This window comes from Paractinoplanes hotanensis (genome assembly GCF_023717965.1).
In the GTDB taxonomy this organism is placed as follows: Bacteria; Actinomycetota; Actinomycetes; order Mycobacteriales; family Micromonosporaceae; genus Actinoplanes; species Actinoplanes polyasparticus.
The window spans coordinates 1-82,171 of record NZ_JAMQOL010000070.1; the positions used below are offsets into that span (position 1 = coordinate 1).

An 82,171-nucleotide genomic window follows, 5' to 3' on the forward strand; every position below is an offset into this window, starting at 1 on the left:
GCGGTCTGGATCAGGTCGTCGGTGGGCTCGCCGCGGCCGGAGTAGCGGTGGGCGAGGTGGCGGGCCAGCGGCAACCACGCCTCGATCGCCTGATCGCGCAGGCGGTGGCGGCGGGGGTGATCGTCGGGCAGATCAGCGAGCGTGGCCAGGAGGTCGGAAGCGGTTTGCTCGGCGACGGACACGGTCATCGGAGGTCCTCCAGAGAGCGGGCAGAGAGCCGTGCCCGCACGCGGCGACCGTTCTGTGTTTCCACGCTAACCGAGAAGGGGAGGCTTGCCTAGCCGAAAGTACGAGGGTCACCCCGCAACCCCCTGGCGGTCGCGGGACCGCGACGGGATTTAATGTCGGGGCTCCGTGGTAAACAGCGGGGGCACAACCAGGCACCTCAAGACGGGAAACACCATGGCCATTCTCGGCATCGACATCGGCGGCTCCGGCGTCAAGGGCGCTCCGGTCGACACCGCCCGCGGCGAGTTGCTCGCCGAGCGGTACCGGGTGCCCACCCCGCAGCCGTCCGACGTCACCAGCGTCGTCGAGGCCGTCGCCGAGGTGGCGGCGCAGTTCGAGGGGCAGTACGACCGGGTCGGCATCACCTTCCCGGGCGTGGTGGTCGACGGGGTCACCCGCACGGCGGCGAACGTCGACAAGTCGTGGCTCGACGCGCCGGCCGCGCAGCTGTTCACCAACCGGCTCGGCACGCCGGTGTCCGTCCTCAACGACGCCGACGCGGCCGGGGTGGCCGAGGTGGCCTTCGGTGCGGGCCGCGACCAGACCGGCCTCATCATGATGCTCACGTTCGGCACCGGCATCGGCAGCGCGCTGTTCCTCGACGGCACCCTCATCCCCAACACCGAGTTCGGCCACCTCGAGCTCGACGGGCACGACGCCGAGCTCAGGGCCTCCGACCGCGCCCGCGAGACCGAGGACATGAGCTGGGAGAAGTGGGCCGGCCGGGTCCGCCACTACCTGGCCCACGTCGAGATGCTGCTCTCCCCGCGGCTGTTCATCATCGGCGGCGGCGTGAGCAAGAAGTCCGACCGCTTCCTGCCGCTGATCGACATCCGTACGCCCATGGTCCCGGCCACGCTGCTCAACAACGCGGGCATCATCGGCGCGGCCCGCATCGCCGAGATCGACGGCGGCAAGACAGCCGACAACGGAGTGACGCCGCACGAGGCCGGCGCGCGAGTGACGGAGTAGAGAAAATGCCACGCACGATCGCCACCAACACCGAGGCCTCCCGCGAGGAACTGCTCGAGTTCCTGCGCCCCCGGCACAACGCCATCCTGATGACCACCCGGCGCGACGGACGTCCCCAGGCCTCCCCCAACACCTGCGGGGTCGACACCGAGGGCCGCATCGTCATCTCGACCTATCCCGACCGGGCCAAGGTCTACAACCTCCGGCGCAACCCGCAGGTGTCGGTGTGCGTGCTCTCCGACGACTTCGGCGGCGCCTGGGTTCAGGTCGACGGCACGGCCGAGGTACTCGATCTGCCCGAGTCGATCGAACCCCTGGTCGAATACTTCCGGGTCATCTCGGGCGAGCACCCGGACTGGGCGGAATACCGCCAGGCCATGCGCGACCAGGGCAAGTCCCTGATCCGCATCACCATCGAGCGGTGGGGCCCGATCGCCACCGGCGGCTTCCCGGCCCGCCTGGCCTAGAACGGCGGCCCGGGCGGCAACAGACCCCGTTCGCTGTCCGACGAGAGCGCCGCGAAGGCGCGGCTCATGCCACCCCGCACCGGTCAGCCTCGCCAGTCCTCGAGGCGGGAGGCGGCCTTACCCGCCAGCTGCTTCTCGAAATCGGGCCGGGTGGCGCCCCAGCCCTCGTATCCCTGCCCGTCGACCAGGGTGACCGCGTCGCCGATCCGGATCGCGGCGATGTACGTGTGGTTGCGCGACCCGTTGTCGAGGGGCTCCCCCTCGCCGTCCCTCGACTCGTAGGAGCGGTCGATCAGAACCGACTCCTCGCCCACGCCCACGCCCAGCGAGCCGAGCCAGTCGAACTGCGCCTCGGAACTGCCGACCTTGCCGCTCGGGCAGTCCTCGACCGCGCGCCGCAGCTCGGTCAGGTAGTCCACAGCACCGTCCCCCCGATAGACGGTAACGGTGTTGTACACCGTGTCGTCGGGCACTGAGCCCGCTTCCGACTTCGGCCCCCGATAGAACATGCGCACCGTGGCCCGTACCCCCACCTGGGCCTCGCTCGGGAACTCGGCCTTCGAGCAGAACTCGAGTTGTTCGAAGGGATCCTCGACGCGGGCGACGTCGGAGATGCCGGCGTCGGAGTCGGACAGCAGCGCACGGGCGGGAATCGACTTCGGGACGGCCGGCGGGCGGGTGGTGGGACGCGTGGACGACGGCGTCGGCGCGGACGAACTCGGCGCCGACGAGGGCGCCGAGCTGGGCAGAGGGCTGGGCGTCGCGATGGCCGGCGCTGAGGCGAGCCCGGTGCCGCTGACCGCCGGAGGCAGCACGGTGTCGCGTCCGCCGTCGTCCGACAGCGCCCAGCCGGCGCCGACCCCGCCGGCCACGAGCACCGCGACTGCGGCAGCCGTCACCGCGACGCGGCGGGACCGGCGGCGGATGGCCTGGCGGCGCAGTTCGGGTCCGGAGAGCAGCAGGCCACGGTCGGTGTCCGAGGAGAGCGCGGCGAAGGCGCGCTCCAGGTCCGGCGAGGGCTCAGTGTTCGGCATCGGTCACCTCCGGGGTGCGCGGCGGGGCGAGCACAGCGGCGAGCTCGGTGCGGCCGCGGTGCAGCCGTGAGGTCACGGTGCCGATCGGAGTGCCCGTCTCGGCCGCGATGGCCGCCACCGGTAGATCGTAGAAATAGTGCAGCGCGACCGCCTGGCGGACGGGCGCCGGCAGCCGCCGCAGCGCGGTGGTCAGCCAGACCGCTTCCTCGCTGGGTGCGCCGGCCGGTTCGGGTGGGCCGGCCCGGCGTACGGCGGCCCGCCATCCACTGAGCCGACGCCACCGGTCGGTGGCCAGCCGGCCGACGGTCAGCCGCAGCCAGCCCTCGGGCGCCGGGTGGGCGACCAGCTTCCGCCAGTGGCGCCACGCCCTGGTGTACGCCTCCTGCACCACGTCCTGAGCCTCGGCGAGATCCCCGGTCATGGCGTATCCGTAGCGGAGCATCCGCGCGGACGTGTCCCGGTAGAACTCGTCGAAGCTGTCCGCATCCCGCATCCGCGAACTCCCCGCTCGTCCTGGTTCGTGCACCGGTTAACGCCCGGCGTGGCAAGAATGCTGCATCAGCCGAGAACTATCTTCCCCGATTCACGCCACACAGCCGAAAAGGCCGGCACCCCGGGTGGGGGAGCCGGCCTTCAGCGCAAGGTCGGTCGGGACTGCGCCCGCCGAGCCGGAGGCGAGGCCGGCAAGCTCAGCCGTGGCCGTTTTCGGTGTCCGCGGCATCGGCCCCTTGGGGCGCGGTCCCCGCCGAGCCGGAGGCGAGGCCGGCAAGCTCAGCGTCAAGGACGTACAGCAGCGCGTCGCGGTGCATCGAGGCGATGGGCTCGAGCAGGTCGGGGTGGCGCAGCAGCGCGGCCGCGTCCATGTCGCGGCGGTCGGGCTCGAGCAGGCGGCGGAACTCAGCCGGCGCCTTGCCGCTGCGCGCGTAGGGCAGCGGCCGGTCCTGGGCCAGCGGCACGGCCGCGATCACGGCGTCGACGCCGCGCCGGGCCAGCTGCGGGTCGGCCAGCAGGCAGGCGGCCCAGCTGACCACGGTCTCGTCGACCCAGGTGCGCCAGCCCTCCTCCTCGGCCTCCTCGTCCTCGGGCTCGCTGCCGACACGCCAGTCGAGCACCGCCGAGCCGCCGGGACCGGCGATCGCGACCAGCGCCGCGTCGACCTCGGTCGGGTAGCGCAGCCAGGCCGCGACCGTGACGGCCTGACGGGCCTGCAGCTCCGACAGGGTGTGCGCGATCGTGTCCGCGCTCCCCGAAGGGTAAGCACGCGACAGCCAGTGCGTGCTCGCCGCGATGACGGGCGACAGCTCGACAGACGGTCCGGCCACGTGGGTGCTCCTCCGCTCGGGCGCGGCACCAGGTCGGCCCGCGTCACACCGGATGACTCGGCGGCGGCAGAGGGGTATCTGAGCAGGGTCACCGGAGTGGGACCGCACGGCAACCGACACGCTCCTGTGCGGGCTGCCGTCGCCCTGGAAACGGCAGAGCCGGGACGCGTGGGGCGGCCGAGGTTGCCGGCTCGGACGATGTCGACGGGCGTGGCTTTTGTGCGGTGCCGCGCGGCCGGCGGGCGGGAAACATTATTTTGCCGACCGGTAACGTTCCGATGATCAGACTCGGTAAGCATGAACGGGTGATCACCGTAGTCGAATTGGCGGAATTCATCGGGGGCGCGAGGCCTCGCCTGGATGAGCCGGCCTGAGCGGACTCCGGTAGGTTGAGCGCATCGGCACGCCACCGTTTGCGGCGCCTCCACAGCGGAGAAGTATGCCCTGACGGCGGTCTGGTTTCGCCGAACCCGCCCGCGCCCTGAAGATTACGGTGGAGATCATGACCGGTCGCTTTCCCATCGAAGACGTGACGCCCTCGGTGTCGTGTGGCCGTTATCCCGCAAAGGCGGTCGTCGGCGAATTGGTGCCGGTTTCCGCGGTGTCCTATCGCGAAGGTCACGACGCCCTCGGCGTCAATGTGGTATGGCGCGGCCCCGACGGCGAATCCGAGCCGTTCACCCGCATGCGTCCCGGCGAGCCCGGCCTCGACCAGTGGCACGGGGTGATCCGGCCCGACCGGGTCGGCCGGTGGACGTTCACCGTGGAGGCGTTCGACGACCCGTACCGCACCTGGCGCAACGCGGTGGTGAAGAAGATCGGCGCCGGCCAGGGCCTCGAGGACCTGGCGAACGACCTGGCCGAGGGGGCCGAGGTCCTCGACCTGGCCACCAAGATCGTCCCGCACGGCGACGAGGAGCGGGTGCGCGACGCCGCGGCGGCCCTGCGCGACGAGCAGCGCTCGCTGTTCGCCCGGGTCTCGCCCGCGCTCGACCTGGAAGAGCTGCTCTGGCACCACCCGGTGCGCCAGCTGGTGACGACCACCCGGTCGTACGCGATCTGGGTCGACCGCAAGCGCGCGCTCTACTCCGCCTGGTACGAGTTCTTCCCCCGCTCCGAGGGCGCCGAGATCGGCCCCGAGGCGACCCCGATCAAGCACGGCACGTTCGCCACCGCCGCCGAGCGCATCCCCGCGGTCGCCGGCATGGGCTTCAACGTGCTCTACCTGCCCCCGATCCACCCGATCGGCAAGATCAACCGCAAGGGCCGGAACAACACGCTGGTGGCCCGCCCCGAAGACGTGGGCTCACCGTGGGCGATCGGCTCCGAAGAGGGCGGCCACGACGCGATCCACCCGCAGCTGGGCACGCTGGAGGACTTCCGGGCCTTCATCGCCACCGCCGAGGAGCACGGCCTCGAGGTCGCCATGGACCTGGCCCTGCAGGCCGCCCCCGACCACCCGTGGGTCAAGTCGAACCCCGAGTTCTTCACCCGGCGGGCCGACGGCACCATCGCGTACGCCGAGAACCCGCCCAAGAAGTATCAGGACATCTACCCGATCAACTGGGACAACGACTACAAGACGCTGCGCGAGGAGGTCTATCGCGTCGTCATGCACTGGGTCGGCAACGGCGTCAAGATCTTCCGGGTCGACAACCCGCACACCAAGGCGATGAACTTCTGGCAGTGGCTGATCGCCAAGGTGAAGGAGACCAACCCCGAGGTGCTGTTCCTGGCCGAGGCGTTCACCCGGCCCGCGATCATGAACGGGCTCGGCAAGGTCGGCTTCACCCAGTCGTACACGTACTTCACCTGGCGCACCACGGCCTGGGAGATGCGGCAGTACATGGAGCAGCTGCTCACCACGATCGACTGGATGCGACCCAACTTCTGGCCCAACACGCCCGACATCCTGCACGAGTCGCTGCAGCACGGCGGCCCGCCGATGTTCAGAATTCGCGCGGTGCTGGCCAGCATGCTCACGCCGTCCTGGGGCATGTACTCCGGTTACGAGCTCTTCGAGCACGTCCCGCGGCCGGGCGCCGAGGAGTACATCGACAACGAGAAATTCGAGCTCAAGCCGCGGGACTGGGCGGCGGCCGAGCGGACCGGCCGGTCGCTGGCCCCGTACATCACCCGGCTCAACCAGATCCGTGACGAGAATCCGGCGTTGCACTGGCTGCGAAACCTGAGATTCCACGACATCGACAACGACTCGCTGCTGTGCTTCTCGAAGCGTGACCCCGACACCGGTAACACGGTTCTCGTCGTGGTCACGTTCGACTCGACGAGCGTGCAGTGGGGGAACACCGTGCTGAACATGCCGGAACTCGGCCTGGACTGGCACGACCGGTTCACGGTGGTCGACCAGATCACCGGGGCCACGTACGAGTGGGGGCAGCACAACGCCGTGCGGATCGATCCGTACGTCGAGCCGGCGCACGTGTTCGTGATCCAGCCGGCTAGTTAACAAGTACCTGCGGGTGGGTAGGTGGGGAACCTGATGGACCAGAACGAACTCAGCGTCGACCCGGCAGAGGGCAGCCACGTCGAACAGGGCGTGGTGGAGCACCCGAACGCGGAGGACTTCGAACACGCCCGGACCCTGCCGGCCGACCGGACGTGGTTCCAGCGCGCCGTCTTCTACGAGGTTCTGGTCCGGGCGTTCTACGACTCCGGCACGGACGGCTCGGGCGACCTGCGCGGCCTGATCGAGCGGCTCGACTATCTGCAGTGGCTCGGCGTCGACTGCCTGTGGCTGCCGCCGTTCTACCAGTCGCCGCTGCGCGACGGCGGCTACGACATCAGCGACTTCTACCAGGTGCTGCCGGAGTTCGGCACGGTCGACGACTTCGTGGCCCTGCTCGACGCCGCCCACAAGCGCGGCATCCGGGTCATCACCGACCTGGTCATGAACCACACCTCGGACCAGCACCTGTGGTTCCAGGAGTCGCGGCGCGACCCGGACGGCCCGTACGGCGACTTCTACGTCTGGAGTGACACCTCCGAGAAGTACCAGGAGGCGCGGGTCATCTTCGTCGACACCGAGGAGTCGAACTGGACGTTCGACCCGGTGCGGCGGCAGTTCTTCTGGCACCGCTTCTTCTCGCACCAGCCCGACCTCAACTACGACAACCCGGCCGTGCAGAACGCGATGCTCGACGTGCTGCGCTTCTGGCTCGACCTGGGCATCGACGGCTTCCGGCTCGACGCCGTGCCGTATCTGTTCGAGCGGGAGGGCACCAACGGCGAGAACCTGCCCGAGACGCACGCCTTCCTCAAGCACTGCCGCAAGGTGATCGACGACGAATTCCCGGGGCGGGTGCTGCTGGCCGAGGCCAACCAGTGGCCGGCCGACGTGGTCGAGTACTTCGGCGACTCGAAGGCCGGCGGCGACGAATGCCACATGGCGTTCCACTTCCCGCTGATGCCGCGCATCTTCATGGCGGTCCGGCGCGAGTCGCGCTTTCCCATCTCCGAGATCCTGGCCCAGACGCCGGCGATCCCGGACAACTGCCAGTGGGGCATCTTCCTGCGCAACCACGACGAGCTGACGCTCGAGATGGTGACCGACGAAGAGCGCGACTACATGTACGGCGAGTACGCCAAGGACCCGCGGATGAAGGCCAACGTGGGCATCCGCCGGCGGCTGGCCCCGCTGCTCGAGAACGACCGCAACCAGATGGAGCTGTTCACCGCCCTGCTGCTGTCGCTGCCGGGTTCGCCCGTGCTCTACTACGGCGACGAGATCGGCATGGGCGACAACATCTGGCTCGGTGACCGCGACGGCGTGCGCACGCCGATGCAGTGGACGCCGGACCGCAACGCCGGCTTCTCGACGGCCCACCCCGGGCGGCTCTACCTACCGGCGAATCAAGACCCGGTGTACGGCTACCAGGCGGTGAACGTCGAGGCCCAGCGCGACAGTTCCACGTCGCTGCTGAACTGGACGCGTACGATGCTGGCGGTGCGACGCCGCCACGAAGCGTTCGCCGTCGGGACCTTCCGCGAACTGGGCGGATCCAACCCGTCGGTGCTGGCGTACCTGCGCGAGGACGGCGACGACGTCGTGCTCTGCGTGAACAACCTGTCGCGCTTCCCGCAACCGATCGAGCTGAACCTGCAGCACTGGAACGGGTACACACCGGTCGAGCTGACCGGTCACGTGAACTTCCCGCGTATCGGCCAGCTGCCCTACCTGCTGACGCTCCCCGGGCACGGCTTCTACTGGTTCCAGCTGTGCGGGTCCGAGGAGAAGCAATGACGTTGCCTTTCGCCGAATGGCTGCCCCTCCAACGGTGGTACGCCGGCCGATCCCGCACCCTGTCGTCGGTCAAGGAGGCGTCGAGCACGGCGCTCGACGACGCCCTCGACCTGGTGCTGATCGACGTCGAGTACACCGACGGCAGTTCCGAGCGGTACCAGGTGGTGGTGGCCTGGGAGTCCGGCCCGATCGTCGAGTACAGCGAAGTGGCGACGATCGGCACCGACGGCGACCGGACGGGCTACGACGCGCTCTACGACACCAGCGCCGCCCGCAGGCTGCTGGCCCTGGTCGCGGCGGGCGGCACCCGCGGTGACGTCCTCTTCGAGCCCGAGCCGGGAGCGACGTTCCCGATCGAGGCCTGGCCGCGCGTCTTCGACGCCGAGCAGAGCAACACCAGCGTCATCTTCGAACAGGACGCGATCCTGAAGGTGTTCCGCCGCGTGTCGCCCGGCATCAACCCCGACATCGAGCTCAACCGTGTGCTCGGCCGCCGGGGCAACCCGCACGTGGCCCGGCTGCTCGGCTCGTTCCAGACTGTGTCACGACCGACGCCTGGTCCTTCGGACGGCGCGGAGAACCCGGGCAACACGGTGTCACGACCGACGCCTGGGCCTTCAGACAGCGCGGAGAACCCGGGCAATGTGAGTGAGAGCGGCGAGCCCTGCCCCTTGGGCATGGTCACGGCGTACGCGGGCAACTCGGCCGAGGGCTGGGCGATGGCCACGGCGTCGGCGCGCGACCTGTTCGCCGACGCCGAGATGGGTGCCGACGAGGTGGGCGGCGACTTCCAGGGCGAGTCGTACCGGCTGGGCGAGGCCGTCGCGGCGGTGCACGCCGACCTGGCCGCGGCGCTCGGCTCGGGCCCGTCGGTCTTCCCGGTCGACGCCATGCTGGCCCGGCTGCGCACCGCGGCCCAGGCGGTGGCCGAGATCCAGCAGTACGTGCCGTCGATCGAGGCACAGTTCCGCGAGCTCGACACCCGGCCCGTCGAAGTGCAACGCGTGCACGGCGACCTGCACCTGGGCCAGGTGCTGCGGGTGCCCGAGGGCTGGCTGCTCATCGACTTCGAGGGTGAGCCCGGCCAGCCGCTCGACCAGCGCCGCCTGCCCGACTCGCCGCTGCGCGACGTGGCCGGGGTGCTGCGGTCCTACGAATACGCGGCCTACCAGCTTCTCGTCGACCAGTCCGACGACGAGCACCTCGCGGCCCGCGCCCGCGAGTGGGTCGACCGCAACCGGGCCGCGTTCTGCGACGGCTACGCGAACGTCGCCGGGGCGGACCCTCGTGAGCAGGGCCCGCTGCTGGCGGCCTACGAACTCGACAAGGCGGTCTACGAGGCCGCGTACGAAGCCCGGCACCGGCCCGGTTGGCTGCGCATTCCACTGCGCTCCATCGCGCGCCTCGTCGGCTGACGCCCAGGTAAAAGGAGATCCCCTCGTGATCGGCCACTCCGCCAACTCGCTCGCCGCCGACCAGCGCGCCATGAACAGCGTGGTGGCCGGCGACACCCACGATCCGCACGGCATTCTCGGCGCCCATCCCGGCGGCGGCAACACCGTGATCCGCACCCTGCGCAAGGGGGCCAAGGCGGTGACCCTCGTGTACGAGGGCGAACGCACCGAGATGACCCGGGTGCACGCCGACGGCGTGTTCGCCGCCGAGGTGCCGGGCCTGGTGCTCGACTACCGCCTCGAAGTCGACGGCGAGGTCGTCGACGACCCGTACCGGCACCTGCCGACGCTGGGCGAGCTCGACCTGCACCTGATCGGCGAGGGCCGGCACGAGAAGCTGTGGAAGGTGCTCGGCGCGCAGCCCCGCGAGAGCGGCGTCGGGTTCGCCGTCTGGGCCCCGGGCGCCCGCGGCGTGCAGGTGATCGGCGACTTCACGGGCTGGGGCCCGTACGCCGGCTGGCCGATGCGCTCGCTCGGCTCCAGCGGCGTCTGGGAGATCTACCTGCCCGACGCCGGGATCGGCAGCAAGTACAAGTTCAAGATCCTCGGACGGGACGGGGTGTGGCGCGAGCACGCCGACCCGCTCGCCCAGCACACCGAGGTGCCGCCGGCCACCGCGTCGGTCGTCTACGACTCGTCGTACGAGTGGTCGGACGAGACGTGGATGGCCGAGCGCGCCACCAAGCAGTGGCACCAGGAGCCGATGAGCGCCTACGAGGTGCACCTGGGCTCGTGGCGTCCCGGCCTGACCTACACCGAGCTGGCCGACCAGCTGGTCGAGTACGTCCTCGAGACCGGCTTCACGCACGTCGAGCTGATGCCGGTGATGGAGCACCCGTTCGGCGGCTCGTGGGGCTACCAGGTCACCGGCTACTACGCGCCGACGTCGCGCTTCGGCACCCCCGACGAGTTCCGCCACCTGGTCGACAAGCTGCACCAGGCGGGCATCGGCGTGATCCTGGACTGGGTGCCCGCGCACTTCCCGAAGGACGAGTGGGCGCTGGCCCGCTTCGACGGCACTCCCCTGTACGAGCACGGTGACTGGCGTCGCGGCGAGCACCCCGACTGGGGCACGTACGTCTTCGACTTCGGCCGCAAGGAGGTCCGCAACTTCCTGGTGGCCAACGCGCTCTACTGGTGCGAGGAGTTCCACGCCGACGGCCTGCGGGTCGACGCGGTGGCCTCGATGCTCTACCTGGACTACTCGCGCAAGGACGGCGAGTGGACCCCGAACCAGTACGGCGGCCGCGAGAACCTGGACGCGATCAGCTTCCTGCAGGAGATGAACGCGACCGTCTACAAGAACTACCCGGGCGCGATCACCATCGCCGAGGAGTCGACGGCGTGGCCGGGCGTCACCCGCCCCACCCACCTGGGCGGCCTCGGGTTCGGCTTCAAGTGGAACATGGGCTGGATGAACGACACCCTGTCGTACATCGAGAAGGAGCCCATCTACCGCCAGTGGCACCACCACCAGATGACCTTCGCGACGGTGTACGCCTGGAGCGAGAACTACATCCTGCCGATCAGCCACGACGAGGTCGTGCACGGCAAGGGCTCGCTGGCCGGCAAGATGCCCGGCGACCTGTGGCAGAAGCTGGCCAACACGCGCGCGCTGCTCGGCTTCATGTGGGCCTTCACCGGCAAACAGCTGCTGTTCATGGGCAGCGAGATGGGCGACCTGCGCGAGTGGAGCGAGGAGCGCGGGCTGGACTGGGAGCTGCCGGACGACCCGCAGTTCGGCGGTGTGCAGGCTCTGGTGAAAGACCTGAACCGGGTCTACAAGGAGTCGCCGGCGCTGTGGACCCAGGACACGTCGGCCAGCGGCTTCCGCTGGATCACCAGCGAGGACTCGCAGCACAACACGTTCTCGTTCGTCCGGTTCCCGCCCAACGGCGACCCGGTGGCCTGCGTCGTCAACTTCGCGGCAGTCCCGCACGAGGGCTACCGCATCGGCCTGCCCCGGCCCGGCCGGTGGGCCGAGGTGATCAACACCGACAGCGAGCTGTACGGCGGTTCCGGCGTCGGCAACCTGGGCGAAGTGCACACCGACGACATGCCGTGGCACGGCTTCGACCACTCGGTGTCGCTGCGGGTGCCCCCGCTGGGCGCGGTCTGGCTTCGCCTGGAGTCGTGACGACGGAATCGCGGCGGGCCGGCAACCGGGCGCGCATTGTCGTCCGCCCGTAGCCCCACCATCGTCCTCTGTCACGAAGTTGACAGGCGTCTTCAACCCTTCGACGTTCGTCAATAGGTTCGAGCAAAGCCCGCCGGGGTGCTCCCCGGCGGGCCACAACCTGACGGAGGGTGCGACATGGAAAGTCAGGCGCTGGACACCACCGGCCTCGAGACGGTCGCCGACGACCTGCTGGCCGAGCTCAGCCCCGCCCTGCGCGCGGCCGTCGAGCGGGTCTACGCCCCCGACGACCACGGCGGCGCCGGCGGCTTCAACTCGCTCGTGGACGCCGATCTCTAGTTCGCCCGCCGATGGACGGCCGCTGGCCCGACGACCTCGATGTGACCGCGCTGACGGCGCAGGGGTGGCGGCCGAAACGCTTCAACCAGTTCGTCGTCAAGATTCACAGCCGCTGCAACCTGGCTTGCGGATACTGCTACGTCTACGAGTCGGCCGACGAGAGCTGGCGCGACCAGCCCAAGATCATGACCGAGGCGGTCCTGACCGAGGCCTGCCGGCAGATCGACGAGCACGCCGGGGCGACGGTGAGCCTGGTCTTCCACGGCGGCGAGCCGCTGCTGGCCGGGGCCGCGCATCTTGACCGGCTGGCCGCGGCCGCGACCGCGATCCTGAGCCCGGGCCGGCGCTTGCGGCTCGGACTGCAGACCAACGGGTTGCTCCTGGATCCCCGGATGATCGAGGTCTGCGACCGCTGGGGCATCCGGGTGGCGGTGAGCCTGGACGGCGACGAGGCCGGCCACGACCGCCACCGCACATTCCGCGACGGCGGCGGCAGCCACGCCGGGGTCGCCCGGGGCCTGCGACTGCTGCAGCAGCACCGGCACCTGTACGCCGGCCTGCTGTGCACGGTCGACCTGGCCAACGACCCGGTGACGACCTACGAGGCGCTGCTGGAGTTCGAGCCGCCGACGGTGGACTTCCTGCTGCCGCACGCGAACTGGACCACTCCCCCGGCCGGCGCGCGGGCCGCGTACGGGAAATGGTTGTCCCAGATCTTCGACCGCTGGTTCGACGCGCCGGTCCGCGAGTCCGGCGTGCGGCTCTTCGACGACATCCTGGCCCTGACGCTCGGCGGCATGGGCACGTCCGAATCGGTGGGCCTGCAGCCGATCCGGGTCGCCGTGATCGAGACCGACGGCACGGTCGAGCAGGTCGACACGCTCAAGACCGCCTTCGCCCGCGCCACCCGGGTACGCGCCGCGGCCGGTGGCAACCCGCTCGATCAGGCGCTGCGGCAACCGCAGATCGTCGCGCGGCAACTGGGAGCGGAGGCGCTGTGCCGGACGTGCCGCGACTGCGAGATCCACGAGATCTGCGGCGGCGGCAACTACACCCACCGCTTCCACGCCGGGAACGGCTTCCTCAACCCGTCGGTCTACTGCGCCGACCTGACGTTCCTGATCGGCCACATCCGGGCCCGCGTGTCCGGCGAGCTCGCGAAGATCCGCACAAGGAGGCCGACGGGTGGAGACTAGGGCCGGCACGCTGGTGCGCGACCTCGGCACGGGTTTCGGGACGCCCGGGAACCTGGCCCGGCTGGCCGCCGGTCAGCGGCAGAAGCGCCAGGTGCTGCTGCGCATGCTGCTCAGCGACGCCGCCGGCGTCGAGGGCTCCGGCCTGGCCGAGGCGGCGCCGCACATCACCGGCGAGCTGCTCGACTACCCGAACGTCGGCGTCTGGCTCGTGCGCTGCATCCGGCGGATCGCCCACCCCGACAGCCGCGACGACGTGCCGCTCTGGGCCGATCTCGGCTATCTGGGCTGGCTGCGGGCGGCCGCGTTCGTCACCGCACGGCAGGCCGGCAGCGTCGAGGTCGTCGTGCGGGACGGCGTTGTCATGCTGCCCGGGCTGGGGCTGGCCCGGCTCGGACCGCCCGGGACGAACGGCCACGCGACGCTGACCGGGTCGTTCGAGTTCACGATGGGCGACACCCGGTTGAAGGTGCGCGACGCCGGCGGCGAGGGCGACGAGCGGTGGCTGCCGCTGCGCAAGCTGGGCTCGACGTACTCGACCCTGCGGACGGTCCACCTGGATGATCTCGACCCGTTCCGGGACTTCTCCGATCCGTACACAAATGCGCAATTGACGGCCCCGCCCCCGCGCCTGACCGCGGCCCAGGCGGCACAGTGGTCACGAGCCTTCGCGGGCGCGCTCGAGATCCTCCGGCGGCAGCACGAGGGCTACTCGACCGGCATCGACGAGGTGCTGCGCGCGGTGGTGCCGCTGACCGCGGAACCGGTGGCCAACGGGGTCAGCAACACCTCACTGCACGCGTACGGCGGGGTGAACATGAGCGCCGCGGGCGGTCCGCAGCAGTTCGCGCTGACGCTCATCCACGAATGCCAGCACGCGAAGCTCACCGCGCTCAGCGACCAGGCCGAACTGCAGAAGCCCTCGACGGCCAAGGACCTGTACGCGCCGTGGCGGGACGACCCGCGTCCGCTGACCGGCCTGCTGCAGGGCATCTACGCGCACATCGGCGTCACCGACTTCTGGCGGGTCTACCGGCGCGAGGCCGGCCCGAAGTCCACGATGGCCGACGTCGAGTTCGCCCGCTGGCGCACCCAGGTGCGGCAGGCGCTGCTCGTCGCGGCCGCCTCGCCGCTGCTGACCGAGGCCGGCACAGCCTTCGTCGAGGCCATGGGCGCGGCGATCCGGCACTGGTCGCACGAGACCGTGCCCGCCCGGCTCGAGACGCTGGCCCGGGAGTCGTCGGCCGGCCACCTGGTGGCGTGGCGGGTCCGCAACATGACCGTGAACGTCGACGACCTGCGCGAACGCTGGACGCGCGGGCTCGACGCGGGCGACCTGCCCCAGGCGCGGGTGGTCCCGGGCGACGTCCCGCCGCGCAGCCGGCTGCCGGTCGGATACGTCAAGATGAACCGGGCCGCCGGCGTCGAACCGGCTCCGGACACCCCGCCCGCCGACCTCGCCTACACCGACGGCGACTACGAACGGGCGCTGGCGCTCTATCGGGCCGAGACCCCCGACACGCCCGAATCGTGGGCGGGCCTGGCACTCTGCCTACGGCAACTCTCCGACGAGCAATCGGTGTCGGCGCTGTTCCAGCGACCCGAGGTGGTGGCCGCCCTGTGGCGGGCCACGCGGGCCGACGTCGTCCAGCTGACCATGTGGCTCTCCTCTTGATCCTGCGCAACCGGCGCTTCCTGGCGCTGTGGAGCGGCAACGCCCTGTCGCTGATCGGCACGGCCGGCGTCCGCATCGCCTATCCCCTGCTGGCGCTGGCCCTGTTCGACTCGCCGCGCTGGCCGGCTGGGTCGCCTTCGCCGCCACCGTGCCCAACCTGCTGCTCCAGGTGCCGGCCGGCCTGGTCGCCGACACGGTCAACCGGCGCACGCTCATGCTGGTGGCGCAGGCAGCCGGGCTGATCGCCACGGCCGCGGTGCTGCTGGCGACGGCAACCGACCTCCGCGCGACGGCAATCGTGCTGGTGGTGGCGGCCGTGATCGAAGGCTCGGCGTTCGTCTTCTTCATCATCGCCGAGGTGGGCGCGGTGCGCGACGTCGTCGACGAGCATTCGAACCCCGCGCTGGGCCGCATCGTCAGCGCCGCCGCCGTCATCACCGACGGCGCCGTCCCGATCGGCGCCCTCGCCGGCGGCTGTCTGCTGGCCGCCACCAGCCCCGAGAGCACCGCCCACATCCTGCTGATCGCCATGCTCGCCGCCGCCCTCCTGTGCACCCGGTACCTGCGGCCCGCCCCGCACCCGGTAACAGAAGGAGCCTCCTAGTGTTTCGTGGCTGCGATCAGGTGAGCTTCATGCCGTTGATGGCGTCGACGGTGTCGGCGTCGCGGGGGTCGTAGGCCGGCCCGGTTCTGCCGTCGAGGGTCGCGATGCGCGCCATGTCGGCGTCGGTGAGCTCGAAGTCGAAGACGGCTAGATTCTCGCGGATGCGCTGCGGCCTGGTGGACTTCACGACCGCCGGCACCTGGCGCTGCATCAGCCAGCGCAGCACGATCTGAGCTGCGGACTTGTCGTACGCGCGGGCCAGTTCGGTGAGCACCGGGTCCTGGAGCAGGTCGTGCTGGCCCTGTGCCAGCGGACCCCAGGCTTGAAGCTGCACGGTGCGCTTGCGCATGGCCTGCTCGTCGGCGGCGCGCTGGTGGTACGGGTGCGTCTCGACCTGGTCGACGGCCGGGACGATCTCGTTGTGCGCGATGAGATCGGTGAGCCGGTCGGGGTGAAAGTTGGAGACGCCGACGGCGCGTACCGAGCCCTGGTGAGAGGCGGCTTCCAACGCGCGCCAGGTGCCGTAGTAGTCGCCGTAGGGCGCGTGGATCAGGCACAGGTCGAGCCGGTCGAGGCCGAGCTCACGCAGCGACGTCTCGAACGCGCGCTTGGCGGGTTCGTCGCCGGCGTCCTGGATCCAGAGCTTCGTCGTGACGAACAACTCGTCGCGCGGGATGCCACTGGCGGCGATCGCGCGCCCCACGGCTTCCTCGTTCCGGTAGGCCGCCGCGGTGTCGATCGAGCGGTAGCCGGCCTCGAGCGCATCGAGGACAGCTCGCTCGGTGTCCGCCGGCGGAATCTGGAAGACGCCGAAGCCGAGCAGAGGCATGTCGACGCCGTTGTTCAGGGTGATGGTGGGGACCTTGCTCATGACCGTGCTCCCGGTGATCCGTCGTGGTCGTTCCTGCCCCTTCAGGAAAGCCCGGCATCCGGCTCGGCTGAGAGTCCCTGACCTGGCAGGTACCGGCAGGGCCCCCCAGCGCCGACGTGCCCCCGCGCGAGTTCGCCGGTCAGCTTTCGGTCCGGGCGCCGTCCGCCGTGCCGGTCATGGTCGCGGCCCAGCCGGCTAGCAACGTCAGAGCGTCAGCGGCGGCACTGCCCGGCTCGGCGTTGTAGACCGACAGTTGCAGGCCGCTGCCATCCGGTAGGGGCAGCGCCTCGAAGTCGAGGGTGAGTTCGCCGACGACCGGGTGCCGGAAGCGTTTGCTGCCGTCGCGGAAGGCGTACACGTCGTGCGAGCCCCACAACACCCGGAACGTGTCGCTACGGGTCGACAACTCACCGATCAAGTTCGACAGCAGGCGGTCGTACGGATTCTTGGCCGCCTCGGCCCGGAAATGCCCGACGGTGCTGCGGGCGATGCGGTCGTAGTCGGCGAAGAAGTGCCGGGCAGCCGGGTTCAGGAACGCGAACCGCGCCATGTTCCCGTCGCAAGCGGGATCGGCGTACAGGTCGGTCAACAGGGCGCGGCCGAGCGAATTGGTCGCCAGCACATCGAAACGATTGTTGTGCACGTACGCCGGCATGCCGGGCATGCCCTCGATCATCCGCGCCACCGACGGCCGCACCGCCGGGGCCACGGCACGCCTGCTCACCCGGGATCGCGGGGTAGCCGCCGTCCGCGCCAGGTGATGCAGGTGGGCCCGTTCGATCTCGTCCAGTTGCAGCGCCCGGGCCAACGCGTCCAAGACGCTCTCGGAGACACCACCCAAGTTGCCACGCTCGAGCCGGGTGTAGTAGTCGGCGCTCACCCCGGCCCGCTGGGCGACCTCGCTGCGCCGCAGCCCCGGCACCCGCCGCTCGCCGTACGACTGCACGCCCGCCTGCTCCGGCGTGATCCTGCCCCGGCGCGACTTGAGGAAGTCGCTGACTTCCGCCCGGTTGTCCATAACACCAGCGTAGGCACGTCACCCACCGGCTGAGGGTCCCTGCCGGTACCCCCCACACGGCGAGGCAGGAACCACGCTGGACCGCCGTGGAGCACGGGCTCCCGAACTCGCCGCCCGGCCGGTAGCGTCCGTTCCCGACTCAAGGAGGCGACGGCATGCCGCATCTGAGCGGTGGACGGATCGGTTTCGGGGCCATGCAGCTACCCACGTCGCCGGAGGGGCGTGAGTCGTCGGTGCGGCTGCTGCGGAGAGCCGTCGAACTGGGCGTCCCGCTGATCGACACGGCGTACCTCTACGGCGGCGGCGCCAACGAAGAGCTCATCGCCGAGGCCCTGCACCCGTACCCCGCCGATGTCCTCATCACGACGAAGGTGGGCGTTTCCGGTTCGGGTCAGCTCAGCGACTGGCGGCTCGACGGCCGCCCCGATTCACTGCGCCGCCAGGTGGACGGCTGCCTGCAACGGTTGCGATTGGAGCGGATCGAGCTGTTGCAACTGCACCGCGTCGACCCGTCGGTGCCGCTGGCCGACCAGGTCGGCACTCTGGCCGAGCTGGCCGCTGAGGGCAAGGCCGCCCGGATCGGCCTCTCCGAGGTCTCGGTCGACGAACTGGAGCAAGCTCGCGCGATCACCGGGATAGCCACCGTTCAGAACCGCTACAACTTCGCCGATCGCACGCACGAGCCGGTTCTGCGGGCGTGCGGCCGCCTGGGCATCACATTTCTGCCCTGGCGGCCGCTCGCCCACGAGGGCGGCGAAGTCGAGGCGGTGGCTGCCGAGCTGTCCGTGACCGCCGCCCAGGTCGTACTCGCCTGGCTGTTGACCCGCTCTCCCGTCATGCTCCCCATTCCGGGCACTGCGTCCGTCTCCCACCTGGAGGAGAACCTTGCCGCCGGCCGTCTGGACCTGACCACGGACCACCTTTCCCGGCTCGCGGCGGGCAGTCCGTGAGGTCAGCGTGCACGGTGGGCGACCATGAAGCGATGACCCGGCTGCCGCGCGTCACTCTCGTCCCGTTCACCGAGGCTCTGCTGCCCACCGTGCAGGTGTGGTTCGCCGACGCTGAGGTGCAGCGGTGGCTGGGCGGGCCGGACTGGCCGGCGCAGGGACTGCGGATGCAGGGGCAGGGCATCGGCGAGATCTTCCGGGGGCGGCGGGTCGTGCGGGTCCACACGTGGGTCGCGCTCGACGTCAACGGCGAGGCGGTGGCGCTGATCGGCGGGGACGTCTATGACCCGGGGCCCGAGCTCGGTTTCGCGTACGTCGTCGACCCGGCACGGTGGCGGCAGGGTTACGGCGTCGCGACGCTGCTGGCCGTGGTCGCCCACCCGGCGCTGGCCGACGTCGTGGTCTTCACCGCCGGGATCGAGCCGGCGAACGTGGCCAGCACCCGCTGCGCGGCCGCCGCCGGCTTGCGGCCCGACGACCCCGAGCCGGATTTCGAGGGCATCGTGCACCACGTGCTGCGACGCTGAGGCCGGCCACGAAAGCCCAGCCGGCGCCGAGGCCGGCCACGAACGGCGCCTCAGTCCCAGCTGGTGGCCAGGCGGTCGAACGTGGCGTCGTCGCTGTGCCGCGGAATCACGCAGGCCAGCTGGCCGCCCGGGATCCGCAGGATGTGACAGTCGAGCCACTGGTCGATCTGCTCGGCGCCCAGCGCGACCAGGCGGGCCGTCTCGGCCTCGACGTCGTCGGTCTCGAAGTCGAGATGGTAGCGAGCGGTGTCGTCGATCGACTGGATCGCCAGCGTCAGCCCCGGCAGCACGCCGGGCAGCGACAGGAACTGCGGCTCGCCCGGCGGCGACGTGGGCGTCACCCCGAGCGCGGCCGACCAGAACGCGGCGGCGCTGCCGGTTTCCTCTTTCGGCACGTCGATCAGGATCGTGGACAGACGACTGCGATGGGCCATGCGAGCACCCAACCACACGGGTGCGACAGGTTTCTCAGGACGAGGGGATCAGCCACTCGTTCGACAGGAGGCCGTAGATCAGGTCGTCGGTCCACTCGCCCTTGATGTAGGTCTGCTGGCGCAGCTTGCCCTCCAGGGTGAAGCCGAGCCGTTCCAGCAGCCCGGCCGAGGCCAGGTTGCGGGCGTCGCACTCGCCGGCCACCTTGTGCAGGCCCCGCACCCGGAAGAGCCGGTCGAGCACCGCCGTGACCGCCTCGAAGGCGTACCCCTGCTTCTGGTGCTGCTTGGCCAGGGTGAAGCCGATCTCGGCCTGCTTCAGGTTGTCGTGCAGGTGGACGGCCACATCGCCGACGAGCTCGTGGCCGGCGGTGCGCTCGATCGCGTACTGGAACCAGCCCGGCTGGTCGGGGTCGGAGGCGATGAAGTTGGCCACCGCCGTCTCGGCCCGCAACAACGGGAACGGCGCGTCCCACGACTGGTAACGCGCGACCTCCGGCTCCGACCGGTACGCGGCGAGGACGGCGGCGTCCGCCGGACGGAACCGCCGCAGCACCAGCCTCTCGGTCGCGATCAACATTCGCCGAGAATAAACCCCGACAGCGCAGGCAGGAGCCGAGACACCACCCGATACAGTGACGGCTTCTGATTTCTCCGGGACTGGGGGCGGTCATGCGTCCGGAGCCACTACGTCCGCACGATCCGGCCCGGCTGGGCTCGTACGAGCTCGTCGGCCGGCTCGGCGAGGGCGGCATGGGCACCGTCTACCTGGCGAGGACGGCTGCGGGGGCACAGGTCGCGGTCAAGGTGGTGCGGGCCGACCTGTCGCCGGACGACGAGTTCCGCCGTCGGTTCCGCAGCGAGGTGGCGCGCGCCCGGCAGGTGCCCCCGTTCTGCACGGCCGAGGTGCTGGACGCCGACCCCGACGCGGAACACCCCTACCTCGTCGTCGAGTACGTCGACGGGCCGACGCTGGCGCAGGTGGTCGACGACCGCGGCCCGCTCACCGCGGCCAACCTCCACAGTGTCGCGATCGGCGTGGCGACCGCGCTCACCGCGATCCACGGGGCCGGGGTGATCCACCGCGATCTCAAGCCGCGCAACGTGTTGCTCGCGCCGGGCACGCCCAAGGTGATCGACTTCGGCATCGCGCGGGCCGTCGGGGGCACCGCCACCGGCAACACCGCGCCCGAGTTCATGATGGGCACCGTGGCCTACATGGCGCCCGAGCGGTTCGGGGACGCCGAGGTGCCGCTGACCGCCGCGGCCGACATCTTCGCGTGGGGCGGCGTGGTGATGTACGCGGGCACCGGGCGCACCCCGTTCGGCGGCGACTCGCCGCTGGCCACGGCCGGGCGCATCCTCACACAGCAGCCCGATCTGTCCGGCCTGGGCGGTCCGTTGCGCGAGCTGGTCTCGTACGCCCTGAGCAAGGACCCGGCCGACCGGCCCTCCGCCCGCGAACTGCTCGACATGCTGGTGGCCGGCCCGTCCCGGCCCGCCGCCACCGCCGCCGCCCTGGCCGGTCAGCCCGACCTGCGCGCCGCCGCCAACCAGGCCCAGTCGGTGACCGGCCTGCTGACGGCGCCCGCCCCCGGCGAGCCACCCACCCCCGAGGGGCCGACCGTGCCGGTGTCGGCCGTGCCGGGCATGGTCGAGCCGGACCAGGAGCGCCGCGGCCGCCGCTGGTTCCTGCCGGCCGCGATCGCGCTGCTGGTGATGGCCGTGATCGCGGGCACGATGATGCTGGTCTTCGGCTCGCCCGCCGATCAGGTGGCCGGCCCGGGCACGACCGTCCCGGCAACCGTGTCGCCGCTGCCGCCCGCGGGCCCGCTACTGCTCGCCGACGATCTCGACCGGAACCGGTTGTGGCTGGCCAAGACCGAGCCCGACGGCAAGTCGTCGTGCGTGTTCACCGGCGGCGAGTTGCACGTCCGGATCGACGGGAAGCCGCTCTACAAGTGCCGCGGCCCGCAGGACACGCTGCCCGACGACCTCAGCATCGACGTCGGCGTCCGGCTGGTCAGCGACGGGGCGTGCGCGGCGATCTGGTACCACTTCAAGCTGCCGCGCGGCGGGCACCTCGTCCGCGTCTGCCAGGACAACGTCTTCGTCGGCACGCACCAGAGCGCCGAGGTCAGCGTGACCCGTACGCTGCCGCTCGACAACCCGATCCAGGTGGGTGGCCCGCCGGTGCGCATCGGCCTGCACGTAGCCGGCGACGTGGTGACCGTGTCGCGCGACGGGGTGGCGCTGGGCGAGGCGCCGCTGGGCGACGCCGAGATCACCGGCAACCGGGTGCTGCTGGGCGTCTTCCTCGACCGCGACACACCCGACTCCGGGTCGGCCGAGGTCGCGTTCGACCACATCGAGGTGCGGGAACCGGGCCGGCCCGGTCCCCGCTGATCCCGATCAGTCCTTCGACAGGCCCGCGCGGCGCAGCGCGTCGGCCATCGCCCCGCCGTTGAAGCTGGCCGGCGGCTGCTGCTTCTGCTGCCGCTGGCCGCCGCCCTGACGCGGTTGCCCGCCCTGACGCGGCTGGCCGCCCTGCTGCCGGGGGCGCCCCTGCCCCTGGCCGCCCTGGCCGCCGCCCTGCTTGGGGCGGTCGTCGCGCGGCTTGCGGGACGGCTCGTCGGTCAGCCGCATGGTCAGCGAGATCCGCTTGCGCGCCTCGTCGACCTCGACCACGCGCACCTTGACCACGTCGCCCGATTTCACGACCTCGCGCGGGTCCTTGACGAACGTGTTCGACAGCGCCGACACGTGCACGAGCCCGTCCTGGTGGACGCCGATGTCGACGAACGCGCCGAACGCGGCCACGTTGGTGACCACGCCCTCGAGCACCATGCCCGGCTTGAGGTGGCCGATCTTCTCGACTCCCTCGGCGAAGGTGGCCGTGGTGAAGCCGGGGCGCGGGTCGCGGCCCGGCTTGTCCAGCTCCCGCAGGATGTCGGTGACGGTCAGCACGCCGACCGTGTCGGTGACGAACTTCTCGGGCCGCAACGCCTTCAGCAGCGGGCTGTTGCCGATCAGCGACTTGATGTCCGTTCCCGCGGAAGCCAGGATCGTGCGGACCACCGGGTACGACTCCGGGTGCACCGCGGACGAGTCGAGCGGGTCGTCGCCGTCCGGGATGCGGAGGAAGCCGGCGCACTGCTCGAACGCCTTGGGACCGAGCCGGGCCACCTTCTTGATCTCCCCGCGGTTCTTGAACGGCCCGTTCGAGTCGCGGTGCAGCACGATGTTCTCGGCCAGGCCCGCCCCGATGCCGGAGACCCGGGAGAGCAGCGGCGCCGAGGCGGTGTTGACGTCCACGCCGACCGCGTTCACACAGTCTTCCACGACCGCGTCGAGCGACTTGGACAGCTTGGACTCGGACAGGTCGTGCTGGTACTGGCCGACGCCGATCGAGCGCGGGTCGATCTTCACCAGCTCCGCGAGGGGGTCCTGCAGGCGGCGGGCGATCGAGACGGCCCCGCGCAGCGACACGTCCATGCCGGGCAGCTCCTGGGCCGCGTACGCGGAAGCGGAGTACACCGACGCCCCGGCCTCCGAGACCATCACCTTGGTCAGCTTGGCCTCGGGGTGGCGCTTGATCAGGTCACCGGCGAGCTTGTCGGTCTCGCGCGAGGCGGTGCCGTTGCCGATCGCGATCAGGTCGACGTTGTGCTTGCTGGCCAGGGCCGCGAGCCGGTGGATCGATTCGTCCCACTTGTTCTGCGGGACGTGCGGGTAGATCACGTCGGTCGCGACGACCTTGCCGGTCGCGTCGACCACGGCCACCTTCACGCCCGTACGGAATCCGGGGTCGAGGCCCATGGTGGCCCGGGTTCCCGCGGGGGCGGCGAGCAGCAGGTCGCGCAGGTTGGCCGCGAAGACCCGGACGGCTTCGTCCTCGGCCGCCTGCCACAGCCGTACGCGAAGGTCGGCCCCGAGGTGGATGAGGACCCGCGTCCGCCAGGCCCAGCGCACCGTGTCGAGCAGCCAGCGGTCGCCCGCCCGGCCGTGGTCGGCGATGTTGTTGCGGGCGGCGATGCGCGGCTCGAAGGTGGACTCGTCCTCGGGTTCGGGCTCCATCGTCAGGTCGAGCACGTCCTCCTTCTCGCCCCGGAACATGGCCAGGATGCGGTGCGAGGGCAGCTTCGCATACGGCTCGGCGAAGTCGAAGTAGTCGGCGAACTTCGCGCCCTCGGTCTCTTTCCCCTCACGCACCTTGGCCACCAGCCGGCCCCTGGTCCACATGCGTTCGCGCAGCTCGCCGATCAGGTCGGCGTCCTCGGCGAAGCGCTCGATCAGGATCGCCCGGGCGCCGTCGAGGGCGGCCTGCACGTCGGCCACCTCCTCGGTGGTGAACGCGGCGGCCGTCGCCTTCGGGTCGAGCGTGGGGTCGTCGAGCAGCTGGTCGGCCAGGGGCTCGAGGCCGGCCTCACGGGCGATCTGGGCCCGCGTACGCCGCTTGGGCTTGTACGGCAGGTAGATGTCCTCCAGGCGGGCCTTGGAGTCGGCGGCCAGGATCGCCTGTTCGAGCGCGTCGTCGAGCTTGCCCTGCGAGCGGATCGACTCCAGCACGGCGGCGCGTCTGTCCTCGAGCTCCCGCAGGTAGCCCAGCCGCTCCTCGAGCGTGCGCAACTGGGTGTCGTCGAGGGCGCCGGTCACCTCCTTGCGGTAACGGGCGATGAACGGCACCGTGGCCCCGCCGTCGAGCAGATCGACCGCGGCGGTGACCTGGCCGTCCCGGACGCCGAGTTCGGACGCGATGCGCTGATGAATGGCTGTCGTCACGACGACGATTGTCACCGACGGCGGCACTCCTTGTCCCGACGGGCCCCTTCTGTAGCTCGCAGGTGTGGCGACCGGTTTTTCGGCCCTTCGCGTTTGCCCAGTTCACAGCGCCGGGCGCCGCACTAACACAAACTCCCGTACGCACTACGCAGGAGGTACTAGAGACATCTGATCGAGGCTTTGGCAGTCTTGTCACATGACGCTTGTTGTCCGGGCGGTCGCCGCCACCGATCAGGGCCTCGTGCGGTCCAACAACGAGGACGCGGTCTTCGTCGGAAACAGGCTGCTGGTGGTGGCGGACGGCATGGGCGGCCTGCCCGCCGGCGAGCTGGCCAGCGACATCCTCGTGCAGTCGCTGAGCGTCGTCGACTCGATGCCCGACACCGGCGAGCCCCTGCAAGACCTGATCGCCGCGCTCGAGACCGCGAACGGCCGGATCGAGGCGGCGGTGGCCGACGACGACGCCCGTGACGGCATGGGCACGACGGTCACGGCGATCCTGCTCGCCGACGACCGGGTGGCGGCGCTCAACGTCGGCGACTCGCGCTGTTATCTCGTACGCGACGGCGAGCTGACCCAGCTGACCCGGGACGACACCTACGTGCAGGCGCTGGTCGACCAGGGCGTCCTGAGCGCGGCCGACGCCCGCCGGCACCCGCAACGCGCCCTGGTCACCCAGGCCGTGCAGGGCGGCCCGTTCCGCCCCGCGGGCCGCATGATCCCGGTCCGCCCCGGCGACCGCTTCCTGTTGTGCAGCGACGGCCTCTCCGATTACGTGGAAGACAGCGTGATCGCCGAGACCCTGCTGACCAACGCCGACCGCAAGACGGCCGCGGCCGAACTGGTGCATCGCACGCTCGAGAACGGCGCTCCCGACAACGTGACGGTCATCGTCGCCGACATCACCGAGGACTGATCTCGGGCAGGTCGTGCATGGTGCGCAGCGGTGAGAACCAGATCCAGAGCGCGCCGAGCAGGGCGCCGACGGTGGCGATCCACAGCGACGGGCGTACGCCGATGGTGGCGCCCAGCGCGCCGCCGAGCAGGGCGCCGATCGGCCTGATGCCGTAGTTGACCGTGCGTTTGAAGCCGGACACCACGGCCAGCATCGAGGGCGGGGTGGCGGCGGTCTGGGCGGAGCCGACGGTGATGTCGAGGACCATCACGCCCAGCGCGGCGAAGAACTCCGCGACGACGAGCACCATGAAGATCAGCCACTGCGGGCCGGACACCCACGGGACGAGAATCAGCGGGGCCGGGAAGAGCAGGAAGCCCAGGATCACCGACGGGCCGATGCCGATCCGGCGGCTGAGCGGGCCGGCCAGCGCGGCGCCGAGCAGGCCGCCGACCGAGCCCAGGCCGATGATCAGGCCCAGGCTTCCCGGGGACAGGTGCAGGCTGGTGGTCGCGTACAGGACGAACAGCGCGGCGAAGATGTAGTTGAACAGGTTGAGCGTCGTCGCGCCGAGCAGGATGGCCCGCAGGACGGCGGACCGGGCCACGTACAGCACACCCGCCTTCATGCCTCTGATCTCGTCGCCGGTGTCGGCGGGAGCCTCCGGGACGCGCACCCGGGTCAGGAAGACGGCCGACGCCAGGTAGGTGAGAACGTCGGCGATCAGGGCGAGCGGCGCGGTCAGCCACTGGACGAGCAGGCCGCCGGCGCTCGGCCCGGCCACGAACGAGGCGGCCCGGCTGCCGTTGAGCAGCGTGTTGGCGTCGACGTAGTCGGCCCGGCGCACCAGCGAGGCGAAGAGGCTGGCGTGCGCCACCTCGAAGAGCAGCGAGAACGCGCCGACCAGGAACGCGGCCACGTACAGCACGGGCAGGGTCAGCACGCCGGCCCACCAGAGCACGGGCACGGCCAGCAGCAGACCGGCCCGGCTCACATCCGCGATGATCATGACCCGCCGCTTGTCCGGCCGGCGATCGGCCCAGGCCCCGGCGGGCAGGGACAGGAACAGGTTGGGCAGCAGAGCCGCAGCCGTCAGGTAGCCCATTTGCGCGGGCCCGGCCCCGAGCGCGACCACGGCCAACAGCGGCAGGGCGATGAGCGTGATCTGGTCGCCGAGCAGCGAGACCGTCTGCGCCGACCAGTACCGCCGGAACGCCACCTCGCGCAGCAGCCGAACCGGCCCGGACCGGCTCGCCGCCGGGCCCACCGTCACCGGCGCGCTCATCGCTCCGCACCCCCGTCGGGCGGCGCTGATCCCGGAGAGCCCGCGCCACCCTCGGGCGAGGCTGAGCCCGGAGAATTCGCACCACCCACGGGCGAGGCTGAGCCCGGAGAATTCGCACCGCTCTCGAGCGACGCTGAGCCCGGCGGGACTGCGCCGTCTGTGGCCGGCGCCGGGCCGCGGGGGATCGCCATCTGAATGAGCTCGACCGGGCGCGAGCCCGGCGGCCGGGTGGCGGGGTCGGTGGCCCGCTCGCTGAACCGGGCGGTCAGCGCCTCCATCTGCTCGATGAGGTCGAGCAGCTCGGCCGGCGTCACGTGCACCAGCGCGTCACCGAACCCAGCCGCCGCCCGCCATTCGGTGGGCTCGTCGGCCCGCACCGCGAGGTAATCCTGGGCGCGCTGGGTGAACAGTCCGAGCAGCACGCTGTTGAGCTGGTCGGCGGCGGCGCGCATGGCCGGGTCATCGCTGTCGTCGTCCCACGCTGTGGTGCGAGCCGTCGCCGACCAGGGCCGCTCGCGGGCGTCGGCGCCCGGCACCCGCTCGACGAAGCCGTACCTGGCCAGCTGGCGCAGGTGGAACGAGCAGTTGGGCACGTTGTCGTCGAGGGCGGCCGCCGCCTGAGTGGCTGTCATCGGACCCTCGGAGCGCAACAGCCCGATCAGCCGGACGCGCAGCGGGTGCGCGTACGCCCGCAGGGTGCGGGGGTCGGTGACCTTCAACTTGCTCGGGTCAGTCATTCCTAGAGAATGCTTTAGAAAGATATCTCTAGCAAGTGGTTTCTCGGGGTCGGCGGATCAGGGTCGAGCCAGGGCAGATCCCGATGCCGCCGGGCGGCCGCGCGGACGACCATGGATACATCAGGCCGAACGAGCCAGAAGGAATGAGAGAGACGCCATGAACACCGTGCACGACAGCATGTCCCGCCAGGGCCTCACCCGGCCGCGCGAGGGCCGGCTCATCGCCGGTGTCGTCGCAGGACTGGCCCGCCGCTTCGGGATCGACCCGTGGCTGGCCCGGCTGCTCTTCGTCGTGGTCCTGCTGGCCATCCCGGGCAGCCAGATCCTCGTCTACCCGATCCTCTGGATCCTGATGCCGTCGGAGAAGCAGGCCTTCGCCACTTCCCCGTACCCGCCGGCCGTCTGACCCTTACCAGGTTCCGCGGATCGCCCGACGTTTTCCACAGTCACCCGTTGTCCACAGCCCCGAAGACGTGACCGCTCTGATCAGACGATAATGGTCGCGGGGGCCTCCCCCTGGGAGGGTGGGCTCCGGGGCTGCGGATGATCTAGGGGATCGGCCGGACGGCGTTCATCGCTCCGCGGCGGTCGCGGAGTCCGAGACCTCAACTCTTTCGCTGGAGAGCGGCCCGCCTTGTGCGGGCCGTTTCTTCGTCAGCAGCACCAGCAACAGGGCCGCGGCCACGACGGCCAGGAACGGCCACGCTCCTGCGGCCGAGACCGTGGAGCTCAGCCAGCGCTGCACCTCGGCGGCCGCGTTGATCACCGGGTCGGTGCCGGCCAGGCGCAGGTTGCCGGCCAGGCGCAACTCGTACCAGCCGTAGTAGGCCACGTAGAGGCCGCTGACCACCAGCACGGCTCCGCCGAGGCGCGGCACCATGGCGATCAGCCCGCGCATCCGGCTGATCACCGACACGCGCACGAGGGCCACGGCTACGGCGGTCGCGCTGACGACCAGGGCCATTCCCCCGGCGTACGCGAGGAAGAGCGCGACCCCCGAGCCGATCGACCCGGCACGCAGGCTCGACACCACGAGGGCGAGGAACGGGCCGACCGCGCAGCCGAGCGACGCCACGGCGTAGGCCATCCCGAAGAGCACCGTCGAACCGGTGGACCCGGTCAGAACAGGCGCCCGTACGGTCGGAGCCGGCAGCGATCGCCCGGTGAGGAGCCAGACGCCCAGCGCGGCCAGTCCCAGCCCGAGCACGACGGTCAGCCAGGGCAGACGGGGCTGCAACGCGCCGGCTATCGGGGTGAGCACGAGTCCGAACGCACCGAAGACCACGGCGTACCCGAAAGCCAGGAGCACACCGGCCCGGAGCGCGCGCCGGACGGCGGCGCCCGTGCGGCCCGGTTCCGCCGCGACCAGCACCGACAGGTACGCCGGGAGCAGGGCGAAGCCGCACGGGTTGACCGCGCCGAGCATGCCGGCGGTCAGCGCCAGCAGCAGTTCGCCGCCCACGTCAGGCGACCAGCGACTTCACCTGCGAGGTGAGCTGCAGGTCGTCGAGGTAGCCCGTGGTCACGACCGTGCCTGCGCGGTCCAGAACGACGTACAGGCTCTGCTCGGTGATCTTGAATTTCTTCCAGATCCGGCCGGCCCGGTCGTCGAGGTGCGTCACGTTGCCGACCTCGAGGTCCTTGACGAACTGGTGCATGTCCCGGTTGCCGCCCATGCCGGCAATGCCCAGGAAGTTGAGCCGGCTGCCGAACTCGTCCTGCAGGTCGCGGACGCTCTGCGCCTCACTGGCGCAGGTGGCGCACCAGGGGGCCCAGAACCACAGGATGGTGGGCTTGCCGGCCAGGGTGGTGGCGTCGAAGGGCTTGCCGTCCAGCGTCTTGCCGCTGAACTTCAGCGTGGCAGGCACGGTGACGGGCGGAGCCTGCGTAGCGCCGGACGAAGCAGAGGATGACGGAGCGGGCGCGGCCGCGGGAGGCGGCTCGACGAAGGCCGCCTCCTCCGGTTCACTGCCGCAGGCGGCGGTGAGCAGCACACCCGCCGTCGCGGCCAGCAACGCCCGCCGCCTCACTTGGTGGCCTCTTCGGTCAGTCGCAGGGCCAGCGCCGGGCAGACGTTGACGGCCTTGCGGGCACCGTTCTCGAGCCACGGCGGCAGCGGCGTCTGCGGGAACGCCGGGAAGCCGTTCGCGTCGAGCCGGATGATCTCGGGGGCGACCGCCGAGCACAGGCCGTGCCCGTCGCAGCGCGACCAGTCGACCGCGAGCCGCCGCGCGCCCTGCTCGGCCGTGTACGGCAGCGGGAGGATGCCCTTGACGCTCTTGCCGCAGCCCTCGCCGTTGGTGTGGGCCTCGACCTCCCGGGCGAAGACCTCGAGCGCCGACAGGGCGAACCGGGCCGTGCCGTCGGGGTGGCTGCACGCGCCGCGGCCCTTGACCACACCGGCCGCCTGACGCACGTTCTCGACCGCGTTGCCGCCGAGCGAGACCAGGGTGACCGCCCGGGCCAGGTCGGGCAGGCCGAGCCGGCACGGGCCGCACTGGCCGGCCGACTCGCCCGCCAGGTACTGCACGACCTGGGAGACCTCGCCCAGCGCGCAGGTCTTGGAGCCGATCGGGATCAGCATGCCGGCGCCGAGCGTGCCGCCGACCGAGGCGAAGCCCTTGCGCGAGATGGTGACGGTCTGCGCGGCCTCGGCGGTGATCCACTTGCCGTGGTAGCCGCCGACCAGCAGGCCGGGGCCGATGTCGGCGCCACACATGTTCAGCACGTCGATGAGCGGGGTGCCGGTCGGTGCCTCGACCACAGCCGGGTTGCTGGCCGAGCCGCCCACGGTCAGCATGACCGTGCCCGGCTCCTCGGGGATGCCGACCGCGTTGTACTCCCACGGGCCGAGCCGGGCCGCGATCGCCAGCTGGGAGTACGTCTCGGCGTTGGAGAGCAGGGTGGGCAGCCCCATCACGCCGTTGTCGCTGGAACGCACCTTGCGACCGGGCGGGATGTGCGCCTCGCCGTTGATGCCCCGGACCAGGGCGCCGCCCTCGCCGCTGATGAACCGGTGCGGCACGGTGACGATCCGGGTCGGGCACGGCATGCGCCGCTCGGCCAGGGCCGCGGTGATCGAGCTCTGACCGATGCCGTCGTCGGCGATGCCGATGACGATCTCCTCGGCGTCGAGCGCGGCCGCGGCCAGCGCGGCGCCGTCGAGGATCAGGTGCGGGGCCCGGGTGAGCACCGCCTTGTCCTTCCAGGACGGGGGCTCACCCTCGGTCGCGTTGACCACGATGACCGGCGGGAGTTCCTGCCGGCGGCACGAGTCGAGCACGGCGCGCACCTTGCGGGCGAACGGGAAGCCCGCGCCGCCGCGGCCGCGCAGTTCGATGCGGTCGGCCAGGCCGATCAGCTCGCCGGAGGACAGGGCCGCGAAGCCGCCGTGCACCTCCTGGTGGGCGACCAGGTCGAGACGGCCGTACTCGTCGAAGCCCGCGGTGATCCGCGGAGTGCCGATCGAGGTGACCGGCGGAACCTGCGACGCGCTCAATTCGCTTCCCCTCGCAGCTGCGACCAGTAACCGTCCTCGGCCGCGTCGTCGTCCCGCCCGCGTCCGCCGCGGCGGCCTGCCCGGCCGGCGTCGACGCGGGGAGGCTCGTCCCGGCCGCGACGACGCGGGGCCATGTCGACCAGGGTCGGCGAATCGTCGGCCTCGACGTAACCGTCGCCGTCGACGAACCCGGCCCGGCTGTGCCGTCCCGAGTCCTCGCCCCGCCGGCCGGGCGGGGCGACCTCGTAGTCGTCGGCGTAGCGGGCGTCGGCGTACCGGCCGCCGCGCTGGCGGGGCACCTCGTCGTACTCGTCGCGCCCGCTGCGGAGCGGCTCCTCGGAGAGCGGCATGTCGCCCCGGCGGCGCGAGCGCGGCGCGGGCTCCTCCTCCTCGGCGTAGCGGCGGCGGCGCGGGGCCGGCTCCTCGTAGTCGTCACGGCGCATCCGGGCGCCGGTGTTCTCGAGCTCGTCACGGCGCATCCGGGTGCCGGTCTCGTCGGGGCCGGGGCGGCGCATCCGCGTGCCGGTGTCGTCCACGCGCATCCGCGTGCCCGTCTCGTCCGGGCCGGGGCGGCGCATGCGGGCGCCGGTGTCCTCCAGCTCGTCGCGGCGCATGCGGGCGCCGGTGTCCTCCAGCTCGGGGCGGCGCATGCGGGTGCTCGTGTCCTCGCCCGGGTAGCGGCGGCCGCGCGGCTCGTCGTACTCGATCTCTTCCTCGACCCGGCGGCCGCGACGCGGACGGTCCTCGTCGTACTGCGGCATCATGCCGGTGGGCTCGTCGTACATCTCCTCGGCGCGGGCACGGCGCTGGCGGGGGGCGACCAGGTCCTCGTCCATCGGCGGCGGGGCCAAGGGCGGGGCGGTGACCGGGTTGGCGGCCGGGCGGAAGCTGTCGACGACGGCGACCGGGCCGAGCGTCTGGGGCTCGACCGGAGCCGGCCGGGCGCGGCGGCTCGGGCGCTTCAGCGCCGGCGAGGTGGTGGGCACCAGCGAGCCGACCGGCTTCAGGCCACCCGATGCGGCGGTCGAGGAGAAGTCCTTGCGGCGGTTGAGCGAGACCGACAGGCGGACGGCCAGGCCGACCAGCACACCGAGGACGCAGACGATGTAGCTCACGACGACCCAGGTGGCCGCCGGCCGGCCGGCGTTGAGCCCGTGCAGCAGGGCGATCGGCCAGATCAGGTACGAGATCGAGTGGATGCCACGCCACATCCAGGGGCTGCCCCGGCCGACGAACCGCGAGCGTGCGATGCCGGTCCACATGACCAGCATCATGACCCAGCCCGAGATCGTGCCGAAGCCGATCCAGACTCTGAACTGACCGGGCTGGAGGAACGGGATGAACACGTCGATGAGCGAGGCGTGCTTCTCGACGACCTTCATCCAGACGTGCAGCACGAGCGAGGTGACCGCGATGACGCCGGTGGTCCGGTGCGCGGATTGCAGTAGCACCCGCTGCCGGATCGACAGGACCAGCCGGTCGGTGGAGACGAGGCCGACCATGATCGTGATGGAAAGGGATACGAGCGTCAGCACGCCGATGTAGTACTCGGTGTAGTAGAAGACGTACACGTACCCGACACGTCCCGGCTTGGTCATCATCGCGACCGCCCAGAGGGCCGCGATCACGCTCACGGCGAGTATCGCCACCGCGCCCCTGGAGGGCGCGCCTTTTCCGGTAGCTCCGACATCGACGGCCACACGACTGGCGGATCGCTCGTTGTTCTTCGTCCTGGCCATTGACTCCTCGTTCTCCGCAGCGGTGACGTCCCGTGGGCGGTGGGACGCCGGCATCCGTGGGGAATGCCCCCTGCTTCAGGTTGTTGCCGGGCAGCGGTCGGCGTTCGGCCGGTCTCTGCCCATCCCCCAACTACGTGCCGCGGGCGGGATCGGATGAACGCCCGGGTCGACTTTTGTCGGCTTCTTTCCAGCGGGACCCGTCGAACCGGGCCTGAGCTGCGAAGACACGTCAAAGAAACTATTGGCCGAGTGACAACCAGGCCGTTACGGCTCAGTGACTCATCGCACCCGGTGAACCTTTCGGCCCGCATCTGCGAACCATCTCCTGTGCAGGCGTATCGACTGCCGGGCGAGAAGGAGATGATCGGCATGCGACACCTGACCCGGGCCTCTGCTCGGATGAGCACGGGCCGGATCAGCGCTGTCTTCGTCCTGGTCTTTGTGGTGACGCTGGCGGCATGGGGGGCACCGGCGTCGGCCGACGTGCCCGGCTTCGAGGTGAAGGTCGGCCAGGCCCCGTCGACGTTCACGATCGGCAAGGACGCCAAGACCTACACCGCGGTCGCCTCCACCGACCGGGGCCGCCGCTGCCTCAAGGTGCGCTGGGCGCTGACCATCGAGACCGAGGGCGTCAGCCTCGACCAGGTGCGGGTCACCCGGGTCGAGAACGGCCAGGCTTTCCCCGTACGGGCCGAAGTTCAGGACGAGGCGGCCACCGTGGTCGACGAGCGCCTCGACCCCGGGCAGCTGTGCCGCGACCGCACGGTCACCGCCCAGTGGAGCGTCGCCTTCACCGGCCCCGACAACGGCGAGGTGACCTTCCGGGCACAGGCCTTCGACGGCGCCGGCCGGCTGCTCAGCTCGACCGGTTCGCAGGCCCAGGTGGTCAGCCCGGTCGCGGCCAGGCCGACCAGGAGCCCGACCCCCTCCCCCACTCCGGAGGAGACGGAGCCGGCCCCCGAGGAGCAGGCGGCTGCGGCCGACGAGCCGGCGGCGGACGCGACCTCGGCCGGGGCGGCCGCGCTCAACCCGGCCTCGAGCAGCTCGAACGTGCTCGGCATCGGCCTGATCGTCGGCGCCCTGATGGTGTTCCTCGGCGTCGGCATGCTGCTGCGCCTGCGTACGCGTAATCGCCGCCAGCTGCTGCAGGCCGAGGCGCCCGCCATGCCCACCGGCTTCTACAACATGCCGGACCGGCACCGCCGCTAGATCCAGCCGGCGCCGGCGTCAGTCCACCGAGCGCTCGACGCGGATGACCACGGCGGTGGCGTTGTCGGCGCCGCCTGCGGTGAGCGTGTCGTCGAGCAGGGTGTGTGCGGCCGCGGCGGGGTCGTCGGTGGCCAGGATGCGGGTCAGGCGCTCGTACGTGAGCTGGTCGGAGACGCCGTCGGTGCAGAGCAGGTAGACGTCGCCGGGCCGCAGGGTGACGTTGAGCAGGTCGGGCTCGGAGGCGTCGGGGTGGCCGACGTACCGGGTGAGCCGGTAGCGGGCGGCCTTGGCCTCGTCCGAGTCGGCCGCGAACCAGCCGTGCAGCACGCCGAGCCAGTTGATCGTGTGGTCGACCGTCAGCAGGTCGAGCAGGCCGTCGCGCAGGCGGTAGACGCGGGAGTCGCCGAGGTGGACGATCCAGGCCGCCGGGTCGTCGCCGGCGGCCACGAAGGCGGTCAGCGTGCTGCCGGTCAGCTCGTCGAGGTTGCTGCCGGCCCGGCGTACGGAATCCTGGGCCTGCGAGACGGCGCCGCGCAGCGCGCCCGGCGAGTCGCCCACCAGCACCTCGCGCACGAAGACCTCGACCGCCGTGGCCCCGGCGACCGTGCTGCCCGGCCCCGAGCCGAGGCCGTCGGCCACCACCGCCAGCGGGCCGCCCGGCTCCAGGTGCACGACGTCGTAGTTGTCCTGGTACCGCTCCCCCACGACGCTGCCGGCCGCCGCGGTGAGGCGACGACCGGCAGTTGTCCAGGCGACCTTGCTGATGTCCACCTGTCCTTTTTACCTGGTTTCATAACACCGGGCCCCGCTCCTCGTGGGTTAGAGCGGGGCCCGGCGGTCCTAATTACCCGTCAGGAGAGCGGCGGGTAGGCGTTGGTCATCAGCTGGCGGAACTGAGCCGAGAACCAGGCGCCGGAGATCGGCGCGTCCGGCAGGGCGCCGGTCAGGCTGTTGCCGTTGCGGGCGTTGCCGGTGTAGGTCGGGTCGCACATCCGGTCGAAGCCCTTGCCCTCGTCGTTCGGGATCAGCTTGGAGGAGCCGTCCGACTCGCCCGGGGGCTTGACCCAGACGTAGGCGTCGATGCCGCTGGCCGGGGCCGCGGTCGGGCGCTCGCCCAGGCCGGCGCCGGACTGGTTGCACCAGTTGCCGGCGTGGATCCGGCGGTCGATGCGCGACTCGTCGACGAAGGTGTCGATGACCGTGGAGGAGCTGGCCGCGGTCGGGCGGGCCGAGCCACCCCAGCCGTTGCGGCTGGTGTCGATCAGCATGCCGATGTTGGAGTTGAAGCCGATCGAGACCAGCTTCTGGCGGAACGCCTGGGCGAAGGTCAGCTCGTCGGTGTACTGGTTCCAGTCGATCCACTTCGACTGCCGGACGCTCTGGCCGCCGACGGTGGTGGTCGGCTGGACGAAAGGCTCCCGCAGCGCCGAGTAGTTCGCCGTGTTGGTGATGAAGCCGTTGACGTTGTTGACGCTGCCCGAGGCCTGGGCGGCCGTGAGCATGATGTCGGCGGTGGGGCCGAGGTTCGAGTCCCAGCCGATCCAGCCGTGGTGCGCCGCGTCGACGTAGTTGTAGCCGTTGGGCAGGGCGCCCAGCTTGTTCAGGGCGTAGCCGACACCCTGCACGTAACCGCCGTTGGCCTTCATCGTGTCGCAGGTCGCCGTGCCGCCGGCCTGGCCGGAGGTGTTGGTGACCAGGTTCGGCAGCGAGTCGATCTCGATGATGTTGATGATCCGCAGGGCCGCGTACTTCGGGTCGGACTGGATCGCGGCGATCGGGTCGATGTACTCGGCCTTGTAACGCGGCAGTTCGTCCGGGCCGAGCTCACCGTTGGAGGCGAGCGCGGAGCAGTCCCGGCCGGGCAGGTTGTAGATCACGAACTGGATGTAGCCGGCGTTCTGCGCGAGGGCCGCGTCCAGGTGGTCACGAACGCCCATCGAGCCGTTCGAGCTGCTGTCGTCGGTGCCCTCGATCGCGGCGATCCGGTCGAGCCAGACCGCGGTCGGGTTGCTCGAGACCCGGTTGCCGCCGGGCTCGGCCTCCGCCTTGGCCTTCCACTCCGGGTTCACGTAGCCGCGCGCCCCGGCGTACGGGTTGTCGACCTTGCTGCCGGTCGGCGGCGGCGTCGTCGGCGGAGTGGTCGGCGGGGTGGTGGGAGGCGTCGTGGGCGGCGTCGTCGGCGGGGTCGACGGGCCGGTGGCGCCGGTGCACGCCGTGCCGTTCAGCGAGAACGTGGTGGGCGCGGTGTTCGTGCCCGAGTAGCTGGCGTTGAAGCCGAAGGTGGCGTTGCCGTTGGTCGGGAGCGACCCCGCCCAGGACGGGTTCGCCGCCGTCACGTTCTGGCCGGACTGGGTGATGGTGGCGCTCCAGCCCTGGGTGACCTGCTGGTTGCCGGGGAAGGCCCAGGTCAGGCGCCAGCCGCCGGAGATCGGGTCACCGAGGTTGGTCACGCTGACCGACCCGGTGAAGCCGTTGCTCCAGCTGTTGGCCGTATAGTCCACCCGGCAGCCGGCCGCGGCGCTCGCGCTGGTCGCGGCGAAGACGCCGAGGCCGGAGACGAGCGATACAGCGGCAGCCGCGGTCAGACCGCGGATGAGGACAGGTCTCATGTGGTGGCTCCTCGAGACATGCGGCGGCGCCCGTAGCGCCCGGGGATAAGCCGGGGATACATCGAGGGGCATCGCTCCCCGGCTGTTTCGACAGCATGACATGGGAGCGCTCCCACCGCAATCGTCTGTTAACAACGGGCTCATCTTGTGGGGATCGCGTATAACAGACGCGTGCAGGTATGGGAGGTCACCGAGGCGCTGGCCGAGGTTCCGGGGGTCGAGGTCAGCGTTCGCCGGGGGCTCCTGGCGATCCACATGCCCGCGCTGGGCGACACCGCGCGGCTGGATCCGGACGAGATTCTGGCTGCTGAGCCGGTCTTCGTGCCCACCCGCGCGGCCGCGGTGCAACTCGACGTGCGCGACGGCCGCGCCGTGCTGCCGCTCATCGTGACCGTCGACGACATGGTGTTCAACCCCGCCTACGCCGACGACCTCGTCCAGCCCGGCGCCCACCGGCAACTGCCGGCCATGCCCAACCTGATCTCATACTCCGAGATGCACCGCGACGTGCGCGCCCTCGGCAAGGCCATCGACGACCCGGCGCTCGACCTGGAACCGGAAACCCTGGCCGCGACCCTGCTGGCCCATCGCTGCTTTCTCGCCGGCGCGATGCGGGTCGGCCTCTGGCCCGTCCGGGTGGCCGCGTGGTGGGAGTACGCCAACGCGCGCGTCGGCGGTCCGTCCGGCGTCGCTCCGTTGCGCTCCGACCCCGACTGGGACGAGCTGATGGCCGACGTCGCCGAGGCCCGCCGCCGGACGGCCACCTCGGAATCGACCATCTCGTAGGCACGGCTTCCGGCGCAGGATCCGACGGCTGTTGGCCGGCCGCGAACAGGTCCCTGATCTCCACCCGCCGTTGAGGTTCTGCCTCTTGTCCCGCGTGAGCTGGGGGCGTGGGTGTTCGGGCACCGCGTCGGCCGGGCCGACCTGCACCCGAACTGCGACCGCCTGCTCGTCAAGCCCGTCGCCCGGGTGCCGACCTTTCTGGCATGAGCATGAGCAGCGGCGTGGGACCGGCGGGCGTCGTCCTCGGGGACGACCCCCAGGACGCCCTGCTCGGTGACCTCGTCTCGTTCATGACCAAGGACACGCCCTCGGTCCAGCACGTGCTGGACCTCTGCGTGCCGCACCTGCGCGAGGCGGCCGGTCTCACCGCGGCCACCGTGTTCGAGCTCGACTCCGAGACCGGCCTGCTGACCGTCACCGCTCGCGTCGGCGAGCCCGGCCGTCGCGACGCGCTGACCGCGGGCAAGGTCTTCCGCCTGGCGGCCGGCGCCAAGCCGCTGCTCAGCGGCGGGCAGATGGCCGTGCGGCTGCGCATCGGCGGGCAGACCGTCGGCGTCCTGCTGCTCACCGGAGCCGGCCTCGACGCCCTGCGCCCCGACGTGCTGGCTCCGCTCGCCCTGCACTTCGCGACCACGCTGCAGGGCCTGGCGGCCGAGAAGCAGCGCCAGTTCGTCTCGCACACCACCAGCATCATCCGCCGCCTCTTCGAGCAGGGCATGGCCGCCGCCGGCGTCGAGGACGCCGCCGGCCTGCTGGCCGCCTCGGCCGCCGAGGGGTTCCGCACCGAGCACGCCGCCGTCATCCTCGTCGACCCGGACGGCACGGTCCGCTCGGCGCACAGCGTCGGACTGCCCGAGGGCGACGCGACGATCGCCGAGCTGCTGGGCCGGTCCGCCGAGGAGTCGCCGGTGTGGCAGACGGTGCGGGACGGGAAAATCGTGCTGGCCAACGACTCGGCGACCTCGGTCGTACGCCCCTGTGACCTCGCCCTGCTCATGAAGCTCAAGTCGTTCGCCGCCATGCCGCTGATGTCCGCCCAGGGCCCGGTCGGCATGATCATGTGTGGCGACTCGGGCGCACCCCGCGAGTGGACCGCCCGGGACCGCATCCTCGCCGATCAGCTGTCGGTCGAGGGCGGCCTGATCATCGACAGCGCCGGCATGCGGCAGGCCGCGCAGGCGCACGTCGCCGAGCTCAGCCGCCAGGCTTTCCACGACTCGCTCACCGGCCTGCCCAACCGCACCCACCTGATCGACCGGGCCGAGCGGGCCGTCCGCGAGGCCGGGGAGACCCGCGACCGGGTGGCCCTGATGCTGCTCGACCTCAACGGCTTCAAGCAGGTCAACGACACCGCGGGCCACCAGGCCGGCGACGCGCTGCTGCAGCAGGTGGCCAAGCGCCTGCTCGGCGCCGTCCGCGACGGCGACGTGGTCTCCCGGCTGGGCGGCGACGAGTTCGCCATCATGCTCACCCGGCAGGCCGACGAGGACGTGGCCGGCGCGGTGGCCGAGCGCATCTGCGACCGTTTGCGCCGCCCCTTCGCGATCGACGGCGCCGAGGTCTCGATCGGCGGCAGCGTGGGCATCGCGCTCTATCCCGACGACGCCACCGACTACGAGGCCCTGATGCGGGGCGCGGACGCCGCGATGTACGAGGCCAAGCGGGCCACCAAGGGCCACGGCGGCGGTTACCGGCGGGTGCGGGCCGGCTTCTGAATCTTGGTCCGGGATACCGGGCGGGACCTGTCCGGTATCCGGCCTAGCGTCGCCGTCATGAACTTCGCTTCGGTACGTCTCATCACCGACCACGTCGGCCCGCTCACCGACTTCTACGAGCAGGTCACCGGGCAGTCCGCGCGGCGGCACACGCCCGACTTCGCCGAGATCGCGCTGCCCGGCGCGACCCTGGCCATCGGCAGCACCGCCACCGTCAAGCTGTTCGGCGAGGGCTCGGCCGAACCCGCGGCCAACCGGACCGCCATCGTCGAGTTCCGGGTCGACGACGTGGACGCCGAATTCGCCCGTCTGCGTGCGGTCGTCGGCGACCTCGTCCAGGAACCCACCACCATGCCCTGGGGCAACCGGTCGCTGCTGTTCCGCGACCCCGACGGCACGCTGGTCAACCTGTTCACGCCGCCCTCATGAGAAGATCCACGCCACCACGACGCCGACCAGGCCGCCGCTGACCAGCAGGCCGGCGCCGAAGCGCCGGGTCTCCGGCCGCCAGACCGACCCGACGCCGATCAAGAGGTAGAGCGGCACCCAGGCCCAGAACGGGGCGGCCAGCCCGGCCATCGCGGGGAACATCGTCATCGAACCCACGGCGGCGCACGGGCCGGCGCAGCCCAGCGCCAGGCCGCTCAGCAGGCCGGCGAGCAGCGGCGGGTCGATCAGGCGGGCCTGCTGCGGCGGCGACGCCACGGTGAGGACCGGGTCGTCGCCCGGGTGCTGGGTCAGGGTGAGCACGTAGCCGGCCGGGTCGTGGACGATCAGCACGCGGCCGTCGGCCGGACCGCTCTCGTCGACGCGACAGCCGGACTGCTGCCAGAGGTCGCGCGTCGACTCGTACACCTCGGGGGTGTGCTCGCCCAGGCCGGGCAGGCGGCCGCCGCGCAGGATGCGGGTGGCTGGCGGCGGCGACTTGAGCAGGGCCGCCGGGATCGGGTCGAGGCGCAGCCCCGGGAACGCGTGCAGCGTCGCCTCCAGCCGCTGCTCGACGCCGCGGGTCAGCTCGGCCCGGCTGCTCTCGCTCACGCGTCACAGCCTGGCCCAGCGCGCAGCAACCCGCCCGATTTATCGGAAAAATACGGCTGATCTTGCCGAGGCGTCCATCCCCAGCCCCCGCCCGCCTCGGGGCGTGGGGCAGGAATTTACGTGATCCGGCTGGGAGGGCGCCGGCTTGTCCACAGGCCGCTCAGGTGGCGCCGTCGGCTACGCGGGAGACGCGGACCCGGATCTCGTCGCCGGGCTCGGGGCGGCCGGTCATGTTGGTCAGGTCCTCGCGCAGTCCGTCCAGCCACGCCCGCAGGTCGGCCACGATGTAGAGGTCCTGGCCCAGGTCGTCGGGCCACCGTGGCGGCGCCGGGCGGTCCGGTGGGCGGCCCGGGGTCTCGTTGCGCAGCAGGCGCCCGGCCGCGTCGTCGTAACAGGCGGCGACGTCGTCGGCCAGCGCGGTCAGCTGGTTCACGAACGGCAGCAGTCCACCGGCCGGGCACGAGCGGACCAGGGCTTCGGCCCCGCGCACGGCGTGGTGGCCCGCGACCAGCGTGGCCTGCCAGTCGAGCCGGGCCGGGGAGTGGCGCTCGCTCTGATAGAGAGCGAACGACGCCTCGGCCAGCTGCCCCGCGAAGCGGGCCTTGGGCAGGGCGTTGCCGGGCGTGGCGCCGTCGGCCATGACGGCGATCGTCTCGCGGACGACCTCGGACGCGGACGCCAGGAACGTGCCGGTCGCGCGGTGCAGTTCCCCGGCCCCGCCCCGCGGCCAGGCGAACAGGCCGATGAGCACGCCGATGGCCGCGCCGATCAGCACGTCGGCCACCCGCTGCTCGGCCAGCCGCCAGTCGACGGGGGTGACCTGCGCGAAGACGAGCGTGATGACCAGCGTGAACAGCGCCTGCGACCAGCCCAGGCCGAGCAGCGGGCCGGCCGCGAAACCGGCGATCATCACGAACGGCAGGGCGACGGCGAACACGAGCGGGTCGAGGCCGGGCAGCAGGATCAGGGCGGCCACGACCGAGCCGGCAACCGTGCCGACCAGCGCCGGCCGCAGCGTCGAGCGGGTCTCGGCAGCCGACGCGCGCAGCACGGTCAGGATCGTCAGCAGCACCCAGAAGCCGTGCGACAGGTCGAGCTCACCGGCGATCAGCCGGGCCACCGCAAGCGCCACGGCCAGACGCAGAGCACCCTGGAAAGCCACGGAGCGCGGGGTCAGATTTTCCCGCAGGCGGTGCCAGTAGAGGGCCGGGGTGCGACGGTACGCATACCAGAACTGTCCCGGACGAGCCGCCTCCGGCGTGGGGTCGGGGTGCCCGGGCGGCTCCCCGGCGGCGATCCGCACCGCGACGACGAGGCTCTTGGTCCACTCCCCGAGCGACAGGGCCAGCGCGCCGAGCCGCAGCCGTTCCGGCGGCAACCCGTTCGGGTCGGTGTTCATCCGCGCGGCCCGGAAGTCGGTGACGGCCGCCGCGACCAGGTTGGTGTCGGGCAGCGGCCCGTCGCCGCGCAGCCAGGCGCCGGTGGCCCCGACGCAGCCGGCCGTGGCGCTGAGCAGTTTGATGGCGGCCGACCGGGTGATCGCCTCGCGGTCGGCCGAGAAGTACAGGTCGACGACCCGGCCGAGCAGCAGCCGGGACGTGCCGGCCGCCGCCGACAGCGCCCGGTCGTGGCGGCCGGCCGAGGCGGGCCGCTCGATGGGTGGCAGCCGCGAGGGTCGCAGCGCGTCGGCCGCGTCGGCCGCCTCGGGCACCAGGGCGGCGAGCCGGTCGCGGCCCGTCGTGTCGCCGGACCAGTCGTCGGCCAGCGCCTCGAGGCAGGCGGCGAGGGCCGAGACCGCGTCGGCCAGGCGGCGCCGGTACGGGATCGGCGCCGGGTCGGGCCACACGAAGAGCTCGGCAGTGGCCAGCAGGGCCACGGCGAGGGTGACGCCGGCGAGCCTTTCCGGCAGCGCCCCGGGGTCGTACGGCGGGAAGCACGGCAAGATGTAGAGCAGTTGCATGCCGGCGGCCAGCCCCACGAGCCGGGGCCCGCCCACCCCGACGAAGCTGACGGCAAAGCCGAGCACGAACATGCCGGCCGCGGCTGCCCAGTTACTGACCGACAGCAGCGTGCCGAGCGAGATCAGCCCCCACACCACCGGCAGCACCGCGACGAGCGTCCGCGCCCGCTGCCGGGGCGACCCCGGGATCTGCGACAGCGCCCCGAGCGCAATGGCGCCGAACAACGCGTACGGCGCCGCGTCCGCGCTGCCGATCACATAGCGGCACAGATAGAACCCCAGACAGGCGACCAGCGTGACCCGGACCGCCCGCCGAACGACCAGCAGCTGCGGATCCCGCCCGCGTACCCACCCCCACATAGGCAGCACCTTTCCATCGCCTGACCGCCGTGGCCACCGACGTGAGGCGCATCTCGGGCTCACCCGATCGGGCGACAGCGTCCCTCCTTGGGCGGACACCGTGTCCCGCCGGCCGACGGTAGCCTCGCAGCCATGGAAGCGGATTGGCGGAAAAGCTCGTACTCAGTCGCGCAGGGCGCCTGCGTGGAAATCGCCTTCGCCGAACAAGATGAAATGGTCATGATGCGGGACTCAAAAGATCCCGCCGGTGCCGTTCTCACTTATCCGGCCGAGACCTGGCGGCAATTTCTGAACGACATCCGGTCGGGCCGGTTCAGCCGGCCATAGCCTTCCTCGCGGCCCGCCGCCCGGCGCAGAGCCCGACCCAGGCTCCCATGCCGGCCACGACGAGCACGAGCAGGGCAGTCGTCCGCGCCGGACGTCCGGACGGGCCGAGGACATCGTCCTGTAGTGCCATCTCGGCTTGGTGGAACTCCTCGTTGACGATCGCGACGAATCGCCGGCGGCCGGCCCGGGCCCGAGTGCTGATCCATTTGCCGCCGACCCGCCTCCACCAATTCCGCGCGACCTCGCCCCGGAACATGTCGGCAGTCATGGCACGAAGCTGTTCGTCGTCAATTTCGCCGAGTTCCCAGATGGCGAGCCAATACATCATCATCAAGTTCGCGTAGAGCTCGTGCCGGGCATGCGAGCCGGCAGCCGTCTCAGGGCTCAGCACCTCGATCAGTTCCGGATTGTCGATCGCAAGCTTGAGGAGTTCGATGTGCTGCTGCCGGTCGATATCGGCGAATTCCTGACGGACCTGCCGCTGCTGAAAGATCAACGAAGCACCGATACCACATAGGGCGACGGCTGAGAGCAGCGCCGAGACTCCGCCGAACGTGTCACCGACGTCAGCCAGGCGCCCCCATGGCAGGGCCGTGCCGGACAGACGGGTCATAACCAGCGGCGACACCACCACAAAGGTCATGACGAGAGCCAGCCCGCACAGCAAGAGTCCGCTCCTGGCACCCCAGAATCCGGGAAAACGAGCCGGCACCGTACGACGAAGAGCCACTCCGACCCCCCAGAAGTCGTCGAGTTCCCCTGCAGAGTGACTACCCAATGCAAACGAGACAGGACTCTGGGTGACGATCCTCAGACGAAGGCGCTCTCCCCGGTTATGGCCCGGCCCACTATCAGGGTGTTGATCTCGCGGGTGCCCTCGTAGGAGTAGAGGGCCTCGGCGTCGGCCACGAAGCGGCCGATGTTGTAGTCGAGGACGATGCCGTTGCCGGCCAGCAGTTCGCGGGCCCAGCCGACCACTTCGCGCATGCGGGTGGTGCAGTAGGCCTTGGCCAGGGCCGAGTGCTCGTCGCGGTACTGGCCCTCGTCCTGCAACTGCGCCAGGCGCACGCACATGCCGAGCGCGCCCGTGACGTTGCCCAGCATGCGGACCAGCAGATCCTGCACGAGCTGGAACTTGGCTATCGGGCGACCGAACTGCTCCCGGTCCTTCGAGTAGTTCAGGGCGATCTCGTACGCGGCCAGCATGACTCCCACGGCTTCCCAGGCCACGCCGCTGCGGGTCTGTCGCAGGACCTTCGCCGTGTCCTTGAAGCTGTTCGCGTTCTGCAGGCGGTCGGCCTCGGGCACGCGCACGCCGGTCAGCCGGATGTCGGCGTTCTGCACCGTACGCAGCGCGATCTTGTTCTCGATCTTCGTGGCCTCGAAGCCCGGCGCGTCACCGCGTACGACAAAGCCCTTGACCTGGTTGTCGGTCTCGTCGCGGGCCCAGACGACGATCAGCCCGGCGAACGTCGCGTTGCCGATCCAGCGTTTCTCGCCGTCGAGCACCCACTCGTCGCCCTCGCGGCGGGCCGTCGTCCGCAGGCCGGCCGCGACGTCGGAGCCACCCGTCGGCTCGGTCAACGCGAACGCGCCCACCTTTTCGAAGGCGGTCATCGCGGGCAGCCAGCGCTCCTGCTGCTCGGGCGAGCCGCACATGGTGATGCTGCCCATGGCGAGCCCGGCGTGCACGCCGTAGAAGGTGGCCATCGACGCGTCGGCCCGGGCCATCTCGAGGGCGAGCCAGCCGTTGAGCAGCGACGACGAGCCCTCGCGACCGGCGATGCCGAGGCCGGCGTACCGCTTGATCAGGTGCATCGGGAAGTCGGCGCGCTGCCAGTGGTCGTTGGCGATCGGCACGACCTCGTCGTCGAGGAACGCGCGCACCCGCTCCACCACGGCGGCCTCGTCATCCGAAAGCAGGTCCTGAAAGGCGTAAAGGTCTCCGGCGAGCATATTGCCTACGTACCCGCGAGCGGCCCGCCCTAGACTTCCAACCCATGCTCACCATGCAGGACGCGCTGGCCCGGTTGACCGCGTACTGGACGGCTCAGGGGTGCCTGACCGTCCAGCCGATGAACACCGAGGTCGGTGCGGGGACGCTGAACCCGGCGACCTTCCTGCGGGTGCTGGGCCCGGAGCCGTGGCGTGTCGTCTACGTCGAGCCCTCCGTGCGGCCCGACGACTCGCGCTACGGCGAGAACCCGAACCGGCTGCAGACCCACACCCAGCTCCAGGTGATCCTCAAGCCCGACCCGGGCAACCCGCAGGAGCTCTACCTGGGCAGCCTCGAGGCGCTGGGCATCGACATCCGGGCCCACGACGTGCGCTTCGTCGAGGACAACTGGGCCTCGCCGGCGCTGGGCGCGTGGGGCCTGGGCTGGGAGGTCTGGCTCGACGGGCTCGAGATCACCCAGTTCACGTACTTCCAGCAGGCCGGCGGCCTCAACCTGGAGCCGGTCTCGGTCGAGATCACGTACGGCATCGAACGCATCATCATGGCCCTGCAGGACAAGACGCATTTCAAGGAGATCATCTACGCGCCCGGGATCTCCGTGCCGTCCGAAGGACCAGGCATCGGCAATGGTGCAGCCGCTGGGATCTCGTACGGCGAGGTCTTCGGCCAGAGCGAGTACGAGATGTCGCGGTACTACCTGGACGATGCCGATGTCGCCGCCAACCGGCAGTTGCTCGAGATCTACGCGGCCGAGGCGCAACGGCTGATCGACGCCGGGCTGCCGGTGCCGGCCCACACGTACGTGCTGAAGTGCTCCCAGGCGTTCAACGTGCTCGATTCACGCGGCGCCGTCTCCACCGCCGACCGTGCCGCCGAGTTCGCCCGCATGCGCCGCCTCGCCGGCGACGTCGCCCGCCTGTGGGTGGCCCGCCGCGACGAGCAGGGCCACCCGCTGGGCCTGGCCGAAGCGCTGCCGCCGGCCACCGCGGCCGCCACCCCGGCCGCGAAGACCAGCCCCCGCGCGCTCATCTTCGAGATCGGCACCGAGGAGCTGCCGCCGGCCGAGGCGAGGTCGGCCCGCGACTACGTGCAGCGCGCGCTGACCGAGGGCCTGGCCGGCACCCGGCTCGAGCACGACGAGGTGCGCGTGTTCGCCACCCCCCGGCGGCTGGTCGCGCTGGTCGCCTCGGTCGCGGCTCAGGAGCCCGACCACGTACGCCAGGTGCGGGGCCCGAAGGTCGGCGCCCCGGCCAAGGCGGTCGAGGGCTTCGCGCGCGGCCAGGGCGTTCCCGTCGATCAACTCGAGACGGCGCTCTACGGCGAAGCCGAGCACCACGTCGCCCGGAAGCACGAGGCCGGCGGCGCCGCGGCCGAGGTGCTCGCGCCCGTGCTGGCGAAGGTCGTGACCGGCCTGCGCGGGGCCAAGAACATGCGCTGGAACGACCCGCAGCTCTCGTTCAGCCGGCCGATCCGGTGGCTGACCGCGCTGTGGGGCGACGACGTGGTGCCGGTCGCGGTGGGCACCCTGGCCGCCGGTCGCCGGACCCGGCTGCTGCGTACGGCCTCGGAGCCGATCGTCCAGGTCGCGTCGGCCGAGACCTTCATGGAGACGCTGGCGCTGGCCGGCATCGTCGCCGACCCCGAGGACAGGCACGACCTGATCGTCACCGGCGCGCAGGACGAGGTCTACCCCGAGGGCCGCATCGACGTGGCCGGCGAGTCCGCGCTGATCGAGCAGATCACGTACCTGGTCGAGGCGCCCACCCCGCTGCTGGGCACATTCGACGAGAGTTACCTGTCGCTGCCGGACGCCGTGCTGACCACCGTGATGCGCAAGCACCAGCGCTACCTGCCGGTCCGCGACGCCTCGGGGGCGCTGCTACCCATGTTCGTCACCGTCGCCAACGGCCCGGTCGACGTCGAGCTAGTGCGCACCGGCAACGAGGCGGTGCTGCGCGCCCGCTACGAGGACGCGGCGTTCTTCTACCGCGCCGACCGCAACACGCCGCTGCCGGACATGCGGGAACGCCTGTCCCGCCTGACCTTCACCGACAAGCTGGGCTCGATGGCCGACCGCTCGGGCCGGATCGCCGCCCTGGCCACGTCGCTGGCCGACTCGCTCGGGCTGTCGTCGGCCACGCTCAACCGGGCCGCCCGCCTGGTCAAGTTCGACCTCGGCTCGCAACTGGTCACCGAGATGACGAGCCTGGCCGGCGTGATGGCCCGCGACTACGCCCTGCACGCGGGCGAGCCGCGCGACGTGGCCCAGGCCGTCTACGAGGCCGAACTGCCCCGCAACACCGGCGACGACCTGCCCGCCTCGATCCCGGGCGCCCTGCTCTCCCTGGCCGACCGCCTCGACCTGGTAGCCGGCCTGGCGGCCACGGTCGGCCTGCCCACCGGCAGCAGCGATCCCTTCGCCGTACGCCGGGCCGTGCTGGGGCTGCTGGCCGTGCACCGCGCCCACCCCGCCCTCTCCGGCCTGTCCCTGCTCGACGGACTGCGCTCGGCCGTCGCCCAGCAGCCCGTGCCTGTCCCGGCCACAGTGCTCGACAGTGCCGGCGAATTCCTGGCCCGCCGCCTCGAACAGGCCCTTACCGAGGAGGGCAAGCCGGTCGACCGCGTCCGGGCCGCCCTCCCCCACCACGCCCGCCCATCGGTCGTCGACACGCTGCTGACCCAGCTCGACACCCTCGTCGGCAACCCCGACTTCGTGGCGGTCGCGGCCGCGATCCAGCGGGCCCGCCGCATCCTGCCGCCCGGCACCACCGCCGGCTACGACCCCTCGGTGCTCACCGAGCCGGCTGAGCTGGCCCTGCACGAGGCGGTAGCCGGCGTGAAGCCCACCTGGGGCGCCGACCTGGTCGCCTTCACCGCCGGCGTCGAGCCGCTGGTCGAGCCCCTGGCCCGCTTCTTCGACGAGGTCTTCGTCATGGCCGAGGACCCCGCCCTGCGAGCCGCCCGCCTCGGACTGCTGGCAACCGTCCGCGACCTCGGCGAGGGCCTGCTCGACTGGCCGGAGCTGCGCCTCTAGATCCTTCCACCATCCGAGCTATGCCACACCACCGCAGCGCTCCCGCCGCCGGCGTTTGCTCCGGAGCGCTTCGTGGCGGGGAGTTCAGCCGCGGAGCGTCGCCGGTGAGGCGGTGGCGCGGCGGTTGCGGGCCGGGCGGCGGATGATCCATTCGGCGACTGCGAGGTTGATCGCCCAGCCCAGGATCATCAGGGCGGCTCGCGGGCCGGGCGCGGGTTCGCCGGCTGCCACGGTGTAGGGCGCGAGGGTGAAGGCCTGGGTTCCGGCTCCCAGGGCCAGCGCGTACGACCGGATCATCCAGGCCCGGTGGCGGCGGATGTCGCGGCGGCGGATCGCGCGTACGGCGGTGACCAGGCCGTACGTCATGGCGGCCGAGACCAGGAGGCGGGCGATGTTGACCACGGTGTGGTCGCTGGGCGGCAGGTCGGAGAAGAGGGTGAGCCACGCGCCGCTGAGGGCCACCGCCAGACCGGCCACGACCAGCACCCGGCCGGCGCGGCGGTGCCAGGTGCGGTGGTCGCGGCGGAAGCCGTCGTCGAACTGGAAGGCGCCGACCAGGCTGTAGATCAGCGCGCCGATGATGTGCACGACCACGGGGGCCGGCATCTCGGTGAAACGTTCGGGCGCGGGGGCGCCGGAGGCCAGGGCGCCCAGACGGGCGGCGCCGGCGATGGAGGGGACCAGCGCCAGGGCGATCAACCCGGCCGGGACGAGCTTCGACATTCCCCGATCGTCGCCGGTCGGACGGGCCGGGTCGTCGGTCCGGAGGCTCGAAGGAACCGGGTCGGAAGTCGGGCCTGGGGGCCGTACTTAAGTACGGCTCGGAGCGTCAGCGGGCCAGGACGAGACCCAGCAGGTGTTCGCCGTCGGGGGCGTACTGGGCGTGCATGACGAACCAGGGGAAGGCCCACTCGTCGGCGGCGCCGCCGTGCTGGGCGCGGTCGGGGTCGGTGCTCCGGGTGGGGCGGCCCAGCGCCGCCCACAGGCTGGTGCGGCGGCCGATCGTGCCGCCGCGGCCGGGGATGACGCCACGGAACGGCCGGAAGCCGGTCCGGTCGTCGAAGTGCAGCACGACCCGGGTGACCCGGTCGTACTCGTCGACGGCGACCGACACACCGTGTTCGCGGGACTCGTAGGTGCGGGCGCCCGGGGTGGCCATCAGGCCGTACTCGTGGCTGACGGTCAGGGCCTGCCCTTCGAGCAGGTTCTGTCCGAGCAGCTGGGTCAGGTCGCTTCGCGGGACGACGTTCGGCTGCATGGCGTCACTCCTGGTCAGGGATTCGGGGGTCACTGTAAGCACGTCGAGTTAACTGCGCGTGAACCCGTGCAGCCTTCCCGATCCGTTTCCGTGATCGCTACGCCGACGATGCCTCGTAGTCGGGTTTGTCCCTTCGACTCGTGCCGGGACCCCGGCGACGGACGCCGCGGTGAATCCCGTGGAGGATCACGTGGCCGACCGACGTCAGGTGCTGCGCATGGGAGCCGTGGCCGCGGCTGCCCCCGCGCTCGCCGGAACGGTTGCCGCCCCGGCGCTCGCGCACGGGCCCAAGCACAAGGAGCCTGAGGTCTTCGGGCACCGCGGCGCCTCCGGCTACCGGCCGGAGCACACGCTCGCCTCGTACGAGCTCGCGGCCCGCATGGGCGCCGACTACATCGAGCCCGACCTGGTCGCCACCAAGGACCACGTGCTGGTGTGCCGGCACGAGCCCGAGATCGGCGGCACCACCGACGTGGCCCGGCACCCCGAGTTCGCCGGCCGCCGGAAGACGGTGCTGCTCGACGGCGTCAGCGTCACCGGCTGGTTCACCGAGGACTTCACCCTGGCCGAGCTGAGGACGCTGCGGGCGATCGAGCGCCTCCCCGCCGTCCGCCAGGAGAACACCCTCTACGACGGCCTGTTCCCGGTGCCGACGTTCGAGGAGGTGCTGGAGCTGCGGGGGCGCCTGTCGAAGGAACTGGGCCGCGACATCGGCGTCATCCCGGAGACCAAGCACCCCACGTACTTCCGGCGGCTCGGCCTCGACCTCGAGACCCCGCTCGTACGGACCCTGCGGAAGCACCGGCTCGACCGGCGCGGCGCCAAGGTGTGGATCCAGTCGTTCGAGGCGGCCAACCTGAAGGTGCTGCACCAGCAGTACCGGGTGCAGGTGAACCTGGTCTTCCTGACCGGCGCCGCCGGCGGCCCGTTCAACGACCCGAAGACGTACGCGCAATATCTGACCCCGGCCGGGCTGAAGGAGCTCTCGTCCTACGTGGACGGCATCGGCCCGGACAAGAACCAGGTCATCCCGCGCAACGCCGACGCCACGCTGGGCACGCCGACGGCGCTGGTGCGGGATGCCCACGCGGCCGGGCTCAAGATCATTCCGTACACGTTCCGCGCCGAGAACCAGTTCCTGCCGGCCGACTACCGGGTGGGCGCCGACCCCAACGCCTACGGACGGGCCATCGACGAGCAGATCACGTTCCTGCGGACCGGCATCGACGGCCTGTTCACCGACCAGCCCGACATCGGCGTGCTCAGCCGCACGCTCGCGGACTGACTCTTCCCGAGGTGGCCGCGTCTCCAGGGCGCGGCCACCGTTCTGCAGGCTCAGCCGCCCGCCGCTATCGCACGCTGCTGACCAGGCTCGCCCGATCCGGCTACTTGTCGACGATCGCCGGCCAGAAGTGGTCGAAGCTGATCGTCTTGCCGAAGCCGCTCGCCACGATGTAGGTCAGGCCGAGCAGCACGCCGAGGATGACGACGGCGAACAGCCCGTACGCCAAGGCCTTGCCGGCCGGCCGGGGCGCCGCAGCGTCGGCGCCCCAGGCCAGTGACCGGATGCCCAGCGCGAACAGCACAGGCAGCCCGGCGCCGAGGACGAGACCGGCGGCCAGCACCTTCCAGGCGCCCTCGAGCGCGAATCCGAAATTGCTCACAGGGCCACCTTCTCGGGCGAGGCCGGAGCGGGCGCCGGGACCGGCTCCCACTCGTCGTTGACGTTGTTGTGGTCGACCGGCGCGTGCCGGGACCGCAGCCACATGCCGGCCGCCGCGGCGAGCAGCAGAACGAAGATGACGATCGCGCCGGCGACACCGCCGACGAAGTTGCCCAGGTACCACGTCAGGGCGCCGACGACCGCGGCCGCGGGCAGTGTGATCAGCCAGGTGGCGACCATGCGCCCGGCCACCCGCCAGCGCACCTGCGCGCCGGGCTTGCCCACGCCGGAGCCGAGGATCGAGCCGGTCGCGACGTGGGTGGTCGACAACGCGAACCCGAGGTGGCTGGAGGCCAGGATGACCGCGGCCGACGACGACTCCGCCGCCATGCCCTGCGGGGGCGCGATCTCGACCAGACCCTTGCCGAGCGTACGGATGATCCGCCACCCGCCCAGGTAGGTGCCCAGCGCGATCGCCACCGCGCAGGCCGCCTTCACCCAGAACGGGATGTTCTTCGTGTCCGTCCAGTCGCCGGCCGCGATCAGCGCCAGCGTGATCACGCCCATGGTCTTCTGCGCGTCGTTGGTGCCGTGGGCCAGCGAGACCAGCGAGGCGCTGCCGATCTGGCCCCAGCGGAATCCGTTCTCGGTGAAGCGCGCGGCCACGCCGACCGTCACCTTGTAGATGAGCCAGGTGCCCACGGCTGCCACCACGCCCGCGATGACGGGCGAGATGAGGGCCGGCAGGATCACCTTGCCGACCACCCCGTCGAGCTTCGTGCCGTTGCCGTTCCAGTTCACGCCGGCCCAGCCCAGGCCCGCGACGGTGGCTCCGACCAGCCCGCCGAACAGCGCGTGCGACGAGCTGGAGGGCAGGCCCAGCAGCCAGGTGAACAGGTTCCAGACGATGCCGCCGATCAGGCCGGCCAGCACGATCAGCAACAGCGCCGTGCCGCCGTCGGTGGTGAGCGACTCCTTGGGCGTGCCGTCGGCGTTCTGGATGCGCACGACGGCGTTGCTGACGGTCAGGGCGACCTCGACCGAAAGGAAGGCGCCGATGAGGTTGAGGATGCCGGAGAGCGCAACAGCCGTCTTGGGCCGCAGGGCGCGGGTGGCGATGGAGGTGGCCATCGCGTTCGCCGTGTCGTGGAACCCGTTGGTGAAGTCGAACCCGAGGGCCGTCACCACCACGAGCGCCAGGATCACCGATGTTTCAGTCACCCCGTCAGGGTCGCTGCTGGAAGATCGGACAAGAAGAGTTCAGACGCCGTGAATTTGATATTTCGCGCCCGTTACCCGAGTACTCATGGTCCGTTTACCAGATGTTCAGTTGACGGCTACGTTCCCATGCTGCTGTCCGCACTCTCAGTCGCTGGGCGGATCGGCCAGCGGCCAGCCACCGGCGGCCAGCCGGGCCGACACCCGCACCACGTCCTCGGCGTCGGCCTGCTGCAGCACAGCGTCGTTGATCATGGCTTCGATGTCCTGCGCGTTGATCGGATCGGGGCTGCCCAGGGACTGCTCGGCCAGATCGTTGGCGATCCTGCGGACCTCCTCCTCGGTGAGCTTGCGGCGCAGCACGCCGAGCAGGGCCACGTAGTCCTGCCGGGGCACGCCGGTCGGGTAGCCGGCGCGCAACCAGTCGACGGCGCGGACGAGGAAGTTCGAGCGGCTGCCGGTCACGGTTCCTCCCCTGCTTGTCGACGATCGCCGGACAGACGTGCTCAAGGCTGTTCGTCTTGCCGAAGCCGCCGGCCGCGATGTACGTCATACCCAGCAGAGCGACGAGCACAACGACCGCGAGCAGAACGTACGCCACCAGCCGGCCCACCGGCACCTGCGCGCCGGGCCTGCCGACGACGGAGCCGAGGATCGGGCCGGTCGCCACGTGGGTCGTGCTGAGCGCCGAACCGAGATGGCTGGAGGCCATGACGACCGCCACGACGAAGGGCCGGACCCCAGGGGGTCCGGCCCTTCTTGCTCAGGAGACTGTCAGTTGCTGGGCTGCAGCACGACGGTTGCCGTGCCGGTCTGGGCCGGAGAGCCCGTGTCGGTGTACGAGGCGACGAACACACCGGTCAGGTTGTCCGCGCCGGCGTGCCCGGCGTCGAGGAACGTCTGGATCGAGCCGGTGCAGCCGGACGCCGTGGACAGCGGGTGCCCGTGGGTGTCGTGGCCGAGGACGTAGGTCACCGTGACCCGCGAGCAGTCGACCGGCGCGTCGTCGGTGACCGCCACCTCGAAGTTCACCGTGTCACCGAAGGCGAACGGCTGGCCCGCCTGCGGCGTGGTGAACCGGACGACCGGAGCCGCCGTGCCGACCGGCAGTCGCACCTCGGCCGAGGCCGACCGGCCGGTGCGGTCGGTGACCTTCAGCGTCGGGCGGTAGTTGCCGTTCTCGGTGAAGGTGAACGTCGGGTTGGGCGAGCGCGAGTCGACCCGGTTGTCGTTGTCCAGGTACCACTCGTAGCGCAGGGCGTCACCGTCCGGGTCGGCCGTGCCGGCGCTGGAGAACTGCACCGTCAGCGGCGCCTGGCCCGAGGTCGGTGTCGCCGTGACCTTCGGGGTCGGAGTGCGGTTGCCGCGCACGAAGTCGAACCGGGAGAGCTGCGCGTCCGGGTTCTCGGCGAAGTAGCCGTCGCCGTACTCGAGGACGTAGAGCGCGCCGTCGGGGCCGAACTCGAGGTCCATCGGGTTGTCGAAGACGAGCTCGGGCAGCACCGACTCGATCTTCGTCACCTGGTTGCGCTTGTCGAGCGTGAGCGCCTTGACCCAGTCTCGGGTCCACTCGGCGAACAGCGGCTTGCCGTCGAACGCGGCCGGCCACTTGAACGGCGAGCGCGAGCGCTTGTCGTAGTCGTACGCCGGGCCGCCCATCGGGCCGATGCCGCCGGTGCCCAGCTCCGGGAACTGCGCGCTGGCCGTGTAGGTATAGGCGATCTCGGACTTCTCGACCGGCGGCAGGTTGCGCAGACCGGTGTTGTTGGGCGACTCGTTGACCGGGGCCGCGCAGTTGAACGCCGCGCCGGAGGCGCCGGTGGCGAAGTCGTAGTCGATGTACGGCACGTCGGGTTGCACGCAGTACGGCCAGCCGTAGTTCGCCGGCTTGTCGATGGCCATCCAGCGGCCGTGCCCGGCCGGGCCGCGGGCCGGGTTGGCCGCCCGGGCGTCCGGCGAGTAGTCGGCCATGTAGACGACGTCGGTCTCGGGATCGACGGTGAACCGGAACGGGTTGCGCAGGCCCATCGCGTAGATCTCGGGCTTGGTCTTGGCCGTGCCCTTCTTGAACAGGTTGCCCTTGGGGATCGAGTAGCCACCGTTGCGGCCGACCGTGATGCGCAGCAGCTTGCCGCGCAGGTCGTTGGTGTTGGCCGAGGTGCGCTGGGCGTCGAAGACCGGGTTGCGGTTCGGCCGCTCGTCGATCGGTGCGAAGCCGTCGGAGGAGAACGGGTTGCTGTCGTCGCCGGTGGACAGCAGCAGGTTGCCCTTGCTGTCGAAGTCGATCTTGCCACCGACGTGGCAGCACTGGCCACGGTCGGTCGGCACGTCGATGATCTTCTGCTCGGTGTTCAGCTTGAGCGTGCTGCCGACCAGCTTGAACCGGGACAGCGTCAGGTGGCCCTTGAACCGCGCGAAGTCGGCCGCCGTGCCCTCGGTCGGCGCGTCACCCTCGTTGGTCTGCGGGGTGAGCGGGTCGTCCTTGGGCGTATCGAGCGGCGGCGAGTAATAGACGTAGACCCAGCCGTTGCGCTTGAAGTCGGGGTCGATGGCGATGCCCTGCACGCCCTCTTCGTCGTGCAGGTAGACCGGGATGTTCGCGGCGAGCACGTTGCGGCCGGTGGCGGGCTCGTGAATGCGCACCTCGCCGCCGCGGGCGGTGTGCAGCACCCGCCGGTCGGGCAGCACGGCGAGCGCGATCGGCTCACCCGGCAGGTCGTTGAGGGTGACCTTCTGGAAGTCGGAGGACGGGGGCAGCGGCTGCGAAGAGGATCCTCCGCCGGCCACGGCCACGGACGGAGTGACCAGCAAGGCCACTCCGGCGACGCTGAGGGTTGCCAGACGACGCAGCATCAGAAACGGAGCCCCTCCAGGTAGGTGTACGCACGCTGGGCGGTGACGAGCGCGTCGGCCGGCGTCCGCGGGGGCGAACCGGCGTCGTCACGCTCCACGATGTACTCGATCAGGCCGGCTTCCCGCGCGTGCTCGAAGATGCGGCCGAAGTCGATCAGGCCGTCGCCGGCGTCGGCGAAGCTGGCGTTGATGTCGAGGTCCTTGACATGCACCTGCTTGATGCGGCCGCGGTTCTCCTTGATCAGGTCAACCGGGTCGTGCGCGCCGCGGAAGGCCCAGAACAGGTCGACCTCGAAGTGCACGTAGCGGTTGTCGGTCTCGTTGAACAGGATGTCCATGCCGGTCTGCTTGGTGCCGTTCTGCCGGAAGAACTCGGCGTGGTGGTTGTGGTAGCCGAACGAGATCCCGGCCCGCCGGGCCAGCTTGCCGGCCTTGTTGAGGTCGGCCGCGAAGGCGCGGTAGACGGCGGCGTCCCGGACCGGGCCGTTCGCGCCCTGCCCGAAGAACGGGTGGACGATGAACTTGTTGCCGACGATGTTCGCGTCGTGCAGCGCCGCCTCCCAGGTGGACGCGTTGAACGGCTGCGGGATGCCGACATGGCCGGAGGTGGCGCGCAGGCCGGCGGCGTCGAGAGCGGCCCGGAACTGGGCGGCGGTGCGGCCGACGAAGCCGGCGTGCTCGACCCGGGTGTAACCGATCTCGGCCAGTTCGGCCAGGCTTGCCTCAAGGTTGATGTTCAGCTGATTGCGCAGCGTGTAGAGCTGCACGCTGATCTGATCCTTCGGGACCCGGCGGGAAGAGTGATGGGGGCCGCCGGCGTGCGCGGCCCCGGGCACAGCGATGGTGGCAGCAGCCCCGGCTGCGGCCGCAGCGCCGAGGAGTTGGCGACGGTTGAGGGATTGCGGCATTGCTTCTCCTTCGAACGACATCGTTCGATGAGGTTACCGATGTGTTTCGTTTGAAGTGAAGGTTAGTTTCTTCAGATCAAGCAAAAGTTTCCATCATGTATGCAAAACACCCCGGCCACCGATGGTGACCGAGGCGTTGACGGATATAACTAGGGGTCAGGCGATGCGGGCTTCCGCGTCCACCCGGGACAGCGCGCCGGTGAGGATGGACAGTCCTTCGTGAGCCTCCGCCTCGGTCAGGGTCAGCGGTGGTCCCATCCGCAGCACGTTGCCGTGCAGACCGCCCTTGCCGACCAGCAGGCCGCCCGCCCGGCACTCGTCGAAGACGCGCACCGTCGCCGCGGGGTCGGGCTCGGTGGTGCCGGGCCGGACGATCTCGACGCCGATCATCAGGCCCTTCCCGCGCACCTCCCCCACGCTCGGCAGGTCGAGCGCCCGCAGCCCGGCCAGCAGGATGGCGCCGGTGCGCTCGGCGTTGGCCTGCAGGTCGTGGTCGAGCACATAGTCGAGCACCGCGGCGCCGGCCGCCATCGAGAGCGGGTTGCCGCCGAACGTCGAGAAGCTGATCGCCGGCACCGCGTTCATCACCTCGGCCCGGCCCACCACGCCGCCCAGCGCGAAGCCGTTGCCGATGCCCTTGGCGAACGTGATCAGGTCGGGCGTGACGCCGTGCGCCTGGTACCCCCAGAAGTGCTGCCCGGTGCGCCCCCACCCGGTCTGCACCTCGTCGGCGATCAGCAGGATGCCGCTTTCGAGCAGAACCTTCTGGTACGCCCCCAGGAGACCGTCGGGCCCGGCCACGAACCCGCCGACGCCCTGGATCGGCTCGGCGATGAGCGCGGCCACATCCCCGGCCGTGACCGTGGCCAGCACCTCGCGCAGGTCGTCGACCGCCGCCTCGAGGATGTCGCCGTCGGCCAGCCCGGCCATCCGCCCGCGCAGCCGGTCGCCCGAGGCCAGCCACTGCACGTTCAGCGGGCTCAGCGAACTCGACGACCAGCTGCGGTGCCCGGTGACCGCCATGGTGGCGAACGTCCGGCCGTGATAGCCGTTCTTGATGGCCAGGATCTGGTTGGAGCGGCGCACGTTCGCGGCCATCAGCAGCGCGGCCTCGTTCGCCTCGCTGCCCGAGTTGGTGAAGAAGACGCGCGCGTCGGGGATGCCGGAGACCCGGGCGATCTTCTCGGCCAGCTCGACCTGCTGCCGGATCAGATAGAGCGTCGAGGTGTGCACGACGCCGGTGGCCAGCTGGCGCTGCACGGCCTCGTTGATCTCGGCGACGTCGTAGCCGACCATGTTGGTCAGCACGCCGCCGAAGAAGTCCAGGTAGGTGCGGCCGTCGGCGCCGGTGACCCGGCGCCCCGACCCGGCGACGATCTCGAGAGCGTCGTCGCCGTAGTAGATCGGCATCCAGGCCGGCATTACGGCTCTATGGCGGGCCAACAGGTCGTCGCTCATGAGAGTCTCCCTAGTTGAAGATCAGGTTCAAGGGCAAGAGCTTGATGTCCCAGCGAGGCGGTGGGTACGGACCGTCGCTCCCGCGGGGACCCGCGTGGCTTTCGCTGGCCGCTGACGCGTCCAGAACGCGAAAGCCACCCGGGCGACGTGAGTGAGTGGTTGCGCCCACAAACCCGGACATTCATCGCCAGCCTCGCGGGTGCGGGCGAGCTCGGTGGCCGCTGCCGCGGCTGTCGAGCAGGGCGGCCGCGGCCAAGGCGTCGGCCAGCTGAGCGACGTCGTCCGCGACCAGGCCGACGGTGACGCGTACGTGGTCGGTCTCGAGCGGGGTGACGCAGAAGGGGGTGCCCGGCGAGACGGCGATGCCATGGGCGGCCAGCGCGACCATGGCTATCTGCTGGTCGTCGACGGTCATCCACAGGTTGATGCCGTCGGCCGCGGTGGCGCTCACGCCCCGTTCGCGCAGAGCGCCGAGCACGGCGGCGCGCCGGGCGGCGTACGCGTCCCGGGCCCGGCTCACCTGAGCGATCGCGGCCGGGTCGGTGAGCAGGTCGAGCAACACTCCCTGCAACAGGCGGCTGGACCAGCCGGGACCGAGCAGACGCCGGTCGGCCAGCGGAGCGATCACACTGGCGGGCCCGCCGATCGCGGCCAGCCGCAGGTCCGGGCCGTGTGACTTGGAGAAGCTGGCGACGTGGACCGTCCGCTCGGGCAGCAGGTTTCCCAGGCTGACCGGAGCGGACGAGGCGATGTCCCCGGCGTGGTCGTCCTCGACGGCCACCACGTCCGGAAAGGCTTCGAGAACACCGGCCAGCTCGGCGGCGCGGGCCGGCGACATGCTGACCCCGGTCGGATTGTGCGCCCGGGGCTGCAGGAAGACCGCGACCGCGGGATAGTCGGCGAGGACGCGGCGCAGGTGGGCCGGCCGCATCCCGGCGTCGTCCATCGGCACGCCGACCACCGTGGCGCCGACCGTCTGCAGCAGGTCGAGCAGGGGCGGGAAGGCCGGATTCTCGACCACCACGTGGTCGCCGAACCGCACCACCTCGCCGATCACCCGGTCGAGCGCGTCGAGCGCGCCGTCGACGACGGTCAACCGCTCGGGCGGGTACGGCCAGCGATCGCGCAGCACCGCCTCGAGCGCGGGCAGCACCGGGGCGTCGAGGTAGCTCGTGGTCAGGCGCCCGTCCCCGATCCGCTTGAGCGCGTCGGTCAGATCGGGCAGCAGGTCGTGATCGGGCACGCCGGTGGAGAGGTCGCGCGACGCCGCGGCGACCGCCCCACCGAGTTGCGAGTAGCGCAGGCGCTGCCGGGGCAGCACGGGAGCGGCCACGAAGGTGCCGGACCGCCCACGGGTCTGGATGGCGCCGGCCCGGGCGAGGCTGCGCCAGGCCTCGCTGACCGTGGTGGGGCTGACCCCGAGCTCGCGCGCGACATCGCGGACCGTCGGCAGCCGGGTGCCGGCCGACAGCTGCCCGGCGGTCACCAGGCGGCTCACGGCCGCGGCAATCCCCCGGGCGCTGCGATCGTCGACAGCGCCCGTGATCAGCGCAAGCAAATTACCTCTCCGAAACAGTCCGTTACAACCAGGCAATTGTTCGCCTCAATGTGTGTCATTAGTGTCCTACGGCATCCGGCAGCTTCAAGCAAGTCCTAGCGCTGGGCCTATGACGGGGAGTAGACACACGATCACGGGCGCTTCCACCGCGCCGTTGCATCAACGAGAGGGGCAGTCATGAGCGACATCGTTCGCGCCGCCCTCGTCCAGACCACGTGGACGGGCGATAAGGAATCGATGATCAAGGCGCACGAGGACTACGCCCGCGACGCCGCCGCCCAGGGGGCGAAGGTGATCTGCTTCCAGGAGCTCTTCTACGGCCCGTACTTCTGTCAGGTCCAGGAGGCCGAATACTACGAGTACGCCGAATCCATCCCCGGCCCGACCACCGAGCGCTTCCAGGCGCTGGCGGCCGAGCTCGGCCTGGTCATGGTGCTGCCGATGTACGAGAAGGAGCAGGAAGGCGTCCTGTACAACACCGCCGCGGTGGTCGACGCCGACGGCTCCTACCTCGGTAAGTACCGCAAGCACCACATTCCCCAGGTGAAGGGCTTCTGGGAGAAGTTCTACTTCCGCCCCGGCAACCTCGGCTATCCCGTCTTCGACACCGCGGTCGGCAAGGTCGGCGTCTACATCTGCTACGACCGGCACTTCCCCGAGGGCTGGCGCGAGCTCGGCCTGGGCGGGGCGCAGATCGTGTTCAACCCGTCGGCCACCAGCCGCGGCCTGTCGAGCTACCTGTGGCAGCTCGAGCAGCCGGCCAGCGCGGTCGCCAACGAGTACTACGTCGGCGCGATCAACCGGGTCGGCACCGAGCCGCTGGGCGACAACGACTTCTACGGCCAGAGCTACTTCGTCGACCCCGAGGGCAAGTTCGTGGGCGCGGTCGGCGACACCCACCAACCCGAGCTGATCGTCCGCGACCTCGACCTGGGCCTGATCAAGACGGTCCGCGAGCGCTGGCAGTTCTACCGCGATCGCCGCCCCGAGAGCTACACCCGGACGGTGGAACTGTGAGCATCCTGATCAAGGGTGGCACGGTCGTCGGGCCGTCCGGCGCGTACCCGGCCGACGTTCTCGTGGACGGCGAGACCATCGCGGCGATCTTCGCACCGGGGCAGGGCCCGGCCGACGGTCCCGAGGTCATCGACGCCACCGGCAAGTACGTGATCCCGGGCGGGGTCGACGCGCACACCCACATGCAGCTGCCCTTCGGCGGCACGGCGGCCAGCGACACGTTCGACACCGGCACCCGGGCGGCGGCGATCGGCGGGACGACCACGATCATCGACTTCGCGGTCCAGCGGTACGGCGAGGTGGTGCAGGACGGGCTGGCCGCGTGGCACGCCAAGGCCGACGGCAACTGCCACATCGACTACGGCTTCCACATGATCCTGGGCGGCGTGGACGACGACGCGCTCAAGGCCATGGACCAGCTGGTCTCCACGGAAGGCATCACGAGCTTCAAGCTGTTCATGGCGTACCCGGGCGTCTTCTACTCCGACGACGGCCAGATCCTGCGGGCCATGCAGAAGGCGCGCGACAACGGCGCCATGATCATGATGCATGCCGAGAACGGTCCGGCCATCGACGTACTGGTGAAGCAGGCCCTCGAACGCGGTGAGACCGACCCGATCCATCACGGCCTGACCCGCCCGCAGGAACTCGAGGCCGAGGCCACCAGCCGGGCCATCTGGCTGGCCGGCGTGGCCGCCGACTGCCCGCTCTACATCGTGCACCTGAGCGCCTCGAAGGCCCTGGAGCAGGTGAAGGCCGCCCGCGACCTGGGCCGCAACGTGTTCGCCGAAACCTGCCCGCAATACCTCTACCTGACCCTGGAGGACCAGCTCGGCGCGCCCGGCTTCGAGGGCGCCAAGTGGGTCTGCTCGACGCCGCTGCGCAGCAAGCACGAGAGCCACCGGGCCGACCTGTGGCAGGGCCTGCGCACCAACGACCTGTCGGTGGTGTCGACCGACCACTGCCCGTTCTGCATGAAGGACCAGAAGGAGCTGGGCCGGGGCGACTTCTCGAAGATCCCGAACGGCATCGGCAGCGTCGAGCACCGCGTCGACCTGCTCTACCAGGGTGTCGTCGACGGCAAGCTGTCGCTGGCCCGCTGGGTCGAGACGATCGCGACGACGCCGGCCCGCATGTTCGGCATGTATCCGCGCAAGGGCATCATCGCGCCCGGCTCGGACGCCGACATCGTGCTCTACGACCCGAACGCGCGCACCCGGATCAGCGTCGAGACCCACCACATGAACATGGATCACTCGGCCTGGGAGGGCTGGGAGATCGACGGCAAGGTCGACACCGTGCTGTCCCGCGGCGAGGTCATCAGCCGCGGCGGCGAATACACCGGCCGGGCCGGCCGAGGCAAGTACGTGCCCCGCGCGCTCAGCGACTACCTCCTCTAGAACGGGGGCACGACATGGACATAGGAGTCGTCCTCCAGAACAACCCGCCCGCGATGGCGGTGGTCGAGCTGGCCAAGCTGGCCGAACAAAAGGGGTTCAGCCACGTCTGGACCTTCGACTCGCACGTGCTCTGGCAGGAGCCGTTCGTCATCTACTCGAAGATCCTCGACGAGACCGAGCGGGTGATCGTCGGCCCGATGGTCACCAACCCGGGCACCCGCGACTGGACCGTGCTGGCCTCGATGTTCGCGACCCTCAACGAGATGTACGGCAACCGCACCATCTGCGGGATCGGCCGGGGCGACTCGGCGCTGCGGGTGCTGGGCGCGCAGCCGCAGTCGCTGGCTCAGCTGCGGGAGTCGATCGGGGTCATCCGCGGGCTGGCCAACGGCGAGAAGGTCGAGCTGCGGGGCACGGAACAGCAGCTCGCGTGGGCGTCCGGCAGCCGCCTGGAGGTCTGGGTGGCCGCGTACGGGCCGAAAGCCCTGGCCCTGACCGGCGAGGCCGGCGACGGCTACATCCTGCAGCTGGCCGACCCGGACATCGCGGCCTGGATGATAGGCGCCGTGCGACGGGCGGCCGAGCAGGCGGGCCGCGACCCGATGGCGATCAAGTTCTGCGTGGCCGCGCCCGCCTACGTGGGCGACGACCTGGCCCACCAGCGGGAGCAGACCCGCTGGTTCGGGGGCATGGTGGGCAACCACGTGGCCGACATCGTCAACCGCTACGGCGGCGACGGCACGGTGCCGCAGGTGCTGACCGACTACATCAAGGGCCGGCAGGGTTACGACTACGCCGAGCACGGACGCGCGGGCAACACCCACACGTCGTTCGTGCCGGACGAGGTGGTCGACCGCTTCTGCATCCTCGGGCCGGTCGAGAACCACCTCAAACGCCTGGAGGAACTACGGGCGCTCGGGGTCGACCAGTTCGCGGTCTATCTGCAGCACGACGCCAAGGAGGAAACCCTTCAGGCGTACGGCGAGAGCATCATCCCGGCGCTCTCGTGAAGCGATTTCTGTACGTCCTCCTGGGGCTCGCGGTCGCCGCGGCGCTCTGGGAGGGCTACAAGGTCGTCGGCAACCCCGAGGGCACGGTGCTGTTCGGGGTCCGCATCCTGCCGCGGGCCGACGACCTATCGATGCCCCACCTGTGGACTGTGCTGGAACGGCTCGGCCGCCCCGAGCTAACGGGCGGCCGGCCAGTCTGGATCGTGGTGGCCCAGGCGTGCCTGTTCACGCTCGGCATCACGGCCGCCGGCTTCGTCATCGGCGCGCTGGTCGGGCTGCTGCTGGCGGTGGCCATGGAACGGTTCCGCGTCGTCGAGCGCGGGCTCCTGCCGTACGTGATCCTCTCGCAGACTGTCCCCCTGGTCGCGCTGGCGCCGCTGGTGGCCGGGTGGGGCGGCACGATCATGCCGCCCTGGGCGGTGGTCTCGGTGATCGCCGCCTACCTCGCGTTCTTCCCGGTCGCGGTGGGCATGCTGCGCGGTCTGCAGTCGCCGTCGGCGAGCGGGGTCGAGCTGATGCGCAGCTACGCCGCCGGCTGGTGGCGCACGCTGGTGAAGCTGCGGTTCCCGTCCGCCCTGCCCTATCTGTTCCCGGCCCTGCGGCTGGCCGGCGCGGCCGCCGTGGTCGGCGCCGTGGTCGGCGAGATCTCCACCGGCACGCGCGGCGGCGTCGGCCGCCTGATCATCGAATACTCGCGCGAGGCCACGTCGGACCCCGCGAAGGTCTACACCGCGATGCTCGGGGCCGCCCTGCTCGGCCTGGTCGTCGCCGGACTCGTCAGCCTGCTGGAGCTGCCGTTGATGCGGCACCGCCGCCACGTGGAGGTGGCTACCCTATGACTGCCGTCGTCGTCTCGTCCGTGACGAAGATCTTCAACCGGGGGCGTACGGATGAGGTGGCCGCCCTGTCCGATGTCGACCTGGAGGTGCGGGACGGCGAGTTCGTCTCGCTGATCGGCCCGTCCGGCTGCGGCAAGAGCACGCTGCTGCGGCTGATCGCCGACCTCATCGAGCCGTCCACCGGCACGGTGACCGTGGCCGGCCAGGGCGCCGCGAAGGCCCGCAAGGAGCAGGCGTACGGCATCGCGTTCCAGCAGGCCGGCCTCTTCGAGTGGCGAACCGTGCTGCGCAACGTCGAGCTGCCGCTGGAGCTGCGGGGCCTGTCCAAGCGGGAGCGCAAGGCACGGGCCGAACAGATGCTGGCGCTGGTCGGGCTCGAGGACTTCGCCGGGCACTACCCCGCCCAGCTCTCCGGCGGCATGCAGCAACGGGTGGCGATCGCCCGCGCCCTGGCCGTGCAGCCGCCGCTGCTGCTGATGGACGAGCCGTTCGGGGCGCTCGACGAGATGACCCGCGAACGGTTGCAGTCCGAGCTGCTCGGCATCTGCGCCAAGACGGGCACCAGCACCGTCTTCGTCACCCACTCCATCTCGGAGGCGGTGTTCCTGTCGAACCGGGTGGTCGTGATGTCGGCCCGGCCCGGGCGCATCACCGCCTCCATCGAGGTCGACCTGCCGAGCCGCGACGACGCCGGCCGGCAGTCACCGGCCTACTTCGACAAGATCACCGAGGTCCGGCAGGCCCTGCGCGGCACACCAGCCGCCGCCTCTTCGCCCCGCAGCTCCGAAAGCGCCGCCGCCGGAACGGACGCGCGATGAAGTGGGCCCGCGCGGCGCTGCCGCCCCTGATCGTCGGCGTTCTGGCCATCGTCGCGTGGGAGCTCACCGTCTCGCTCGGCCGGATAGCTCCGTTCATCCTGCCGGCGCCGTCGGCCATCTGGAACGAGCTGGTCGAGCAGCGGCAGAACGTGTGGGAGGCGGCGCTGGCCAGCGGCGAGAACGCGCTGATCGGCCTGGTCGCCGGAGCCGCCCTGGGCGTGCTGGTGGCGATGGCGGCCAGTCGGTTCAAGCCGCTGACCGAGGTGTCGATCCCGTTCGCGGCCGTTCTCAACGCGCTGCCGATCATCGCGCTCGCACCGATCCTCAACAACATGTTCGAGTCGACCAGCAGCATCCCGCGGCGGTTGGTCACCGCGATCATCGTGTTCTTCCCGGTCTTCGTGAACACGTTGCGCGGCCTGCGCGAGGTCAACCCCATCCATCAGGAGCTGATGCACGCGTACGCCGCCGGCGGATGGACCTTCGCCCGGAAGGTGCGGCTGCCCGGCGCCCTCCCCTATGTCTTCACCGGCCTGCGGCAGGCGTCGTCGCTGGCCGTGATCGCCGCGGTCGTGGCCGAGTACTTCGGCGGTCTGCAGACCGGCCTCGGCTCCCGCATCACGTCGGCCGCCGCGTTCACCGCGTATCCCCGGGCCTGGGCCTTCGTGGCCGGCGCCTGCCTGCTCGGACTCGTCTTCTACCTCACCACGCTGTTGCTGGAGCGCCTGGCCATGCCCTGGCGCACCCGCCTCATCGCCTGAGCACCCCAAGGAATCCCACCGCAAAGCCCGCCCACCGCAAAGCCCGCCCTCCCAGGGGGCCCCCATCCAACACAGCCATCCTCCCAAAAACAGCGAACTCTCGCGGGAGGCCTGTGGACAACAACCGGGCCGGCCTGTGGACAACAGCCCGTCAGGTGAAGACACCTCCGGAGGTATCCATGCGACGAATCCGAATACTCACTGCTATCGCCGCCGCATCCGCGATGATCGTGGCGGGCTGCGGCACCGCCGATCAGGACTCGGCCACCCCCGCCCCCGGTGGCAGCGGCGGCGCCCTGACCCCCGTCAAGCTGCAGCTCCAGTGGTTCTTCCAGGCTCAGTTCGCCGGCTACATCGCCGCCGTCGACCAGGGCTTCTACAAGGAGCAGGGCCTGGACGTGCAGCTGCTCGAGGGCGGCGTCGACATCGTGCCGCAGACCGTGCTCGCCCAGGGCAAGGCCGACTATGCGATCGCCTGGGTGCCCAAGGCGCTCGCCTCCCGCGAGCAGGGCGCCGGCATCACCGACGTCGGCCAGATCTTCGGCCGCTCCGGCACCTACCAGGTCGCCTGGAAGGACAGCGGCATCACCAAGGCGGCCGACCTCAAGGGCAAGAAGGTCGGCAACTGGGGCTTCGGCAACGAGTACGAGCTGTTCGCCGGCATGACCAAGGCTGGGCTCGACCCGGGCAAGGACGTCACCCTCGTGCAGCAGCAGTTCGACATGCAGGCGCTGCTGAAGAAGGAGATCGACGCCGCCCAGGCGATGAGCTACAACGAGTACGCCCAGCTGCTCGAGGCCAAGAACCCGGCCACCGGCAAGCTCTACACGCCCGACGACTTCTCGATCATCGACTGGAAGGCCGAGGGGTCCTCGATGCTCCAGGACGCGGTGTGGGCCAACACCGAGAAGCTCAACGACCCGGCGTACCAGCAGCAGACCGTCAAGTTCCTGACCGGCACGATCAAGGGCTGGGCGTTCTGCCGCGACAACGCCGAGAAGTGCCGCGACCTGGTGGTGGCCAAGGGCTCGAAGCTCGGCAAGAGCCACCAGTTGTGGCAGACCAACGAGACCAACAAGCTGATCTGGCCGGCCCCCGGCGGCATCGGCGTGATCGACGAGGCGGCCTGGAAGCAGACCGTCGACATCTCGATGACCACGAAGAACCAGACCGGCGACACCGTGCTCACGAAGGCGCCGGAGGGCCTGGCTTTCACCAACGACTACATCAACCAGGCCATCACCGCCGCCAAGAGCGCCGGGGTCGACGTCAACGGCACGTCGTTCCAGCCCACGACCGTCACCCTCACCGAGGGCGGCGCCTGACCGCGGCCGCCGCGGGTGGTCCCGTCAGATCGGGACCATCCGCGCGGCCAGCGCCACCGCGGTGAGGTCGCCGTCGCGCAGCTTGCCCGCGGCCGCCACCGCGCCCAGGCTTTCCAGCCGCTGCGCCGTCGCCTCGACCAGTTCGTCGTCGCCGCTCAGCAACCGGCGGGCGATCCGCGCCTGCCAGGGGGTCAGATCGGCGTACGCGCACTGGTCGAGCGCGGTGATCGTCGCCGCGTCGAGGGTGCCCGCGAGGGCCCGTTCGGTGACGACGCCGAGCAGCCAGTCGGGCCACCAGCCGTACTTGCCGACGACCAGGCCCGATTGCACGGCCGCGGCCGGGGTCTGTCCCGCGCCGATCAGGCGCATCGCCAGGTCCATGTCGAACCGCTGGAGCCGCATGCCCTCGACGAAGACCCGGAGCAGCGGCATCGTCCCGACGAACGGCTCCGCGGCGGCGGCGCCCTCCGCGAAGCGGCCACGCAGGACATCCAGCAGCGCGTACGCCTCGACCAGGTTCTCCTCGCCGGCCGCGCGCTCGCTCAGTCGCTTCACCGTCGCCTCCAGACGGTCGACCGCATGCGCGGCCCGCTCGCTGAGCTCCGCGCTGGCCGGCCGGTTCAGGTAGAGCACCATCACGTCGGCGGCGATCTCGGCCTCGCGCCGCAGCAGCCGTGACGTGATCTTGGGCAAGATCTCGTCGCTGAGGCCCTCGGTGACCGACGCGCCGTCGAATCGCTCGGCCGCGGTGAGGAACTCGGTCCACCAGGACACCGGGTGTCGGCTCGAGTTCATGGTCGGCTCTCCCCCTCCGGGAGTCGCGGGTTCAACATTCCGGTCTTGACCAGGGTGCGGCTCAGCGGCCGGGTCAGCTCGGCCAGGCGGACGCAGGCCTCGGCGCCGATCGCGTCGTAGGCCGGCTCGGCCAGGCGGTCCGTGGTCGCCTCCAACTCGGCCCGCAGCGTCCGCCCGGCGTCGGTGAGACCGCCCTCGGCGTCCAGCAGGCCGCGCGCCCGCAGTCCCTCGGCGGCCCCGGCCCAGGCCTCGCGCCGCCAGCCCCGGCTGACCCGCAGGAACCGCTCGTCGGCCTCGCCCGACGCGACGTGCAGCAGCAACGCCTCGATCCCGCCGACGCCGGCGGCGACCAGCGCCGCCACGTGCCCGTCGCCGCGGAACTCCCGCAACAACGTCTGCGCGTGCCAGAGCACCAGGTGCGGTTCGCCGGGCCAGGGCAGCTCGGCCTGCGCGGCGAACAGCGGGCGGCCCTGCGGCCACGCGGTCGCGGCCTCGGCCGCCGCCCGGGCCAGGGCAGCCGCCTCGGCCACCTCGGGTGAGGCGAGCGTGGCGGCGCCCAGGCCGCGGGTCAGCGCGGCATCCACCGCGGACAGCCGGGCCGCGGCCATCGCGGCCGGGGTGGTGCTCGCCCACACCGCGGGCAGGGCGCGGGCGACCAGGGCGGGGTTGAAGTTGTAGAAGGTGGCGGTCACGAGGCCCGGACCGCACTCGCCGAAGGCGGCGGCGCGGGACGCGAAGTAGCCGTCCTGCGGGCCGACACCCAGTTCGGCGTAGCGCGTGGGAGCCTCCGGCGCGAAGTAGATCATGGCGTGGATCGGCTCGGTCACGCGCCACGCCCGCCGCTGCGGCGACTCACTCATTCCGGTCCTCATTTCCCGTTCCACGGCAGTTCCTCGACTACGGCGTTCTCGATCGGCGCGGCCGAGTGCTTCGGCGGGGGCCGGTCCGTGACGGTGTGCCACGTGCCGGCCGTGCGGGCCGCGGGCCGGGTCACCATGTGCACCGGCAACGGCGGCGGGGCGAACGGCCCCGCGCCCCAGCGCACCCAGATCGCGACCCGCCCGGCCGCGGCCTCGGCCAGCAGCTTGTCGACCGTGCGGGGCCGGTCGAGCCGGTCGATCTCGATCGCGAGCGGCGGCCCGTCGGGGCGGGCGCAGGCCACGTCGAGCACCGAGTGACCCCGCAACGGCGGAGGCAGCGGAAAGACGCTGGGCGCCCGGCGGTAGACCCGCCAGCCCCGGTCCTCGCCCCACTCGGCGATCGTATCGATGATGCGCCCGGTCGCCTGGTCGTTGCCCAACTCGGCGAAGTGCAGCGCCGCCAGCCGATCGGCCAGGGACCGAGCCGTCCGGGTGCCGTCGTCCGCTGTGTCCATCGCCAAACCCTAAGCCCCGGCGCCGATCCGTTCGGAGCGACGCGACAGCATCTCCGTCATCCGTTCCGCCGGCATCGGCCGGGCCATGTGGTAACCCTGACCGAGGGTGTACCCGAGCAGGCGCAGCCGGTCGGCCTGCTCCTGGCTCTCGATCCCCTCGGCCACGGTGTCCAGGCCCAGCGCGCCGGCCAGTTGCGCCACCGCGTGGGCCACGGCCTGGCGGGCCCCGGCCGCGGGCGAACCGGGCTCGTCGAGCTCGATGCCGTCGACGAACGACTTGTCGAGCTTGATGATCGAGGCCGGGAATGAGCGCAGCAGGCTCAGCGACGACTCGCCCGTGCCGAAGTCGTCGAGGGCCAGGCGTACGCCCATCGCGTGCAGCTCGTGCAGGGCGCGCGAGACCTGCTGGCCGCGCAGCACCGCCGACTCGGTCAGCTCGAGGACGAGCCGGTCGGCGGGCAGGCCCGTCTCGGCCAGCGCGATCCGCACGTCCTCGACGAAGTCCGGGTCGTGGAGCTGGCGCACCGACACGTTGGGCGCGACCTTCTGCAGGGCGTCCGGGCCGAACTCGGCGAGCCACGCCGCAGCCTGCCGGCATGCCTCGCGCAGCACGAACCGGCCCAGCGGCACGATCAGCCCGGTGGCCTCGGCGGCCGGAATGAACTCGGCCGGCGGCAGCAGGCCACGGGTCGGGTGATCCCAGCGGACCAGCGCCTCGACGCCGATCACGGTGCCCTCGCCGAGCGCGACGATCGGCTGGTAGTGCACCCGGAACTCGCCGGCGTCGAGTGCCCGCCGCAGGTCGCCGCCGAGGCGCGCGTGCGCCAGGACGGGCTCTTCCATGCCGTCGTGGAAGCGCACCCGGTTGCCCTTGCCGCGCTGCTTGGCGGCGTACATGGCCAGGTCGGCCTGTCGCAGCAGCTCGTCGAGCTCGATGCCCGGCGCCGCGGTGGCGATGCCGATGCTGGCGTGGGTGAGCAGGCGGTGGCCGCCGATCGGCGCGCAGAGGGCGTCGAACAGCCGGTCGGCGACGGTCTCGCCGAGCGGGTTGGGGCGGGTCAGCAGCACGGCGAACTCGTCGCCGCCGAGCCGGGCGGCCAGCCCGTGCGGGCCGACCACGTCCTTGAGCGTCGCCGCCACAGCCACCAGCAGCTCGTCACCGACGTCATGGCCGAGCGAGTCGTTGACCGCCTTGAAGTCGTCGAGGTCGACCAGCAGCACGGTCGCCTCGCCGGCCGCCATCGCCGCGAGCACCCGTTCCCGGAACAGGCTGCGGTTGGCCAGGCCGGTGAGACCGTCGTGGCTGCTGTCGTGCCGCAGCCTCTCCTCGGTCGCACGCTTCTCGTCGAGCAGGCGGCGGTTCTCCCGGGTCGCGGTCAGCTGGCGCACGGCGATCAGGGCGGTGAGCACGACGACGGCCACCACGACCACGCGGTCCTGCCAGGTGAGGCCGCCGCGCAGCACCCCGAGCAGCGAGGCGTCGATCGCGATCATGGACAGGTAGGGCAGCCACACGTTGATCGGCCGCGACCTCGTCCCGGCCGATCGCCCCTGCTGGAGGGCGGCCCCCGCGACGAGCAGGAAGGCGGCGGGCATGACGACCGCCTGGGCGAGCAACGCGCCCCGGTCGCCGTAGAGCGACAGCAGCGCGATGCCGCCCGAGAGCAGCCCCGCCGACGCGATCAGGCGCAGCGCCCGCCGGTCGACCGGGCCGCCGACGACGTACGAGACCTTGACGACCGCGCCGAGGCCGACGACACAGGCCAGACCGGTGATCACCAACGATTGCGTGGTCCATCGGTCGGCCGCGGTGGCCATGGGAACGAGTCCGAACATCCAGATCACGCTACCGCCGCCGACGAAGGCGATCGCCCGGTCGACGAGTTGCTTGCGACGGGCCGCGGCGCCGGAGACACCCACTGGCACCCGGACGACGGCCCACATCGAGGCCAGCAGGCCCGCGCCGGCCAACGCGGCCGTGCTGTACGGCATGTCCGGCAGTACGGGTGAGATCTGGAAAGCGATGATCGCGAACCAGGCGTAGCCCACCGTGAGCCCGACGCTTCCGGCCAGCATCAGGCGCCAGAACCGGCGGCCCGCGGGCTCGAGCCGGGCCCCGCGCAACACGGCGACGATCGCGCCGACGGTGGCCACCCCGCCGAGCGGGCTGAAGAGGTAGGCGATGGCGTCCGGCCCGAGCCGGGTCAGGAACCAGAACACGCCCGTCAGGGTGACCACGACCGCAGCGAGGACGAACCGCAGGGGCGCGCGCTGGTCGATGGTCACCTCGACGGAATCGGCAGCGCCGCGCGGCATCGTAGGAATCCGCACTGCGACCTCCTTCACGGCTTCGTGGGCTTCACGGGCTGAAAGTCGCCCGGCGGCGGGCGCGGGGCAGCAGGATGGAACGCATGGAGCACAGCCGGGAGGACGAGATCCGCGACCGTCTGGCCGACATCGCCGGGCCCGACCCCGGTCCGGCCGAGCGGGCGCTGCTCGGCCGGCTGATCCGGTCGTACCTGGCGAAGACCCCGGCCAACGTCGACCGCCTCGGTGAGCTGTTGCGCGGCGGCGACACCGCCACGCTGCGCGAGCACGCGCACGCGATGAAGGGGTCGGCCTCGAACATCGGGGCGAACAGCCTGGCCACCGTCTTCGCCGAGGTCGAGCAGGCCGCCTGCCAGGGCATCGTGGGAGACCCCGAGCTGACGCTGGGCCGGATCGCCTGCGAGCAGGCGCTGGTCCTGGAGATCCTCGAGAAGCTGGCCGACGCGGACGAAGCCCAGGTTCCGTTTCGTAGTTGAGGCGGGGCTGCGCGGCGGTCTCACCCCGACTACGAAACAGAACCTAGAACCGGCGCGCGCCGGGCACGGCGAGCACGGGCTCGACGATCTCGATCATCCGGGCGAAGTTGTTGAGCCGGTCGAGCAGCAGCTCGGTGACGACCATGCCGCGGCCGATCAGCACCAGGCCGTTGGTGGCCACGATGTCCTCGGCCACCCGCATGCCGACCTCCAGGTCGACCACCCGCAGGCCGCGGACCTTGTCCTTGACCTGGACGCAGCCCTTGACCTTGCGCAGCGCGGCCAGCACCGGCAGGGCGCTGTGGTCGCGGCACTCGAGCACGGTGATCGCGCTCTCCACCTCCAGGCCGCGGCTCTCCAGCGTCTCGAACTCGATGGCCGTGCGCACCACGTCGACCGCGGTCTCGACCAGCGGGCCCGGGTGCGGCGGCGGGTTCAGGCCCAGCCCGCGGACGATCTTGATGACGTCGGAGAGGTTGGGGATGTTGCGCAGCAGCTGGACGGCGACGCCGGGCATCGCGTCGACCATGCCCTGCTCGTCGTCCGTGCAGGGCATGCCCTTGTCGAGCTTGACCAGCACGCTCGGTGGCAGGGTGACCGCGCCGAGCTGGGAGGCCATGGCGGCCACCTCGATCTCCCACAGCGCGTCGAGCTGCATGTCGTGGCAGAGCTCGGAGACCAGCGTGCGGATGCGGCCGGCCCGGGCGAACGCGAGCGGGCTGGCCAGTTGCAGCACCCCGAACAGGGCCTGGAGGCTGGCCTTGAGCGTCTTGTCGAGCAGCTGGCGGTCGGCGGTCGACCGGGCGTGCAGCTCGACCGCGGCGTGCACGGTGCTGCGCAGCTCGTCGGTGCCGACCGGCTTGGCCAGGTAGCGGTAGACACCACCGTCGTTGATGGCGGCGATGGCCGAGTTCAGGTCGCTCTGCGCCGTGTGCAGCACGCGGGTCGTGTCCGGGTACTCGACCTGGATGCGGCGCAGCAGCTCGACGCCGTCCATCTCCGGCATGCGCAGGTCGCTGATCACAGCCGCGACCGGGCCCGACGACGCGAGCAGGCGCAGCGCCTCGGTCCCGCTCGCGGCCACCAGCACCTTGTGATCGCGGCGCAGCTGCAGCGAGAGGGTCTCGAGGATGGCGCTCTCATCGTCCACGAGCAGCACGGTCGGCCGTCCGGTCATTCTTGTCCCCCGCGAATGGCGTCGATGTCGTCCCTGTGCCTGCCTGATCGGACGCTCGGCGACGGCGGCTAAGCGTTTTCCCCACCGGCAACGATCGGCAACCGGATGAACACCGTCGTGCCGTACGGCGGGTGACCGCTGAGGCGGATGGTGCCCCCGTGCAGTTCGACGATCGCCCGGGCCAGGCTGAGCCCCAGTCCCTTGCCGGCGATGCCCTGGTGCCGCACGTTGCTGGCGCGGTAGAACCGGTCGAAGACGCGGGCCCGCTCCTCGGCCGGGGTGCCGATGCCGTGGTCGGTCACGGTCAGCTCGGCCGTGCCCGCCCGTTCGACCAGCACGACCTCGACGTCGCCGCCGCACGGGCTGTACTTGATCGCGTTGGCCAGCAGGTCGTCCACCACCTGCCGCAGCCGGCGGGCGTCACCGGCCAGCGGCAGCGGCGTCTCACGCTCGTGCACCAGGCGCACCCCGTTGGCCGCCGCCGCCGCGCGGGCGGTGGCCAGGGCTTCGGTGACGACGGCCGCGAGGTCGACCGGCTCCTTGCGCAGCGCCACGTGGCCGGAGTCGAGGCCGGCCAGGTCGAGCAGGGTGTCGACCACGGCCCGCAGGCTGGACGCGTTGCGGTGCACGGCGTCGACCATCGCCCGGCTCTCCTCGTCGAGCGCGGAGCGTTCGTCGCCGAGCATCGCCGCGCTGGCCACGATCGAGGTGAGCGGCGTGCGCATCTCATGGCTGACCAGCGCGATGAAGTCCTCCTGGGCGCGGGCGAGCTGCCGGGCCAGCGCCTCGGCCCGGCGCAGCGTGACGTAGACGCCGATCCGGGCGGCCACGCCGTCGAGCAGGAGCGCCAGCAGGTCCTCGTGCGGCTCGGGCGCACTGCCGTAGCAGGTGAGCACGCCCAGCACGGAGTCCGCGTCACGCACCGGCACGGCGAGGACCGTCCGGATGCCGGCCCGCAGGCAGGCCGCGGCCCGCCGGCGCTCGGCCTCGCTGCGCAGCGAGGCCGAGTCGGCGATGTCGGGCACCCAGAGCGGCCGGCCGGAGGCCCATACTCGCCCGGTGACGCCGGTGCCCTTGACCGGCGCGAACGTGAGCACCTCGTCCAGCTTTGCGCCGGGCGCCCACCACCGGCCACCGAGGGTGAGCTCGCCGGTGTCCTCGTCGGCCAGCCACAGCTCGGCCGCGGGCCAGCCCAGGGTGGCGCCGAGCGCGGCCAGCACCCCGGGCGCGGCTCCGGTCGCGCAGTCCGCGGTGCGCAGCGCCTCCTCGACGGCCCGGTGGCACTCACGGAACCGCTCGGCCCGGCGCAACGCGGTGACCTCGCGGGCCACCGCCACCGCGCCCAGCCGGCTTCCCTCGGCGTCGAGGATGGGCTGCGCGGTGGCGGCGATGATCCGCTCGCGGCGCCCGGCCACCCGGACGATCAGGTCGGTGTCGACCCGCTCGCCGCGCGCGGCCCGCTGGATCGGCGATTCCCGCCACGGCACAGCCCGGCCGGCCTCGTCGAACAGGGCTCCGGTCGCCCGGGCCGGATAGAGCCGGGCCGCGGCGTCGACGGGCAGCCCGATCAGTTCGCGCACCGACCGGTTGACCACGGTGATGTCCCCGTCGGTGTCGGAGGCGATCACGCCCACCGGCAGGTTGTCGACCAGCGCGGCCAGGTAGGAGTCGCAGCCGGAGGGACGGGCGAGCGCGGTCAGTTCGGTCAGGATGCGGGTGTGCTCGCCGGTCCAGCGGCGCGGGCCGGGATCGAGCACGGCGAGCGCGCCCACCGGCCGCCCGCCGTCGTCGAGAACCGGCACAGCCAGGAAGGAAGAGGCCTGTTCGCGTTGCACGGACCGGCCGGCTGAGACGGCCCAGCGGGCGACGTCGGCGTCGGGCGGGCCGGGGCCGCCGGCCAGCAGCACGCCCTCACGGTCGACCAGCGTGAGCTGGGCCTCGGGCGCGCCGAGCAGGCGGGCGGCGAGCCGGGCCAGGGCGTCGGGGGCGAGCGGAAGGGCCGGCAGGGTGTGCTTGGCCGCGCGAACCGCGCCGAGGCGGTCCGGATCGGCCAGAACGGCCTCGTCGACCACGACCATGGGTTGCCCGTTCCCCCACGCGGCCTGCCCCGCCACTGCCCTCCCGCGCACCGCGGGCTCGCGCTATTTATACCCCCAGGCCCGCTTTCATATACCCCATGGCAAAAATCTGTTTCAGGCGGATACGGGCCACATTGCCGGGCAGCCGGAGTCGGCCCCGGAATGCCCGTGCGCACCGAGCTCGGTCAGCTCGTTGACGACCTCGCGCAGCCGGTCGTTCGGGCAGGGCTTGAGCAGCACCACGCAGACGCCGGCGGCGACCGGCGCGCTGTCGCCCGGGTGCAGGTGGCCACTGAGCATGACGATCGGGGTGTCCCGCAGTTCGGGGTGCTCGCGGATCGCCTTGGTCAGCTCCAGCCCGTCCATCCGCGGCATCCCGAGATCGGTCAGCACCACGTCGGGCCGGTTCGCCACGGCCATCTCGAACGCCCGCTGCCCGTCGGGCGCGTGCGACACCGTGTAGCCGGCCCGTTTGAGCAGCCGGCTCAGGATCAGGGCGATGTCTTCGTCGTCCTCGGCGATCAGTACTGAGGGCATCTTCGCTCCGCTGTTCGGGGCCACAACGCAAGCATGCGCCCGACAAAGACCGGGATGTGCCGGTTTCGCGTTATGACTTCCCGGCCACCCCGACGAGAAAGGCGCCCTCGGCGGTCGCGCTCTCGCACTGCCGGCCCGGCACCGAGCACCACGACCCGAAGGACTGCACGCCCGGCTCGCGAAGCACCCAGTCACCGAAGAGCGCGGCGGTCTCGGCCTCGTCCCGCCCGACCATCGGGGCCGTGGTGTTGTTGTAGATGCGGCGCACCTGCTCGACGCGCGGCGAGGAACTCTTGCGACTGGCGTGGGTCACCGCGAGCAGGCTGCCCGGGGGCACGGCCGAGCGGTACGTTCCGAGCGCCGCCAGCAGCCGCCCGGTGTCGGGAATGAAGTGCGCGACCGAGACCAGCAGCAGGCACACCGGCCGGGCGAGATCGAGGGTTTCCCGTACGGCGGGGGCCGCGAGCGCCTCGGCCGCGTCCAGCAGGTCGCCGTAGAGGATGTCGGCCCCCGGATCGCCGTCGAACTGCCGCCGCCCGTGCACGAAGGCCACCGGCTCGATGTCGACCCCCACCACCCGGCTCCGCGGGTTCAGCCGGCGCGCAACGTCGAACGTGTCGCCGACGGCCGGGATGCCGCAGCCCAGGTCGAGGAACTGCTCGACCCCCGACTCGACGGCCAGCCGCACCGACTCGCGCAGGAACTGCCGGTTGAGCCGCAGGACAGCCGGCAGCTCGGGCATCGCGCCCCGGGCCGCGGCCGCCGCCTGCCGGTCGGCGGCGAAGTTGTGCCGGCCACCCAGCAGGAAGTTGTGGATGCGGGCCACGCTGGGGCGCTGCGGATCGACCTCGGGCAGCACGGCCGCCTGCTCCCCCAGCACGTTCATGGCCCGAGCGTAGGCAAAGCCCCCCGCCCGACCCGCCGGAATCGATAAGGTGGTCCGGTTATGGGCGAAACGTACGGATCGACCAGGTCCGAGGTGCCCGCGCTGATCGGCGCGATGGTGCGCTCGGCGCACGACGCCGTCTGGACGGTCGGCCCCGGCTTCACTGTGCAGTCCTGGAACCCGGCCGCCGAGACGCTGCTCGGCTGGGGGGCCGGCGAGATCGTGGGACGCAGCGCCGACCTGCTCGTCCCGCCCGACCGGCGCGACGACCAGCGCGAGATGCTGACCCTGCTCACCGCGGGCGCCCGGATCGAACGCTTCCGCACCCAGCGCCGCCACCGGGACGGCCACTGGGTGCTGGTCACCCTCTCGATGTCGCCGCTGCGCGACGGCGAGGACCAACTCGGCTTCACCGTGATCGCCCGCGCCGTCGGGCACCGGGAACGGCTCGAGTCGAGCCTGCAGGCCCTGCTCGAGGCGGCGCCGGACGCGTTCGTCGGTATCGGCGACGACGGCCGCGTCGTGCTCGCCAACGTGCAGGCCGAGCAGCTCTTCGGCGAGACCCGCAACGGCCTGCTCGACCGCCCGATCGACGACCTGCTCGACGTGCCCCTGACCGGCTCGCCCGATCCCGGGGCCGAACCGGCCACGGCGCGCCGGATGGACGGCAGCACCGTGCCGGTCGAGGTGTCGATGAGCCCGCTGCCCACCGAGGAGGGCCGGCTCCGCTGCGCGGTGATCAGGGACATCACCGAACGTGTCCGGGCCCAGGATCGGGTGCGGCAGTTGCAGGCCGAGGCCGAGCGGGCCCGGCTGGACGCGCAGCTGCAGCGCACTCAGCGCCTGGAGGGCCTGGGCCAGCTCGCCGGCGGCGTGGCGCACGACTTCAACAACCTGATCGCCGTGATCGCCAACTACGCGACGTTCATCGAGGAGTCGGCGGCCGACGCCGGGCTGGAGGAGATCGCGGGCGACGCGGTCCAGATCAGCAAGGCCGCCCAGCGCGGCGCCGACCTGACCCACCAGCTGCTCGCGTTCGCCCGGCGCGAGGTCGTGCGGCCCCGGCCGCTCGACGTCAACGACGTCATCACCGACATCGAGCAGATGCTGCGCCGCTCGATCGGCGAGCACATCACGCTGTCCGTGCGCCTGGCCGACGGCCTGCCCTCGGTCACCGCCGACCCCGGCCAGCTCGACCAGGTGCTGGTCAACCTGGCCGTCAACGCCCGCGACGCGATGCCCCGCGGCGGTCAGCTGAGCATCGAGAGCCAGGTCGTCGACGTCGACGCCGACTACGCCGCGGGCCGCCCGCACCTGCGCCCCGGCCGCTACGTGCGGCTGCGGGTGAGCGACACCGGCACCGGCATGCCGCCCGAGGTGATCGAGCGGGCGTTCGAGCCGTTCTACACGACCAAGCCGGCCGGGCAGGGCACCGGGCTGGGGCTGGCCACCGTGTACGGCATCGTCACCGCGGCCGGCGGCGACCTGCACATCTACTCCGAGCAGGGGATGGGCACCACGTTCACGATCCTGCTGCCGAGCACCGACGCCGCCCCGGCCCCGATCGAGCGCGAGGCCGAGGTCGCGCCCCACGACGCCCGCCGTGGCACCGTGCTGGCCGTGGAGGACGAACCGGCGCTGCGCGGCGTGCTGACCCGGATCCTGCGCGCCGCCGGTCACGAGGTGCTGATCGCGGCCGACGGCCCGGCCGCGCTCGAACTGGCCGAGGCGCACGAGGGCCCGATCGACGTGCTGCTGACCGACGTCGTCATGCCGCACATGCTCGGCCGCGAGCTGGCCGAGCGGTTCGCCGACCTGCACCCCGGCACCAGGGTGCTGTTCATGTCCGGCTACGCCCGGCCGGTGCTCGCCTCGCAGGGCACCCTCGCGCCCGGCGTCACCCTGGTCGAGAAGCCGTTCAACAAGAACCAGCTCCTCGCGGCCCTGCAGAAGGTGATGGAGCCCTGAGGCCGGTCAGTTGAGGCGGCTCTCCGCCGCCGTCACGAAGTTGTCGAGCATGCGGTCCAGGCCGTTCAACGACTCCTCGGGCAGCACCTCGGCCGCGGCCCGCCGGAACGCCTCACCGCCCAGCGCCGCGCGCAGCCGGCTCAGGTCGGCCAGCTCCAGCGGCCCCTCCGGCGTGCCCAGCGCGAGCTCGGTGGCCAGCGCCCGGCAGTGCAGCGCGACGGCCGCGGGCAACCGCCCGGTCAGCGTGCACACCAGGCCCAGCCGGTGCAGGCCCGTTGCCATGCCTGCCCGGTTGCCGTGCTCGGCGTCGAGGGCCAGCGCCTGGCGCAGGTGACGTTCGACCGCGGCCGGGTCGTCCTCGTCGTCCAGCAGGCCCAGCCTCTCCCAGCCCGCGAGCCCGGCCCGCTCGCCCAGCCGCTCGTCCACGGCCTCGTCGCGGGCCTCCAGAAGCTCGCGCACCAGCACCTCGTCGACAATCGTGGTGACGGCCTCGGCCAGCGTGCGGCCGGCGGCGGCCTCGTCCTGGCCGGAGTCAAGGCTTGCCGCCCAGCGGCCCGGGTCGCCGATGCCGTTGGCGGCGAGGACGCCCTCCAGCCGCTCGGCCAGCTCGGTGAAGGCGACGCCGTCCCGGCCGAGCAGCGCGTCGAGGTCGTGCAGCGTGCCGGGATGGCCGCCGCAGAACGCCCAGGCCCGGGTCTGTTCGGCGGCGCCGAGCACGGCCAGGGCGGGCAACGACTTCATGAGCAGCCGGGCGTCGGCCGCCGTGAGCGGACCCAGATGCAGCTCGGCCAGGGTGCGGTGGGCGTCGCCGGGCAGCGCGAACGGGTAGCGGCTGGTGATCAGCAGCCGTCGCGGCCCGGGCTCACGGACCCAGGCCGTCAGGAATCCGGCCAGGCCGGCGTCGACCGGTTCGGACCGGCCGCCGGCGCCCGCCCTCGGCACGGTGGCGAAGTTGTCGATGACCAGCATGATCGGTTCGGTGACCGGCCTGCGCTCACCCAGAGCGATCACCACGTCGGCCGCGGTGGCCGAACCCGGCACCCGCACCGTACGGCCGCCCGGCCTTTCCCGCTCGAGCAGGGGCAACAACTCTGCCAGCAGGCGGCTCTTGCCGATGCCGGCCATGCCGTGAATCACCAGGCCGGGACGGCAGGCGTCGCCGAGCAGCCCTCGCAGCTCGGCGTGGCGTCCCACGAACTCGCCCATCGACGACTCCCGTCGGAGCGCGGCCCGGGCGAACCGCGCATCACCGACGGTAAAACTCTGACGGACGTCAGTCCATAACCCGGCGTGCCGGGATCACTTCTTCTCGGCGCGCTCTTCCTTCGCCTCGACCTTGTCCTCGGCGCTGTGGCGCTGCGCGGGCACGGCATCCTCGGCCTCGTCGGCGCCGTGCCGCGGGCCGGTGGTCTCGCCGTCGATCTCGCCTGCCACCTGGGGCTGGTCGACCCACAGGGCGCGCAGCTGACCCTGCATGAAGTTGGTCAGCCGGGAACGGTACTCGCGGTCGAACTGCTCGAGCGCCTCGATCTGCTGCTGGAGCGACTCGCGCTTGGCGCCGAGGCTGCCCACCACGTCGTCGTAGCGCTGGCGGGCCTGCAGGTTGAGGTGATCGGCGTTCGCCTGAGCGTCCTCGACGATCGTGCCGGACTGGGCGCGGGCGTCGGAGACGATCTTCTCCGCGTTGCGGCGCGCCTCCTCGGTGCGGGCGTGCGAGTCGCGGGCGATCTGCTCGGCCGCGGCACGGGCGTCGGCGAGGATCTTCTCGGCCTCGCGGCGGACGTTGTGGGCGTGCACCTGAGCGTCGCGGGCGACCTGCTCGGCGGCGGCCAGGGCGTCCGTACGGATCTTGTCGGCCTGGTGGTGGGCGCGGGCGACGTGCTCCTCGGCCGTGCGCTGGGCGAGGGTCAGCACCTGCAGGGCCTGGTTGCCGGGCTGGGCCGGCGCCGGGCCGGACTGCGCGGCGGCGGACTGCTGACCGGACTGGGCCTGCCCAGCCTGCGGCTGGCCCTGCTGCTGCGGGGCGACGAGGGCATGTTCCGAGGTCTGGCTGTCCGGTGACGTCCCATTGAGCAGCACTTTGACACGATCCTTCATGCGGTTGTCGGACACTGTTAGACCTCCGTTGTTGCGAGCCCGGGTCGCGCCCACTCGCACGGGGCTGGCGTGATCCGCGGGATGCTATCAAGGTGAACAGGCAGTAGGCGAGAGCCGACCGGGCGACATCACAGCCGGGATCCGCTTCCCCACTAGGCTGAGCGCATGGCCGACGACGAGGTGGCCCACGTCGTACGCGAAATGCTGTCCGTCATTCCCGCCGGCTGTTCCTGGCTCCTGCCGGTGACCGGCGAGGACGGCCGCGTGCGGGACTTTCGCGTGGCCGCGACCAGCGGGCGGGGTCACGACATCCACCGCCGGGGCACGAGCCGCATCGACCACCTTCTCAGCGAGCTCTACCCGAGCCTCGTCGGCGGCCCGCTGTGGCAGCTCTACCTGGGGGTCGAGAGCACCGGCGAACCGGCGGAACTGCGCGAGTTCCGGTACGACGAGAAAAAGGCCGGCGTCGTCGCACATTCACTCTTCGACGTGACCGTCCATCGTGTGCTGGGCGGCCTGCTGGTGTGGTGGCAGCGGCTCGACGAGGACCGCCGGCGCCTGCAACGGACCGAACAGCTGGGCAGCCTCGGCTGGTCCGAGTACGACCTGATCACCGGCGCCGTCGGCTGGTCCCCCGGCATGTACGAGCTCTTCGAGCGCGACCGCGAGCTGGGCCCCCTCGGCCGCGGCGAACAGGCAGCGGCGATGCTCGACGAGGACCGCAGCCTGGCCGAGGCGGCCTGGCAGACGCTCGACAGCGGCGCCCCCTCCGACATCACGGCCCGCTTCCGGATCGGCGGCACGGTCAAACACCTGCGCATCCTCTCGGACACGGTCGGCGACGCCGACGGCAACCCCGTGAAGATCAACGCGGTCGTGCAGGACGTGACCGCCCGCGAAGACTCCCGTACGGCCATCGACCGCCTGCGGGACCAGCTGCACAGCCGCGAGATGACCGCCCTGGCCGAGCACCGCCTGGCCGCCCAGCTGCAACACCTGATCCAGCCCGTCCCGCGCGAGCCGCTGTCCCTGCCCGGCGTGCGGGTGCGGGTCAACTACCGCCCGGCCGAGAACACGGTCCAGGTCGGCGGCGACTGGTACCACGCCGACCACCTGACCGACGGCCGGGTGCTGCTGGCCGTCGGCGACGTGGCCGGCCACGGCCTGGGCGCGGCGAACGGCATGGCACACCTGCGGTTCGCGCTGATCGCCTGGCTGTCGATCGGCCTGCACGACCCGGCCGAGCTGCTGCGAAACCTCAACCGCCTGTGCGGCCGGCTGCGCCTGACCGCCACGGCCGTGATCGGCGTCTACGACCCGGGCTCGCGCGAACTGGCCTGGGCCCGCGCCGGCCACGCGGCTCCCCTGCTGGCCCGGGACGGCAAGGCGGCCGCGACGCCCCTCCCGGAGGGCCGCCTGCTGGGCGCGGACGACGGCAGCCGGTACGAGGTCTGCCGCCCCCGCCTGACCGCGGGAGACCTGCTCCTCCTGTACACCGACGGCCTGGTCGAACGCCGCCACGGCCCACCACAGCTGCCCCGGATCCTCGACCTGCTGGCCGCCGCGTCATCCGACCGAGCCGCCATGACGGAGCTGGCGACCAGCCTCGACCGCCCCAGCCCCGACGACGACACCTGCACCCTGCTGGCCGAGGTCGCCTGAGCCGGCCGCTGCTCAGCCCGGCCGAGGTCACCTCAGCCGGTCGCTGCTCACCCTGGCCGAGGTCACCCCAGCCGGCCGCTGCTCACCCTGGTCCAGGTCACCCCAGCCGGCCGCTGCTCACCCTGCCCGAGGTCACCTCAGCCGGCCGCTGCTCAGCGCGGGGTGGGCGCGACGGTTCGCGACGGCGCGGACGAGGCGGGGGTCGACCCGCCCCGGGCCGGCGAACGCGACGGCGCGGGCGGCGAGACGAACGGCGACGCGGACGGCGTGGCGGCCGGGGACGAGGGCGGTGAGGCGGCCGGGGACGAGGCCGGTGAGGCGGGTGACGCCGGCGAAACCGGCGGCGCCGGCGCCGGACCCACGGGACGAAGCAGGACGAACGCCATGATCGACACTGCCGCCGCGGCGAGGCCGGCGGTCAGCGGCAGCCACCACCGGGTCACCCTGCTCCGTCGGGCCGACCCGGACGGCGCCGGATCCGGGCGCAGGTCCCGGGCGGTGACGGCGGCGGCCCGGGCGGACAGCGCCTCCCGCAGGCGCCGTTCCACATCGGTTTCGGTCATTTCTCCTCCAGCCGGGCGCGGAGCAGCGTCAGGGCGCGGTGCGCGGTCGACTTGACAGTCCCGGCGGTGATCCGCAGGGCGCCGGCGATCTCCTGCTCGGACAGGCCGGACCAGTAGCGCAGCACGATGACCTGCCGCTGGCGGGTGGTGAGCCGCCCCAACTCCCGGATGACGTCCCGGTCGCCCGCTCCGAGCAGGGCTTCGTCCTCGGCGGCGGGCGCCGGCTCCGGGCGCGGAGGCAGATAGGCACGGGCGATCCGGCGCCGGCGCAGCGCCGACCGGGCCGCGTTCATGACGGCGGACACCACGTAGGCGTTCGGGTCGGCCACGGCGCCGAGGCCGGTGCCGTGCCTGCGGTACAGCCGGGTGAAGACGTCCTGGACGATGTCCTCCGCGGTGGGCAGGTCGTCGACCATGAGCACGGCCAGCCGGACCAGCGGCAGGCGGCGCTCCCGGTAGAGCTCGTCGATCGCGGGCGCCGCGGGCGCCTCCGTCACGACCGGGCCGGCGGCGGTCCCTCGCCACCTGCGCAGCAGTGACAGGGGCATCGGCAGCACGAAGATCACTGATGGCCTCGCGGTGTGGGTGGTGGTGCGGACGGACCGGGGGCGGGGGGGGGGGGGGGGGGGGGGGGGCGCGGCCGCCCCCCCCCCCCCCCCCCCCCGGGGGCGCCCGGGGGGGGGGGGGGGGGGGGCGGGGGGGGGGGGGGGCGGGGGCCCCCCCCCCGC

The 82,171-nt window shown here is 71.5% G+C and carries 72 protein-coding genes and 2 pseudogenes; 32 read left to right on the plus strand and 42 right to left on the minus strand.

What is annotated here, in order from left to right:
• Positions 1-188: pseudogene (locus LXN57_RS41630) on the minus strand (RNA polymerase sigma factor SigF); the annotation flags it as partial.
• A 214-nt stretch (positions 189-402) separates the two neighbouring features.
• Between LXN57_RS41630 and ppgK the strand changes: the two are divergent.
• Positions 403-1,200, plus strand: a complete 798-nt coding sequence (gene ppgK / locus LXN57_RS41635) for a polyphosphate--glucose phosphotransferase (RefSeq protein WP_251803822.1) — start codon at positions 403-405, stop codon at positions 1,198-1,200.
• 5 nt (positions 1,201-1,205) lie between these two features.
• Positions 1,206-1,667 (plus strand): PPOX class F420-dependent oxidoreductase, encoded by a 462-nt coding sequence (locus LXN57_RS41640; RefSeq protein WP_251803823.1) that lies wholly within the window; start codon positions 1,206-1,208, stop codon positions 1,665-1,667.
• A gap of 83 nt (positions 1,668-1,750) precedes the next feature.
• Here the strand turns inward: LXN57_RS41640 and LXN57_RS41645 are convergent, their stop codons facing one another.
• The 3 genes from LXN57_RS41645 to LXN57_RS41655 form a co-directional block, all read right to left on the minus strand.
• Positions 1,751-2,701, minus strand: coding sequence for a hypothetical protein (locus LXN57_RS41645; protein WP_251803824.1), 951 nt, complete (start codon positions 2,699-2,701; stop codon positions 1,751-1,753).
• Positions 2,688-3,194 carry a SigE family RNA polymerase sigma factor gene (locus LXN57_RS41650; protein ID WP_251803825.1) on the minus strand — a complete coding sequence of 169 codons (507 nt, stop codon included), beginning with the start codon at positions 3,192-3,194 and terminating at the stop codon, positions 2,688-2,690. The genes LXN57_RS41645 and LXN57_RS41650 overlap by 14 nt, the downstream gene beginning before the upstream one ends.
• A 196-nt stretch (positions 3,195-3,390) precedes the next feature.
• Positions 3,391-4,023, minus strand: a complete 633-nt coding sequence (locus LXN57_RS41655) for a hypothetical protein (RefSeq protein ID WP_251803826.1) — start codon at positions 4,021-4,023, stop codon at positions 3,391-3,393.
• Between the two features lie 502 nt (positions 4,024-4,525).
• On the opposite strand from LXN57_RS41655, the gene LXN57_RS41660 reads away from it, so the two are divergent.
• The 8 genes from LXN57_RS41660 (at position 4,526) to LXN57_RS41695 (ending at position 15,689) form a co-directional block, all read left to right on the plus strand.
• Positions 4,526-6,493 carry an alpha-1,4-glucan--maltose-1-phosphate maltosyltransferase gene (locus LXN57_RS41660; protein ID WP_251803827.1) on the plus strand — a complete coding sequence of 656 codons (1,968 nt, stop codon included), beginning with the start codon at positions 4,526-4,528 and terminating at the stop codon, positions 6,491-6,493.
• Positions 6,494-6,526: 33 nt separating this feature from the next.
• Positions 6,527-8,287, plus strand: coding sequence for a maltose alpha-D-glucosyltransferase (gene treS / locus LXN57_RS41665; protein WP_251803828.1), 1,761 nt, complete (start codon positions 6,527-6,529; stop codon positions 8,285-8,287).
• Complete coding sequence (locus tag LXN57_RS41670; protein ID WP_251803829.1) at positions 8,284-9,702, plus strand: maltokinase N-terminal cap-like domain-containing protein; 1,419 nt, start codon at positions 8,284-8,286, stop codon at positions 9,700-9,702. Before treS ends, LXN57_RS41670 begins: the two co-directional genes overlap by 4 nt.
• A 70-nt stretch (positions 9,703-9,772) precedes the next feature.
• Positions 9,773-11,878: a 1,4-alpha-glucan branching protein GlgB gene (gene glgB, locus LXN57_RS41675; RefSeq protein WP_251803891.1), complete on the plus strand. Its 2,106-nt coding sequence runs from the start codon at positions 9,773-9,775 to the stop codon at positions 11,876-11,878.
• A gap of 177 nt (positions 11,879-12,055) precedes the next feature.
• Positions 12,056-12,217, plus strand: coding sequence for a hypothetical protein (locus LXN57_RS41680; RefSeq protein ID WP_251803830.1), 162 nt, complete (start codon positions 12,056-12,058; stop codon positions 12,215-12,217).
• An 11-nt stretch (positions 12,218-12,228) separates the two neighbouring features.
• Positions 12,229-13,413 carry an FxsB family cyclophane-forming radical SAM/SPASM peptide maturase gene (locus LXN57_RS41685; protein ID WP_251803831.1) on the plus strand — a complete coding sequence of 395 codons (1,185 nt, stop codon included), beginning with the start codon at positions 12,229-12,231 and terminating at the stop codon, positions 13,411-13,413.
• The gene (locus LXN57_RS41690; RefSeq protein ID WP_251803832.1) at positions 13,403-15,085 is read left to right on the plus strand and encodes an HEXXH motif domain-containing protein; all 1,683 of its coding nucleotides are present in this window, start codon (positions 13,403-13,405) and stop codon (positions 15,083-15,085) included. The genes LXN57_RS41685 and LXN57_RS41690 overlap by 11 nt, the downstream gene beginning before the upstream one ends.
• Positions 15,086-15,113: 28 nt before the next feature.
• Positions 15,114-15,689: an MFS transporter gene (locus tag LXN57_RS41695; protein ID WP_285904731.1), complete on the plus strand. Its 576-nt coding sequence runs from the start codon at positions 15,114-15,116 to the stop codon at positions 15,687-15,689.
• A gap of 16 nt (positions 15,690-15,705) precedes the next feature.
• On the opposite strand, the gene LXN57_RS41700 is transcribed toward LXN57_RS41695, so the two are convergent.
• Both LXN57_RS41700 and LXN57_RS41705 read right to left on the minus strand, forming a co-directional pair.
• Positions 15,706-16,560, minus strand: coding sequence for an aldo/keto reductase (locus tag LXN57_RS41700; RefSeq protein WP_251803834.1), 855 nt, complete (start codon positions 16,558-16,560; stop codon positions 15,706-15,708).
• 139 nt (positions 16,561-16,699) lie between these two features.
• Positions 16,700-17,578, minus strand: coding sequence for a helix-turn-helix transcriptional regulator (locus LXN57_RS41705; protein ID WP_251803835.1), 879 nt, complete (start codon positions 17,576-17,578; stop codon positions 16,700-16,702).
• A 155-nt stretch (positions 17,579-17,733) separates the two neighbouring features.
• On the opposite strand from LXN57_RS41705, the gene LXN57_RS41710 reads away from it, so the two are divergent.
• Both LXN57_RS41710 and LXN57_RS41715 read left to right on the plus strand, forming a co-directional pair.
• Entirely contained in the window at positions 17,734-18,528 is a 795-nt protein-coding gene (locus LXN57_RS41710; protein WP_251803836.1) for an aldo/keto reductase, read from the plus strand.
• 32 nt (positions 18,529-18,560) lie between these two features.
• Positions 18,561-19,052, plus strand: coding sequence for a GNAT family N-acetyltransferase (locus LXN57_RS41715; RefSeq protein ID WP_251803837.1), 492 nt, complete (start codon positions 18,561-18,563; stop codon positions 19,050-19,052).
• Between the two features lie 50 nt (positions 19,053-19,102).
• On the opposite strand, the gene LXN57_RS41720 is transcribed toward LXN57_RS41715, so the two are convergent.
• Complete coding sequence (locus LXN57_RS41720; RefSeq protein ID WP_251803838.1) at positions 19,103-19,486, minus strand: VOC family protein; 384 nt, start codon at positions 19,484-19,486, stop codon at positions 19,103-19,105.
• 34 nt (positions 19,487-19,520) lie between these two features.
• A complete protein-coding gene (locus LXN57_RS41725; protein ID WP_251803839.1) occupies positions 19,521-20,063 on the minus strand; it encodes a GNAT family N-acetyltransferase in 543 nt (180 codons plus the stop codon).
• A gap of 92 nt (positions 20,064-20,155) precedes the next feature.
• Between LXN57_RS41725 and LXN57_RS41730 the strand changes: the two genes are divergently transcribed.
• Entirely contained in the window at positions 20,156-21,889 is a 1,734-nt protein-coding gene (locus LXN57_RS41730; RefSeq protein WP_251803840.1) for a serine/threonine-protein kinase, read from the plus strand.
• A gap of 6 nt (positions 21,890-21,895) precedes the next feature.
• Here LXN57_RS41730 and LXN57_RS41735 read toward each other — a convergent pair whose 3' ends face one another.
• A complete protein-coding gene (locus LXN57_RS41735) occupies positions 21,896-24,265 on the minus strand; it encodes a Tex family protein (RefSeq protein ID WP_251803841.1) in 2,370 nt (789 codons plus the stop codon).
• 196 nt (positions 24,266-24,461) lie between these two features.
• On the opposite strand from LXN57_RS41735, the gene LXN57_RS41740 reads away from it, so the two are divergent.
• Positions 24,462-25,181 (plus strand): PP2C family protein-serine/threonine phosphatase, encoded by a 720-nt coding sequence (locus LXN57_RS41740; RefSeq protein WP_251803842.1) that lies wholly within the window; start codon positions 24,462-24,464, stop codon positions 25,179-25,181.
• Here LXN57_RS41740 and LXN57_RS41745 read toward each other — a convergent pair.
• Positions 25,168-26,445, minus strand: coding sequence for an MFS transporter (locus LXN57_RS41745; RefSeq protein ID WP_251803843.1), 1,278 nt, complete (start codon positions 26,443-26,445; stop codon positions 25,168-25,170). The genes LXN57_RS41740 and LXN57_RS41745 overlap by 14 nt on opposite strands.
• A 161-nt stretch (positions 26,446-26,606) precedes the next feature.
• Positions 26,607-27,182 (minus strand): annotated as a pseudogene (locus LXN57_RS41750) (winged helix-turn-helix domain-containing protein); the annotation flags it as partial.
• 157 nt (positions 27,183-27,339) lie between these two features.
• On the opposite strand from LXN57_RS41750, the gene LXN57_RS41755 reads away from it, so the two are divergent.
• The gene (locus tag LXN57_RS41755) at positions 27,340-27,588 is read left to right on the plus strand and encodes a PspC domain-containing protein (RefSeq protein WP_251803844.1); all 249 of its coding nucleotides are present in this window, start codon (positions 27,340-27,342) and stop codon (positions 27,586-27,588) included.
• Positions 27,589-27,753: 165 nt separating this feature from the next.
• Here LXN57_RS41755 and LXN57_RS41760 read toward each other — a convergent pair whose 3' ends face one another.
• The 4 genes from LXN57_RS41760 to LXN57_RS41775 are packed head-to-tail and all read right to left on the minus strand — an operon-like array spanning position 27,754 to position 32,315.
• On the minus strand, positions 27,754-28,644 hold the full coding sequence (locus tag LXN57_RS41760; protein ID WP_251803845.1) for a cytochrome c biogenesis CcdA family protein: 891 nt from the start codon (positions 28,642-28,644) through the stop codon (positions 27,754-27,756).
• Position 28,645: 1 nt separating this feature from the next.
• Entirely contained in the window at positions 28,646-29,212 is a 567-nt protein-coding gene (locus tag LXN57_RS41765; protein WP_251803846.1) for a TlpA family protein disulfide reductase, read from the minus strand.
• Positions 29,209-30,681 carry an NADH-quinone oxidoreductase subunit NuoF family protein gene (locus tag LXN57_RS41770; RefSeq protein ID WP_251803847.1) on the minus strand — a complete coding sequence of 491 codons (1,473 nt, stop codon included), beginning with the start codon at positions 30,679-30,681 and terminating at the stop codon, positions 29,209-29,211. The genes LXN57_RS41765 and LXN57_RS41770 overlap by 4 nt, the downstream gene beginning before the upstream one ends.
• Positions 30,678-32,315, minus strand: a complete 1,638-nt coding sequence (locus tag LXN57_RS41775; RefSeq protein WP_251803848.1) for a translation initiation factor III — start codon at positions 32,313-32,315, stop codon at positions 30,678-30,680. The genes LXN57_RS41770 and LXN57_RS41775 overlap by 4 nt, the downstream gene beginning before the upstream one ends.
• A 474-nt stretch (positions 32,316-32,789) precedes the next feature.
• Here LXN57_RS41775 and LXN57_RS41780 point away from each other — a divergent pair, with 474 nt between their 5' ends.
• Positions 32,790-33,629 (plus strand): hypothetical protein, encoded by an 840-nt coding sequence (locus tag LXN57_RS41780; protein WP_251803849.1) that lies wholly within the window; start codon positions 32,790-32,792, stop codon positions 33,627-33,629.
• Between the two features lie 18 nt (positions 33,630-33,647).
• Here LXN57_RS41780 and LXN57_RS41785 read toward each other — a convergent pair whose 3' ends face one another.
• Both LXN57_RS41785 and LXN57_RS41790 read right to left on the minus strand, forming a co-directional pair.
• Complete coding sequence (locus tag LXN57_RS41785; RefSeq protein WP_251803850.1) at positions 33,648-34,400, minus strand: PP2C family protein-serine/threonine phosphatase; 753 nt, start codon at positions 34,398-34,400, stop codon at positions 33,648-33,650.
• Between the two features lie 80 nt (positions 34,401-34,480).
• Positions 34,481-36,238, minus strand: a complete 1,758-nt coding sequence (locus tag LXN57_RS41790; RefSeq protein ID WP_251803851.1) for a glycoside hydrolase family 6 protein — start codon at positions 36,236-36,238, stop codon at positions 34,481-34,483.
• Positions 36,239-36,409: 171 nt separating this feature from the next.
• Here LXN57_RS41790 and LXN57_RS41795 point away from each other — a divergent pair, with 171 nt between their 5' ends.
• The 3 genes from LXN57_RS41795 (at position 36,410) to LXN57_RS41805 (ending at position 39,168) form a co-directional block, all read left to right on the plus strand.
• Positions 36,410-37,024: a hypothetical protein gene (locus LXN57_RS41795; RefSeq protein WP_251803852.1), complete on the plus strand. Its 615-nt coding sequence runs from the start codon at positions 36,410-36,412 to the stop codon at positions 37,022-37,024.
• Between the two features lie 203 nt (positions 37,025-37,227).
• Entirely contained in the window at positions 37,228-38,739 is a 1,512-nt protein-coding gene (locus LXN57_RS48090) for a sensor domain-containing diguanylate cyclase (RefSeq protein ID WP_285904732.1), read from the plus strand.
• A 57-nt stretch (positions 38,740-38,796) separates the two neighbouring features.
• On the plus strand, positions 38,797-39,168 hold the full coding sequence (locus LXN57_RS41805) for a VOC family protein (protein ID WP_251803853.1): 372 nt from the start codon (positions 38,797-38,799) through the stop codon (positions 39,166-39,168).
• On the opposite strand, the gene LXN57_RS41810 is transcribed toward LXN57_RS41805, so the two are convergent.
• Together LXN57_RS41810 and LXN57_RS41815 are read right to left on the minus strand one after the other, a co-directional pair.
• A complete protein-coding gene (locus LXN57_RS41810; RefSeq protein ID WP_251803854.1) occupies positions 39,163-39,777 on the minus strand; it encodes a hypothetical protein in 615 nt (204 codons plus the stop codon). The genes LXN57_RS41805 and LXN57_RS41810 overlap by 6 nt on opposite strands.
• A gap of 160 nt (positions 39,778-39,937) precedes the next feature.
• Positions 39,938-42,097: an FUSC family protein gene (locus tag LXN57_RS41815; protein WP_251803855.1), complete on the minus strand. Its 2,160-nt coding sequence runs from the start codon at positions 42,095-42,097 to the stop codon at positions 39,938-39,940.
• Between the two features lie 132 nt (positions 42,098-42,229).
• Between LXN57_RS41815 and LXN57_RS41820 the strand changes: the two genes are divergently transcribed.
• Positions 42,230-42,424 (plus strand): DUF397 domain-containing protein, encoded by a 195-nt coding sequence (locus LXN57_RS41820; RefSeq protein ID WP_251803856.1) that lies wholly within the window; start codon positions 42,230-42,232, stop codon positions 42,422-42,424.
• Here the strand turns inward: LXN57_RS41820 and LXN57_RS41825 are convergent.
• Positions 42,411-43,067 carry a DUF6082 family protein gene (locus LXN57_RS41825; RefSeq protein ID WP_251803857.1) on the minus strand — a complete coding sequence of 219 codons (657 nt, stop codon included), beginning with the start codon at positions 43,065-43,067 and terminating at the stop codon, positions 42,411-42,413. The two genes, LXN57_RS41820 and LXN57_RS41825, sit on opposite strands and share 14 nt — an antisense overlap.
• Before the next feature lie 167 nt (positions 43,068-43,234).
• Entirely contained in the window at positions 43,235-44,380 is a 1,146-nt protein-coding gene (locus LXN57_RS41830) for an acyl-CoA dehydrogenase family protein (RefSeq protein WP_251803858.1), read from the minus strand.
• Between the two features lie 44 nt (positions 44,381-44,424).
• Here LXN57_RS41830 and LXN57_RS41835 point away from each other — a divergent pair, with 44 nt between their 5' ends.
• On the plus strand, positions 44,425-47,415 hold the full coding sequence (locus LXN57_RS41835; protein WP_251803859.1) for a glycine--tRNA ligase: 2,991 nt from the start codon (positions 44,425-44,427) through the stop codon (positions 47,413-47,415).
• An 84-nt stretch (positions 47,416-47,499) separates the two neighbouring features.
• Here the strand turns inward: LXN57_RS41835 and LXN57_RS41840 are convergent, their stop codons facing one another.
• Together LXN57_RS41840 and LXN57_RS41845 are read right to left on the minus strand one after the other, a co-directional pair.
• Positions 47,500-48,138 carry a DUF2306 domain-containing protein gene (locus LXN57_RS41840; protein WP_251803860.1) on the minus strand — a complete coding sequence of 213 codons (639 nt, stop codon included), beginning with the start codon at positions 48,136-48,138 and terminating at the stop codon, positions 47,500-47,502.
• A 106-nt stretch (positions 48,139-48,244) separates the two neighbouring features.
• Positions 48,245-48,673, minus strand: a complete 429-nt coding sequence (locus tag LXN57_RS41845; RefSeq protein WP_251803861.1) for a DUF6392 family protein — start codon at positions 48,671-48,673, stop codon at positions 48,245-48,247.
• Between the two features lie 190 nt (positions 48,674-48,863).
• Here LXN57_RS41845 and LXN57_RS41850 point away from each other — a divergent pair, with 190 nt between their 5' ends.
• A complete protein-coding gene (locus LXN57_RS41850; protein ID WP_251803862.1) occupies positions 48,864-49,958 on the plus strand; it encodes a glycerophosphodiester phosphodiesterase in 1,095 nt (364 codons plus the stop codon).
• Positions 49,959-50,058: 100 nt separating this feature from the next.
• Here the strand turns inward: LXN57_RS41850 and LXN57_RS41855 are convergent, their stop codons facing one another.
• The 7 genes from LXN57_RS41855 to LXN57_RS41885 form a co-directional block, all read right to left on the minus strand.
• A complete protein-coding gene (locus tag LXN57_RS41855; RefSeq protein WP_221379989.1) occupies positions 50,059-50,337 on the minus strand; it encodes a hypothetical protein in 279 nt (92 codons plus the stop codon).
• A complete protein-coding gene (locus tag LXN57_RS41860) occupies positions 50,334-51,557 on the minus strand; it encodes an inorganic phosphate transporter (protein ID WP_251803863.1) in 1,224 nt (407 codons plus the stop codon). The genes LXN57_RS41855 and LXN57_RS41860 overlap by 4 nt, the downstream gene beginning before the upstream one ends.
• Positions 51,558-51,701: 144 nt before the next feature.
• On the minus strand, positions 51,702-52,019 hold the full coding sequence (locus tag LXN57_RS41865; protein WP_251803864.1) for a DUF3349 domain-containing protein: 318 nt from the start codon (positions 52,017-52,019) through the stop codon (positions 51,702-51,704).
• Between the two features lie 309 nt (positions 52,020-52,328).
• Positions 52,329-54,407 (minus strand): PQQ-dependent sugar dehydrogenase, encoded by a 2,079-nt coding sequence (locus LXN57_RS41870; RefSeq protein WP_251803865.1) that lies wholly within the window; start codon positions 54,405-54,407, stop codon positions 52,329-52,331.
• Positions 54,407-55,315 carry a sugar phosphate isomerase/epimerase family protein gene (locus tag LXN57_RS41875; RefSeq protein WP_251803866.1) on the minus strand — a complete coding sequence of 303 codons (909 nt, stop codon included), beginning with the start codon at positions 55,313-55,315 and terminating at the stop codon, positions 54,407-54,409. Before LXN57_RS41875 ends, LXN57_RS41870 begins: the two co-directional genes overlap by 1 nt.
• Before the next feature lie 156 nt (positions 55,316-55,471).
• Positions 55,472-56,773 (minus strand): aspartate aminotransferase family protein, encoded by a 1,302-nt coding sequence (locus tag LXN57_RS41880; protein ID WP_251803867.1) that lies wholly within the window; start codon positions 56,771-56,773, stop codon positions 55,472-55,474.
• A gap of 181 nt (positions 56,774-56,954) precedes the next feature.
• Complete coding sequence (locus LXN57_RS41885) at positions 56,955-58,331, minus strand: aminotransferase class I/II-fold pyridoxal phosphate-dependent enzyme (protein WP_251803868.1); 1,377 nt, start codon at positions 58,329-58,331, stop codon at positions 56,955-56,957.
• Between the two features lie 177 nt (positions 58,332-58,508).
• On the opposite strand from LXN57_RS41885, the gene LXN57_RS41890 reads away from it, so the two are divergent.
• The 7 genes from LXN57_RS41890 to LXN57_RS41920 all read left to right on the plus strand — a co-directional run bounded on the left by LXN57_RS41890 (position 58,509) and on the right by LXN57_RS41920 (position 65,501).
• Positions 58,509-59,348 carry a nitrilase-related carbon-nitrogen hydrolase gene (locus LXN57_RS41890; RefSeq protein WP_251803869.1) on the plus strand — a complete coding sequence of 280 codons (840 nt, stop codon included), beginning with the start codon at positions 58,509-58,511 and terminating at the stop codon, positions 59,346-59,348.
• Positions 59,345-60,748, plus strand: coding sequence for a dihydropyrimidinase (hydA, locus tag LXN57_RS41895; RefSeq protein ID WP_251803870.1), 1,404 nt, complete (start codon positions 59,345-59,347; stop codon positions 60,746-60,748). Before LXN57_RS41890 ends, hydA begins: the two co-directional genes overlap by 4 nt.
• Positions 60,749-60,762: 14 nt before the next feature.
• Complete coding sequence (locus tag LXN57_RS41900; RefSeq protein ID WP_251803871.1) at positions 60,763-61,758, plus strand: TIGR03842 family LLM class F420-dependent oxidoreductase; 996 nt, start codon at positions 60,763-60,765, stop codon at positions 61,756-61,758.
• Complete coding sequence (locus tag LXN57_RS41905; protein WP_251803872.1) at positions 61,755-62,597, plus strand: ABC transporter permease; 843 nt, start codon at positions 61,755-61,757, stop codon at positions 62,595-62,597. The genes LXN57_RS41900 and LXN57_RS41905 overlap by 4 nt, the downstream gene beginning before the upstream one ends.
• Positions 62,594-63,415 (plus strand): ABC transporter ATP-binding protein, encoded by an 822-nt coding sequence (locus LXN57_RS41910; RefSeq protein WP_251803873.1) that lies wholly within the window; start codon positions 62,594-62,596, stop codon positions 63,413-63,415. The genes LXN57_RS41905 and LXN57_RS41910 overlap by 4 nt, the downstream gene beginning before the upstream one ends.
• Positions 63,412-64,176, plus strand: a complete 765-nt coding sequence (locus tag LXN57_RS41915; RefSeq protein ID WP_251803874.1) for an ABC transporter permease — start codon at positions 63,412-63,414, stop codon at positions 64,174-64,176. Before LXN57_RS41910 ends, LXN57_RS41915 begins: the two co-directional genes overlap by 4 nt.
• A 179-nt stretch (positions 64,177-64,355) precedes the next feature.
• The gene (locus tag LXN57_RS41920; RefSeq protein WP_251803875.1) at positions 64,356-65,501 is read left to right on the plus strand and encodes an ABC transporter substrate-binding protein; all 1,146 of its coding nucleotides are present in this window, start codon (positions 64,356-64,358) and stop codon (positions 65,499-65,501) included.
• Positions 65,502-65,525: 24 nt separating this feature from the next.
• On the opposite strand, the gene LXN57_RS41925 is transcribed toward LXN57_RS41920, so the two are convergent.
• From LXN57_RS41925 to LXN57_RS41940, 4 genes are read right to left on the minus strand one after another with little or no spacing between them, the layout of a single operon-like run.
• Positions 65,526-66,296, minus strand: a complete 771-nt coding sequence (locus LXN57_RS41925; protein ID WP_251803876.1) for a hypothetical protein — start codon at positions 66,294-66,296, stop codon at positions 65,526-65,528.
• Complete coding sequence (locus LXN57_RS41930; protein WP_251803877.1) at positions 66,293-67,156, minus strand: SCO6745 family protein; 864 nt, start codon at positions 67,154-67,156, stop codon at positions 66,293-66,295. The genes LXN57_RS41925 and LXN57_RS41930 overlap by 4 nt, the downstream gene beginning before the upstream one ends.
• An 8-nt stretch (positions 67,157-67,164) precedes the next feature.
• Positions 67,165-67,671 carry a hypothetical protein gene (locus tag LXN57_RS41935; protein WP_251803878.1) on the minus strand — a complete coding sequence of 169 codons (507 nt, stop codon included), beginning with the start codon at positions 67,669-67,671 and terminating at the stop codon, positions 67,165-67,167.
• 9 nt (positions 67,672-67,680) lie between these two features.
• Positions 67,681-70,002, minus strand: coding sequence for a putative bifunctional diguanylate cyclase/phosphodiesterase (locus LXN57_RS41940; RefSeq protein ID WP_251803879.1), 2,322 nt, complete (start codon positions 70,000-70,002; stop codon positions 67,681-67,683).
• A gap of 80 nt (positions 70,003-70,082) precedes the next feature.
• Between LXN57_RS41940 and LXN57_RS41945 the strand changes: the two genes are divergently transcribed.
• Complete coding sequence (locus LXN57_RS41945) at positions 70,083-70,475, plus strand: Hpt domain-containing protein (RefSeq protein ID WP_251803880.1); 393 nt, start codon at positions 70,083-70,085, stop codon at positions 70,473-70,475.
• A gap of 43 nt (positions 70,476-70,518) precedes the next feature.
• Here the strand turns inward: LXN57_RS41945 and LXN57_RS41950 are convergent, their stop codons facing one another.
• From LXN57_RS41950 to LXN57_RS41965, 4 genes are all read right to left on the minus strand, one after another.
• The gene (locus tag LXN57_RS41950; protein WP_251803881.1) at positions 70,519-71,625 is read right to left on the minus strand and encodes a response regulator; all 1,107 of its coding nucleotides are present in this window, start codon (positions 71,623-71,625) and stop codon (positions 70,519-70,521) included.
• A 95-nt stretch (positions 71,626-71,720) separates the two neighbouring features.
• Entirely contained in the window at positions 71,721-73,730 is a 2,010-nt protein-coding gene (locus LXN57_RS41955; protein WP_251803882.1) for an ATP-binding protein, read from the minus strand.
• A gap of 114 nt (positions 73,731-73,844) precedes the next feature.
• On the minus strand, positions 73,845-74,267 hold the full coding sequence (locus LXN57_RS41960) for a response regulator (RefSeq protein WP_251803883.1): 423 nt from the start codon (positions 74,265-74,267) through the stop codon (positions 73,845-73,847).
• A 70-nt stretch (positions 74,268-74,337) separates the two neighbouring features.
• Positions 74,338-75,153, minus strand: coding sequence for an SAM-dependent methyltransferase (locus LXN57_RS41965; RefSeq protein ID WP_251803884.1), 816 nt, complete (start codon positions 75,151-75,153; stop codon positions 74,338-74,340).
• 60 nt (positions 75,154-75,213) lie between these two features.
• On the opposite strand from LXN57_RS41965, the gene LXN57_RS41970 reads away from it, so the two are divergent.
• On the plus strand, positions 75,214-77,121 hold the full coding sequence (locus LXN57_RS41970; protein WP_251803885.1) for a hybrid sensor histidine kinase/response regulator: 1,908 nt from the start codon (positions 75,214-75,216) through the stop codon (positions 77,119-77,121).
• Between the two features lie 6 nt (positions 77,122-77,127).
• Here LXN57_RS41970 and LXN57_RS41975 read toward each other — a convergent pair whose 3' ends face one another.
• Both LXN57_RS41975 and LXN57_RS41980 read right to left on the minus strand, forming a co-directional pair.
• Positions 77,128-78,327, minus strand: coding sequence for a hypothetical protein (locus LXN57_RS41975; RefSeq protein WP_251803886.1), 1,200 nt, complete (start codon positions 78,325-78,327; stop codon positions 77,128-77,130).
• A 93-nt stretch (positions 78,328-78,420) separates the two neighbouring features.
• A complete protein-coding gene (locus LXN57_RS41980; protein WP_251803887.1) occupies positions 78,421-79,200 on the minus strand; it encodes a hypothetical protein in 780 nt (259 codons plus the stop codon).
• A 183-nt stretch (positions 79,201-79,383) separates the two neighbouring features.
• Between LXN57_RS41980 and LXN57_RS41985 the strand changes: the two genes are divergently transcribed.
• Positions 79,384-80,880: a PP2C family protein-serine/threonine phosphatase gene (locus LXN57_RS41985; protein ID WP_251803888.1), complete on the plus strand. Its 1,497-nt coding sequence runs from the start codon at positions 79,384-79,386 to the stop codon at positions 80,878-80,880.
• A gap of 152 nt (positions 80,881-81,032) precedes the next feature.
• Here LXN57_RS41985 and LXN57_RS41990 read toward each other — a convergent pair whose 3' ends face one another.
• On the minus strand, positions 81,033-81,443 hold the full coding sequence (locus LXN57_RS41990; RefSeq protein ID WP_251803889.1) for a hypothetical protein: 411 nt from the start codon (positions 81,441-81,443) through the stop codon (positions 81,033-81,035).
• Positions 81,440-81,991, minus strand: coding sequence for an RNA polymerase sigma factor (locus tag LXN57_RS41995; RefSeq protein ID WP_251803890.1), 552 nt, complete (start codon positions 81,989-81,991; stop codon positions 81,440-81,442). The genes LXN57_RS41990 and LXN57_RS41995 overlap by 4 nt, the downstream gene beginning before the upstream one ends.
• Positions 81,992-82,171: the final 180 nt, after the last annotated feature.

What these genes read in the sequence shown, in the direction of transcription:
- LXN57_RS41845 (WP_251803861.1), bottom strand. Translation starts at nt 48,673, where the DNA reads ATGCAGCCGAACGTCGTCCCGCGAAGCGACCTGACCCAGCTGCTCGGA.
- LXN57_RS41960 (WP_251803883.1), bottom strand. Translation starts at nt 74,267, where the DNA reads ATGCCCTCAGTACTGATCGCCGAGGACGACGAAGACATCGCCCTGATC.
- LXN57_RS41715 (WP_251803837.1), top strand. Translation starts at nt 18,561, where the DNA reads ATGACCCGGCTGCCGCGCGTCACTCTCGTCCCGTTCACCGAGGCTCTG.
- LXN57_RS41650 (WP_251803825.1), bottom strand. Translation starts at nt 3,194, where the DNA reads ATGCGGGATGCGGACAGCTTCGACGAGTTCTACCGGGACACGTCCGCG.
- LXN57_RS41920 (WP_251803875.1), top strand. Translation starts at nt 64,356, where the DNA reads ATGCGACGAATCCGAATACTCACTGCTATCGCCGCCGCATCCGCGATG.
- LXN57_RS41685 (WP_251803831.1), top strand. Translation starts at nt 12,229, where the DNA reads ATGGACGGCCGCTGGCCCGACGACCTCGATGTGACCGCGCTGACGGCG.
- LXN57_RS41970 (WP_251803885.1), top strand. Translation starts at nt 75,214, where the DNA reads ATGGGCGAAACGTACGGATCGACCAGGTCCGAGGTGCCCGCGCTGATC.
- LXN57_RS41900 (WP_251803871.1), top strand. Translation starts at nt 60,763, where the DNA reads ATGGACATAGGAGTCGTCCTCCAGAACAACCCGCCCGCGATGGCGGTG.
- LXN57_RS41965 (WP_251803884.1), bottom strand. Translation starts at nt 75,153, where the DNA reads ATGAACGTGCTGGGGGAGCAGGCGGCCGTGCTGCCCGAGGTCGATCCG.
- LXN57_RS41755 (WP_251803844.1), top strand. Translation starts at nt 27,340, where the DNA reads ATGAACACCGTGCACGACAGCATGTCCCGCCAGGGCCTCACCCGGCCG.
- LXN57_RS41640 (WP_251803823.1), top strand. Translation starts at nt 1,206, where the DNA reads ATGCCACGCACGATCGCCACCAACACCGAGGCCTCCCGCGAGGAACTG.
- LXN57_RS41670 (WP_251803829.1), top strand. Translation starts at nt 8,284, where the DNA reads ATGACGTTGCCTTTCGCCGAATGGCTGCCCCTCCAACGGTGGTACGCC.
- LXN57_RS41745 (WP_251803843.1), bottom strand. Translation starts at nt 26,445, where the DNA reads ATGAGCGCGCCGGTGACGGTGGGCCCGGCGGCGAGCCGGTCCGGGCCG.
- glgB (WP_251803891.1), top strand. Translation starts at nt 9,773, where the DNA reads ATGAACAGCGTGGTGGCCGGCGACACCCACGATCCGCACGGCATTCTC.
- LXN57_RS48090 (WP_285904732.1), top strand. Translation starts at nt 37,228, where the DNA reads ATGAGCATGAGCAGCGGCGTGGGACCGGCGGGCGTCGTCCTCGGGGAC.
- LXN57_RS41720 (WP_251803838.1), bottom strand. Translation starts at nt 19,486, where the DNA reads ATGGCCCATCGCAGTCGTCTGTCCACGATCCTGATCGACGTGCCGAAA.
- LXN57_RS41780 (WP_251803849.1), top strand. Translation starts at nt 32,790, where the DNA reads ATGCGACACCTGACCCGGGCCTCTGCTCGGATGAGCACGGGCCGGATC.
- LXN57_RS41705 (WP_251803835.1), bottom strand. Translation starts at nt 17,578, where the DNA reads ATGGACAACCGGGCGGAAGTCAGCGACTTCCTCAAGTCGCGCCGGGGC.
- LXN57_RS41880 (WP_251803867.1), bottom strand. Translation starts at nt 56,773, where the DNA reads ATGAGCGACGACCTGTTGGCCCGCCATAGAGCCGTAATGCCGGCCTGG.
- LXN57_RS41910 (WP_251803873.1), top strand. Translation starts at nt 62,594, where the DNA reads ATGACTGCCGTCGTCGTCTCGTCCGTGACGAAGATCTTCAACCGGGGG.
- LXN57_RS41945 (WP_251803880.1), top strand. Translation starts at nt 70,083, where the DNA reads ATGGAGCACAGCCGGGAGGACGAGATCCGCGACCGTCTGGCCGACATC.
- LXN57_RS41710 (WP_251803836.1), top strand. Translation starts at nt 17,734, where the DNA reads ATGCCGCATCTGAGCGGTGGACGGATCGGTTTCGGGGCCATGCAGCTA.
- LXN57_RS41645 (WP_251803824.1), bottom strand. Translation starts at nt 2,701, where the DNA reads ATGCCGAACACTGAGCCCTCGCCGGACCTGGAGCGCGCCTTCGCCGCG.
- LXN57_RS41955 (WP_251803882.1), bottom strand. Translation starts at nt 73,730, where the DNA reads ATGGTCGTGGTCGACGAGGCCGTTCTGGCCGATCCGGACCGCCTCGGC.
- LXN57_RS41740 (WP_251803842.1), top strand. Translation starts at nt 24,462, where the DNA reads ATGACGCTTGTTGTCCGGGCGGTCGCCGCCACCGATCAGGGCCTCGTG.
- LXN57_RS41975 (WP_251803886.1), bottom strand. Translation starts at nt 78,327, where the DNA reads ATGGGCGAGTTCGTGGGACGCCACGCCGAGCTGCGAGGGCTGCTCGGC.
- LXN57_RS41805 (WP_251803853.1), top strand. Translation starts at nt 38,797, where the DNA reads ATGAACTTCGCTTCGGTACGTCTCATCACCGACCACGTCGGCCCGCTC.
- LXN57_RS41925 (WP_251803876.1), bottom strand. Translation starts at nt 66,296, where the DNA reads ATGAACTCGAGCCGACACCCGGTGTCCTGGTGGACCGAGTTCCTCACC.
- LXN57_RS41815 (WP_251803855.1), bottom strand. Translation starts at nt 42,097, where the DNA reads ATGTGGGGGTGGGTACGCGGGCGGGATCCGCAGCTGCTGGTCGTTCGG.
- LXN57_RS41935 (WP_251803878.1), bottom strand. Translation starts at nt 67,671, where the DNA reads ATGGACACAGCGGACGACGGCACCCGGACGGCTCGGTCCCTGGCCGAT.
- ppgK (WP_251803822.1), top strand. Translation starts at nt 403, where the DNA reads ATGGCCATTCTCGGCATCGACATCGGCGGCTCCGGCGTCAAGGGCGCT.
- treS (WP_251803828.1), top strand. Translation starts at nt 6,527, where the DNA reads ATGGACCAGAACGAACTCAGCGTCGACCCGGCAGAGGGCAGCCACGTC.
- LXN57_RS41725 (WP_251803839.1), bottom strand. Translation starts at nt 20,063, where the DNA reads ATGTTGATCGCGACCGAGAGGCTGGTGCTGCGGCGGTTCCGTCCGGCG.
- LXN57_RS41825 (WP_251803857.1), bottom strand. Translation starts at nt 43,067, where the DNA reads ATGACCTTTGTGGTGGTGTCGCCGCTGGTTATGACCCGTCTGTCCGGC.
- LXN57_RS41890 (WP_251803869.1), top strand. Translation starts at nt 58,509, where the DNA reads ATGAGCGACATCGTTCGCGCCGCCCTCGTCCAGACCACGTGGACGGGC.
- LXN57_RS41930 (WP_251803877.1), bottom strand. Translation starts at nt 67,156, where the DNA reads ATGAGTGAGTCGCCGCAGCGGCGGGCGTGGCGCGTGACCGAGCCGATC.
- LXN57_RS41870 (WP_251803865.1), bottom strand. Translation starts at nt 54,407, where the DNA reads ATGCTGCGTCGTCTGGCAACCCTCAGCGTCGCCGGAGTGGCCTTGCTG.
- LXN57_RS41835 (WP_251803859.1), top strand. Translation starts at nt 44,425, where the DNA reads ATGCTCACCATGCAGGACGCGCTGGCCCGGTTGACCGCGTACTGGACG.
- LXN57_RS41680 (WP_251803830.1), top strand. Translation starts at nt 12,056, where the DNA reads ATGGAAAGTCAGGCGCTGGACACCACCGGCCTCGAGACGGTCGCCGAC.
- LXN57_RS41985 (WP_251803888.1), top strand. Translation starts at nt 79,384, where the DNA reads ATGGCCGACGACGAGGTGGCCCACGTCGTACGCGAAATGCTGTCCGTC.
- LXN57_RS41990 (WP_251803889.1), bottom strand. Translation starts at nt 81,443, where the DNA reads ATGACCGAAACCGATGTGGAACGGCGCCTGCGGGAGGCGCTGTCCGCC.
- LXN57_RS41820 (WP_251803856.1), top strand. Translation starts at nt 42,230, where the DNA reads ATGGAAGCGGATTGGCGGAAAAGCTCGTACTCAGTCGCGCAGGGCGCC.
- LXN57_RS41995 (WP_251803890.1), bottom strand. Translation starts at nt 81,991, where the DNA reads ATGCCCCTGTCACTGCTGCGCAGGTGGCGAGGGACCGCCGCCGGCCCG.
- LXN57_RS41830 (WP_251803858.1), bottom strand. Translation starts at nt 44,380, where the DNA reads ATGCTCGCCGGAGACCTTTACGCCTTTCAGGACCTGCTTTCGGATGAC.
- LXN57_RS41790 (WP_251803851.1), bottom strand. Translation starts at nt 36,238, where the DNA reads ATGAGACCTGTCCTCATCCGCGGTCTGACCGCGGCTGCCGCTGTATCG.
- LXN57_RS41915 (WP_251803874.1), top strand. Translation starts at nt 63,412, where the DNA reads ATGAAGTGGGCCCGCGCGGCGCTGCCGCCCCTGATCGTCGGCGTTCTG.
- LXN57_RS41660 (WP_251803827.1), top strand. Translation starts at nt 4,526, where the DNA reads ATGACCGGTCGCTTTCCCATCGAAGACGTGACGCCCTCGGTGTCGTGT.
- LXN57_RS41875 (WP_251803866.1), bottom strand. Translation starts at nt 55,315, where the DNA reads ATGCCGCAATCCCTCAACCGTCGCCAACTCCTCGGCGCTGCGGCCGCA.
- LXN57_RS41840 (WP_251803860.1), bottom strand. Translation starts at nt 48,138, where the DNA reads ATGTCGAAGCTCGTCCCGGCCGGGTTGATCGCCCTGGCGCTGGTCCCC.
- LXN57_RS41730 (WP_251803840.1), top strand. Translation starts at nt 20,156, where the DNA reads ATGCGTCCGGAGCCACTACGTCCGCACGATCCGGCCCGGCTGGGCTCG.
- LXN57_RS41700 (WP_251803834.1), bottom strand. Translation starts at nt 16,560, where the DNA reads ATGAGCAAGGTCCCCACCATCACCCTGAACAACGGCGTCGACATGCCT.